Source organism: Paractinoplanes lichenicola (assembly GCF_016785085.1).
Classification (GTDB): Bacteria; Actinomycetota; Actinomycetes; order Mycobacteriales; family Micromonosporaceae; genus Actinoplanes; species Actinoplanes lichenicola.
In genome coordinates this window covers 560,630-669,094 of the sequence record NZ_JAENHO010000004.1, presented here as the reverse complement: position 1 = coordinate 669,094, position 108,465 = coordinate 560,630, and the positions used below count along the sequence as shown (strand labels likewise).

Below are 108,465 nucleotides of genomic sequence, written 5' to 3'. Positions count from 1 at the left end.
GCCGCTGACCCACAGGATCGGGCGGAGCTCTACAGCCGGATCGGCCTGCGCCTGACCTACAAACCAGGCTCAGAAACACTGATGGCCGAGGTTGCCACCCCGGCCGATCTTCGTGTCTTTAATACGTGTCCGGAGGGGGACTTGAACCCCCACGCCCGATAAAGGGCACTAGCACCTCAAGCTAGCGCGTCTGCCATTCCGCCACCCGGACCTGCATCACCGCCTGAAGGTTAACCGATCGCGGAGGATCGGCGTCCCAGCGGGCCGCACAGGAGAGAACTCTACACGGCCCCTGGGAGGGGGTGCGGGAGGGGTGGGGTGACGACAATTGGGGGCATACGGGCGTGGGGATGGGCCCGGGATGGCGGTGGTGTGCGGGTAGCGGGCAGCATGGCCTGCGTGTCTCAGCCCTCGCCCCTTGGTCCTGCCCGGCAACGAGCTCACGCCCTGGCCTCGTCGGGGGACCTTGCGGGGGCCCGGGCGCTGCTTGAGCAGGCTGTTGAACTCGGGAAAGTCAACCTTTCCGAGGACGATCCGGATGTTCTCCGCACCGCCTACGAATTGGGGATCCTGCTTCAGCGGGCGGATGATCCGTCGGCGGCGCGGCGGGTGCTTGAGGATGCGTATGCGGCTGGGCAGTGGCGGTTGGGTGATTCCGACTCGCTGATGGTGCTGATCTCGCACGAGATCGGGGTCGCGGCGGAAGAGTTGGGCAATCGGCATGAGGCGCGTAAGGCTTTCACGCGGGTGGCCGAGTGGGGGCCGGCGGTGCTGGGGGGCGATCACCCGGCGGTGGCCAAGGCGCGGGCTTATCTGGGGCCGGATCAAGAGCCTTCCCCCGTACGGGCGGAGTCTGAGCCGCCGCAGGCGGGGTCGCCGGGGCTCAGGTTCAGTGGTGCCGCTCAACAGCAGCAGGCGCCTCGCTTCAACGGGACGCCGCCGCAGCCACAGGCGCCGGCCTTCAATTCAGCGGCCCCGCAACCACAGACGCCCACGTTCAACACTCCCCAGCCGCAGCCCCAGGCGCCGACATTCAACGCGCCCGCGCCGCAACCGCAGGCGCCCACGTTCAACGCACCCCCGCCGCCCCAGGCGCCCAGCTTCAGCGCGAGGCCGGCGCAGCAAGAGGCAGGGCCGGCGCAGCAAGAGGCGCCGACGACTGTGTTCGAGGCGGTGCCGCCGCAGGTACGGCCGAGGACGGTTCAGCCGCCGACGGAAGCCAACCAGCAGGTTTGGACCGAGCCGGCGACCCAGCCAGGCCCATTGCCGCATCAGGGACCGGTGGACGAGCCGACGATGTTCCAGCCGCAGGTGCCGCAAGCCGCGCCGTGGGGTGGGGCTCCGCAACAGCCGCAATATCCGGCTGCGGCGCCGACCAGTGGGCAAGTGTTCGCGCCTGCGCACCAGAGCGGCCCAACCCCGTACGGGGAAAAGGGTCGTAAGGGTTTGGGTGTTTTTGCGGCCATCGCGGCGGTTATGGCGGCGGTGATCGCGGTGGCGGCGCTCGTTTTTGTTCTTGCCAATCGGACGAGTGACCCGTCTGACAGGCAGGATGTGCCAACTCTGGCGGGGCAGGCGCCGACCGAGGTGACCTTGAGCGACAAGGGCACGACGATCGAGGTCAGGTGGGCGGATCCGACCGAGGGGACCGTGCCGTTCATGGTCATCATGGGGCGGCCGGGGCAGGAGTTGAAGCCGGCGGGAACGCTCGTACCAGGCAGAACGTCGTTCGAGATGGAGGGGCTGAACACGAACTTGAACTACTGCTTCGCGGTGGTGGCGGTCTACAGCGGGAACAAGTTCGCGACGTCTCCGCAGGCCTGCACGTCGCGAGCCGCGGCTACTCCCAGATAGATCGTGGCCACTCTGCGCTAGCTTGATCACTGATCGTGATCGGGGTTATCCACAACGGGTAGAACCACTCATCTGCATCCCCCTATGATGGCCTGCGTTCTGGAATCCGGTGGCCGTCCGACGGGGAGGAAGCGGCAGTGACCAGCGCAGACGGGGTGACATTGGACCGGCCGAAACGCCGTTGGCGGCGGGGCTATCTGGTCACGATGGGCACCGTGCTCAGTCTTGCGGGTGGTCTCGGGCTGACCGTCTTCGGGCTCGGGTCGGCCGATCAAGCCGTGGCCAGCTTCGACGCCGCGTCCTGGGTGTGGTCGAAGGCCAAGGGCGAGGTGGCCCGCATCAACGGGGTCACCGCCAAGGTGGACACCCGCGTCGACGTGCCCAAGGCGCGCGGGCACGAGGTGCAGATCGTCCAGAACGACAAGTTCGTGATCATGCGGGATGTCACCACGGGCGCGATCGGGTCGATGAACCTGACCTCGCTGCAGGAATATTGGGCGGCCTCGTCCACCTCGGGCATCGGGGTGCGGGTGGCGTTGCACGAGGATTCGGTGTTCGTCATCGACGCCGTGCAGGGGTCGGTGCAGCAGCTCGACCCGCGCACGCTGGGGCCGGTCGGCAATCCGCTGCGGTTCCCGCCGGGCATCGCGGGTGGCGTGTTCGACGGCGAGGGCAAGCTGTGGATCGCCTCGCCGACCGAGGGCACCGTCAGCGCGGTCACCCCGGCGGCGATCTCGTCGGCCGCGCCCGAGCAAAACACCGGCACACCCCAGCGCGTACGCACGGAGTCCGTCGCCCCGGCGGCGCACGACCTCGCGCTTTCCACGCTGGACGACGGCGTGGCGGTGCTCAACCGTACGAACAATGCTTTGGCCGTGGTGAACGGGAGCGAGCCCGGCTTCGCCAACACCACCCTGCCCCTGGCCGGCCCGGGCACGCTGGCGCCGCGCACCGACGGCAAGCAGGTGCCGGTGACCGTGCCGGACGCGCGTCACGTCTACGTCGTCGGTGACCGGCGGGTGGCGGCCGACTTCCAGGTGCCGGGCGACGGCGAGGGGTTGCAGCCGGCGGTGGCCTGGGAGGGCTACTTCTACGTGGCCGACGACTCGGGCCAGGTGCACGTGTTCAACTCGGCCGGGCAGCGCCAGAAGGACATCACCTTCCCCAACCCGGGTGGCAAGCTCGAGCTCGAGGTCCGCGAGGGTTACCTGTTCATCAACGCGCCGGGCTCGTCGGTGGCGCGGGTCGTCGACGCCTCGCACGCGGTGCGCACGGTCGACAAGTACGCCGACGACGTGCTGGGCAGCGACCGGCCGCCGACGCCGCCGCAGGCTCCCCCGCCGCCGCCGAAGCCGAAGAAGCCGGTGGTCAGCAAGCCCAGCGCCCCGCGTAACGTGCGGGCCGCCGCGGGCAACGCCGAGGCGCGGGTCACCTGGCAGGCCGCGCAGGACAACAACGCCGCGATCACCCGCTACGTCGTGGTGGGGGCCGGGCGCACGTTCCAGGTCGGCGCCGACCAGCGCGCGCTGACCGTGACGGGGCTGGTCAACGGCCAGACCTACCAGTTCGCCGTGAGCGCGATCAACAAAAAGGGTCAAGGCCCATCCCGTACGAGTAATGGGGTGAAACCGACGTCCGAGGTGCCCGACGCCCCGACGGCAGTGACCGCGGAGGCCAAGCCGGACGGCTCGGTCGTGGTGAGCTGGCCCCCGGCCAACGGCCAGGGCCTCGAGATCCGGCGCTACACGGTGACGGCGATCAGCGAGGGCGGCAGCGCCCCGATCGGCGACTCGGCCGAGGCGTCGCTGACGATCAAGGACGGCCAGCTCGAATACGGCAAGCAGTACGCGTTCACGGTCGTGTCGGTCAACGAGCGCGGCGCGGGCTCCAAGGCGTCGCCGGTCAGCGGCAGCGTCGTGCCGTTCACCAAGCCGGGCAGGCCGGAGGGCACCGACGCGGCGACCGCGGGCGACCAGGCCGGCTCGATCCAGGTGGCGTGGCAGCCGGCGGCCGACAACGGGCGGCCGATCACCAAGTACGTGGTCAGTGGGGGCGGCAAGACCGTCGACGTCACCGACGGCACGGCGGCCACGCTGACCGGGTTCGACGCCGGGGCCACGGTCGCGGTCGAGGTGCGCGCGGTCAACGAGGCCGGCGAAGGCGAGCCGGGCACGGCCACCGCGAAGACGGTCGCGCTGCCCCGGATCACCGGCACCGGCGTGGACGCCACGTTCAACACGGCCACGGTCAAGTTCAGCGTGGACGCGGGCGGAGGCACGGCCAGCTGCTCGGTGGCGTCGTCGGGTGGCGGCGGCAGCGCGTCGGGCAGCTGCTCGAGCCTGAAGGTGGCCAACCTCAAGCCCAGCACGGCGTACACGTTCACGATCACCGCCAAGAACGCGGCGGGCACGGTCACCGCCCAGTCCAAGGGCACCACCGACAACCTGTACGGCATCGCGACCTGCAAGAACGGCCAGAACGGCGAGACGGCGACCTACTGCGACAGCGACCGCGACGGCCGCAACGGCAACGAGATCTTCAGCGTGACCAGCCAGAACGACGACCGGCAGGTCGGCTGGGCCAAGCCGGGCACGCGGCTGCAGGCGTACTGCAAGAAGAACGGCGAGTCGGTCTACGCGTACATCTACAACAACGAGAAGCGCAGCACCTGGTGGATCCAGGTCAACTACAGCGGCAAGAACTACATCCCGTGGGCGTGGCTCAACCTCGAGGGCGGGGATGACCTGAACGACCTGCCGACCTGCTAGCGCTACATATTGAGGTACCAACAGTGACGGAACAACTGCCGCCGCAGCACATCCACGGGTTCGCCGAGGTGGCGGCCGCGCTCGCCGACCGGGTGGGTGCGGTCGTGCTGGGCAAGCCCGAAGTGGTGCGCCTGGCCCTGACCGCTCTGTTCGCCCAGGGGCACGTGCTGCTCGAGGACGTGCCCGGCGTCGGCAAGACCACCCTGGCCCGCGCGCTGGCCGCCTCGATCAAGGGCCAGTGGCGGCGCATCCAGTTCACGCCCGACCTGCTGCCCTCCGACGTGTCCGGTGTGACGATCTTCAACCAGGCCAGCCGCGGGTTCGAGTTCCACCCCGGGCCGGTGTTCGCCAACATCGTCATCGCCGACGAGATCAACCGGGCCTCCCCCAAGACCCAGTCGGCGCTGCTCGAGGTGATGGAGGAACGCCGGGTCACCGTCGACGGCGTGCCGCACCCGGTGCCGCAGCCGTTCCTCGTGGTGGCCACGCAGAACCCGGTCGAGATGGACGGCACCTACCGGCTGCCCGAGGCCCAGCTCGACCGCTTCCTGGTCAAACTGTCGGTCGGCTATCCCAGCGAGGAGGTCGAGGTCGAGGTGCTGCGCGGGGCGGCGCTGCGCTCCCCCGACGCGCTCGAGCCGGTCACCGACACCAACATCGTCGGCGAGATGGTGCGCATGGCCACCCGGGTGCACATCGCCGACCCGCTTTACGCGTACGCCGTCCGGCTCGCCGCCGCGACCCGCAACCACCCGCAGGTACGCGTCGGGGTCAGCCCCCGCGGGGTGATCGCGCTGACCCGGGCCGCGTGCGCGTACGCGCTGATCAACGGGCGGGGTTATGTGCTGCCTGAGGACTTCAAGACGCTGATCGAGCCGGTGTTCGCGCACCGGGTGCTGCTCTCGGCCGACGCGCAGCTGCGCGGGGTGACCGCGGCCGAGGTGCTCGACGACGCCGTACGGTCGGTGCCGGTGCCGCTGCCCGACAACAACCGCGTCACGGCCGGGGCGTGACCAGCGTCCCGCCCCCCGGAGAGCCGCCGCTGCCGGTCGGCAGCGCTCCGCCGACCGGCGGCGGCCCCTCCCCCGCGGCCGGAGCTGCTGCTGGTGGCGGCCTGCGGAAGTGGCGGCGCACCACGGGTGTCACGGCCCGCGGCTACGGCGTGATCGTCGCGGCGGTGGCGCTGCTCGTGGCGGGCTTCCAGTACGGCTACCCCGACCTTGCCCTGCTCGGGGCGGCGGCCGGGATCGCGTTGGCCTGTGCGGTCGTGTTCGCGTTCTGGCGGCCCCGGCTCGGCGTCGACCGGGTCGCCGATCCCGACCGGGTCGCCCGGGGCGAACCCGCGCAGATGACCCTGACCGTGCGCAACACCAGCCGGGTGCGGGCGGCCAACCTCGTCGCCTCGGATCGGTGCGGGAACCAGTCGGTGCCGGTGCCGTTGCTGCGGTTGCGGCCGGGGCGCGACACCACGGCGAACTACCCGGTGCCGACCAGCCGGCGTGGCGTGGTGCCGATCGGGCCGCTGCGCGTCACCCGCGGGGACCCGCTCGGGCTGATCACGTTGGCCCGCACGTACGGGGGGATCGCCGAGGTGTGGGTGCACCCGCGGATCCATCTGCTGCGGGCGGTGCCGGCCGGGATGGCCCGCAGCCTCGACGGGCGCATCGACAAGGTGCCGCACGGCTCGATCACGTTCGACTCACTGCGTGAGTACGTCGTCGGTGATGAGCTGCGGCGGGTGCACTGGCGGTCCAGCGCCAAGGTCGGCGAGCTGATGGTCCGCGAGCAGCTCGACACCTCCGAGCCGACGATCGTGGTGCTGCTCGACGACCGGGCCTCCGCGCATCCCGACGTGAAAGACGGCACCGCCGACTCGTTCGAGTCCGCCTGCGAGGCCGCCGCGTCGATCGTGGCCGCCGCCGTGCGCGAGGACATCCCGGTCAGCCTGCACCTGGTGAGCAGCGTGGCGAGCGGGCCCTATCTCGACGTGCTGACCCAGGCGGCCCTGGTCCCCGGTGATCTGGCGGCAACCCTTCGGCGCGTACGGGCCCAGCGCCTCGGCGACACGCTGGTGTTCCTCACCGGGCCCGGCGGGCGCGACGACCTCGGCGCGGTGAGTGCGCTGCGCGGGCCGTACCCGGTGGTCATGGCCGGGCTGCTCGGCGACCGCGACGGCGCCCCGGTCTCCGGCGGCGACGGCCTGATCGTCATCGAGGCCGTCGACGGCTCCGAGTTCGCCGCCGCCTGGGACGGAGCACGCGCATGGTGAGGTGGGTTCGCGCGGCCGTTGTCGCTGTTGCTCTGGCGGGGATGATCGCGCTGTCCGGGGTGGTACTCGGACAGGTCTTTGCCGGGTCGCTGCTGCTGCAGCTGATGGCGGGGGCCGCGGTCGGGTCGGTCGGGCTGAGTCTGGCCTGCCGGCGGGTGCCCAACTGGGTGGTGGCGCCGTTGTCGGCTGTGCTGATGGCGGGTTATGCGGTGCTGGCGTTGCGGCTGGCCGCCAATCAGGCTGACATCACCGATCCGCTGGCCACCATTGTTCGCGACAGCGTGAAGAACGGTATTCCGCGGCTGCTGACGGCGATGATTCCGGTCGAGCCGACGCCCGATACCGTTGTCGTGCCGGTGATTGCGGCCTGGCTGGCCGGGTTGGCGGGGGCCGAGATCGCGGTGCGGGCGGGGCGGGTTCTGCTCGGGCTGGTGCCGGTGGCGGGGCTCTATGGGGGCGCGCTTTATGTGGTCGGGCCGAATGCGGACAACGCGGGGACGCCGACCCTGATTTTTGCGGCGCTGGGCGTGATCGCGCTGGCGGTCAGTGCGCGGCCGGCTCAGCGCGCCGACAGCACTAGCGAGGTCACTAAAGCCGTACGGGGAAGGGCTTTGGCCGGTGCCGCGGCGGGGCTGGTGGCTGTGCTCGCGCTGATTGTGGCGGTGGGGCCTTTGGTTGGCGGGCGGGTCGGGGCCACGCCGGTGGATCCGCGGCAATATGTGGAGCCGCCGCAGGTCGACAGCCTGGACGAGAGCCCGCTCAACCGGATCTCGGGGTGGGCGCTGACGCCGAAGGAGCCGCTGCTGAAAGTGTCGCGGGCGTCGGCGTCGCCGGGGAAAAGGCTGCGGTTGCGGCTGGCGGTGCTGCCGGATTACGACGGGGTGACCTGGCGGGTCGGGGCCACCTATCGCAATGCGGGGCGGGTGCTGCCGGCGCAGCCGAAACTGCCCGACACGCAGCTGACCGAGGTGCGGCAGGACGTGATTATCGACGGGCTGACCGGGCGGCTGCTGCCGGTTGTTCCCACGCCCACGGGCGTACAGGGGGCTCGGGTTGCCTTTGACTCCTCGACCGGGACGATGATCCGGCCGGAGGGGCTCGAGGCGGGGCTCAAATATTCGGTGACGTCGGAGTTGCAGACGCCGGATCTGAATTTGCTGCCGACCGCGGATTCGCCGTCGGGGGATGCGGTCGCGCGGTTTTTGGCGGTCGGGGCCGAAGTGCCCGAGGGAATTCAGCGGCTGGCCGATCAGCTGGCCGACGGCAACGGTGCCGCTTTCGACCGGGCGACAGCCATTGAGGAGTTTCTGGCCGAGCACTATCGCAAAGTCGCGGACGCGCCGAGCGGGCATGCGTACCCGAATCTGAACTTCTTCCTGTTCGGGCCGCGCGAGCAGGGCGGGCAGGTGGGCACGACCGAGCAGTTCGCGGCGTCGTTCGCGCTGCTGGCCCGGCTGACCGGGTTGCCGAGCCGGGTGGTGGTCGGGTTCGACGCGCCGGCCGCGGGTGGGACCGTGACGGCGGCGAGCGCGCTGGCGTGGCCGGAGGTGCTGTTCGACGGGCTGGGGTGGGTGGCGTTCGACCCGCTGCCCAAGAGCAAGACCCCGCGGCCGGTGGAGGAGGACTTCACGCCCAAGCCGTCGAAGCCGCCCACGCCGCCGTCGGAGCCGCCCACGCCGACGGCCACGCCGTCGTCGTCGGGGCCGCCGGCGCTGCTGGCTGCGGACGAACGGGACGGGCCGTCGGCTGTGGTGGTGGCCGGGGGCGCGTCGGGGTCGGTGCTGCTGTTGCTGGTCGCGGCGGCGGGGGCGGTCGTGCTGATGCGGCGCTCGCTGCGACGGCGAAGGCTCGGCGAGGGCAGCCCGGACGAGCGGATCACCGGGGCGTGGTCGGAGTTCCGTGACGCGCTGCGGCTGGCCGGGCAGCCGGTGCCGCGACATCTGGCGGCGAGCGAGGCGGCGGCGTACGCGCAAAAACCGCGACCACCGCAGAAGCGGTTGCGCAAAGCCGTGCCGGAGCCCGCCGCAGGCGAGGACATGCCGCCGCTGGACGAGCTGGTGGCGGGGATCAACACCGTCGGGTTCGCCCCGGGCGCCGCCGACGACGGGCAAGCGTCCCGGGCCGGCGGTCAGGCGATCGCGTACGCCGAAGAGTTGCGCGCGCGGCGCAGCTGGTGGCGACGGCTGCTGTGGAGCGTGCACCCCGGACCGCTGCGCTGGCGGTGAACGTCCCGCCCGAGAACCTTGCCCGGCGTCAGCGGGGCCCGACGCTCAGCTGTCCAGGGCCTGCTTGAGGAAGGTGACCGCCTGGAGCACCGCGGCCTTCGCGGCCTGGGTGTCGTGCATCGAGTTGACCATCACGAAGTCGTGGATGGCGGCGGAGTAGGTGACGTGGGTGACCGGCACCCCGGCGGCCCGCAACTTGTCGGCGTAGCCGGCGCCGTCGTCGTGCAGCACGTCCTGCAGGGCGTTGATGATCAAAGCCGGTGGCAGGCCGGTGAGCTGACCGGGGGTGGCCCGCAGCGGCGACGCGGTGAGCTGCGCGCGATCGGTCTCGCTGGTGGTGTACTGATCCCAGAACCACCGCATTCCCGTACGGGTCAGCCAGTAGCCCTCGGCCCAGCGGTGATAGGAATCCGTGTCGAACCTGGCGTCGGTGACGGGGTAGAACAGCGCCTGGGCCCGGAAGGCGACGTCGCCGCGCTCCTTGGCCATCAGGGTCAGCGCGATGGCCATGTTCCCGCCGACCGAGTCACCGCTGACCGCGATGCGGGTCGGGTCCAGGCCCTCGTCGGCGCCGTCGCGGCAACCCACTGAGCCACGGCGTACGACTGCTCGTTGGCCACGGGGTATTGCGCCTCGGGGGCCCGGTCGTATTCGGGGAACACCACGGCCGCGCCGGTGCCGACGGCCAGGTCCCGCACGAGCCGGTCGTGGGTGTGGGCGTCGCCGAACACCCAGCCGGCGCCGTGGGTGTAGAGCACGACCGGCAGCGGGCCGGCGGCCCCGACCGGCCTGACGATGCGGGCGCGGACCGAACCGGTCGGGCCGCCCGCGACGGTGATCCACTTCTCGTCGACCGCGGGCTTGGCGATCGGGGCGTCCTGCACGCCGTCGACGGCCTTGCGGCCCTGCTCCGGCGTGAGCTCATACAGGTAGGGAGGGTTGGCGGTGGCCTCGGCGAACTCCAGGGCGGCGGGCTCGAGCGAGACGTTGTGCGGGTTGGCGGGCATGGCGTATCTCCTCTACAGGGGCGACGACAACAGGGCGGCGGCTACAGGGCGGCGACGGCGTCGGTGATGACCCGAGCCACCTCGGCCGGGCGGGCGTGCATGACCAGGTGCGGCGCGTCGATCTCGGTCACCGCGCGCAGCCCGGCGCGTTCGTAGCCGTAGCGTTCGACGTCCGGGTTGATCGTGCGGTCGGCCGACGAGACGATCCCCCACGCCGGCTTGGTCTTCCAGGCCGCCACCGAGGCCGGCTCGCCGAACGCGATGGCCGACAGCGGCCGCTGCGAGACGGCGAGCACCTGGGCGGTGGCCAGCGGCACCCCCGCCGCGAAGATCTCCGGGAAGGCGTCGATCTTGACCGAGACGTCGGTGCCGTCGGTGCCGTCGGGCAGGGTGTACGGCTCGTAGACGAGGTTGGCGGCCAGGTCGGAGTCGGGGAAACCGCCCTGCAGCTGGCCGAGGCTCTCCCCCTCGGCCAGGGCGTATCCGGAGACGTAGACCAGCCCGGCGACGTTGTCGGCGACGCCGGCCACGGTGATCACCGCGCCGCCGTACGAGTGGCCGGCCAGCAGCACCGGACCGTCGATCTGCTCGGCGAACCGGCGGATGTACGCCGCGTCGCCGGACAGGCTGCGGTTGGGCACCGGGGGCACCCGGACGTCGTAGCCGGCGTCGAGCAGCAGCCGGGTGACCGGCGCCCAGCTGGCGGAGTCGGCGAAGGCGCCGTGCACGAGCACGATCACCGGGGCGTTGATGGCGGGCATGTCAGCTCCTCTGGTGTGGTGAGGAACCGAGCACAGCAGCACCCACTGCACGATCACTGCAAAGCCGGTGCACTTCCCATCGCCGCGACGGCGTCCTCGACCTCCTGACGCTCGTGGGCCACGAGATCGGCACCGAAGATGCCGTTGTAGGAATCGGCGTGCCGCTCGCAGAGCTCCCGGAACACGCGGGCCGCCTCGCGGGCCCGGATCGCGTCGCCGAGCCGTGCGTACGCGATGGCGACGAACCGGCTGGCGGCGTAGGCGGTGTGGATGTCACCGGCGGCCGCGTTGGCCAGCGCCCAGTCGGCCGCCCGGATCGCGGCGGCCGCGTCGCCGAGCTGCAACAGCGCTTCGGCTTGGCGGCCGGCCAGCGAGACCACGAAGTCGTTCATGGCGGCGGCGCGGGCCAGCTCGAGGCCCTCGCTCAACGCCGCGACCGCCTTGGCCGCGTCGTTCCCGGCGAGATGCTCGACCGCCGAAGCCTCCAGCGCGTAGACGAGCGCGCTGACGTCGTGCGCGTCGCGGGCCAGGGCGACCGCACGCCGCAGATGCTCGAGCCGGCCGGCCCGGTCAAGAATCGACGGCCACCCGCCCAGACTGCGATGTGCCTGGGCCTGCCAGAAGACCAGACCTTCCCGTACGGCGAGGTCCAGCGCCCGCGTCAGCAGATCGACCGCGCGTTCCGGTTCCGTTGCCCGTACGAGGGTGGCCACCTCACGCCCGAGGCCGATCCGCAGCACCGGGTCGCCGAGCTGCTCGACGGCCTGCCACACGCGAACGGTCTGCTCGCGCGAATCGCTCCGCGGCTCCGCCGACGACGAGCGCAGCGGCCGTACGTGCAGCACGATCAGCGCCGCGGCGCGCGCCCACCCACGGTCGAGGGCCAGCTCGACGGCGCCCACCAGCGCCGGCCGCTCGGCCTTGTACCAGGCGAGGGCCGCGTTGTCGCCGGGTGGGGAGACGGGATGGACACCGGCCGGTGGCGGGCCCGGGTCGGTGGGCGGCGGGAGCCCGAAGGTGAGGTACGCGTTGCGGCTGGTGTGCACGTAGTGGTCGACCAGCCGGTGCTCGGCTTGCTCCCGCTCGCCCGCGTCGAGCAGCTCGGCCGCGTACGCGTGCATCAGGTCGTGCAGGATGTACCGGTCCACGCCAAGCTGGGTGACGATGTTCGCGGTGTGCAGCTCGGCCAGCGCCTCGCCCGCGCCGGCGCCCGCGATGCTGGCCACCGCGCCGGCCGCGATCTCGGTGGCGGGATGCACGGCGAGCAAGCGGAACAGCCGGGCCGCGGCCGGGGTGAGCGCGGCGTACGACCAGGAGAAGGCCGACCGTACGTCGTCGTGCGGCTCGCCCGTCCCCAGGGCGTCCAGCCGGCGGCCCGCGGCCCGCATCTCGGCGACCACGTCGGCGAGGCTCAGCTCCTGCCGCACGGCGGTGCGGGCGGCCGCGAGGGACAGGGCCAGCGGCAGCCCCGCGCACCACTGCACGAGCTCGTCGGTCGCCGCCGGATCGGCGTTGAGCCGCGGGCGGCCGAGCCGCCGGGCCAGCAGGTCCCAGCCGGCCGCCCGGTCGAGCCGGCCGACCTGCACCGGGTGGGCCGCCTCGCGGGCGACCAGGCCGGTCAGGCGATTGCGGCTGGTCACCACGACCAGGCACGCGGTCGACCCCGGCAGCAGCGGGCGCACCTGCGCCGAATCGCGGGCGTTGTCCAGCACCAGGATCATGCGGCGGCCGGCCAGCGCGGAGCGCCAGCGCGCGGCCCGTGTCTCGAGCGTGCTCCCGGCGGCCGCGGCGATGCCCACCGACTCCAGCAGGGTGTTGAGGGCCTCCGACGGCCCCACCAGCCGGCCGTCGGGGTCGAAGCCCCGCAGGTTCAGATAGAGCTGGCCGTCGGGGTATTCGGCGGTCAGCCGGTGCGCCCAGTGCACGGCCAGCGTGGTTTTGCCCGCGCCGGCCATGCCGCTGAGCGTCACGACCGCCGCGCCGCGGCCCGGCTCCAGCGCCGCCACCAGGTCGTCCCGCGGCGTGAAACCGGCCACCGGCAGTGGCAGCTGAGCGGGCCGGATCGCCTCCGGCTCGGTCTGCGGGTCGGTGAGCGCGTCCAGGTGGGCGGCCCGCAGCTCGACCGTGGGGTCGGTGCCCAGGTCCCCGGCGAGGCGCTGCCGCACCTGCTCGAACAACACCAGCGCCTCGGCGCGGCGGCCGGCCGCGGTGAGCAGGCGGATCAGACGCGCCTGCAGCGGCTCGTGCAGCGGCGCGGCGGCCGCGTACCCGGCCACCAGGGTCAACAGTCGGCGTGCCCGCGGGTGCGCGAGGGCGATGTCGGCGGCCTCGACGGCCGTCTCGGCCCGGGCCGCGTCGATCGCCACGAACGCCGGCAGTTCCAGCAGGGCCGGCGGCAGGCCCGCGAACGGCGGCTGCCGTGCCACCTCCAGGGCCTGCTCGTACTTCTGGGCCGCCTCCCGGTGATCGTCGCGCGCCGCGGCCGCCCGGCCCGCCGCGGCCAGCTCGAAGAAGGCCGCGAGATCCAGGGCGCGCCCCTCGACCCGCAGGCGATAGCCGTCGCCGACGGGCACCACCCAGGAACCCGTCTCGCGGTTGCGCAGCTCCGGCTCGAACAGCCGCCGCACCTGCCCGATCAGCCGTTGCACCTGGTTGACGGCGCTCGGGGACGGGTCGTCGCCCCACAACGCGTCAACAAGCTCACCGGTGGTGACCACCGCCCCACGCCCGGCCAGCAGGGCGGCGAGCACGATCCGCCGGCGCAGCGGCCCGACGTCGACCTCCTCGCCCGCACGCCACAGCCGCAGCCCCCCGAACACCCGGATCCGAACGACCGTCGACACATGCCCACTCTGCCCGCCGCGACGACCGGCGAAAACCACTGAGCAGCCAGGATCACAACACCTGTGCGCCCGAACTCAGCTGGTGCGCAGGAAGGTATCCGTCTGGCCCGCGTTTCACGCGCCGGCTCCGATCGACAGCAAGATGGCGGCGGGTGGCCACCGGCTGCGCGGCTCACCGTGATCTACTGCGGTCGTGGAGCTGGCCCCCGCGGAACACGAGCTGCTGGTCGCCGGGCTGTTCACGCTGGGTGAGAGCACGAAACGCGGCGCGGGGTGGGGAGCACGCTTCGCGGCCCGCCGGATGCGAGCCGACATCTTCGAGACCGCGGTGGAGCTCCCGCTGCCGTTGCCGGCCGCCTCGGCGCTGATCGGCCGGACCTTGGACTCCCTGGGCGGCAGGACAGCCGAGTCGCAGGTCATCATGGGCTCAGGCGCGCTGAACACGAACCCGGCTGTCGTCACGGTGGCGATCCGGGAACAACAGGGTGGTGTCGTCGCCACTGTTCGCGGTGTGGCCATGGAAGGTCTCATACCCCAACGAGCCGGCCGCAAGGCCGCCCGCCGCGTCGCGCAACACCTCGCCGCCGGCTTCGACGGCTGACTGCCCGGGTGCCGCGATGTACGGCTCGGACGGGGTAACGCTACTCGACCGGCGTAAGCCCGGCCGACCTCCTGTTATGGTCACGCCGTCGATCAAACCACTGGGGGCAGTTGGGGACCCGTCGGAGAAGCCGTCGCCGCTCCGCCCATTCGTGATTGTCTACGAGCGATCTACAACCCCGCCCAGCTCGACGTGCTGCGCCGCATCATCCTCCGCCTCATCGCCCGCGACCGCGATGCCGTGTCAGCCCGATGACCACCGTCCTGAGGCACGGCGCTCTGTCCGTCAGGGACTGGTGAACGCCAGCGGGAAGGGGCGAGTCCAGTGGCCGACGCCGAGTCTCGATTCATCACCGTCACCAGGGCACTGTCGAAGGGCGAGCGGTGGCGCGTCGCGGCCCTGCTGCTGCCGGCGATCGCGCTGACCGCGATGACCTGGTTTCAGGAGGACTCCACTCCGGTCAGCCTCTCCGGACTTCTGCTCGACCGGTTCTTGCAGACGGCGCCGCTGGTGATCGCCGGCGGGATCGGGCTCACCTGGGTGAAGTCCCGGACGGTGTCCACCTGCGGAGCATTGGTGGCCGCGACGCTGTCGCTCACGGTGTCGGTTTCGGTGCTCATCGCCTGGCTGGCCGCCGCGACCCGGGGCCTCGGCGAGTGGTGGGTCGGCTGCCCGCGCTCACCACGGCACTCGTTCTGTCCGTGGCCGCGGGTGCGCTGCCGCTCATCGAGTTCTACCACGGCGCGATCTACCTGCCGGGCCGGGCCAACGCCGCGCTCACCCAGACCATCTCCGTCACCCACGAGGGCACGCTCAACGGCATGAACTTCGCCGTGGTCAAGTACGAGGTCAGCAACGACACCGACACGGCCATGCTGGTGCTGGCGTCGGCCGTCTACGTCTGCGCCTATCCGAACGGAACCCGCATCGGCGAGCCGGTGGCCGAGGGGCAGGACCGCCGGTGCGCCACCGCCCTCGACCAAAACATCAACCAGGGCTCGTGGATCGCCGCGAAGTCCTCGCTGAGCATGTCCCGGGCCATCGAGACACCGCAGAACCGGCCGGTCGTCACCGTCCGCACGAAACTCGCGTTCGCGCTGGGCGACCGGCTCCGCCTCGCCCACGACCCGCCCGAGGCCCTGCCCGCACCCGGATGCGCGGTGACGGACCGGCGCATCGTGGAGGCGTCCCGGTACGAAAGCCTGGTGCAGAAGAACAAATACGTGGTCTACCAGAACCGGCCGGACGGCTACACCGTCGGCATAGTTCCCGCCGGCCGCCACACCACCTGCCCGGCCGACGGAGAGGAATATTGGCTGGCGATCACCGGCCGGCTTCCACGGTCGTACGGGCTGGTCGAGCGCACTGCCGTCTGGGAGGGGCGGCCCGCCCTCACCGCCAAGCCGGCGACCACACCGTGACCGGCGGGCGAAAACCCGGGCTACCTTCGGACGGGACACCCGGAGGTGGCTAGTGACTCATACCGACCTCGTCGACCCGGACAGGATCGCCCTGTTGCTGGAACGGGACGAGCAGTTCGCCGCGGCGGTGCCCGACGATCGGATCACCGAGGTCGTCCGGCGGCCGGAGACGTCGTTGCAGGCGGTGGTGGCCGAGGTAATGACGGGCTACGCGGATCGGCCCGCCTACGGCGTACGGGCCACCGAGGCGGTCGTCGACCCGGGGACAGGGCGGACCACCCGGCGGCTGCTGCCGCGCTTCGACACGGTCAGTTACGGCGAGTTGTGGCGGCGGGCGGGTGCGCTGGCCGCGGCCTGGCATGACGACGAGCGCGAGCCGATCCGGTCCGGCGACTTCGTGGCGACGCTGGGATCGACCGGCGGCGACTACGCCACGCTGGAAATGGTGTACGTGCGGCTCGACGTGACCGGGGTGCCGTTGTCGGCGGGTTCGTCCCCCGCACAGCTGCTGCCCCTGCTGCACGAGACGAAGCCCCGCATGCTGGCGGTCAGCCTGGAACACCTGGGCACGGCCGCCGAAATCGTCGCGGCCGGCACCTCCGTACGGCGGCTGGTCGTCTTCGATCACCATGCCGATGTGGACGACGAGCGGGAGCGGATCGACGCCGTACGGGGAAGGCTTTCCGGCATCGTCGTGGAGACCCTGGCCGAGGTGCTCGAACGCGGCCGCGAACTGCCGGTGCCCGCGGCGACGGCCGTGGACGAGGAGCGGCTCTCGCTGGTCATTTACACGTCGGGGACGACCGGGTCGCCCAAGGGGGCGGCCTACCCGGCCCGGCTGATCGCCGAGTTGTGGCGCGGTTTCTTCCCGGAGCGGCCGGGGCTGCCCCTGATCGACGTCGCCTACCTGCCGATGAGCCATCTCGCCGGCCGGGCCATCCTGTTCAGCACGCTGGCCCGCGGTGGTACGTCGTTCTTCGTGGGCAAGAGTGACCTGTCGACGCTGTTCGAAGATTTCGCGCTGGCCCGGCCCACGATCCTGATGCTCGTGCCCCGGCTCGTCGACGTGGTCCACCAGCGTTACCAGCTGATGATCAGCGACGGTATCGACGAGGACGCGGCGAAGTCGACGCTGCGGGAGGAGGTCTTCGGCGGCCGGGTGCTGTGGTCGGTCTGCGGTTCGGCGCCGCTGGCCGCGGAACTGTCGGCGTTCGTCGCGTCCGTGCTCGGGATCCGGCTGTCCGACGGCTACGCCTCGACCGAGGCCGGGGCGGTGCTGTTCGACGGCCGGGTGATGCGGGAACACGTGCTCGACTACCGCCTCGAGGACGTCCCCGACCTCAACTACTACAGCACCGACCGGCCGCATCCGCGCGGCGAGCTGCTGATCCGGTCGGCGACCCTGATCCCGGGCTACTACCAGCAGCCCGACGCCACCGCGGAGGTCTTCACCTCGGACGGGTATTTCCGCACCGGCGACATCGTGGCCGAGCTCGCCCCGGACACGCTGACCTACGTGGACCGGCGCAAGAACCTGCTGAAGCTGTCCCAGGGCGAGTTCGTCGCGCTCTCCCGGCTGGAGACCGTGTTCGCGACCGGCCCGGTGATCCAGCAGATCTACCTGTACGGCAACAGTGAGCGCCCCTATCTGCTGGCCGTCGTCGTGCCCACCCCTGAGGCCGCGGCCGACCCGGAGCGCGTCACCGCCCTGGTCCGCGACTCGCTGCGGCGCACCGGCCGGGCCGAGCAGCTCGAGGCGTACGAGATCCCGCGGGACTTCCTGGTCGAGACCGAGCCCTTCTCGACGGGCAACGGGCTCATGTCGGCGGCGCGCAAACTGATGCGGCCGAAACTGCAGCAGCGGTACGGGGAACGGCTCGAACGGCGTTACGCCGAGCTCGCCGAGCGCGAGACCGACGAGCTGCGCCGGTTGCGCACCACCGGCCGCGATCAGCCGGTTCCGGACACTGTCGTCACCGCCGCCCGCGCGATCCTGAGCGCCCCCGCCGACGACCTGAACGCGAAGGCCCGCTTCGCCGACCTCGGGGGCGACTCGGTGTCCGCGCTGCGGCTGTCCACGCTGCTGAGTGAGACGTACGGCTTCACCGTGCCGGTCGCCGAGATCATCAGCCCGGTCAACGACCTCGGCGCGGTGGCGTCCTTCATCCAACGACACCTCGAACCCGGCCGCGAACGCCCCACCCCCGCCTCGGTGCACGGCCCGTCGGCCACCGAACTCCGGGCCGCCGACCTGACCCTCGACAAGTTCCTCGGCCCCATCGGCCAGGCCCCGCCACTGGCCGCCGACCCACCCCGTACGGTGTTGCTGACCGGCGCGACGGGCTACCTCGGCCGTTTCCTGTGTCTGGCCTGGCTACGACGGCTGCAGCCCACCGGCGGCCGGCTCATCTGCCTGGTCCGCGGGAGCGACGACGAGGCCGCCCGGGCCCGGCTCGACGCGACCTTCGGCGACGCCGGCACCGAGCCCGGCCGGACGTACGGGGAATTGGCCGCCTCGACGCTGGAGGTGCTGGCCGGTGATCTCGGCGAGGACCGCTTCGGGCTCGACGCCGAGGTGTGGCAGCAGCTCGCCGCCGAGGTCGACCTGATCGTGCACGACGCCGCGCTGGTCAACCACGTGCTGCCCTACTCGCAGCTGTTCGCGCCCAACGTGCTGGGCACCGCGGAGGTGCTCCGCCTGGCCGTGAGCGAGCAGCTCAAGCCGGTCACGTACGTGTCGACGATCGGTGTGCTGACCGCCGCCTCCACGGAGGCCGGCGATCTGCGCGTCACCGACCCGGTCCGCCCGGTGGACGACGGATACGCCGGCGGGTACGCGAACAGCAAGTGGGCGGCCGAGGTGCTGCTGCGCGAGGCGCACGACCGGTTCGGCCTGCCCGTGACCACCGTCCGCCCCGGCCTCCTGCTGGCCCACAGCCGCTATCCCGGCCAGGTCAACGTGCCCGACGTGTTCACCCGGCTGCTGCTGAGCGTGGTGGCGACCGGCCTCGCGCCGCGCTCGTTCCGGGGGCTCAACACTCCCGCGCACTACGGCGGCCTGCCCGTCGATTTCGTGGCCGATTTCATCGTCGGCGCGGCGGCCGGCGGGTCCTACAACGTGACCGATCCGCACGTCACCGAGACGTATCTCGACACCGTCGTCGACCTGCTCGTCGAGGCCGGTTGTCCCCTCACCCGCATCGACGACTACGGCGTGTGGCTCGGCCGCTTCGAGGCGGCGCTGCGTTCCCTGCCGCCGCAGCAGCGACAGCACTCGTTGCTGCCGCTGCTGCAGGCCTTCACCGAGCCGGCCGCGACCCTGCCCATTCCCACCGACCAGTTCCGCGCGGCCGTCCCCGGCGACATCCCCACCATGACCACCGAACTGATCACGAAGTACCTGGACGACCTGGCGCTGCTCGGCCTGCTACCAGCGCTCGCTTGAGGGTTCGCGAGTCCGGGCCCCATCCAAGCGACAGCGGTGTGCTTCTTCCTGCGCCGACGGTTACCGCCGGCTCCGTCAGGGAAGGTTAAGGCGATGAGTACGTATCCTGATCCGGCCTGGCACGGCGACGTCTACCCCTCTGAAGAGGAAATCGATCCGTCCGGCACCGACGGCCCGGTTGGGGCGTATGACAGCAGGCCCGGCCCGCTGCCATCCTCCGCGCCCGGATCGCCGGCAGGCCGGGTCGCCACCACCGCTAATTCGATTGTCAGCCGGCGCTCGGACGGATCGATCGAGGTGGTCACCGACCTCGACGGTGACGGCATCGCCGACATGGTGCAGCTCGACCTCGACGGTGACGGGGTGCCCGAGCTCACCTACCTCGACACGGACCGCGACGGCCGGCTCGACACCGTGCTGCGCACCCCGAACCACTGACAGCATGGTGGTGCCCCGGCCCATTTCCGGACCGCACACGCCCCGCCGGTCGTCCCCGCGGTCAAGCATGCTTCGCTCGCAGATGTGATCACTTCCGAGACCGCTCTGCTGGCGTCAACCGCGGCCCATTTCGGCTTCCAGGCCACGGTCACGGCAGTGGCATATCCGGCACTGGCGAAGGTGCCCGCGGCGCAATGGCCGGTCGCGCACCGAGCTCATTCTCGGGCGATCACCAGGCTTGTCGTCATCGTCTACGGCGCCCTGGTGGTGACCGGGGCTTGGGCGCTGTGGTCAGGCCCCGGTGCCTGGACGCTGGTGGCGCTGGCGGCGACCGCGGCGGCGTTCACCGTCACCGCGGCGGCGGCGGCACCGGCTCATACGCGGCTGGGCGCGAGGTACGATCCGGATCGGATCGCTTCTCTCCTGCGCGTCGATCGCATCCGCGCTGGGGCGTCGGCGGTCGCGTTGGTGGCAGCGGCCGTCGCGCTGAGGTGATTTCCGAAACGGCCAAGATCAGGTGCACGCTCATCGGCAGGTGAGCTAGCCGGTCGGGTCGGTCGGGGTTGCCGCGTCGGTGCGCGGAGCGTCCTTGCTCACCACGCTGGCACTCCTCACGGCATGCACGTCAGCGAAGGACGCGGGGTACGAGAAGCTCCGCGCGATGAGCATCCCGCCGGACACCTCGATGCGCTGCGCGGTGATCCACTGGGTGCCCTCGCCGACCAGCGCGACGATCGCACCGGCGATGTCCTCGGGCTGACCCATCCGGCCCATCACGTTGGCCGCCGCGAGGTACTTCTGCACGTCCTCGTCCTGCAGGCCACCGCCGCCGAACTCGGTGGCGGTGGTGGCCCGGCCGAGGCCGCGGTTCCCGCCGGTGATCAGGGCGATTTTGGACATGACGGTGCCTTTCAGCGGAGGAGGTCCTCATAGCCGACGGCCCGGTAGAACTCGCGCCGCACCCGGTCACCGATCCGGAAGATCTCTTCGGCGCCGTCCTGCGCCGGGTCGATGTAGACCCGGAAGGGCCGCCGGCCCCGGGGCAGGCCGACGACCCGGGTGATCTCGCGGGCCACCTCGGCCGGGTCGGCGTCGGCCGGGGAGAGTCGGGCCTGCCGGCCGAGCAGGTCGTCCATCACGCCGGCGTACTTCTGGTCGTAGGAGTCGGCGACCGCGGTGTCGCCGGGGCGGCCGGCGTGGGCGTAGTGGTTGGTGCCGGTGGTGAAGGAGCCCGGCACGACGATCGTGGTGTCGATGCCGAAGCGGGCGACCTCGGCCGCGATGCTGACCGCGAGGGAGTCCTCGGCGGCCTTGGCGGCGAAGTAGGGCCCGAGGAAGGGCGGGGTGCCGCCGCGGGCGCTGGAGGAGCCGACCCAGACGAGCAGGCCCTCGCCCTGCGCACGCAGGTGGGGCAGGACGGCCCGGTTGACGCGCTGGGTGGAGAGCACGTTGGTGTCGTAGACGGCGGCGATCTGCTCGACGGTGAACGCCTCGACCGGGCCGAGGGTCATGTGGCCGGCGTTGTGCACGACCACGTCGATGCGGCCCGCCTCCTGCCGCACCCGGTCGACGGCGGCGTCGACCGAGGCCTGGTCGGACACGTCCATCTCGAGGCTGGCGGCGTGCGGCCCGTACGCGTCGAAGTCGGCCGCGGCCTGCTTGTTGCGTCCCTCGGTGTCGCGCATGCCGGCGTACACCCGGTGGCCGGCGTCGGTCAGGGCGCGGGCAGTCATGGCGCCGAATCCGCTGGAGGCGCCGGTGATGATGACGGTGCTCACAATGATCTCCGAAGGTCGAGGGAGACAGCTCGAACGTTCGGTGAGGTACCCGTCGGCCGCGGACGGCGGCGCGGTTTATTGCTCGGTGATCACCGCGAATTGCGGAACTCGGCGGGCGACACACCCATTTCCGTACGGAACGCCGCGGCGAACTGTCCCGCGCTGCGATACCCGCTCATCGCGGCGACCCTGGCCACGCCGTACGGGGTCTTGCGCAGTGTCTCGGCCGCGGCCCGCATTCTCAGCCGGCGCAGATAGCGATACGGGGTGAGGCCGGTGGCGGCGGCGAAAGCACGGATGAAGTGGTATTTGCTGACGTTGGCGGCCCGGGCCAGTTCGTCGACGGTCACGTCCTCGGCGAGCCGGGCCCGCATGTGCTCCTCCACCCGGCGCACCTCGGACTCGCTCAGCGGCACGACGGCCTTCACAGCCGCCCGGCGGGGCCGCACCACCCCGAACGCGAGGTGGGTCACGAGCGCCTGCGCGACCGAGTCCGCGTACAGGCTCGGCGCGCCGGAGTGCAGCGCGGCGCCCAGGGCCCGCGCCCCGGCGAGGACGAACGGGTCGTGCAGGGTGAGCGCATCCGGGAAGACGACGCCGCCGGCCGCGGCCGGGTCGAGGTGCAGATGCAGCGACTCCATCGGGTCGGGGTGCGTGCTGCGCCAGCGCAACACGCTCACGTGCCCGGGCGCTGTGACGCCGAGCGAGCCCGGACGGTAGCCGGCCCGGCGCCACGACCGCCCGCGCCGGCTTTCGATCCGGTAGCGCCCGCCGGTGACCAGGACCAGCAGCAGCCGGTCGGAGCCGGAGCTGAACTCGTCGGCGACCGCCGGGTCGGCGTACCGGCGGGCCTCGACGGTCTGCCACCCCAGGCCGGCGCTGGTCTCGAGCAACTGCGCGGGCAGGCCCTGGGTGCAGCTCTCCATCGTTGCCTCCCGCCCTGTCGTGTGCCGCCCGGTGACACCAGTACCGTTCGTGTGCCGCCTGGTGACACCACTACCGTAGAAGACGACATCCGGCCATGGCATCGGCAGAGCATGCCTACGCCGGAGCCGTGCCGGGCCGAGGGGTTTCGCTCGGGCTTTCCGGGCGGGAGTTACCGTGGATCCCTCAGCAATACGAGGATGAGGCTGCAGATGATCAATGTGCAGGAGTTCGCGCGCCGGTTGAGCTCGCTCGGGCCCGATGCGTACACCAGCGCGGACGTCGTGGATCTGGCGACCGCCGCCGAGGTGCGGATCAGCGCCGAGCTCGAGATCGACGCCGCTCTGGCGCAGCGTTTGCTCGACCAGATCTCGCCCGCGCTGCCGGTCACCGGGGCGCAGATCGCGGCGTCGTCCTGGCCGCCGCCCACGTCTTCGCGGCCCGCGGCGCCGTCGCTGTCGTTCTCCAGCCCCGGCGCCGTCGACGCCCCGGCCGATCAGCCGGGCCGGCCCCGCCGCTCCGGGCCCCCACGTGGCGGCCGTCGCCCCGGCTCGCGCCGGACGGGCAGGTAAAGAACCGCGTGCGAGCCGTGCAGTGCGCCCGTTTCGGCGGCGCCGACGTCTTGGAGCTCGTCAAGGTGCCGGATCCGGTGGCGGCCGAGGGGCAACTGCTCGTCGAGGTGAGCGCGGCCGGGGTCAACTTCGCCGACACCAGCCGCATCGCCGGGTCCTATCGACCGGCGCCCGAGTTGCCGTTCGTTCCCGGCACCGAGGTGGTGGGCCGGGCGGCCGACGGTCGCCGGGTGCTCGCCCCGATCTTCGGCGGTGGCGGCTTCGCCGAGCGGGCGGTGGTCAACGAGGCCGACGCCGTCGCAGTGCCCGACGGGGTGGGCGACGCCGCGGCTCTCGCGCTGCTCGTCCAGGGATTGACCGCGTGGCACGTGCTGAAGAGCTGCGCCCGGATGCGCGCCGGCGAGACGGTTGTCGTCAACGCGGCGGCCGGCGGTGTCGGTTCGCTCGCGGTACAACTGGCCAGGCACTTCGGGGCGGGGCGGGTCATCGCGACGGCCTCCACCGCGGCCCGCCGTGAGCTGGCGCTGTCGCTGGGTGCGGACGCCGCGGTGTCCGGTGACGCCGACGGGTATGCCGAGCGGGTCCTCGCGGCCAACGACGGGGCGCCGGTGGACGTCGTTCTCGAGTCGATCGGCGGGCGCGTCTTCAGCGCCGGGCTTGAGATCCTGGGCACCTTCGGACGCCTGGTCACCTATGGCAACGCCTCCCGCGAAGGCCGCCCGCCGGTCGACGCGGGAGCCCTCGCGGACCGCAACACGGCCGTGATGGGTTTCTGGCTGCGGCCGGCCCTTGCCGCGCCCGGCGCCTATGCCGAGCCGCTGGCCGAGATGTTCGAGCTGACCGCGGCCGGCGTGCTGAAGCCGATGGTCCACGCGGCATACCCCCTCGAGGATGCCCGCCGCGCCTTCGAGGACCTTGTCGCCCGCAGGACCACCGGCAAGGTGACGTTGCGTCCCGCTCAGACCCGGTGACTGCCCAGCCACCTCGTGGCGAAGTCGACCAGGGCGCGCTGCGGCATCAGGCGGCACTCGGCGTTGCCGACCTTGCCCAGGAGCACGCCGTTCTCGGCCTCGTAGGCGGCGCCGAGCTGCTCGAAGTCCGACGCGTCGGCGTCCGGCGCCGTCCAGGTGACCCAGCGGCTGCCACCCGACGGCTCGCGGACCGCGGCGCCGTGCTCGACCAGCACGGGCGGCTTCTGGCGGCATTCGGCCAGGTGCAGTGAGGTGTTGCGGCCGTGCCCGCACCCCAGGAGCAAGACCTTCCCGTACGCCCGGTAGAGCGCCCCGAGCGGGGAAAGCTCGCCCAGCCCGTCCTCGAGCGGGTGCTCCCCCACGACGGCGACCGCCTGGCCGCCCAGCGCGGCGAACGACACCTGCGGGTGACTGCTGCGCACCGCTCCCGGCCAGGCCCGGACGACCTCCGGCAGCACCCCCATCCACTGGCTGGGGGTGCGGGCCGGGTCGAAACCGGGGCTCTGCTCGCGGATCACCGGCCACCACGAGGGCGGGACGGGCGGCTTGCTCCACTCTGCCGGGTCGGAGTTGGACGGCGTGTGCGTGGGCACGATCAGCGTCCCGTCCGGAGTCAGCACGTCGAGCAAGGCCTGGACGACCGCCTGCACACCACCGGCCAGGGACCCGACCGCGCGCATCGACGAATGCACGATCACCATGTCCCCGGCCGCCAGCCCCAAGGCGCGAAGGTCGGCGGCCAGCGTGCCGGTGGTATGCGGAAGCGCCTGCGTCATCCGGCCATTATCCGAGGACGGCCAGCGCGGCTCCAGCGCATTCGTCGTCCTGCCCGGGCACCGCCCCGCCGCTCACCGCCAGCGCGCCGAGCACGGTGTCCCCGCGCATGAGGAGCGCCGCGCCCGCACCCGTCAGAATCCGCACCCGTACGGCCCGGTCAAGCTGGGCGAAAAAGGCTGGCGAGCTCTCCTGCATGGTGCGCAGCGCGGCCCCGTCGCGGCGGAACAGGGCGACGGTGGCCGCCTTGGCCTCGGCGATCTGCGCGGAGAGCGGCGGTGCGCCGTTCATCCGGCCGAGGGCTTGCAGGTGCCCGCCTTCGTCAACGACCGCCACCGTGACCGATGCGGCCAGCTCGGCGGCGCGCTCGTGGGCGCCGGCGATGACGGTCTGAGCCTCGTGGAGCGTGAGCGGCATGGCGTTCCCCCTGCGTTGTGCAACGGTCCTTGATGGACCCAGCAGGATTGGAATACACCTGTAGCGCAATAGGGTCCGGCTATTCTCGGCGGGATGGACACCACGGGCCGGCGCAAGCAGAACACCCGTGGGCGCGGTGAACTGCTTCGCGAGGAGGTCCTGGCGGCCGGTGTGCGTCTGCTGGACGAGCTCGGCGACGACCAGGCGCTGTCGCTGCGTGCGGTCGCGCGTGCCGTCTCTGTCGCCGCGACCTCGGTCTACCTCTACTTTCCCGACCGTGACGCGCTCGTGTTGGCCGCCGCCCAGCGCTGCCACGAGGAGCTGGTCGCCGTCGGTGATGCCGCCGAGGCCGCCCACGATCACCATCCCGCCGCCCAATTGCGGGCCCGCATCGTGGCTCAGTGCGAATGGGCCCAGGCTCACCCGGGCCTCTACAAGGTGCTTCACGAAAGCGGTGTCCACCGCCGCCTAGGCATGCCGTTCAAGGAAGTCATGGTCGAACGCACCCGCGCCGCCGTGCAACGCTGCATGGACGCCGGCGCAGCCCCGCCCGACGACGCGCTCACCGTGGCCGTCGATCTGCGCACCGCCGTGAACGGCATGCTGGCCCAGCGCATCAACGAGCCCGATCTGCCCTGGCCGCCGGTGACCGACCAGCTCGACCGTTTCCTGGTCAAGCTGGTCGGCCTGCGACTGTCACACGTCCACGGCGCAGGCGGCCAGGGCGAGCAGGGCGTCGTCGGGTAGCAGGGCGCCGTCCCAGACTGTGGTCATGCGGTCGATCGCAGCGTCGGGGGTGAGTTCCAGGGCGGTGACGCCGCGCGGGACCGGGCCCGTCGACTGCCACTCGTAGCCGCCGCCCAGGTCGGTGCCGACGACGTGACGCAGTTGCGCGCCGGGGCCGTACGGGAGGGATTTCGCGGCCCGGCTGAAGTAGCGGCCGATCGCGGCATGGCCCCGGATGGTCGTGCGCAGCGTGAGGTCCTCGAAGACGGCTTCCGCGGCGAACAAGGCGGCGGGCTCCCCCGTGGCAAGCGATTCGTGCAGGGCGGCCGCCACCTCGTCGATCCGGGTGGGCGTGCGGGCGGGCAGGGCGGCGTACAGGTCGGGGTACTGCTCGGGCGGGGTGCGCATGCCGGCGGCCTGGGCGGCGCCGAAGTTGCGGGCGTCCCAGTAGTCGATCCAGCGGACGATGCGGCCGTCGGCGAAGTCGATGGGGGCGATGGCGCGGATCTCGCCGCCGAACAGTTCGGGGGTGTCGGTCATGAAAACGATCGCGCTGGTGGTGTCGCCGAGGATGCGGGTCGGGTAGGAGCGGGCCCCGTCCGGCCAGGCCGGCATGTATTCGGCCCACACCGCGCGCAGGGCTTCGCTGGTCGGCCAGACCCAGCCCAGCGCGGCGTCGGCGTAGAAGGTGCGGTCCGGGTGGAAGAAGGCGTGGGTCGCGTCGACGTCGCGGGCGGTCTTGGCCGTGAACAGGCGGTGGAACAGGTCGTGCGCTTCGGAGGGCATCGGGTCACCTTTCGGGTGCGGGCTTCATCCATCACGAACCGATGCCGCGGAGACAGCCTTCCTGCTCCGGCGCAGCATAAATTGCTGGAAACCATCTCCGTACGAGATAATCACGTGCATGGAACTGCGGCAGCTCAAACACTTCGTCGCGCTCGCCGAGGAACGCAGCTTCACCCGGGCGGCGGCCCGCGAGCTGATCGTGCAGTCGGGGCTGTCGTCGTCGATCCGCGGGCTCGAACAGGACGTGGGGGCGGCGCTGGTGCGGCGCGGGAGCCGCCCGGTGACGCTGACCGCCGAGGGCGAGGCGCTGCTGCCCGAGGCCCGGCGGGCGCTGCGGGCCGCGGAGGACGGGCGCAAAGCCGTACGGGATGTGGCGTCGGTGATCTCCGGGCGGCTGTCGGTGGGCATGGCGCAGACCTCCGGCACGGGCTGCCCGTTTCTCGAGTGGCTGAGCGCCTTCGCGCAGGCGCACCCCGGGCTCGACGTCACCGTGGAGCAGCTGTCCGACGCGCAGATGCTCGATCGGCTCGCCGCGGCCGGGCTCGACTGCGCGCTGACCGCGTCACCGGCACGGGCGGACGTGTTCGACGTCTATCCGATCAGCACCACGGCGCTGCAGGCGATCGTCCCGGCCGGCCACCGGCTCGCGCGGGCCACCAAGGTGCGCCTGGCCGACCTGGCCGCGGAGCGCTTCGTCGAGATGCAGCCCGGCTCGGGCACGCGGGCCCGCACGGACGCGATCTTCGCCGAGCGGCATCTCACCCGCGAGATCGCCTGCACCGTCAACGAATGGTCGATGCTGGTCGACCTGGTGTCCGCGGGCATGGGGGTCGCCCTCGTGCCCGAAGGCCTGGTCGGCACCGCCGTCGCCGTCGTCCCCCTCGCCGACGTGACGATCGAGCAGCGGTGGACCCTCGTGCTGCCCGCGCCGGGCGAGCAGACACCGGCCGCCCGCCGGTTCGCCCAGTTCGTGCTGGGCCGGCAGACGACTTATCGCACCTCGGCCAGGCGCCCGACCGCGTAGTCGCTGTGCCAGGCGACCGTGGCCTCCCACGCGGCGGAGGCTTGCGCGGCGATGTCGTGGGTGACGGGGTCGAGGGCGGCCGCGTTGCCGGGCAGGACGAGGTCGAGCAGGGACACGTCGACGTGGGCCTCGTCCCAGTCGATCAGCGCGACCCGGTCGGCGGTCACACGGACGTTGCCGGGGTTGGCCGGGTTGCCGTGCACGACGCTGGCCGGGCGACCGGCCAGCCGCGCCCAGGCCCCCCGGCAGCGGGTCACGGCTTCCGGCGGCATCGCGCGGAGGTCTGTCTTGGTGCCGGTCTCGGCGTGCAGCAGGTCGGTCGAGGATTTCCAGCCGGGGCGTTGCGGCCAACCCAGAGTCAGCCGGTGCACGTCGCGCAGCACCTCGGCCACGCGCTGCCAGTCGGCCGGGGTCTCGGGCGGGCCGCCCTCCAGGTAGGTCATGACGACCATGCCGTCGGCGAACAATCGGCCGTCGGTCGTGGGGATCGGCACCGGCACGGTCAGGCCCGCACGGTCGAGGTGCCGGATCAGGTCGGTCTCCCACGCGAGGTCGGCGTCGCTTCTGGTGCCGAGGCGGCCGACCGCCAGTTCGCCGTTGACGCGCACGCTCCACACGTCGTTGGCGACGCCGCCGGTGAGCTTCTCGATACGGGTAGCGTCGCCACCCCACTGCTCGAGTGCTGTCCAGCCCACCGGCGGTCGCGTCATGCGGCGATTATTCTCCCGACGGGGCGGTCAGCGTGACCCCGAGCCGTACGGGGGTGCCGAAGTTGGGTGTGCCGTCGGCGTTCCACGTGAACTTCTGGGCGCGGGTGGAGCGGTTCATGTCGCAGCCGCCGCCCGCTGAGTCGTTGGCGTGGTAGACGATCCAGTCCTCCGTACCGTCGGGGCTCTTGAAGAATCCGTTGTGGCCCGGCGCGAAAACGCTGTTGGCGTCGCTGCGCTGGAACACCGGGTTGGGGCTCTTGGTCCAGTGGGCCGGGTTCATCGGGTCGGTGCCGGTCAGGGTGAGCAGGCCGAGCTTGTAGTCCGGGCCCCAGCAGGCCGAAGCCGAGTAGACGACCATCACTTTGCCGTTGCGGTACAAAGGTTCCGGGCCCTCGTTGACCGCGCCGGTCTGCCGCTCCCACGACAGCGTCGGCGAGCTCAGGCGCACCCTCGAACCACTGAGCGTGTACGGGTTGGTCAGGCGCTGGATGAAGTTGCTCTGCCCGGCGCCGTCCCCGCCGTACGTGCCCATCAGGTAGAGGTTGCTGCCCACCTTGAGCACGCTCGCGTCGAGCTGCCAGTCGCCGCCGAGGTCGGCCTTCAAGGCGTACGGGCCCATGGGGTCGCTGCCCGAGCTCTCGAGCACGTGCAGCCGCTGCGTCGGGTTGTAGTCGGAGACGTTCTGCCCGGCCACGTAGTACAGATACCACCGGCCGTTGAGCAGGTGGAACTCCGGCGCCCACATGTTGCAGCAGCCGTTGGCGCGGCCGGCGAGGTTGAACACGACCTGGTCGGCCGCCGACGCGAGCCCGGCCAGCGTCGTCGAGCGGCGCATGGTGATGGTCGAGTTCCACGTCGTGGTGGCCAGGTAGTAGTAGCCGTTGTAGTACTGCAGCCACGGGTCCGGGCCGTTGCGCTTGATGGGGTTGGTGAACGTGCGGGCGGCCGAGCCGAGCGCGATCAGCTGCCACTGCTGGTTGGCGCCGTCGAGATCCTGGAACTGCGAGACTTTCGCGCCGTCGGCGGTCGACCACTCCCACACGTCGAGGGCCTTGCCGCTGCTGCGGTTGATCAGCCGGACCAGGCCGCCGGCCGAGTCGGCCAGCCGGAACTGCTGCCGGGCGTCGTTGCGGTCGGTGTTCTGCACCAGCTGGACGCCGTCGGCGCTGGTGGGAAGGTCGAGGACCTTGCCGCTGTGCACCGACTGCACCCGATACCAGCCGCCGCCGGAGTCGAGGAACTTCCACTGCTGCCAGGCGCCGTCGTTGCGGGCGTACTGGTTGATCGCGGCGCCGTCGGTGGTGGCCAGGTTGTAGACGTCGAGGGCCTTGCCGCTGTTGCGGTTGACCAGCACGTACGGGGTGCCGGGGGTGACCGTGGCGGCCTGGGCCTCGGTGACCACGGCGGCGGTGCCGATCGCGGCCAGCAGCAGGACGAGGGCGGTGCGGAGCGTGCGCATCAAGGCTCTCCCTCAGTAGACGAACGGCCAGCCGGCCGTGTCGTAGCCGATGAGGTTGATCCCGAGCTTGGACGCGCCGTTGTCCTGGTAGTAGTGGTAGACCAGCACCTCGGCGTCGGTGTCGGCCAGCACGGCCTGGTGTCCCGGCCCGTGGATGCTGCCGTGCCCGGCCAGCACCTGGGTGCCGCCGCCGGAGGCCAGCCGGGTGCCGTTGCGGTCGACGAAGGGCCCGTTCGGGCTGGTCGAGCGGCCCACCATGATCCGGTAGGTGCTGGCCGCGCCCTGGCAGCAGCGGTCGAACGACACCCACAGGTAGTAGTAGGAGCCGTGCTTGAACATGTACGGCGCCTCGATCGCCCCGCCGTTGCGACCGGCGATCAGCCGCAGGCTCGAGTCGGAGCGCAGCCCGGTCGACGGGTTGAGCGCGATCTGCTGCAGCCCCGACCAGAACGAGCCGAAGTTGAGCCACCAACGCCCACTGGCGTCGATGAACAGGTTGGGGTCGATCGCGTTGAAGTTGTCGGACGTGCGCGACTCGATCACCAGGCCCCGGTTGGTCCAGCTGCCGGAGGCCCCGGTCGGGCTGGTGGCCAGGAAGATCGCCGACCGGTTGGAGCCGAACGTGGAGGCCGAGTAATACATGTAGTACTGGCCGTTGTGGTACGAGATGTCGGGCGCCCACAGGTTGGCGCTGCCCCCGGTGTAGGTCGTGGTCCAGGGCGCGCCGCTCGGGAAGGCCGCGCCGGCCGCCCGGAAGGCGGTGCGGTCGGTCGACGTGGTCAGCGCGATGTTGTTGCCGGTCTGCGCGACTATGTACGTGCCCGCGGGCGTCTTGACCATTGTGGGGTCATGGGTGCCGGTCGCCCCGGTCACCACACCCGGGTTGGGGTACGAGCCCGGTGGCGTCGTCGGCGTGGCCAGGGCGGCGACGGGCGCGGCCGTTTGCACGGCGGCCTGCGCATTCATGGCCACGGCGGACATCGCGGCGGCGACGACGATCACCGGCAGGACGAGCTTCACCCGCATGGGGGCCTCCACATGTGACGAGTTTGTTAACGTTCACAGCATAGGAAGCGCGGTGCGATTGTCAATAGATGAACGTTGATGCGCAATCAGTGCCGGCTACTCACGAAGTCGGCCTGCAGGTCGGTGTACGAAGGATGACCGGCGACGGAGAAGCGGTTGCGCCCCTCCCGCTTGGCCGCGTACAGCGCCGCGTCGGCGCGCGCGGTCAACTGCTCGCCCGACTCCCCACCCGTCCACTGCGCCAGCCCCGCCGAGAACGTCTGACCGTCGGGTGTCGCCTCGTGCAGGCGGTCCATGATGATTGCCGCGTCCTTGAGCCGGCAGTGCATGACCAGGCCGAACTCCTCACCCCCATAGCGGGCGATCAGGTCGCCCGCCCGGAGCTGTTGCTGCCACGCCGAGCCCGCACTGCGCAGCAGCTCGTCGCCGGCCTGGTGGCCCAGCAGGTCGTTGTAGTTCTTGAAATGGTCGAGGTCGATCAGCCCGACGACGAGGGTGCTGCCGTGCCTGCGGGCCACCGCGAGCCGGCGCTCGAGCTCGACGTCCCAGGCGCGGCGGTTGGGGATCCCGGTGAGCCCGTCCAGATAGGCGAGCGACTCCAGCTGCTCGGACTGCTCCTGCACGGTGCGCATCAGCCCGAGGATGCGCACGATCAGCAGCAGGAAGACCACGACGGAGCACACCGACGCGGCCATCCAGTCGGGCGAGCCCACCCCGAGCAAGCCGTCGACGAGCAGCAGGACGGGGCTGAGCAGGCAGGCCGAGCTGATCAGCAGCACCCGCTGCGGGGTGATGCCCGCGCTGGGCCGCCCGCCCGCGCTGCCCACCCGCACCATCGACGGGTGCAGCGCGGCCCCGCCGAGCAGCAGCGCGCTCGCCACGAAGGCCGGTGCCAGCTCGTTGTGGTTGACCCCCCGCGAGGACTGCCAGACCCAACCCACGTGGGCCAGGCCCTGGACGCCGAGGGACGCGACGAGCTGCCAGAACGCCGGGCCCCGGCGGGCGGCGGAGGTGAACATCCGGACGACCCCGGCCAGCAGCAGCAGGTCGGCCAGCGGGTAGGCGATGGCGACCAGCCGGCATGGCCGGCGCCATCAGGTCGCGCAGGAACAGCAGCCAGACGCCGAGCCCGAGACCTCCGGTCACCATCAGCGTGTCCAGGATGCCGGCCCGGTCACGGCGCCAGGACAGCCCGTCGACCAGCAGCATCAACCCGGCCAGCAGCAGCGGATAACCGGCCAGGAAGAAGATGTCAGCCGGCGACGGGAACGGCACCCCGCCGCGGACCAGATAGACCGAGATGATCACGTTGCCGATCCCGCCCGCCAGGGACAGGATCAGCAACAGGGCCCAGGGCAGCATGCGCGGCGGGCGGTTGACCCGGACCCCGACAGCGATGGCGGCCATCGTCAGCACCGGATAGCAGTACGTCACCAGGGCCGCGGCTGCGGACCCCTCCGGGACCACCACCCGCACGGCCGTCAGCACCACGCTGACCACGCCGTACGCGATCCAGAGCCGGCGGATCCCGGACGACGCCACGACGGTCACTTCGGCCCCGTGCCGCGAGAACTGAGCGCCTCGGGGGCCCCGGGCCGATACCCGGCGATCTCGTCGGCCGGCATCGGGCGGGCGTAGTAGTAGCCCTGGGCGTAGCGGTAGCCGAGCCGCTGCAGCGTGGCCGCCTGCTCGGCGGTCTCCACCCCCTCGGCGACCGCGCGCAGTCGCATGCCGTCGCAGATGCTGATCAGAGCGGCTGCCACGACCGTCTGCGGGCCGTCGGCGGTCACGCCGTCGACGAACGACTTGTCGACCTTCAGGACGTCGGCGGGACAGGTGCGCAGCAGCCCCAGCGACGAATGGCCGGTACCGAAGTCGTCGAGCGCGATCTTGACACCCAGCCCGGCGACCGTCTTCAGCTCCTCCAGCGCCGCTCCCCCGTCGAACACGGCCGTCTCGGTGACCTCCACCGTGAGCATGGCCGCAGGCAATCCCGTACGGCTCAGGATCGCCGCGACCTCCCCGGCGAAACCGGCCTCGCGCAGCTGCCGGGCCGAGACGTTCACGCTGACGGTCCGCGGGGCCGCAGCACCCATCGTCGTCAGCCAGACGGCGGCCTGGCGGCAGGCCTGCTCGAGGATCCAGGCGCCGACCGGCACGATCGAGCCGGTTCGTTCGGCGGCCGGGATGAAGACCGCGGGGCTGATCGGTCCGCGCTGCGGGTGGGTCCAGCGGGCCAAGGCCTCCACTCCGGCCAGTTCGCCGCCGGGCATCGCGACGATCGGCTGATAGAGCAGGTAGAACTGGTCGGTGCCGACCGCGTGGCGCAGGTCGGCCGTGAGCCGGGACTGTTCCGCGGTGCGCTGGTCCATCCGGTCGTCGAAGACCACCTGCCGCCCCTTGCCCTGCTCCTTCGCCTCGTACATCGCGACGTCGGCCCGCCGCAGCAGTTCACCGGCCGTGTCGCCGGGGCGGGATCCGGCGAGCCCGACACTGGCCTCGACGACCAGTTCGTGCCCGGCGGCGGGCAACGGGCGGCGCAGGCTCGCCGCCATCACGGCGAGGGCGGAACCACACGGGTCCGGCAGGAGCACCGCGTATTCGTCGCCGCCCAGCCGGGCCAGCACGGCGTCGTCGGGCAGCTGACCGGCCAGCCGCTCGCCCACGGCCACCAGCAGCGCGTCGCCGACCGCATGTCCGAGGTCGTCGTTGATGGCCTTGAAGTCGTCCAGGTCGATAAGGGCCAGGCTGACCGGCCGTCCCTCGGCCAGCCTGGCGTTGATCGCGCCCGTCAGGACGGTCCGGTTGGCCAGCCCGGTGAGACCGTCGTGGCCGGCCTGGAAGGCCAGCTCGCCCTGGCGGATGTCGAGGTCGCCGAGCAGGCGGGCGTTGTCCCGCAGGGCGACCATCTGCCGCACCGCGACCAGCAGTGTCACCGTGACCGACCCGGCCGCGACCGCCATCAGGTCGGTGGCCCGGGCGTCGACGCTGATCAGCAGCAGGGCGCCGGTGCCGAGCACCGCGGTGTACGGCAGCACGCTCGGTCGCCGCGACAGCGGCCGGGGCGCGGGCCGCCCGGCCCGGCTGGCCCGCAGCTGCCGGTCGGCGGCGAGGCACACCAGCAGACTGGTGGTGGGCAGCAGCACGTGCCCGGTGTTCAGGTACGGCCGTTCGGCCAGCAGCGGCGCCAGGGCTCCACCCAGAGCGCCCACGGCACCGGTCAGCGCCAGAATGTACAGCGCCCGGCGGTCGATCAGGCCGGTGCCCGTGAACGACACCTTGACGAAGGCCAGCATCCCGATGATCGCGGCGGTGGCTACGACCACCACCGACGCCGTGCCCGCGGCGCTGCCGTCGGTCCAGCTCTCCCAGCGCGGCAGCACCAGATGCCAGCTGAACACCACGACGGTGACAACCATCGTCGCCACATCCAGCACGAAGCGCATCCACTCGATGCGGGCCCGTTGCGCCCCGGGAATGCGCAGCAGCCCCCACAGCATCACCAGCAGACTGCCGACGTACAGGGCGGCGGTCGAACCGCCGATCTTCTGGCCGACCTGGTCGCCGCTGTAGAAGTCACGCGCCGCGGCCGCCGAGGCCAGGCCCAGCCCGACCATGCCGGCCGACACGTATCGCCAGAAGGTCCGGCCCGCCGCGCCGGCCCGCCACGCCGCCGTCGCGGCGATCGGCACCGCGAACATCAGCAGACCCCATCCGGCCATCGGCGGAGTCGGACGGGCCAGACCGATCAGAAACCAGGCCCAGGCCACCGCGTCGATACAGATGGCCGCGATCAGCAGGCGGGTCGGCCGCCAAGGCGCCGCCGCGTCAGCCCCCGGTTTCAGTGCTTCGTCCACGCAATGCTCATCGGCCCGGTTGCGGGACGGGTGAGGCGATTAGGGCCTCAGGCCCGCAGCCACTGCCGGGCGGCCTCGAGCGTCTCGGCCGGCGTGGTGCGGCCGACGTCGGCGACCAGGTCGGCCACGGTGATCGCGCGCAGCGACTCGCGCCAGGCCCGGTCGGCGGAATCCATCACCCGGGCGATCGGGCACGGCGTGTCACACCGCTCCGCCGGCACGGCCAACGGGCCCCGCTGCCGCACCTCCGTGCATCGGAACGCCGGCTGGGCGCCGTCGATCGCCTCGACCACGTCGAGCACGGTGATCTCGCTCGTGGCCCGAGTCAGCACATAACCCCCGGACTGACCCAGCGTCGAGCGCACGAGGCCCGCGCGGGACAGCAGCTGAAGCTGTTTGGCCAGGTAACTCTGCGAGACGTCGTGCAGTTCCGCGAGCTTGGCCGCCGGCACCGGGGCTCCCGCCCGGCTGAGCACGACGCAGCAGTGCAGGGCCCACTCGACCCCGCCGGACATTTTCATCCGCCCACCCTACTTGACTCGGATAACTCTTGTCCGAATAGAATCTCGGACAAGAGTTATCCGAATTCAGGGATCCAAGGAGACACCATGCCCCGGCTCGATCTGCGCACGGCCGCACCCACCGCGACGAAGGCGCTCTACGCCGCCGACCAGGCCGTTCTGGCCTCACCCCTCGACCCGGCCCTGCGTGAGCTGGTCAAGCTGCGCATCTCGCAGATCAACCACTGCGTGCACTGCATCGACCTGCACAGCCACGACGCGCTGAAGCTGGGCGACTCGCTGGACCGTCTCCTGCAGCTCACCGCGTGGCGCGAATCGGCGCTGTTCACCCCGGCCGAGCGGGCGGCGCTGGATTACGCCGAGGCCGCGACGACGCTGACCGAGCACGGCGTCAGCGACGAGATCTGGGCCGGCGTCCGCGCGGCACTGTCCGACGAGGAACTCGGCGCGCTGGTCGTCCAGGTCGCCCTGATGAACGCGTTCAACCGGTTCGGCGTCCCGCTGCAGATGCCGGCCCAGCCCCGCGGCTGAGCCCGTCGACGACCGCTTCCCAGCCCAGCGACGGGTTGGCCGCGGAGTCGGTGGCCAGCTCCGGGTCGTCGAGCAGGGCGGCGAGGCGGCCGGCGGGCAGGCGCGGGCACCGGGCCATCGCCTTGCGCACCCACGGGTCGGGGTCGGCGCTCAGACGCGCGATGAGCGCCGGGTCCGCCTCAGGGTCAAGAGCGACCAGAGCCCGTACGCGGAAATCGGGGTGATCGGCGAGCACGGCATCGGGGTCGACGGCCAGGACGGCGATCTGCTCGGCGGTCAGCCCGGCGCGGATGGCCACGACGGCACGAACCTCCGGGTCGGGATCGGTGACGAAGACCGCGAACTGCTCCGCGTGCCCGGCCAGCGCCGCCCGAACCCCGGCGTCGGGATGCCGCGAGAGGGCCTCGGCAATGTCGGGCGGCAACGTCGGGTTGACCGCGATGGACTGGATGGCCTCGACGTCGTCCGAGGCGGCCACTTGCGCGGCAAGCGCCCGAGACAGCGGCTGCTTGAGCACCCGCCAGAAGGCATGACAGTGCTGCGGCGGCAGGTCGGCCGGCTCCCGGGGCCGCTCGAGCTCCGCGATCCACGCCGTCGCGGCCGCCGCCACCCGCGGATCCGAGTCAGCGCGCAGGGCCCGCACAACCTCCACCCGCGCGTACGGCACAACGGCCGTACGCACCCTCGGATCGGGATGCGGGCGGCGACGTCGGTCCGGCTCCCGTCGGCGAAGAACAGCTCCTGATACAACTCGGGACTGGTGATCGGAACGTCGTCCGGCGGGTCGAGCAGGTCCACCAGCAGCCGGTTCAGCGACTCCTCGGGCATGGGCCGCCGCTTCTTGTCGGCGAAGACGCCCATCCGTACGCGCCAGTCCGGATCGCCCAGCAGCCGGTCCTGGATCGCCGGGTCCGCCCACTCACTGCGGGCGACCGCCGCCCGGACTCGACGCTCGGGATGGGCGGCCATCTGCTCCTGCACAGCAAGCGGCAGGTCGGGCCGACGTCGCAAACCCTCGGCGACCGGCACGGGCCAGTCGCGCAACAGCCGCAGCAGGACGTCGTCCGGAACCGCCGGGTTCTCGGCCAGCCCGCTCAGGACGAGATCAGGCCTGTTCACCGGCGAAGGCCAGATCGTGCTCGGCCAGTGCGGTGGCCAGGATGCCGACCGCCTTGGGCCCGACGCCGTGCATGGCCAGCAGCTCGCGGCGGCTGCGGGTGGCCACCTGGGCCAGAGTCGTGAGGCCGGCCTGAAGCAGGGCGCTGGTGGCCGGGCGTCCGATCGGCGGCAGGTCACCGATCTGCGCCGGCCCGTGACGGGTGGTCATCGGTTCACGATAGGCGAGTCATCTCGTGGATGGCGGCGCGGATCATGTCGCGTAGCCAGCGGTGGGCCGGGTCGGTTTCCAGGCGGGGGTGCCAGACCATGCCGTACGGGAAGGCGTCGAACTCCTCCGGGGCCTCGGCCAGCCGGAGCCTGGGGTCGGTGACCTGCACCTCGGCCAGGCGGCGAGGGATCGTGGCGATCAGCGGTGTGCCGGGGACGGCGGTGATGGCGGCGCTGAAGAACGTGACGCGGACGGCGACCGTACGGGTGTGGCCGACCGCATCGAGCCAGCGGTCGATCATCGGCTGGCCGCGTGAGATCACGTCGATCGCGATGTGCCGGGCGGCGATGTAGTCCTCGAGGCCGATGCGGTCCTGCGGGTGGTGGTCGCGGTCGACCACGCAGACGACGTCGTCGGTGAACAGCTGCTCCCAGCGCAGCGGCTCGCCGGGGCGCATGACCGACAGGGCCAGGTCGGCCCGGCCGCGTTCCAGGTCGGTGTAGCTGTCCTGGTTGCGGGGCTCGACGCGGATCTCCAGGCCGGGCGCCGCCTGGAACAGCCGCGGCAGCAGATGCGGGCCGAGGGTCGCCGTCGTGTAGTCGGTGCCGATGATGCGCAGCACGCCGGTGGCCGTGGCCGGGTCGAAGCCCTGGCCGGCCACGAAATTCTCCAGGCGGGGCAGCAACAGAGCTAGTTCGCGCTGCATCTGGCGGGCGCGCGGGGTCAGCTCGTAGTCGCCGCCCGCACGGACCAGCAGCTCGTCGTCGAACAGCGCGCGCAGCCGTTGCAGGGTGCGGCTCATCGAGGACTGGCTGAGGTGGAAACGCACGGCGGCCCGGGAGACGTGCCGCTCCTCGAGCAGGACGGCCAGGGCACGCAGTTCCTGCAACAGGCCGAGATCGCTATGCGGCACGCGCATAGTATGCATCCGATTCTCGCGTTGGCACGGCCCCGCTGCGGCCGGGAGATTGGCGGGCATGCTTCGCCCACTGGACTCCCTGTTTCTCAGCATCGCGGCCGTGCTGGTGGCCGCCGGGATGGTCGTCGTCGCTGTGCCGGTGTCGCGTCCCGCGGCGCAGCCGGTGGCGCTGACCGTCGACGAGCCGTGCCCGTTCGCCGATCTCGTCATCGTCGGCTGAGGCGCCCCGATGCAAGGTCAAGACCGGTTCCCCGTACGCCGGAGATCGCGGATCTGGTCGTCGGCAGCCGCTGTGCTGTTGTTGTCCGCGGCGGCCGGCTGCGGCGAGGAAAGCGCCCCGGCCCCTCCGCCGCCGGCCAGCGCACCCGCCCCGGCGGAAAGCACCTCGGCCAGCGCTCCCAACGCCATCGTCGCCGCCGCGACCGCCTTCCTCGACACGCTCAGCGCCGACGAACGCGACCGCGTCCTCTTCGACCGAGGCGACAAACAACAACAGCAGCGCTGGTCCAACCTCCCCGACGGCATCTACGACCGCGCCGGCCTGATGATCGGCGACCTCGCCCGGCCCCAGACCGACGCCTTCCTGGCCCTGATGCGCGCCACCCTCAGCCCCGAGGGCTACACCCGCGTGCTGGCCGAGTGGGCCGCCGACGACGTGCTGGCCGCCGCCGAGGGCCGCACCAACCTCGGCACCCGCCTGTTCCGGATCGCCCTCATCGGCGAGCCCTCGCCCACCGAGCCCTGGCAGTGGCAGTTCGGCGGCCACCACGTGTCGATCAACGCCACCCTCACCGGCGCCGCCCTGTCGCTGACCCCGAGCTTTCTGGGCGCCCAGCCCGCCACCTACACCAACGACGGCACCCCCGTACGCCCCCTGGGCGACCTCACCGACCAGGCGTTCGCGCTGGTCAACTCCCTCGACGCCGGCACCCGGCGACGGGCCGTGCTCGGCAGCACCCCCATCGACCTGGTGCTCGGCGCCGGCCAGGACTGCCGCAGCATCGCCCCCGAAGGCCTGCCCGCCTCCGCGATGACCCCCGCCCAGCGCGCCGCCTTCCTCGCGCTGATCAGCGAATACGGCTCGCTCGGCAACCCACGGCACGCCGCACCCAGGCTCGCCCAGTTGCGCGCCGACCTGCCCGGCACCCACTTCGCCTGGTACGGCCCGACCACCCCCGGCAGCGCGGCCTACTTCCGGATCACCGGCCCGCACGTGCACATCGAATACTCCCCGCGGGCCATGGGCGGCGACGCCGTCAACCACATCCACGGCATCTACCGCGACCCCACCAACGACTACGGCGGCACGGTGTGCTGACCACCGTCGGCGTCGCGTTCGCCCTGCTTCCCGCGGCGGCGCACCCACTCGACGCCTACCTGCAGGCGGCCTACCTGACCCCCGCACCCGGCGCGATCCGCCTCGAACTGGCCCTCTCCCCCGGCATCCTGGTCGCCCCGGCCGCGCTGGCCGACCTCGACCCCGACGGCAACCACCAAGTCACGACGGCGGAGGCCCGCGCCTACGCCGATCGGATCGTCAACCGCCTGCAGGCACACGTCGACGACATCCCCCGGCCGATCGCGCTGACCAGCGTGGACGTGCCGCCCTACCGCACACTCCAGGCCGGCTACGGCACCGTACGCCTGCACGCCACGATCCCCGACGCCCCGTCCACACCGGGCCCGCACGTGCTCGTCTTCCGCAACAACCACGCCCCGCCCGGCGCCGCCTACCAGGTCAATGCCCTGCTCACCGCGGACGCGCAGGTCATCCACCAGCAACGGGAGGCCGCCCAGCAACAGAGCCGCATCACCTACACCCTCGGCAGATCAACCCCGGTTCCCTGTACGGGGGACGCCTCAACGCCGATGGAATGCTCGCAATCGATGCCGTCGCCGGCCCGGCTCGCCGAAATCGTGCAGTCGAGGTCGCTGCCCCCGCCCGTGATGCTGTTCGCGCTGGCCCTGGCCGCCCTGCTCGGCGTCCTGCACGCGCTCACCCCCGGCCACGGAAAAACCCTGATGGCGGCCTACCTGGTCGGCACCGGCGGCCGCCTCCGAGACGCACTGACCCTGGGCGCGGTCGTCACGTTCACCCACACCGCCTCGGTCATCGCCGTAGGCCTGCTAGCCCTGTTCGCCAGCCGCTTCCTCCTCCCCGGCGCACTAGTACCCACACTCGAAATCCTCTCCGGCGCCCTAGTGGTAGCCGTCGGCGCCCACATGCTCCGCCGCCGCACCACACCCCACACCCACGAACCAGCCGTGGCCGCCCAAACAGACCCCCACGCCCACGGGCCCCACACAGCCGCCGCCCAAACAGAACCCCACGAACATGGCCACGCCGAGCAGCCCCACCCGGCCGCGCACTCAGAACCGCGCGACCACGCACGCGCCAACCAGCCCGACACGGCCGCCCACCAACCCGCTCGCGTCACGCAGCGAGGTCTCGTCGCCATGGGTGTCTCCGGCGGACTCGTGCCCTGCCCCGAGGCGCTCGGCATCATGGTGCTGGCCGTCGGCGTGAACCGCACCGTCCTCGGCCTCGGCCTGATCGCCTGCTTCAGCCTCGGCGTCGCCGCGGTGCTGATCGGCCTGGGCATCGCCCTCGTGCGCTCACGCCGCCTGCTCGCCCGTTCCAACCGGCTCGGCCCTCGCTGGCCCGCCCGGCTCGCCCTGATCAGCGCGCTCGTCGTCACCGCGCTCGGCACCGGCCTGCTCGTACGGGGAATCGGCGCCGCCCTTCAGTAAGCCCTGGAAGAGGCCGGCCCGCGCGCACGCCGGCCCGGCGGAAGGGCACGACAGAACCGGCCTCGCGATCCTGCTAGTCGATCAGGAGATCAGCCCCTCGGCGCAGTCATGGACGCACTCTTCCGTGCCGGAAGGCCCAGCCTCAGGCCGGCGCGTGCTTGGCGACATGCACGGCGTACGGCTCCAGGCCGACCGCGGCCCGCCGCTGATCCATGTGCTCGGGGTCGTCGCACGGCCACGGGACCGGGGCGCCGTCGACGATACCGGCGATCTGCGTGCCGTAGCGCTGCCGATGTCCCGCGTTGATCAGCACCCGGTCCTCCAGCATGGCCAGTTGCCCGGGGTCGGCCTGCCCGGCCCGGACCGCGGCGCTCATCAGTTCCAGGGCCCGCCGTTGCACCGTCAGCTGCCGGTCGGCGTGTTGTGCCACCAGCCACGCCCGGCGGGCCGCGTCGGGGCCGACGAGTTCCGCCGTGGGCCAGCCGTGCTCGTCCATGATCTCGGCCAGCCGGTCGCCGTTGCGTACGGTGACGCGCCGGTGGGCCAGCTGGGCCGTGAGGTCGTCGCCGAGCGCGCCGGGCTGCAGCTCCCGGTCCTCGTCGGTCATGTCGATCAGTTCCTGGGCGAGTGCCGCATTGACCATGCCGACACGGTAGGCACCCGCGAACCGGCGATTGACAGGCTCCCGAGTCCAGATAGGCGTGTGACTATCGCGCATACTTGAACAGGAGCAAATAACGCCGAACGGCGAGTTCCGCACCGATGACGTAGGGTGCGAATAGTTCTCTTCCTCCGCCCTCGATAGGCATCGTCCCGAATCACAGGATCTGACAACGAGCGGCACGTCGCCCCGCTGCGCATCGACGCGGCGGCCCGGGCCGGCCGGCGGGTCCGATAACGCGATAGCGGCAACCGACCCCGACCCGACAAGGAAGGCTGGTTCGCGTGCGCTCTCCCCATGACGTCAACCTCCGAGCAACGACCGCGACCAGCCGGCACGCCCACCGCCTCGTGCGCGTCGACCGCTCGCTGCCCCGCACGGTCGAACACCCCGTCCGTACGGTGGTGGCCGGGGGTGGCATCGCGGGGATGACGGCGGCCCTGTTGCTGGCCGAGCGCGGCGTCGCGGTGACCCTGCTCGAACGCGACGAGCGGCTCGGCGGGCGGCTCGCGGCGTGGCCGAAACAGCTGGCCGACGGCTCGAGCCAGATGGTCGGGCACGGCTTCCACGCGTTCTTCCGGCAGTACTACAACTGGCGCAACATCCTGCGCCGGATCGACCCCGCGTTGTCGTTCCTGCGCCCGGCGGGCAGCTATCCGGTGATCTCGCGGGCCTGGCCCGAAGAGGATTTCGGCGGGTTGCCGGGCCGGCCGCCGTGGAACCTGCTCGCGTTGCTGGCGCGCTCGCCCAGCCTGCCGCTGGCGGAGATGCGCGACGTCGACGGGCCGACCTCGCTGGCGCTGGTGCGTTATTCGCGGGCCGCGACCTATCGCGAGTTCGACGCCATGCCCGCCGCGGAGTTCCTCGACCGGCTGGCCATGCCCGCGCGGGCCCGGTCGATGCTGTTCAACGTGTTCGCGCACTCGTTCTTCAACCCGGCCACCGAGATGTCGGCCGCCGAGATGATCATGCAGTTCCACTTCTATTTCCTGCGCAACCCGGAGGGCCTGAACTTCGACGCGCCGGACGACGACTACGAGACCGCGATCTGGGGGCCGCTCAGCGAACGGCTGCAGGCGCTCGGCGGCGAGATCCGTACGGGGGCCGCCGTCGACCGGATCGAGCCCGGCTGGACCGTCACGCTGGGCGGCGGCGAGCAGTTCCGGGCCGATCATGTCGTGCTGGCCACCGACCCGGCCTCGGCGAGCGGCATCGTCGCGGCTTCTTCCGGCATGCCTCACGAGCTGGCGAGCCGGATGAAAACCGTGACAACCACTTCCCCGTACGCGGTGAGCCGGTTCTGGACCGACCGGGACGTCGCCGAGAGCCGGGCCCCCTTCAGCGGCGTCGCTGGTGAGCCCCTGCTGGATTCGGTGAGCCTGTTCCATCGCGTCGAACGCGGCGCGCAGCAGTGGGCCCGGCGCACCGGTGGCGCGGTCGTGGAGCTGCACGCGTACGCCGCGGACCAGGGCATCGAGGCCGGGCCGGCCGCCGACGCCATGTGGTCGGAGCTGCCGGGCCTGTGGCGGGAGGCGGGCTGGCTGCGGGTGGTCGACCGCGACACCCGGATCGGGCACGACGCGCCGTCGTTCGGGGTCAACAGCGACGCCACCCGGCCGGGCGTGGCCACCGGCGCCGACGGGTTGTTCCTGGCCGGCGACTGGGTGCGCATGCCTTTCCCGTGCGCGCTGATGGAACGGTCCGCCGCCTCGGCCGCGGTCGCCGCCAACGCGATTCTGCGCTGTCACGGCGTACGGCCGGTGCAGGTTTTCTCCGTGCCGACGCGGGGACTGCTGGCGCCTCAGCGGGCCAGCAGGTCCTGACTGCCGATGACCGACAGCAGTTGCAGCTTCTCGTAGCTCTCGCTGCCGGGAATGGCTGTGTAAACGAGCAGGGAATGGGACTGATCGGGGTCGAGCAGACCCTGACAGGCCAGTTCGAGATCACCCACTTCGGGGTGCACGAAACGTTTCGTGTGGCTGTAGCCGACGCCGATCTCGTGCTCGTTCCAGACTTCGCGGAATTCCGCGCTGCTTTCGAGCAGGAGCGACTGCAGGTGCGCGGCATACGAGCCGGGGCCGCGCAGAGTGACGACCCGGCGCAGGCCGGAGGCGAAGACGCGGGCGTGCAGCGCGTGATCGTCGGGGTGGTAGAGCGCGCGGGCGGCCGGGTCGGTGAAGAAGCGGTAGCCGATGCTGCGGGCCGGGCCGGTGTAGCGCATGAGGTCACCGGTGAGCGCTACGCCCAGTGAGGTCTGGCGCAGCGTCTCGCCGAGCTCGGTGACGATCTCGGCCGGGGTGTCGGCCAGCCGGTCGAAGATGCGCAGCATGCCGGGGCTGATGTGCTCGCTGGTGGTGCCGCGGGCGGGCGGGTTGTGGCCGGCCAGGCGGAACAGGTGGTCGCGCTCGTCGAGCGACAGGTGCAGGCCCTGGGCGATCGAGGCGATCATCTGCTCGGACGGGTGCGGGCCGCGCTCGCGTTCGAGCCGGCTGTAGTAGTCGGTGGAGATGTGACAGAGCGTGGCTACCTCTTCGCGGCGCAGGCCGGCCGTGCGGCGCCGCTGGCCGCGCGGCATGCCGACGTCCTCCGGCTGGAGCGACTCGCGGCGGCGGCGCAGGAATTCGGCCAGCCCGGCTCGGTCAATCATGGTTCGGTTCTATCACCGATCCCGGACCGCATCCTGGGCCCGCCGATCCCCCCTTGGCAGCCTGGGACCGGCAGGCCGTGGTTACGGTCCACCGGAAGGTGCAGCCTGAATGGGCATCCACTGCCGCTGGAAAGGCGAAAACAATGGCCCGCACCGCTCCCGAGTTCACCGTTCCCGACCTGACCGGAAAAATCGCCGTCGTCACCGGCGCGAGCGACGGCATGGGGCTGGGAATCGCCACCCGGCTGGCCCAGGCCGGCGCCGAGGTCGTCATGCCCGTACGGAATCGCAACAAGGGCGAGAAAGCGATCGCCCGCATCAAACAGGAGCACCCGAAGGCCGCCGTTTCGCTGCGTGACCTCGACCTGTCGTCGCTGGCGTCGATCGCCGCGCTCGGAGCCACGCTGCGTGACGAGGAGCGGCCGATCCACCTGCTGATCAACAACGCCGGAGTGATGACGCCGCCCGCCCGGCAGACCACCGCCGACGGGTTCGAGCTGCAGTTCGGCAGCAACCACCTCGGGCACTTCGCGCTGGTGGCCCAGCTGCTGCCGCTGCTGCGGGCCGGGCGGGCCCGGGTCACCTCGCAACTGAGCGTGGCCGCCAACCAGGGTTCGATCAACTGGGACGACCTGAACTGGGAGAGGTCCTACAACGGCCGCGCCGCCTACAGCCAGTCGAAGATCGCGTTCGGCCTGTTCGGTCTCGAGCTCGACCGGCGCAGCCAGGCCGGCGGGTGGGGCATCACCAGCAACATCGCGCACCCCGGGGTCGCGCCGACCAACCTGCTGGCCGCGCAGCCGGGCCTGGGCCGCGAGAAGGACACTTCCTCCGTACGGGTCATCCGCGCGCTCTCGCGGCGCGGCATCCTGCTGGGCACGGCCGAGTCGGCGGGGCTGCCGGCGCTGATGGCGGCGACGTCACCCGAGGCCCGCGGCGGCCGCTTCTACGGGCCGAGCGGTCTCGGGCACCTGGGCGGCGGGCCCGCCGAGCAGCCGATCTATTCGCGGCTGCGCAACCCCGAGGACGCCGAGCGGATCTGGCGCATCTCGGAGAACCTGGCGGGTGCGACGTTCCTGGCCTACCGGCCGTCGTAGGCCTCGCGCGCCCGGTCGACCTCCGGCAGGTGGGCGTCGGCCCAGGTCGACAGGTGGGCGAAGAGCGGCCCGAGGCTGGCCCCGAGCTCGGTGATCTCGTATTCGACCCGGGGCGGCACCTCGGCGTAGTAGGTGCGGGCGACCAGGCCGTCGCGTTCGAGCCGACGCAGCCGCTGGGTCAGCACCTTCGGCGTAATGCTGGTCAGCCGCCGCTCCAGCTCGACGAACCGCTGCCGGCCGTGCGTGTTGAGGCTCCACAGGATGGGTGTCGTCCAGCGGCTGAACACGATGTCGACCACCGGCGCGACCGGGCAGGCCAGCTCGGGATCCGCGGTCTGCTTCATGTGCCCTCCGCCACAAAGCCATTACTATCCTCTAGGTACCTACTATCCCGACGCTACTAGCGTCCTCCCCAGCCGCGCTACCGACGCGGGAGAACGGGGAGACACCAGCATGTTCGTCGTGACAGGAGCCACCGGAAACGTCGGCCGTACGCTCGTCTCGCTGCTGGCCGGGCCGGTCACAGCGGTTTCCCGCGGGCGACTCCCCGTGCCGGCCGGGGTTCGCCACCACCGCGCCGACCTGGAGCAGCCGGCGAGCCTGGGTCCGGCGCTGGCCGGCGCCGAGGCGATGTATCTGCTCGTGGAGGGCGCGGGGGCCCACCTCGACGTACCCGAGATCCTGCGCGTGGCCACGGCGGCGGGGGTCAAGCGGGTCGTGCTGCAGTCGTCGCAAGCGGCCGGGACCAGGCCTTCGCACGCGCCGCTGCAAGCCATCGAGGACCTCGTACGCGGGTCCGGGCTCGACTGGACGATCCTGCGCCCCGGCGGTTTCGCCTCCAACGCCCTCGCGTGGGCCGAGCCGATCCGCACGACGCGAACCGTGGCCGCGCCGTTCGGCGACGTCGGCCTGCCCGTGATCGACCCGGACGACATCGCCGCGGTGGCCGCCGCCGCCCTGCACGGCGGGCACGACGGACGAACGTACGAGCTGACCGGGCCGGTCCTGAGCACGCCGCGGCAGCGGGTCGCCGACCTGGCCGCCGTGCTGGGTTCGCCGATCGGGTTCGTCGAGCAGACGCCGGATCAGGCCCGCGAGCAGATGCTCGGGTTCATGCCGCCGCCGGTGGTCGAGGGCACGCTGGCGATTCTGGGCACGCCGACCGTACGGGAGCAACGCGTCAGCCCGGACGTGGCGACGGTCCTGGGCCGGCCGGCGCAGCCCTTCGCCGAGTGGGCCGCCCGCAACATCGGCGCCTTCCGCCCCTAACGACGCACGAACCGACGCAACTGGATTGGAGCGGCTCAGGGCGGGTATCGCATCCTCACCACACTCGTAAGGAGATGACCGTGAGTACCGTTACCGAGTCCGTCGACGTGAACGTGCCGATCCGTACCGCTTACGACCAGTGGACTCAGTTCCAGGACTTCCCGCAGTTCATGGATGGCGTGGAGTCGATCACCCAGCTCGACGACACCCACACCCACTGGGTGACCAAAATCGCCGGGCAGACCCGCGAGTTCGACGCGGAGATCACCGAGCAGCACCCCGACGAGCGGGTCGCGTGGGCCAGCACCGGCGGCGACACCAAGCACGCCGGCGTGGTCACCTTCCACCGCCTCGACGACGCACAGACCCGGGTCACCATTCAGCTCGACTGGGAGCCCGAGGGGTTCGTCGAGAAGGTCGGCAGCGCCATCGGGGTGGACAGCCACCAGGTCAAGGCCGACACCAAGCGCTTCAAGGAGTTCATCGAGAACCGCGGCGGCGCCACCGGCTCCTGGCGCGGCGACGTCGAACGCCCCGGCGCCTGAGCCTTGCGGCTCCACAGTGGCCGGCGATGCCAGGCGTCGCCGGCCACATTTCATGGTCCGGCGTGATGTGGCCGATCCCAGCCGCCGGGCAGGGTGACGGGACCCCACGACGGGTCGGGGCGATAGCCGGTCCACCGGCCGTCGAACGGCGGGGCGCCCTCGGCGGCCAGGCGCATCAAGTGTTCCCCCGTGGCCCGGATCGCCGGCGCCTGCTCGGCGGTCCAACGACCCGGCAGCCCGGTCAGGGCGGCGAACTCGTCCTCGTCCTTCCACCGGCCGACCCGGTCCGGCGTGATCCACACGTCGAGGGCCCGGTCCGCGGTGTCGATGCCAGCTTCCCACCTCGTACGGGGGCTCTCGAGGTTGCCGTACCAGCCTTTGAACCGCTGCTCCGCGTCGAAGAACCACCACAGCGACCAGTCACCGACGGCCGGGGCGAAATGCACGATGCCCGAACCGCGCCACGTCGACCGGCGCTGAGCCCGGGGCAGGGTCGCGCGATCGGCGATCGGGACCGAGCGCAGCGGCCGCCCGTCGGCCAGCACGGACTCGACCTGCGGCGAACCCGGCGCGATCCACAATGCCAGCCCGTCGGCGTCGTCGCTGATGACCCGGCCGACCCGGACGAAACGCGCCCGCCCCTGCCGGCCGTACCGATAAAGGACGGTCTCGCCGTAAGCCCACTTCATGGGAGCGGCCGGAGTGCGCCGTCGGCGCCGTAAAACAGATAGGGCCGCAGTTCGGGGGACGCGTTCAGGGCGCGATGCAGGTCGGCCGGGTTGCCGGCGCCGGCCCGGAAGGGCTGGGACGCGAGCAGGTCGCGCAGGCCGGCGAACGGCCACGCCGCCCCGAGCAGCCGCCGGATGCCGACCAGGAGCGCCATCGCGTCGGGCGGGATCCGGTCGACGTAGATCTCGGCGTGCTCCGGCAGTTCCCAGGCGGCCACGGCAAGGTAGTGACACGGTGCCCGAGCGCAGATAGGCCGCAACCCTCCGCCGTACGGGCTCATCGGTCTCGGACAGGAAACCGCAGACGTCCGGCCACTCCCCCGGATGCGCGCGGTCGTCCCAATAGCCGACCAGCCGCAGCACCGGCCCGCTCATTGGTGAATGAGGGCTGGTAGGGCGAAGAGCATCGTGGTCGACCAGGTGATGTGGGTCAGGATCGGGGCCAGGATGCCGCCGGAGGCGCGGCGCTGCAGGCCCAGCACCAGGCCGAGCAGGAAGGCGGCGAAGACCAGCATGAGGTTGCCGGTGGCGACCGTGGCCGCCGCGTAGATCACGGTGGACAGCAGGACGGCGTGCCGGCGGCCGATCGCCGCGAACAGGGCGCCGCGGAAGAAGACCTCCTCGGCCACGCCGTTGAGCAGGGTGATCGCCACGATCGGCACAATGGCACCGTACCGGGCGTGGGCCAGCACGCTGTTGACGAGCTCGCGCAGCGCCGGCAGCTCCCGCACGATCAGCGAGCCCGTCACGAAGATGGCGCCGATGACGAGCCCGGTCACGATCGGCGTGACGATCGGGCGGCGCAGCTTGTCGCGAAACGCGATGCGGCCCAGATGCAGCGGCCCGGAGAGCAACGCCCCGGTGATCCAGGTGGCGGCCACGAGCACGGTCAGCAGGTAGAACAGGTCGTCGCCCGGGCGCACCGACAGCGAGATGCCCAGCAGCACCGCGCCCGCCACCAGCGTGAACGCGACAACGATGCGGCGCCGCCGGAACTGCTGGTCGGTCTGCTGGTGGTCACGTTCGACCCGGTCGATCAGCGACGGTCCCAGGGCCCGCCGCACCCAGGCCAGGTTCACCGTTTCACCTGCTCACGTTCGGCCAGGGCCAGCCGTACGGCGTCGTCGTACCCGATCCTCTCCCCGGGCACGACACGGGTGATGGCGTCGTCGCGCACCACCACCTCGGTGGTCATCGAGTCGACCAGGTTGCGGGCGGTCGCCGCGTCGACGTCGGTGACGAACTTGAGCCACGCCGACGACAACCGCGGGGTCAGCAGCGGCACGGTGACGTTGGGCAGCGAGCTCCCCTGAATCCTGGCCACGCGCTGCAGCATGTCGATGTAGCGCAACACCTCGGGGCCGCCGATCTCGTACGTGCGGCCGCGCGCCTCGACCGGCTCGAGCACCCCGACCAGGTAGCGAACGGCGTCGGGCAGCGCGATCGGCTGGGTGCGGGTGTTCACCCAGCGCGGGGTCACCATCGCCGGCAGCCGTTCGGCGAGCTGCCGGGTCATCTCCCACGAGATGCCGCCGTGCCCGATCACCACCGCCGCTCGCAGCACGGTCACCGGCACCGGCCCGGCCTTCAGGATCTTCTCGACCTCGCGCCGGGACCGCAGATGCGCCGACAGTTCACCGTCGTCCGCGCCGAGACCGCCCAGATAGACGATCCGCTCGACCCCGGCCCCGGCCGCCGCCTCGGCGAAGTTGCGCGCCGCGTCGGCATCCCGCTCCTCGAAGTCGTCCGAATCCAGCGAATGAATCAGGTAGTACGCCACGTCGACGCCCGCGAACGCCTCCCGCAAACTGGCCGGGTCGGACACGTCGGCCGCGACCGGCTCCCCCGCGCCGTCATATTTGTCCGGATGCCGGGTCATGGCGCGCACCCGATAGCCGTCCTCGGCCAGCTTCGCCGCCACGTGCGAGCCGATGAAGCCCGAGGCCCCACTCACCAGAACCGTCTTAGTCACGCCTTTCTCTTTTCCCGTACGGTGGTTCTCCATGCAGCGCGCGGCCCTCGCCACAGCCCAATTCCTGCTCGGCGCCGTGCTCCTGTTCACCGGCACGGCCCACATGACCTTTTCCCGTACGGAATTCCGCGCGCAAGTCCCGTCCTGGCTCCCGCTCGACGCCGACGTCGTAGTCCTCGCCTCCGGCCTGACCGTTTCCTCCTGGCCGTGGCCCTGCTGGCCACCTGGCGCCAGCCCTACCGAGCTCTCGTCGGCGTAGCCACGGCAGCCTTCTTCGTCGCCATCCTGCCCGGCAACATCGCCCAGCTCACCGAACATCGCGACGCCTTCGGCCTCAACACCGACACCGCCCGCGCCATCCGCCTGCTCTTCCAGCCCGTGCTTGTGCTCTGGGCCCTCATCGCCACCAACGCCATCCCTGCGCGGGTCTCGGTCCGATCGCTGACGCAGCGCCGCCATGCCCGGCCCGGTCTGCGAACAATGACGGCATGCCCGGTGAAACAGACACGGCAAGTCCAACCGGTCTCAACCTGACCTTGCAGGTTTTCCTCACCAACGTGGCAGTGGTGTTCGCCGTCGTCGGCGGGCTCGTCTACAGCCTGGTCGCACTCGGCTATGACGCGTTCTACCGGGCGTTCGGCATCTCGCCCGGCGACGTCGGCATCGACCAGCGCCGGATCATCGCCCACGCCGCGGTCGCCCTGGCACTGTTCATCTCCATGCTGATCGCGGTGTTCGCAGTGATCAGCGCGGCGCTGTCCTGGTTTCTGCAGCAGACCACGCCGGTGGTCACGCTGTGGATCAGCGTCGCCGTCGTGGCCGCGCTGGGGCCGGCGCTGCTCGGCCTGACCAAGGCGCCGATCCTGTTGAGCAGGCCGTTCATCAAGACGACAGTCGCCGTGACCGCAGGAGTCATCGTCACCGCCTGCATCACAGCCCTGCTGCATCGCCACGCCGGCACCCCGGCCCGCCGACGGGCGCTCGTGCTGCTGTGGGTCGCGTTGTTCGCTTTCTCGTACGACGCGATGGTGCAGTTCGCGAATCGCCGGATGGTGGAACTGGCCCGGCAGGTGATCGCCGGAAATCCGATACCGGCCGGCGCCCGCACCCTGACGTTCGACGTGCACGCCGACCCAGTCTGCATACGGGACAAGAACGCAGTCTTCTACGCCTTCTATCTGGGTGAGAAGGGCGATTGGGCCGCCTACTACCTGCCGAGCAGACAACGCACGGTTCGCACGTCCAAGGACGGCCTCGAACTGACTTTCATACCGTCAGCGGTCCGCCCAACCGGCCCGTGCGTGTGAGTTTGATTCACCGGTCGGCACGGGTACGGCACGGGACTCAACCTGAGGGGGTGCGCCACGTGCCGTGGCTGAGTGTCGAGCGCGCCATGGACGCCGGCGGGCTCGGGCGTCGCATGACGTTCCTCGTGGACGGCCGGCCCGTCGCGCGACTCAGGCGCGGTGCGACCGCCCGTGTCGAGGTGCCCGCCGGTCTGCACGTCGTACGGGCCCGGATGGACTGGCTACGGAGCAGGCCGCTGGAAGTGACCGTCAGCGACGGAGAAACGGTCTCGGTCAGCGGCGGTCTCACCGGGCACTCGATGACCTTCACCGGCGCATTCCTCCGCCCGGGCACCGCCCTGGAAATCCGATCACGGGGCGTACGTGATCACCGTTGATTCGGTGCGGCCGTACAGGCGGCCGTTGGCCACGATCGGCTCGCACTGCAGGCCCGTCGTCGCGGCGGGCAACGGGATCGGGCGGCCGGTGCGGGCCTCGAAGGCCGCCAGTGGGCGGTCCTTGTCCCGCCAGCCGTAGACGACGCCGCCGCCGATCGCGAATCGGATCGGGGCGTCCTCGGGGAACGGCGCCGACCACAGCTTGCGGCCGTCGTCGGCGCTGATGGCCAGCATGGCGCCGGCGAAGCTGTGCAGGTAGATGCGTTCGCCGTCGGTGGCGAAGCCGAACGTGGCGCCGTGGCTCGGGAACGTCTTGAGGACCGCTCCCGTGGCCGCGCTGACGCTGCGGATCAGCCCGTCGGGGTCGCAGCGCATGTAGAACTTGCTGCCGTCGGGTGAGGCGCCGATCGGCGTGTAGCAGCCCGTCCCGGCCGGCCACGCCGACTTGCCCGTCGTGACGTCGACCGCGGTGGTCGACGTGTCCCCGACCACGAGCACCTTCCCGCTGGCGGACAGCGTCTCGCCGCCGATCGAGCCCTCCCGCGCCCAGACCCGCGAGCCGTCGGCGATGCGGTACGCCCGTACGGCGTACTTGCTGATCGTCGCGTCCCACACGCCGCCGACCACGATGCCCTGGTCGACGACCATGTTGTACATCGTCTCGGGGATCCGCTTGGAGTAGACGACCTTGCCGGTGGTCACGTCGTGGGCGGCCAGGAACGTGCGGCCGGAGCGGCAGTCGCGGGACTGGGCGACCAGCCGGGTGCCGACGATCGCGGCCAGGCTGATGCTCGTCTTCTTAGTGGTGGCCGGGGTCTGCCAGGCCAGCGCGCCAGTGCTCGCGTCGTAGCCGCTGATCCGGTACGACGCGGCCGTGACCAGCCGGTTCGCGCCGACCAAGGGCACGGCCCGGGTAGCGCACTTCGCCTCGGCCAGCGGGACGGTCCAGCGCGGCTTCACCTTGCCGGCGACCGCGGGGGTCAGCCGGGTCTCGCCCGGGTTGAAGAAGTCGCCGGTCGCGTGGGCCGCGGCCTGCCCCCACACGTCCGGGGTCGCCGCCGCGGCGGGAACCTGACCGGCGGTCACGCTGAGAGCGGCGGCCACGACAACCGCGAGATGACGACGCACGAAGATCACCGTAGGGACGAACGCCCCGGATGACCGGCTGCCGGGCGGGACGCTCACCCGGTCGGGCTACACCGCGGCGGTCAGGACGGGGAACTTGACGCCGGTCAGCTCCTCGGAGACGGTCCACAGCCGCTGCTGGAGGGCCACCTCGTACGACTGGGGGCTGGAGGTGACCAGCCGCGGGTGGCCCATGACCTCGCCCCGCCCGCCGGGGCCGTAATACTGGCCGCCGAGCGCGGCCGGGTCGGTGGCGGCGCGGAGGCTGGGCAGGGCGCCCATCGCCGGGGTCTGGGTGATCAGCGGCGCCAGCCAGGTCAGCGGCAGCCGCATGAACGCGGGGGTGTTGCGGGCGAGCTCGGTGCTGGAGACGCCGGGGTGCGCGGCCAGCGCCGCGGTGGTGCCGTGGGTGGCGAGCCGGCGCTGCAGCTCGTACGTGAACATCAGGTTGGCCAGCTTGGACTGGCCGTAGGCGCCGACCCGGCTGTACGACCGCTGCCACTGCAGGTCGTCGAAGTGGATGGCGGCCCGGATGCGGTGGCCGGTGCTGCTGACCGTGACCACGCGCGAGCCGGGCACCGGCAGCATCAGCTCGAGCAGCAGCCCGGTGAGCGCGAAGTGGCCGAGGTGGTTGGTGCCGAACTGCATCTCGAAGCCGTCGCGGGTGGTCAGTTGCGGGGTGTACATGACGCCCGCGTTGTTGATCAGCAGGTCGAGCCGGTCGAACCGGGAGCGCAGCGCCGCCGCCGCGGTCCGCACGGAGTCGAGCGAGGTCAGGTCGAGCGCCTGCACTGTCACGTCGCCGGTCATCCGGGCCGCGGCCTGCCGGCCCTTGTCGACGTCGCGCACCGCGAGCACCACCGAGGCGCCCCGCTCGGCGAGGGCCCGGGCCGTCTCGTACCCCAATCCGGTGTTGGCCCCGGTCACCACGGCCACCCGCCCGCGCTGATCCGGGATGTTCGCCGTCGTCCACTTCTCGCTCATGTCGTCTCCCCAACTAAAGTACCGAAGGTATCTTGCATAAACGACGCTAAAGTACTCCCGGTACGTTGTCAACGTACCGGAGGTACTTAAGTTAGGGTGGTGATCGTGACTTTCCAGCGGGCGCGAACCGAGGAGCAGCGGGAGATCCGCCGGCGGGCCATCCTCGACATGGCCTCGGCGATGCTCGACGAGATGCCCGTGGCCGCGGTCACCCTCAACGAGCTCAGCCGCCGGGTCGGCCTGGCCAAGCCGAACGTGCTGCGCTATTTCGAGTCCCGCGAGGCGGTGCTGCTCGAACTGCTCGACCTGTTCCTGCGGGAGTGGCTGGCGGAACTGGCCACCGACCTGGCCGCCGGCGTCGACGACAAGCAACCCATGCCCGTACGGGCAAAGGCGGTGGCCGAGATCCTCAGCCGCTCCCTCGCCGGTCGGGTGGTGTTGTGCGACCTCTTCGGCGCCCAGGGCAGCGTGCTGGAGCACAACGTCTCCGTCGAGGTCGTCGCCCGCTACAAGCGCGCGTCCCTCGAGCGCCTGACCACCATGACCGACCTGCTCGGCCAGCACCTGCCCGAGCTGGGCGACACCGCGGCCCTGTTCAGCCTGCAGACGATGGTGCTGGCCGGCTCACTGTCGGCCTACAGCACTCCCCCGCCCAGCCTGCGGGCCGCCTACGAGGCCGAACCCGACCTGGCCCGCTTCCACCTGCCGCTGCAAGAGTCCCTGCGGCTGTCCCTGACCGCGACCCTGCTGGGCGTGCTGCCCCGATAGTCACCAGCCCATGGTCCCCGGGGCGCCCTTGAACGGCCCGGTGATGTCCGCGGTGATCCAGCCGCCGTAGAAGTCGCCCTCCTGCGCCCGCACCAGCTCACCGGCCACCCGGCATTCGTCGACGCGGCTCGGATAAAAAGCAACAGCACCAACCAGTTCCCCGTACGCGGGCACGGGGTGCTCATACGACCAGCCGGCCTGCCGCACCCGCGCCGAACCCACGACCAGGTCCCAATAACTGGCCACGCCCTTGAACTCGCACAACGAGCGCCCCGCGCCCGGCTCGAGCACCCCGTCGGCGACGTCCTCCCGCGGCACGTAGTAGACCGGCGGGTGCGACGTCTCCAGCACGCGCCAGCACCGCTCGCTGTCGGCAATCACCTGCTGCGCGTGTACGACCGTGATCCGCGCGCCGGTGTGCTCCAGGCGCGGCGGCCGCGGATAGTCCCAGACCGACTCCATCCACCTAGCTTGCCAGGCCCGCTTGACGGCGGTTCTCCAGCACGACCAGCATCCCGAACGCGACGACCGCCACCCCGGCCGCCCCGACGAAACACCACGGCGGCGCGCACCCCGCCGATCGACGCGGCCCAGGAGGCCAACCTGCCTGACCACCACCTTGGTGCACACTCTTCGGCGTGGCTGATATCGAACTCCGTACGGGTGATGTGCTGGAGATTTCCTGCCCGTTCACCGAGGCCGGCGTGATCGGCGTCTCCCGCTGGGACGTGTCGCTGCGGTGGCCATGGTGGCGGGCCGACCCGGACGCCGACGGGTTCGAGTGGAACGGGGCCGTCGCGGTCGGCAAGGGGACCGGCGACTTGTTCAGCACCGAGCCCGCCGCCGAGATGCTCCTGGAGGGATCGCTGTGCCGGGTCGGCATCGAGCCCACCGTGGTGCACGTGATCGAGGTGCAAAGCTTCGACCCGCCGCTCGTGACCGGCCGGCTTCCCCGTCCGCGGCGCGAGATCGTCGTCCTGCGCCGGGGTGTGTCGGAGATCGCCGACGCCGTCGAGCAGGGCACCGGCCTCGACCCGGACGACGACATCCCCATGGCCGTCAAACTGCTGTTCCGGCCGTACGCCTTCCTGAACCTCGGTGCGGATGTCGCCGACCACCACGGCCGGGCGTGGCGTTTCGACGGTCCGTGGCAGTGGCACGCCTACGACCAACGGCCCGGTACGCCGGTGTGGCCGCTGACGCCGCTGACCGCCGCACAAGAACAGGTCGTCCGCGCGACCGAGACCGGATCGCACGAGGCCGAGCTGGACAAGTGGCGGTCGGCCGCCCAGGCGGAACCACCGGACGTCATGATGGGCGGGTGAAGATCCTCTCCATCCAGTCCTCGGTGGCGTACGGCTATGTCGGCAACTCGGCGGCGGCGTTCACGTTGCAGCGTCTCGGGCACGAGGTGTGGCCGGTGTTCACCGTCCACTTCTCCAACCACACCGGGTACGGCGCCTGGCGCGGGCCGCTGCTGGCGCCGGCCGACGTGGCCGACGTGATCGCGGGCATCGAGGATCGTGGCGTGCTCGGCACGGCCGACGCGGTGCTCTCCGGCTATCAGGGCGACCCGGCGGTGGGCGCGGTCATCCTCGACGCCGTCGAGCGGGTCAAGGCGGCCAACCCCGACGCCGTGTACTGCTGCGACCCGGTCATGGGCGACGTGGGCCGGGGGCTGTTCGTCAAGGAGGGCATCCCGCAGTACATGCGCGACGTCGTGGTGCCCCGGGCCGACATCATCACGCCGAACCACTTCGAGCTGGACTTCCTCTCCGGCCGCACGACGACCACGCTCGACGAGGTGCTGGCGGCGGTCGACGTCGTACGGGAAACCGGTCCGCGGCACGTGCTGGTGACCAGCGTCGTGCACGGCGACGCCCCGGAAGGCACTGTCGACGTGGTCGCCGTCTCCGACGAGGGCGCCTGGGCGGTCACCACTCCCCTGCTGCCGATCACCCCCAACGGCGGCGGCGACATCACGGCGGCCCTCTACCTGGCCCACCTGTGGACGACAAAATCGCCGTCGACGGCCCTGGAACGTACGGTCTCCTCGATCTTCGCCGTCCTGGAGGCAACACTGGCCGCCGGCACCCGGGAACTCGAACTGATCGCGGCCCAAGACGTGATCGCTCACCCGCCCGCGGGCCTGACCAGCCGCCGGCTGCGCTGATGAGCTACGACCTGACTTTCCTCGACAAGCCCGCCGGACAGTCGTGGGAGGACGCCCTCGAAACCCTGGGGAGGCGGGCATCACGTGCCGTACTGGTACAAGGGCGCGGACGCCGAGCGGGTCGTGCGCGCCCTCTACGACCTCGGCCGGCTCGTCGAGGAAACGACCGGCCTGGCGGGCTATGACCCACAGGTCGAGCTGCCGCTGACCGAGGCCGCGGCTCGCCCGGGTCTCGCGGTGGCGGTCTTCGACGACGTCGCCGCGGACTTCGCCCGCCGCGGATACTCGAGCCCGAGCGCGGACCCACCGGCGACCCCCTGACCCCGTACGCCCCGGGTCAGCTCCGGGGAAGCGAGCGGCCGTCGGGCAGCGCGCGGCCGCCGAGCAGGGCGACCAGGGCGCCGCTGTCGGCGCGGATCGGCTGGCCTGCGCCGTGGCTCCAGTCGGTGTCGGTGGCCTTTAGCCGGACGTCGGCCAGGTTGACGCCGAACAGCGTGCCGCCGGCGGCGGTGAGCAGGTCGAGAACAGCGATCACGGCCTCGCGCGGCGCGGCCGGGGGCCGGTCGAGCGCGATCGTCACGTCGAGGGAGTGGATGACGGCGTGGGTGAGGGCGCCCGGCGCGCCGCCGCCTGGTGGCAGCCACGCGTGCAGTTGCGGCGATCGCAGCTGGGCCAGCAGGTCGTCGACCGGCAGCGCGGCATCCCGTACGGCCACGGTGTCGGAGAGCACGGCGAAGTCGCCGCCGGCCGCCGCCATCTCGGCGCCGAACTGCTCGGGGGTGAGCCGGACCGGCATCGTCACGTGCGCGACGACGTGGCGGACGAGCCATTTCTCGCACAGCGAGGGCGCGTCCCAGGTCTCGGCGGGGGCGTCGGCCAGCAGGTCGGCCAGGCTGAGGTAGGTCGGTGCCACCCAGGTCATGATCGGTCTCCGTGGGTCAGAAGGTGCTCGGCCAGCTTGTCGAGGGAGGTGCGGAAGCCCGCCTGCGCCTCGGGCCGGCGCGCCGCCTCGGGCACATGCCGCTGGCGGATGACGACCGCGGTCCGGCCGTCGCCCAGGTCGGCGAGCGTGCTGATGGTGTGCATCCCGCTCGCCGGCTCGGTCCAGGCAAGCCGCTCGGGCGGAACGACCTCGGTGAACGTGGCGACCATCCGATAGCTGCCCTGCGGCCCGACCATCAGCGTCTCGAAGCGGCCACCGGGCCGAAGCTCGACGACGATGCCGTCGACCGGGGTGATCATCCCCCGCGGACCCCAGAACTGCGCCAGCTCGGCGGGCTCGGTGAGGCAGCGCCAGACCAGGTCGCGCGGCGCCTGGAACGTACGCTCGTAGACCAGCTCGTCGTCGCTCACCGGCTCTCGCCCTCTTGCAGGCGGGCCAGGCGCGACTCAAGCCGATCCATCCGCTCGGTCCACATGCGCCGGTTCTCCTCGATCCAGGAGGCCGCCACCGCCAGCCGCGCCGGTTCGAGCCGGCAGGGCCGGGTCTGCCGATGCCGCCCGCGGCTGACCAGGCCCGAGCGCTCGAGCACCTGGATGTGCTGCGACACGGCCTGCATGCTCATGGCGTACCGCTCGGCGAGCTCCTTGACCGTCGCCTCACCGGCGCTCAGCCGCACGACGATGTCGCGCCGGGTGCGATCGCTGAGCGCCGTGAACAAGACATCGAGCTGATCCTCGGCGATGGCGTTCATGACCCATACCCAAGCAGATGCTTTATCAAGCGTCAACTTGAGTAAGCTCCGGGCCGGCCGCGATCTCCGGGGTGATGGCGTCCGCACCGAGAAACCGCGCGCGCTGCCCCGAGACGGTCAGGAACGGGTCGGCGAGCCCCCATCCGCGTCCTTACGGGACCGGAGCAGCGCGCGTACCTCGCGACCGAGGTCGAAGGACGGGCCGCCGACCAGGTCCCAGGCTCGGTAGACGCCGATGACGAAGCAGGCCACCACCAGCATCGCGAGCGTGCTGACCAGGGTTTCCTGCTCGGGGTGACCGCCCAGCCGCATCCCGGTGACGATCTGCCAGACGAAGACGACCGCCAGCCCGACCAAGAAAACCGCCTCGTGGACGCGGCGGGACAGCAGCACCCGCAGGCGGGCCAGGGACAGCAGGGTGGCCAGGACGAACAGCAGCCCGGCGACGGCGACCACGACGGCCGCCCAGGGCAGGCGCTCGCCCGGCACGAGCGCGAACAGGCTGACCGTTAGCGCGTTCATGAAGGACATCAGCGCCGCCCCGGCGCGGACCCGATGCAGGGGCGCGGCCTGCTCGTTCTCGGCGAAGCGGGGCTCGGCCACGGTCAGCACGACGAACAGCAGCCCGATCAGGGCGCCGGCCACTCCGGCGCTCGCCACGAAGAAGTCGGTCAGGTCTTCCGGCACCACGGACACTCCTTAACTTAGTTAAACGAGAGCGTGGCTTAACTTAGTTAGATCGTCAAGCCGGTAGGGTCGCGACGTGGCCAAGGGCGTGACCCGCGACGGGGTGGTGGCGGCGGCGCTGGCCGTGCTCGACGAACACGGCATCGAGGCGGTGACCGTACGGGCGGTGGCGGCTCGGCTCGGCGTGCAGGCCCCCGCGCTCTATTACCACGTGCGCAACAAGCAGGATCTGCTCGACGAGATGGGCACCGAGATAAACCGGCGGGTCGTCCGGGCGCTCACCGGCCGCCCCGCCGGCGCCTCCTGGCACGACGACCTGATCTCGTACGCTCATGCTCTGCGCACCGAATATCTCGCCCACCGCGACGGCGCCCGCACCTTCAGCGGCACCCTGATCACCGACGCCGAGGTGCTCAAGGCCCAGGAGCCGTGGCTGCGGCGCTGGACGGCCGCCGGGGTCTCGGTGGCGCACGCCGCCGACGCGACCGACCTGGTCACCGCGTTCGTGGTCGGTTTCGTGATCGAGGAGCAGGAGCGGGCCCAGTCCGACCCCGCCCGCTACGCCCCCGACGAGCGCGACCGCCGGATCGGCGCGGGAGCACCCCTGGTGGCCGAGAGCGGCCACGCCCGCCAGGACGGCGAGTCCCGGTTCGAGCGCCAGCTCGGCGTCGTCATCGCCGGCATCGCCGCCCGCCTAGGCCCTGCCGCAGCCCCGCCCCGGCTGCGAGACAGGGCCTGACCTCGACCGGTTAGACCCGCAGCTCGGCGAAGATGTCGCGGGCCTCGGACCACGCGGCCCGGGCGGCCGAGGCGTCGCCCCGGGCCGAGTGGCAGTCGCCGAGGTGGGTCAGGGTGTCGGCCAGGAAGAAGCGTTCGCCGATCTCGCGGCACAGCCGGGCCGCCCGCTCGTAGTGGCCGATCGCCGCCGCGGGATCGCCGGAGTGCTCGCGGGCGTAGCCGAGGCTGCCCTGGGTGGCCGCCTCGCCGTCGCGATCGCCGGCCGCGCGAAACAGCGCGAGTGCCCGCTCGCAATGGTCGACCGCGAGACCGTGCTCGCCCAGCACAGCGTGGCACCAGCCGGCCGCGTTGAGCGCGCGGGCCGTGCCGACCGGGTCGTCGCCCGCCTCGTAGAGCCGCAAGGACGCGCGGGCGTGGTCGAGCGCCGTCCGCTGCTCCCCCATCCGGCCGTGGACGTCGGCCAGGAAGTGATGCGTCTGCGCCTCGCCGGTGCGATCGCCCAGCTCGCGGAAGACGCCGGCCGCGGTCAAGGCGTGTCGCCGGGCCTCGTCGTGGTGGTCCCGCATCAGGTGCGCGCGGGCCAGGCTGCGCAGCAACTGCGCTTCCGCCGTACGGTCACCGGTTCGTCTTGCCGCGTGGAGTCCGAGGTCGTCCAGCTCGAGCAGGTCGTTCCACCGGCCCCGGCGGACGGCGAAGTGGTCTCGGGCCCGGACCAGCCGCCACACGTGGCCGTCGAAGCCGGCCGGCCCGGCCCGGCGGATCAGCGCGGTCAGCACCGGGTCGTTCGCCATCAGCCAGCTCAGGGCGGCGGCGTCGTCGGCGATCTCGTCCACCACCACGCCGGGCTGCGGGGGCGGCGGGGTCAGCGGGGAAGGCGTGTGATTGAGCCGCATCGCGATGCAGGCGCCGTGCAGGTAGTGATCGAGCAGCCGGTGCAGGGCGTCCCGGCGGTCCGGCGCGGGCTCGTCGGCGCCGGCCAGTTCCCCCGCGTACGCCCGCAGCAGGTCATGCAGCTCGTAGCGGCCCGTCGGCGTCGGCGCCAGGATGTGGGCCCGCACCAGCTCGTCGAGCTGCGGCCCGGCGCCGGCCCCGGCCAGGCTCGTGGCCGCGTTCTCGGTGACCTCCGGACCGGGATGCAGCCCGAGCAGGCGGAACAGCCGGGCCGCAGCCGGGGTGAGAGTGCGGTACGACCACGAGAAGACCACCCGTACGTTGCTGCTGGCGTCGTGCCCGTCGAGCAGGTCGAGCCCGTCGCCGGTGCCGAGCTGACCGGCCAGGGCGGCCAGCGGCAGGTCAGGCCGGCTGGCCGCGTGCGCCGCCACGATGGCCAGCGCGATCGGCAGGTGGGCGCAGGCCGCGGTGAGCCGCCGCACCGCCTCGGGCTCGGCGTTCACCCGCGCGGCGCCCAGCCGCCGGGACAGCAGCGCGCGGGCGGCGGCCGGGTCGAGCAGGCCGACGGCGAGCGGCCGGGCCGTCTCGAGGGCGACCAGGCTGAGCAGCGGATCCCGGCTGGTGATCACGACGACCGAGCCCGGCCCGCCGGGCAGCAGCGGCCGCACCTGGTCGGCGTCGCGGGCGTTGTCCAGGATGATCAGCAGGCGGCGGCCGGCCACCAGCGTGCGGAACAGGGCCGACCGGTCGGGCAGCTCCCGGGGCACCTGCGAGCCGGGCACGCCGAGGGCCTCGAGGAAGCCGCGCAGGGCCTCCTCGGGTGGCACGACGGCTTCGTCCGGCCCGAAACCGGCCAGGTTGACGAAGAGCTGACCGCCGGGAAACCGATCCCGTACGCGGTGCGCCCAGTGCACCGCGAGGGCCGTCTTGCCGACGCCGGCCGTGCCCGAGAGCACCACCGGACGGTCGTCGGCGAGCGCCTCGTCCAGCCGGAACAGCTCGTCCTCGCGGCCGGTGAAGGCACCCACATCGGACGGCAGCTGGGCGGGCCCGGCGGCATCGGGAACGCCCGGGCCCGCGCCGGGCCGGCGGTTGCGGCGCAGCAACTCGACGTGCAGGTCCCGCACCGCGGCGCCGGGCTCGCTGCCGAACTCGTCGGCCACCGCCGAGCGCAGCCGCGCGTAGCACTCCAGCGCCTCGGCCACCCGGCCGCTGTCGTGCAGCGCCCGCATCAGCACCGCGGTCAGCCGTTCGGTCGTCGGGTGCTCGGCGGCGACCGTCCGGAGCTGGTCGACCACCGCCTCCGGGCGGCCCAGGCGCACCTCGGCCTCGGCCGCCTCGGCGATCAGGTCGAGCCGTTCGCGCTGCAACGTCTCGCGGACCCGGGCCGCCCACGCCCCGGTCAGCCCGGCCAGCGCGACCGGTTCCCAGCCGGCCAGGGCCCGCCGCAGCAGGGTCACGGCGCCCTCGTCGCCGGCGGCTTCCCGGGCGGCCGTGACCAGGCGTCGCGCGCGGTGCACATCGACGTCGTCGGCGGGCACCTCGATGCGGTAACCACCCGACGCGAACCGCAGCAGGCCGAGCGCACCGCCGAGCCGGCGCAGGCGAGCGGCGTACGGGGCAATGGGGTTGCTTGTGCGCGGCGCACGCTCGCCCCACACGCGGTCGACCAGCGTGGCGACCGGAACGCTGTGGCCCGGCGTCATCAGCAGGACCGCGACCACGCAGCGCTGCTTGGCCGGCCCCAGGTCGACGTCCACTTCGGCCGGTTGCCACCGCACGGGACCCAGCAGCCGCCAGGGCGCCGGATCGTCCGAGCGGCTGTCCACGCCGTCGAGCGAAACACGCGCACCCACCCGATGCAATCCGGAAGCAACTCCCCGACAATCGCCGACTTGCAGGCTGGGCGGGCCCGTACGACACGGGTCGTCCATCGAGGAGGAGCAATGAGGACATCGATCAAGGCCGCAGTCGCAGGTGCCACCGCCACGGCCGCGATGCTGGTGGCGACGCCCGGCACCGCGCTCGCCTACACGGAGTCGTGCACGGTGCAGCCGGGCAACAGCCACTGCAGCACCGGCAACGTGACGGCCAACGGCGGGCGGGTGACGGTGGCGACCTACAACGTGCAGAGCCGCAGCTACCGGCTCGACATCCGCGACGTGACCAACAACCGGATCGTCTACTCGACGTCCACCTCGGGGCAGGTGTACCGGACGATCGGCGGCGTCTACGCCACCTACCGGGCCGAGGTCTACTGCTTCAACAACTGCCCCGGACTGCAGGTCTCTCTCTGGAACTGACGCCCACCCGGTGCGGAACAGGTCCGGCCCCGAAGTCTCGCGGGGCCGGGCCCTCCACAGCCCCTAGCCGGCGCAGGCGGTCGTGATGGTCTCGGTCCACACACCGGGGTGGGTGAACCAGAAGTCGTGCGGGACGCCCGGCACCGTCGAGAAGCGGCCGTGCGGGACGAGGGCGGCCAACTGGGCCAGCGGCCATGACGGGCGGATGTCGTCGGCGGCCGCGATGAAGTGCATCGGCACCTCGCAGCCGGCCAGCGAGCGCCACAGCTCCGGCCGATGGATCCAGTCGGTGAACGACTCGCCGAGGGCCGCGTGCACGCCCGGGTCCCAAGCGATCTCGACCGCGGGTTCCGTGCCCTTGCCCTTCTCGTACGCGTCGGTCCACGTGCGATCACGCTGAGGTCCCCGACCGGCCACGCCGACCAGCGCCGTCACGGCCTCCGGACGCTCGACCGCGTAGCGCACACCCAGATCGCTGCCCCACGAATGCCCCACCACGATCCACGACCCGACACCGACCGCCGCCCGGATGCTTTCGAGGTCGGCGATGGCCTCCGCCATGGTGTGCGGGCCGCCACCCGACCGGCCGACCCCGCGCGGCTCCGGAAACCAGGCCCGGTGTCCCCGCGGCGCCAGGTCGTCACGCTCCAGATAGTGCACGCACCCGGGGCCACCGCTCAGCACGACGACGTCGGGCCCGCTGCCCGTCACGCCGACGTGCAACTCCACATCCCGTACGCGAATCATCCGCGACTCCACGCCCGCGAAGCTACCTCCGGAAAGCGGCCTCGTGCACCGGGTGGCGCGGTTAGCGTGGGTGAGTTCCGGGCCGCCCAGTCGTGAAGGCGTCAACCATGAGCATGGAGCTCCTGCTGGTCAAACTGACTCCCGAGCAGGCGGAGGCGGTCTCGGCGAACCCCGAGGTGCTGAACGAGCTCTTCGACGACCCGGACGATCTGCCGCCGCCGCTGTCGGCGCTCGACGACGAGGCGGACCTCCTCGAGCTCAACTACCTGCACGTCTCCGAATACCTCGACACCGAGGCCGACGAGAGCGCGTGGATGCGCAAGGCGGTCGACGGGGCCGGGACGAAGCTGGACGTCGATCTCGGGTACGAGACCGCCTGGCTGATCGGGCCGGCCGAGGTTCGCGAGATCACGGCCGGGATCGAACAGGACGGGTGGTTCGACCCGGACCCGCATATGAGCGGCGACCTGCAGGCCCTGGCCACCTTCTTCCGTACGGCGGCGGAGCAGGGACGCGCCGTCGCGGGCGGGATCGGATAGGTGCCGCGGCGACCCAGGCCTTGGGCCGAGGCCGTCAGCCGGTACGCCCTGCCGCACCTGCCGGGCGAGTGGCTCGTCAACGACGGCGGGCTGATCATGCGACCGGTCGGGCTGATCGCGCGGGGCATCACGCCGCAGCCCAGCCAGCCGCTGGTGATCCTGCATCCGCTCTATCTGCCGCTCGACGTGCTCGACACCGGGTGGAAGCTCGGTCACGAACTCCGGCTCCCCGAATACTTCACGAGCTTCCGTACGGTCGAGGACGGCGAGCACTACATGGCCCGTCTGGTGCCCGCCCTGCGCGAGGTCGTGCTCCCCTGGCTCGAGGAGAACGGCACGCTGGAGGGCTATCTGCGGCGCTGCCGCCGGGTCAGTGCGGGCCAGGACGTGTGGCACCTGTTCTTCCAGGCGGCGACGGCCGTTCTGCTGCGCCGCGACGCCGACGCCTCCGCGGATCTGGCCACCATCCAGCACATCGCGTCGCTCGACCTCGACGATCCGTACCCGTCGCCGTGGCTGCCGGCGCTGGCCGCCCAGGCCGCCGAACTGCGCGACCGGCTGCTGGCCGACCCCGCCGGGACGCGCGCTTGCCTGCTGGCGGGCGTGCCCGAGCAGCGCCGTCGCCGCGGGCTCCCGGAGACCGACGAAGATCGATAAGCTCGGCGGTCGATGCTGGTTCTCGGCTTGCTGCTCGTGCTCGCGGCGGTCGCCGGTGTCCTCAGCGGAGTGGTCGGCACCGGGTCGTCCCTGGTGCTCCTGCCGGCGTTGCTGTGGGCGTACGGGCCGCGGGTCGCGGTGCCTGTCATGGGGATCGCGGCGGTGCTGGGCAACATCGGCCGGGCCGTGGCCTGGTGGCGGCGGATCGCATGGCGGCCCACGCTGGCGTACGCGATTCCCGGCGTACCGGCCGCGGTTCTGGGCGCTCGGACCCTGCTGGCCATTCCGGAACGCGTGGCCGACGCGGCGATCGCGGTCTTCTTCGTGGCGATGATCGTGGCTCGTCGCCGTGGTGTCGTCGCGCGGTGGCGGTTCCGGTTGTGGCACATGGCGGTGGCGGGGGCGGTCGTCGGTTTTCTCACGGGCCTGCTGTTCTCCACCGGCCCGCTCAGCGTTCCGATCTTCACCGCGTACGGGCTGGGTGGTGGCTCTTTTCTCGGCAGTGAGGCGGCCAGTTCGCTGCTGCTGTACGCGGGCAAGCTCGCGACCTTCGGCGTGGCCGACGCCCTGACCGGGGCGGTGATCGTGCGGGGGCTGACGATCGGCGCCGCGCTCATGATCGGGTCGGTGGTGGCCCGGCGCATCGTCGAGCGGATCGGCGGCCACACGCACGAGATCCTGATCGACATCGTGCTGGCGATCGGCGCGGCGACGATGGTCCTGGCGATCCTCAACTAGGACGATAAGATGTAAACATGCTAAAAGGGATTAATCGGGCACTGGCCATCGTCTTCTTGGCCGCGCTTCTCGGCGGAAGCCCGGCACCCGCCTCGGCCAACGACGAGCAGCGGGAAAGTGTGCTGGTCAGCGGCACGGGGACGGTGTCCGGCACGCCCGACACGCTCGAGGCCGCCTTCGGGGTGGAGACCAGCGCGACCACGGTCGACGCGGCCATGAAGCAGGCCACCGCGGCGGCCACCCGCATGCGCGACACGCTCGTGAAGGGTGGCGTGACCAGGGCCGACCTGCAGACGTCGAACGTCAACGTCACGTCGATGCGCAAGGACGACGGCCCGATCACCGGCTACACGGTGAGCCAGGGGCTCACCGCGAAGATCCGGAAGCTGGCGAAGGCCGGCGCGCTCATGTCCGCCGCCGTGGCCGCCGGTGGCGACGCGGCCCGGCTCAGCGGGGTCTCGTTCTCGATCGACGACGACGCGGCGCTGCTGGCCCAGGCCCGCAAGAAGGCGTTCGCCGACGCCCGCGGCAAGGCCGAGCTGTACGCGCGCGAGGCGGGCCGGCCGCTGGGCCGGGTCGTGCGGGTGAACGAGGGCGGCCAGGTTTCGTGGCCGCAGGGCGGGCAGGACAGGTTCGCCGCGGCCGACGCGTCGATCCCGATCGAGCCCGGCCGTCAGCAGCTGTCGGTCACGGTCACCGTGGAATGGGCGCTCGACCCGCCGGCGACGCCGAAGGGCTGAACGCGACCATCGTCCGGGCGAGGACGACGCCGATCGGCACGGCCAGCACGATCAGCACCACGTCCTCGTCCCCGGGCCCGATCGGCGGGTGACCGGCCAGCGCGGTGAGCAGGCGGCCGCTCGGCAGCAGGGCACTGAGCAGGACGAGCGGCAGGAGCATCAGCGGGATCACGACGGCGGCGAGGGCGGCCCGGGCGCGCCCGGCGAGCAGGCCGATCAGCAGCACGGTGAACGCGAAGACGGCCAGCCAGCGGACGCCGCTCGGCTCGGGCAGGGCGTATCGCAGCAACCAGGGCGCCGCGACGGCCAGGGCGGCGGCTCTTGCTCCGGCCCCCGCGGCCAGGACGGCGGTCAACGCCAGCAGGGAACCGGTGGCGGCGCTGCCGAGGGCGAGGGCGGGCTCGGTGCCGGTCGGCGACTCGGTGGCCGTGGCCAGCCCCGATGCCACGGCGGCGACGATCGCCACGGCCAAGGGCACATTCGGTTCCCGTACGAAGGGAAGGGTCGTGACGACCGCCCAGCAGGCCAACCCGGCCGCGGTCGCACCGAGCGCGAGCCCGATGGTGGAAAGCCCGGCCCGGTCGATCGCGATGTCGGCCGCCAACCAGGCAACGCCCACACCCAAAGCGCCGTACGTCGTCCGGCGGCCGCCCTGGGCGAGCACGATCAGCACCAGCACGAGGGCGATCAGCGCGGCCCAGCGCAGTTCGCGAACCCAGTACGAGTTGTTGCCGGCGGGCTCGGTCAGCGGCCGGAACATGAGCGCCCACAGCACCGCCGCGGCGATCGGCACCGGCAGGAGCGTCAGACGCCGGGCCAGGGTCATGGCCGCACGCTACACCGCCAGCGCGTCGATGAACGACCGAGCCAGCCACTGCTCGTACTGGTCGAGGGTCCAGCCGCGATCGCCGACGAGCAGCTCGTAGACCTCGGGCGAGATCAGCGTCCAGACGATGTCGGTGGCCTGGCCCGGGTCGACGCCGGCGCGCAGGCCACCGATGTCGGTCAGATGCCGCACGACCCCGCCGGCCCCGAACATACGCTCGCGGTTGGTGGTCTCGCGGAACTCGGCCAGGTCGGGATCGCCCCCGCGGGCGGCGGCGAGCAGCCGGGCCAGCAGCGGGCCCGTCCGTCCGCTGACCAGCCGGGCCGCGTGCGCGTAGGCCGTGAGCGTGCCCTCGGCGGTGGTCGCGGCGTGCACGGCCCGGATCTCGGGGCGGTCGATCATCGGGATGGGCTCGTCGTCGCCGGCCAGCGTGACGTCGTACACGTCCTTGATCAGTGCCGCCTTGGTGCGGAACGTCTTGTAGACCGTCTCGGCCGAGACCCCCGCGCTCGCGGCCACGTCGCGCATGGTGACCGCGGCCGGCCCCCGCTCGACCAGCAGGCCGTGGGCGGCGTCGAGGACGCGACGACGGGTCAGGCGCGCCTGCTCGGCCCGGCGGCTGTTGTCGTATGGGCGACGCGTCATTGATTACCGTTCACTAGTATCGAATACTTCTCCACTGTATCCGATAACTCGTACGGAGGCATCATGCGCACCCTCGAAACCGACGTCTGCATCCGCTCCATGACGGTCATGGCGTCCGGCGACCTCGACGACCTGACCCCGATCGTCCACCCCCAGGCGACCAACCGGGAGGCCAAGGACGAGCCGCCCGCCTGCCGGGGCCAGGGCCCCGCCGCGTTCGCGGCCACCGCCCACTGGCTGCGCGCGGCGTTCACCGACCTGGCCTTCGAGGTCCACGACACCGTGGCCGACGGCGACCTGATCGCCGTGCACTGCACCATGTCCGGCCGGCACGTGGGCCCGTTCGTCTCCTACGACGCGCGCGGCGAGGTCTCCGGCGCGATGCCGCCGACGGGCCGCCCGTTCGCGATCACGCAGACCCACTGGTTCCGCATGAGAGACGGCCAGGTCCTCGAACACTGGGCCAACCGCGACGACTTCGGCCTGGCCCGCCAGCTCGGCTGGGTCCCACCCACACCGGCCTACCTGTGGCGGATGGCCCGCGCCAAGCGCCAGGCCATCCGCGCCGCGGCCCGGTGATCCGGGCTCTTTAGGCCGGACGGGTTTTCGCACCCCCTACGAAAGTCGGGGGTGCCGGGTGACCATCGGGTCGTGTGCTCGGGCGGGCTGATTCCTAGCGTTGTCGGGCATGTGGAGGAGAAAGCAATCCGCGGTGCTGGTTGCGCTGGCCGTGCTGGTGGTTCCCGCTCCGGCGTACGCGCAGGAGGGTTTGGACAGTGCTGCCGTCGAGCGGGTGGTCGACGGTTTCGCCGCGCGGGCGGGTTATCCGGGGGTCGCCGTCGCGATCACCAAGGGCGATCAGGTGCTGCACATGGCGGGCTACGGGCACGACTCGGGCGGGGCGGAGGTGAGCGCGGCGACGCCGATGCCGATCGCCTCGGTCAGCAAGTCGTTCACCGCGCTCGCGGTCATGCAGCTGGTCGACGCGGGGAAAGTGACGCTGGATGCGCCCGTGCGTGACTATCTGCCGGGCTTCCGGATCGACGATTCCCGGGGCGACCAGATCACCGTACGGCAGCTGTTGAATCAGACGTCCGGGATCACCGATCGCACGCTGCGGGAGAAGAGCCTGCCGCAGCCCGACTCGCTCGCGGCGGCCGTGGAGCGGGCCCGGGACGCGACGCCGGCCGGCGCGCCCGGCACCCGTCACGCGTACACGAACACGAACTATCACCTGGCCGCGCGGGTGGTCGAGGTCGTGTCGGGCGAACCGTTCGGCGGCTACCTGCAGCGGCACGTGTTCGGGCCGGCCGGCATGCCGGACACGATCGCGATCGCCCGGACGCCGCACGACCTGCCGCGGGGCCACACCTACGCGTACGGCGCTTCGATCGCCGCTGCCGAGCCCGACCGGTTCGTCGATGGCTCCGACGGCGTGATCACCACGGCGCGCGACATGGCCCGCTGGCTGGTCGTGCAGAACACCGGCGGCCTGGTCTCGAAGCAGAGCATGACCGCCATGCACACCGCGTCCGACCCGCGCTGGACGTACGGGATGGGCTGGGACACCAGCGGGGGCCGGCTCCACCACAACGGAATCTGGTTCACCGCCACGGCCAGCGCGCTGCTGCTGCCCTCCGGCCACGGCATCGCGGTGCTCGGCAACAGCGGCTTCAGCCTGGCCACCGGCGGCACCGACGCCCTGGCCGACGCGCTCGCGAGCCTGATCGAGACCGGCCGCCCGCCCGCACCCCCGGCCCCGACGCGGCTGATCGTGGATCTGGTGCTGGCCGCGCTGACGGTGCTGAGTGTGCTGCTCGGGGTGCGCCGGCTGCGCCGCGGGGGCCCTCTTGGGATGGCGGCTGTGCGGCTGCTGCCCCGCGCGGTGCCGTTGGTGCTGCTCGTCTCGCTCCCCTACCTGCTCGGCACGATCGTCGGCAACGGCCGCGACATCACCTTCCGGCAGCTCACCTACACCGTGCCCGCGCTGGTGGTGTGGGTCGCCGTGGCCGCCCTGCTCAACGTCGGCACGATCGTCGCCCGCGTGGCGGCGAGGTTACGAGGTGGTGGGCTAGTTTCAGACGATGCCCCGCGTCCTGAAACTCGTGAAGCGCAAGCTCAACGGCAATGAGGGAAGCTGGCTCGCCTATCACCTCGGTGACGACGAGGGCGGCTCCTGGCTGTTCCATCCCGAGGGCACGACCTATACGGGCCGGTGGGCCGACGGCCGCGAGGCCACGTGCTTCTCCGGAGTTCCCGAGGAACCAGGCTGCGCCGTCCTTTATTTCGCGCCGCATCAGGGCGGTTGGGTCGCTGCGTGGAGGCGGACACCTCACACTGCGATCACCGTCGATTTGTCCCGTCCCATGACGCGAAGCGGGGACGTGTGGAGCTTCGTCGACCTCGAGCTCGACCTCTGGCACCGGCCGGACGACGACGACACCGACCCCGGCCCCAGGTTCAGCCGGCACGGCCGGACAGTCGGCATCGCCGACGACGACGAACTCGACGACGCCGTCCACCGGGAATGGATCACAGCAGGTGAGGCGGCACAGACACGAAACGAGGCACGGTACGTCGCCGACTTGATCCTCGACGGAATCCGGCCCTTCACTCAGGCTGCGTGGGAACGCTTCGAGCGGGCGGTCGACCGGGGGCTGCCGGCTCCCCTTTGAACGCGTCGAAGCTCAGGGCGGCCCGGGTACGCGCGGCCAGCTGACGATCGTCGGAGGTCAGCAGCTCTTCGATGATCGGGCGCAGCGGGCCCGGACGGCCCCCGGTGGCCGCGAACAGCGTCGCCCCGAGCGCAACCAGATCGCAGGCGGCGGCGCCCGGGGCCGGCTGCAGCAGGGCGACTCGGCCGTCGTCGTGCAGATAGACCGTGCCGGGATGCAGATTGCCGTGCCCGGCTTGCTCGAGGATGTCCAGCAGTTGCAGAGCGATCGCCCGCACACTGGCCACCGGGAGCGGGCCGTCCTCGCGCAGAACGTTCGCCAGCGTACGGCCGACCGCCGGGGCGTACGAAACAACTGTCATGCCGGAGACGATCCTCCGCCACCGGGGCCGCTGTCGTCAGGGCGAGCCCCCAACCGGACTACCGGCTAGCGGTAATTCCCCGCGCCGCTGACCGCCCGGCGCATCTCCGTCAGCAACCCTGCCCGGGAAAAAGCCCGGCGGCTCGGCGCGGCTAGAAGCGCATGGCTCGAGACTATCTTCAGACGGATGCGGCTACATCCGGGTGAGATCGAGGCCGGTGGCTGGCGGGTTGCTACGGCGGACGACGTCGTGCGGCGGCTGTTCGAGGCGGCGGGCGAGGTCACGGGGCGGCCGCGGATCATCGCGATCGACGGTCGCGGGGGCGCCGGCAAGACGACGCTCGCGGAGAGACTGCGTACGGCTGTGCCGGGGTCGGCGATCGTGCACACCGACGACGTGGCATGGAATCTGGCCTACTTCGACTGGGGTGGCGCGCTGGCCGAACACATCTTGGCGCCCCTGCACCGCGGCGAGGCCGTGGACTTCCGGCCGCGGGCCTGGGTCGCTCACGACCGGCCGGGGTCGATCCGGGTGCCGGCCGGGGCGCCGGTCGTGTGGGTCGAGGGCACCGGCGTGATCCGTACGGAGTTGGCGCCTTGGCTCGATGCCACGGTCTATCTGCAGGGCGACCTCGACGAGCAGGAACGGCTGCTCACCGCGCGTGACGGCGACTCGCCCGAGCAGCGCGAGCACATCGCGAACTGGCTGGCCGAGGAGCTGCCGTTCCTGCTGCGCGAGCAGCCGTGGGCCCGCGCCACCCTGCTCGTCGCCGGCCCGTCCGCCGAACAAGAAGTCACGGGCACGTCCGCCGAACAAGGAGTCACGGGACCGTCCGCCGAACGAAGGGTCGCCGGCCCGTCCGCCGAGCTCAGGGTCGCCGAGCCGGTGCCGGAGCGGGACGGTGTGCTGGTGCTCGGCGGAGCGGGCGTGGACCACGTCGTACAGGTGCCGCAGTTGCCCCTGCCGCTGGCCGACAGCATCCATTCCACTGTGCACACCCGCGCCGGGCAGACCGGCGATTTCGTGGCGCTGGGCCTGCACGCGCTGGGCCTGCCGACCACGCACCTCGACGTGATCGGCGACGACCCCGAGGGCAACCTGGTTCGCGAGCTGCACGACCGGCAGGGCATACCGTTCCACTCGATCATCACCCCGCAGGGCACCAAACGGTCGGTCAACCTGGTCGACCCGCACGGCCGCCGCCTTTCCCTGTACGACTCGAGCCGCGGCGCGGGCGGCGTCACGTTCCCGCCCGACCTGCTGGCCACGCTCGCGGGACGCGCCCGGCACGCGCACGTCTCGATCACCGAACCCTGCGCCGAGGCGATCCCCGCCCTGGCCGCGGCCGGGCTGACGATCTCGACCGACCTGCACGACTGGGACGGCGCCGACGACTACCACCGCGCGTTCGCGGAACGGGCCGACATCGTGTTCCTGTCCACGGCCAACCTCACCGACCCCGAGGCCGCGATGCGCTCACTGGCCGGCCCCCGCGTGGTCGTGGCCATGGCCGGCGCACAGGGTGGATATGTGCTCGCCGACGACCGCATCCGCCCGTACGGCCCGGCCACCCCACCGGGCGAGGTCCGCGACACCAACGGCGCCGGGGACGCCTTCGTGGCCGGCTTCCTGCTGGGCCGGCTGACCGGCGAGCCGCTCGACCGCTGCCTGCGATTCGGAGCGATCGCGGGCGCGCATGCCTGCACCGTGCCGGCCACCCGGGTCGATCCGATCGACCGCGCCACGCTGACGGGTCGCCTCTGAGGGCCCACGCTGTAGGGCTTGCGGGCGGGGCGCACACTCCGGGCATGCTGTGGAGACGGCGTGCGGAGTGCCCGGTGCGGCCGGTCGAACAGGAGTGGATCGACCGGTCGATGGACTGGTTCGTGGCCGAGTTCGGCCCGCGTCAGCTGAGGGCCGAAGTTGTCCTGCCGACCGACGACTACTTCCCCGGCGCCTATCGCGGCTCCCGCGAGGATGTCCAAGCGGTCCTGCGAAAGCTCTGCGCCCACATGCGGATCGACCCGGCCCGGATCGAGGTCGAGCATGACGAGGCCGACGACAACCCGGAACTGTCGGCGCACGTCCCGATCCACCAGGCCGGGTCGGGCGCGGCCGGGCATTTCCGGGTTCGCGACGGCAAGATTGTCATCGGGATCCGGGACGACCAGGCGGCCCGGCCGATGGCACTGGTGGCGACCATCGCGCACGAGCTGGGGCACGTGCTGCTGCTGGGTGACGGCCGGATCTCGGACCGGCGCCAGGATCACGAGCCGTTGACCGACCTGCTGACCATCTTCTACGGCCTCGGCATCTTCAGCGCCAACTCGGCCTTCGACTTCTCGCAGGTGGTCCGTGGCGACTACAGCTACGACCAGACCAGCCGGCTCGGTTACCTGACCGAGCCGATGTACGGCTACGGCCTGGCCCGATACGCGTGGCTGCGCGGCGAGCCGGACCCGGCCTGGGCCCGGCACCTCGACACCAACCCCCGTACGTTCCTCAAACGCGGCCTGCGCTTCCTCAGCGCTCAGTCGTCTCCACCCGCGCGATCAGCTCCTTGAGCCGCCCGATCTCGTCGGCCAGCGCGGTGGCGCCGCTGCCGGTCAGCGTGATCCACGTGCGGCCGCGGCGGCCCTCGTAGCCCTTCTCCACCTCGATCAGGCCGGCCTCCTCGAGCACGCTCAGATGCTTGGAGAGGTTGCCCGCGGTCAGCTCCAGATGGGATTTCAGATAGCCGAACTCGACCCGGCGCGCCTCGTGCGTGATCGTCAGAATTCCCAGCCGTACGCGTTGGTGCACCACCTCGTCGAGGCCGGTGACCGGGTGTGCGGCGTCCTCGGCGCCGGTCACGGCCGTCACCGGCGCCGCCGGGCCGCGACCCGGAAGCCGAGCGCACCCAGCAGCAGCACGAGCCCGACGACGACCTGCGGCGCGGCCATCTCGGCGCGCAGACCCCAGCCGAACAGCGAAAGACCGTTGTTCGTCGGCAGCACCAGCACCAGCACGAGGAAGGCCAGGCTGAACAGCAGCAACGCGCGGTTGCGTTCGAGCCAGGCCAGCACGAGCAGCACGATACCGATCGTGCCCCAGGGCATGACCAGCCGGTCGAGCACGAAGGCCCAATACGGCAGCGGGTCGGGGAACGGGCCGTCGCCCAGATACAGCTGCACGGCGATCCAGCCGGCCGGGAACACGACGGCAGTGGCGGCACCGGTGATCGCGTACGGGAGGACGCGGGTGCCCACGCCGCGCGCCCGGGCGGCTCGCACGTAGATCACGGCGATGGCCGCGTAGGCCAGCACCATGGCCGCCGGCCAGTAGTAGAGCATGCCCCGGCGCGCGAACTCGCAATTGCCGTCGGGCCCGCAGGTGACCTTCATGCCGAACCAGTCGAACGGAATAGCGACGAAGACGGCCGCCGCCAGCACCAGCAACGCGGCCCAGGTCATGCGCTGATCAAGCCGTACGCGGTGGGAGAGCGCACGCATCTCGGAGAGCAACCGGCGCGGATCCCCGGCAGCCGGAATCGAGTTAGCTGTCATGCCAATAGGTTTCCACAGCAAACCGATTTGCGCCAGCAGCTCTTGCGGACGCGAGCACCCGCAAGCCGGCAACACCCGGACGGCTTCCTTACCGAGCGTCGTCGCGGGGTCGTCGCCGAGCACTAACGCCTGCGTTCCTCCGACGTCGATCACGTCGAGGAAGACCTTCGTCGAGCAGGTCGACGGCCTGACTCGCCGCTGGTCACGCATGGGCTGAGCCTGTCCTTCAGCTCCGGGCCGGTCGAAGGCAACGTCAACCGGATCCAGATGATCAAGCAGCAGAGGTATGGCCGAGCCGGCTTCGACCTGCTGCGGAAACGCGTCCTGCTGGCGGGCTGATCAACAGCCGAGCCGAGCAGCACTACGCTTTCCGCATGCGCTACCTCACCCGGCAGTTCGCGATCGGCGCCCTGCGCCGCGGGAACGGCATCGAGCAGTTCCTCGGCGGTGCTGAGATCGACGGCGAGCCCGCCATACGATGGGTGGCGATCAGCCCCATGAACAGGCAGTACCGCATCTCGCTGCACACCGTGCAAGACCCTGATGACGACCAGGTAGGCGACCTGGCCAACCTCATATCGCTCAACCTTGTCGATGAGGCGTACGTTGGCGAAGGCCGCGAACTGGGCCTCAAAGAAGACGAGGAAGAAGCGATATCGCTCGCCGAACATTTGATGGACGCCCGCCCGGACCGCTGGGTCAACCATGCGGTAGCCGGCGAGGAGTACATCGACTACGTCAGGGCCCGGAGAGATCCTGCCCGATCGAGGTAGCCCACAAGACGATCGCTCCGATGCGGACCATGCCGCGGAAACTACGACGTATCCCCGCATGCAGCCGGGCAAGTCGTGCCAGCCCCGAAGGTCGAAGTCAACTACAGGTTGATGACGTAGAAGAGCAGGTCGCCACGTTCGTCGCGTTCAGTGCGGTCGACATGCATGCCGAGGCCGGTGGCAATTCGGCGCGACACGTGGTTGTGCGGCCGAATGCTGGCCCACACCCGCGTCAACCGGGCGGCCCGGCACTGCTCGAGCACGGCCCCGGCCGCCTCACCGGCGTAGCCGCGACCCCGCTGAGACGCCTGAATCAGGTAGCCGATCTCCGGCTCCTCGAAGCCCGTACGCCCCGCCAGCATCCCGCAATTGCCGATCAGCCGGCCCGTTTCGGAGCTGCGCAGTGCATACCAGCACAGGCCGTGCTCACGCTGCGCGGCCAAGCGGTGGGCGATCCAGCGCTCGGTCTGCTTGAAGGCGGTGAACGGCCCCGATCCGATCGTGTGCGTGTCCGGGTCGGCGAACAACTCATGCAGCTCGACGGCGTCACCGGCCGTGAAGGCGTCGAGCCTGAGGCGCGCAGTGCGCAGCGACGACAGCATCATGCCCAGCAATCTCTCACGTGGGCCTAGGGTGGCGGCATGAGCGTCGACCTCTTCGCGGGCCTGTCCGTTCGGGACTACGCCACCGCGGCCGCCTGGTATGAGCGGCTGCTCGGCGGCCCGCCGTCGTTTCTGCCCAATGACACCGAGGCCGTGTGGGAACTCGCCGAGAATCGCTACGTGTACATCGAGGTGCGCCCCGAGCACGCCGGGCACGGCCTGGTCACCGTCTTCCTGAGCGACTTCGACGAGCGCCTGGCCGAGATCGCCGTAAGGGGTCTGGAGCCCGACACACGCGAGACCTACGACAACGGCGTGCGCAAGGCGATCTTCCGCGACCCCGACGGCAACGAGATCGGCTTCGGCGGCGGCCCCCTCTAGGGAGCGACAGAGGTGGTAACGGGGGTCTCGGCGCGGCGCCAGCGAGTGGACACGGCCGGGGCCTTCTTGGCGACCGGACGGCGTACGGCGGCCTCGCCCCGGTTGGGCAGCGACAGCCGGAACACCTTGTACCAGGCCGAGGCGACCTGCTTGGGCAGCGGCCCGCTGGTGTAGGAGAGCCCGTACCGCTGGAACAGGTCCTGGATCTTGGGGGCGATCTCCTTGTAGCGGTTGCTCGGCATGTCCGGGAACAGGTGGTGCTCGATCTGGTGCGACAGGTTGCCGGTCATCAGGTGCATGGCCTTGCTGCCGCTGATGTTGGCCGAGCCGAGCATCTGCCGCAGATACCACTCGCCGCGGGTCTCGCCCTCGATCGACGTCTTCTCGAACGTCTCGACGCCATTGGGGAAGTGGCCGCACATGATGACCGAGTGGCTCCACACGTTGCGGATCAGGTTGGCCGTGAAGTTGGCCGCGATCGTGTGCAGGAACGACGGGCCGCTCAGGGCCGGGTGCACGACGTAGTCCTTGAGCACCTGCTTGCCGATCTTGTTGCGCACCTTCTTGAGCGCGGCGCGGAACTTCGGGTCCCGCCGGCGTTCCTTGGTCTGCAGATTGCGGCCCAGTTCGAGGTCGTACGCGGCGATGCCGTACTCGAAGAAGCACGCGTTGATGAAGTTGTAGAACGGCTGGCCCAGGTGCGCCGGGTGCCACTTCTGGTCCTCGTCGACGCGCATGATGCCGTAGCCGAGGTCGTTGTCGCGGCCGATCACGTTCGTGTACGTGTGGTGCAGCTCGTTGTGCGAGTGCTTCCACTGCTCGGCCGGGGAGGCGTGGTCCCACTCCCACTTCGTCGAGTGGATCTTCGGGTCGCGCATCCAGTCCCACTGGCCGTGCATGATGTTGTGGCCGATCTCCATGTTCTCCAGGATCTTGGCCACCGACAGCCCGGCCGTGCCGACCAGCCAGGCCGGCGGGAAGATCGAGAACAGCAGCACGCCGCGACTGCCCAGCTCCAGCCCCCGCTGCCAGGCGATAACCCGCCGGATGTACGCGGCGTCCTTCTCGCCTCGGCTGCCCATCACCTCGTCACGGATGGCGTCGAGCTCGATGCCGATCTGCTCGATGTCTTCCGGCGTGAGGTGGGCGATCGGGCTGGACTGCTGGCGCTGGATAGTCGTCATATGTGTGCGTCCTAAGCGTCGATGGTGCAGGGGCCGGCCGGGGCCGAGATGCAGGTCTGTACGGGGATGCTGTCGCCCGGTTCGGCGACGGTGAGCTGCCCGTCGCGCAGGTCGCGCACGGCGCCCTCGCGCAGCGGCAGCACGCAGCTGAAGCAGATGCCCATCCGGCAGCCCGACGGCATCAGCACGCCGGCGCCCTCGCCGGAGTCGAGCAGCGGCTCCGAGCCGTCGGTCTCGACCACCGTGCCGGACTGGGTGAACGTGACCGTGCCGCCCCCGCCTGCGCTGATCAGCGCGGGGCGGAAGCGCTCGGTGCGCAGCCGGTCGGCGGCGCCGCCGTCGGCCCAGTGCGTCTCGAGGTCGTCGAGCATGTCGTTGGGGCCGCAGGCCCAGGTCATCCGGTCGAACAGGTCGGGCACGAGCTCCTCGACGTCGGCCGGCTTGAGCCGCCCGTCGGCGCGGGTGTGCCGCTCGATCAGCCGGATCCGGCCCGCGGCGGCCAGGGCCCGCAGCTCGGAGCCGAAGACCACCGCCTCGGACGTGCCGGCGGAGTGCACGACGACCACGTCGGAAAGCTCGTGCAGCGCGCTGCGCAACATGCCCATGACCGGGGTGATGCCGCTGCCCGCCGTGATGAACAGCGTCTTGGCCGGGCGGGGCTCGTCGAGCAGGAACTCGCCGGTGGGCGGGTCGAGGTGCACGATCGCGCCGCGCCGGGCCTTGCGGACCAGGTGCGTGCTGACGGCGCCGCCGGCCACCTCGTTGACGGTGATCGTGATGCGGCCGTCGCGACGCGAGGGCGGACTGGTGATCGAGTAGGAGCGCCACAGCCGTACGCCCTCGACGTCCACGCCGACGCGGACGTACTGGCCGGGCCGGTGCGGCGTCCAGCCCCGGCCGGGCCGCAGCACGAGTGTGACGCTGCGATCGGTCTCGGGCCGGACCGCGTCGATCTTGGCGCGGAGAATCCGGGCGTTGCGCAGCGGGGCGATCACGTCGAGGTAGTCCGCGGGGACAACCGGAGTCGTGATCAGCTCGACGACGCGCCAAGCGCCGCTCCGGAGGTTGTGTATTACAGCCACGTAACAAGCTTCCTGCGTCGGCGGGGTAGATTCCTGACCAGGCGAAGTGAATCAACCCGTGTTTTTTGTTCGCGAGGGACAACCAAGCATGTCTGAACCTCTTCCGGACGTACGGACTTTCCGTCTGTCGCCAGCCGTTGTCATGCCCCTGCGTGAACGGCTGCCGCACGTCGCTACCCAGACCATCGACGCGATCATGGCTGAGGTTCCGGCCTACCGAGAGGCTTTTGCCGGCGATCTCGGCGTCAAGATCGAGCGGGCGGTCCGGGCCGCGCTGGGCACGTTCCTCGGCCTGGTCTCGCGGGGGCACGGCCCCGACCCCCAGTCTCCCCTGGCCCCGGCCCTGGAGGCGGCGTATGCGCTGGGTCGCGGCGAGGCGCGCAACGGCCGCAGCCTGGACGCCCTGCTCGCGGCGTACCGGGTGGGCGCGCGCAGCGCCTGGCACGAGCTGGCCGAGATCAGCGTCGGCACCGGCCAGCCCGCGGCGACCATCGCCCACTTCGCCGAGCTGGTCTTCGCCTACATCGACGAGCTGTCCGCGGCCAGCGTGGCCGGGCACGCCGACGAGCTCGCCTCCACCGGCCGGGCCCGCGCCCGCCACCTCGAACGCCTGGCCCAGGCCCTGCTCGCGGGCGAAGCGGAGCACACCGTCACCGCGGCCGCCCAGCGCGCCGACTGGTCCCCGCCGCGCACGCTGACCGCCGTGCTGGTGCCCGAACACGCCACCCGCGCCGCGCTCGACCTGCTCGACCGGCGCACCCTGCAGCTCAACGAGGCCGGCCCCGGCGCGCCCGACCGCTCGGTGCTGCTCGTCCCCGACGCCGCCGGCACCGCCCGCGACGCCCTGCTGGGCCTGCTGCGCGGCCAGAGCGTGGTGGTCGGCCCGGCCCGCCCGTGGCTGCAGGTCAAGGCCTCGTACGACCGGACCGTGCGCATCCTGAGCCTGTGCTCGGCCCGCGGCGTGATCGACACCGAGCAGCACCTGGCCGAGCTGGTGCTCACCGCCGACCCGCAGGCCCTGGCCGACCTGCGCGCCCGCGTGCTGGCCCCGATCGGCGACACCTCGGACGCGTCGGCCGCCAAACTGGTCGAAACCCTGCGCAGCTGGCTACGCCACCAGGGCCGCCGCGAGGAGGTGGCCGCCGAGCTGTTCATCCACCCGCAGACGGTCCGCTACCGCATGACCCAGCTACGCGAGCTCTACGGCGACAAACTCCGCGACCCGGCCTGGACGACCTCACTGATGATCGCCCTCGCGATGCCGTGACAGCTCAGAACCGCCCCCACCGCACACCGGTGCCGCCGCCCGTGTGCTGGATGACATAGCCGTTGGCCCGGGCCCACCGGAACGCCGCGTCGGCCAGCACCTGGGAGCCCGAATTGAGATATTTCGTGGCCATGGCCTTGCTGCCGAGCCCGTCCAGCAGGGGCACCAGCCGCTCCTCCGACCCCGGCTTGCCCACCTTCAGGCCCAGGCACGCGAGGCTCATGCTCTCCGGGTTCCGCAGAGCCACCCGTACGAGGGCCGGGTTGTAGAGGCGAAGCGGCAGCTCGAGCAGCGACTCGTAAAGCGTCCGCCCCGTCTCGGCGTCGCGCCACCGGCAGCGGGTCATGCAGGCCACCGTCCGCTCCAGCAGCCGCTCGATGGCGGCCACCTCCACCATTTCGGCCGGGGTGAGCCCGTCGTGGTTGCGCAGCGTCTCGTCGGCTCCCAGGGCCACCAGTCGGGCCACGGCGTCGTCGCGGCCCGCGTGATAGGCCAGGTGCAGGGCCGAATCCCCGTCCGGGTTCTGCAGGCCGAGGTCGCCCGCGACGACCGGCCGGTCCGGGCCCGTCGCCGCCGCGAGAACGGCATCCACCCGAGCGCGCAGCACTTTGTCCTGGCGGCGCTGCTCCTCAGCCGCGCGCTTGGGGGCGCTGTAGCGCGACATGCCCAGCCCGATGATGACGAAGGCCGCCACCAGGACGGCGATCATGACACTGCTCAGGACGGCCAGGAACATGCACACATTGAAGAACACGCATGCCGCCGCCGCAGCCCTGCAGGACGGCCGGGCCGAGCGGAAAGCAACCGCCCAGCCCGGCGCAGGCATTACTCGGCGGGGGCGAACTCCGCCGGCTCGGTCGCCTCGGGCTCCTCGAGCGGGGACGAGACGAGCAGTTCGAGCTCCCAGCCCGCGGTCGGCTCGTCGCCCTCCTCGCCGGCCTCGAGATAACTGCGCAGCCGTACGCCGAGGCCGAGCTGGTTCGCGGCCCGCAGGTGTTCGGTCACGTCGTCGATGCTGGTCAGGTAGTGCGTGGCGATGAGCTCGGGCTGCACGGGGGTCTCGTCAAGATCAGTCACCGGACCAGGGTAAGCGGACCGGCCCGGGGCGGCAGCGGGCGGCCTGTGCGACGTCCGGAACGGGCCTGGTCAGCAGCGTTCGGACTGCGCCAGCCGGGCCGTTGCCGTGGCGGGGGTCCCGCATTTCACGACGCCGACCTCGGAGCCGGTCCAGGAGTACAGGTAGCCGCTGATCACGCCGCCGTCGGCGCACGTGCCGGTGAACCGGAGCTCGATCGGGCGAACGGCGGCGTAGCCGATGAAGGTGCCGTCCTCGGCGCCCAGCCCGGCGACGGCGGCGGCCAGCTCGTCGCGGCCGGGGCTGCGGCCGGCGTCGGGCTGGGCGGCCGCGCGGAGCACGTCGTCGACGGTTGCCGTCTTGAGGGCGGTCCAGGTGATCCGGGGCCGCTCGGGGTCGCTGTGCTGCAGGACCGAGCTCTCGACCCGGCCGGCGCGCACGACGACCTCGTGGTAGCCGGTCAGGCGGGGCTCGTGGATCACCGGCTCCCCGGCGTCGAGGCCGGTGACGGCGCACGACGGAGCCAGGCTGCTCAGCACGGGAGCGGGGTCGGCCTCGGTGACGTAGCAGCCGGCGGCCGCCAGCGGGAGGGCGAGCGCGGCGGACAGGCGTACGGGGGAACGCACTCAGATGTCCAGGATGAGCGGGCGGTGGTCGGAGACCTCGGGGGCGGCCTGGATCTCGAAGTGCTTGACCGCCGCGGGGTCGGAGATCAACAGATAACTCGCATGCCGTACGGGCTTGGGGTAGCTCGACGTGCGGGTGTCGGCCGCGCCCACCAGGTCGGTCAGGCCCGCCTCGGCCAGGATGGCGAACGTCTCGCTGCCGGGCAGCAGGTTGAGGTCGCCGCACAGAATCGTGAGGTCGCCGGGGCGGCTGATGCGGCGGGTCAGCTCGGCCAGCTTGCGAGCCTGCTCCGCCCGTACGGGGGAATCGCCCTTGCCCTGAGCATCGCGCAGACCATGCGCCTGGACGATGCAGACCGCGCGGCCGGTGTCGCGGTCGACGGTGCGCACGGCCAGCGCGTTGCGGGGGCGGTGCGTCGAGGTCCACTCGTCGTGATCCTGATAAACCCCGTGCACGTACGAGGAATCGACGCCGACGACGGGCAGGTGCTCGGCCACCAGGGTCGCCACGCCGAAGTCCTGACGGTGCCGCTCGCCCTCGACCGTGACCGGCCCGGAGTCGCTGGCCAGGAAGATCGCCTGGGCCCGCGGCAGTGCCCGGCGGACGTCATCGAACAGGTCGGCCCGCTGCGGCAGCGCCCGCTCGGCGTCCTCGAAGTGCGTCCACCCCGTACGGCCGGGCGTGCGGGTCACCTCCTGCAGGCACAACACGTCGGCCCCCACCTCGGGCAACCACGCGATCAGGTCGTCGTGCTTGGCCCCGCCCCACGCGTTCACGCTCACGATCCGCACGGCGAGCCACCCTACGGGATCGGCGCCACCTGATCGGCCACCCACGAGGCGAGCAGGCGCAACGACTCCGCACTGGGCGATTCCGGCTCGGCCGCATAGACGGTCATGGTGAGCCCGGGTTCGGCCCGCAGGTCGAGGCTCTCGTACGCGAGCTCCAGGCCGCCGACGACCCGATGGTGGAAGCGTTTGACGCCGGTGCCGTGAGTGCGGACGTCGTGGGCGCCCCACAGGCGGCGGAAGTCGTCGCTGCGGGTGGACAGCTCGCCGACGAGATCGTGCAGCCCCTTGTCGTGCGGATCCTTGCCGGCCGCGGTGCGCAGGTTGGCCACGGTCATGGCGGCGGCCAGGTCCCAATCGGGGTAGAAGCGGCGGGCGGCGCTGTCGAGGAACGTGAAGCGGGCGAAGTTCGGCGGGCCTGACCGGTCGGCGTAGACGTCGCTGTACATGGCGCGGCCGAGCGCGTTGGCCGCCAGCAGGTCCGAGCGGTTGTTGCCGACGATGGCGGGCGCGGCGGTGATGGCGTCGAGCGACCACTGCAGACCGGGCCGGAGCTGCCATTGCCGCGGGCGGCGGGGCCGCAGCAGGGCGTTGCTGCCGTTGGCCTCGTGCGCGAGACGCAGCAGGTGGGCCCGTTCGGCGTCGTCGAGCCGCAGGGCGCGGGCGATCGCGTCGAGCACCCCGGCCGAGACCCCGGAAAGGGTGCCGCGCTCGACTTTCGCGTAGTACTCGACGCTCACCCCGGCCAGCCCGGCCACCTCGCTGCGGCGCAGGCCGGGCACGCGGCGCTGCCCCACGACCGGCAGACCGGCCTGCTCCGGGCCGATCTTCGCGCGCCGCGAGATGAGGAAGTCACGCACCTCGGCCCGGTTGTCCATGCCCTCGACGGTACGGCGAAGCCCTCCCGCCAGCGACGTACCAGCAGTACACCCCTCATCAGAGACTCCCACCGGGCGGGCGGCGCCGATGAGCTGAACCCATGACCCTCATCCCCCGGGCTCTGGTTCTCGTGCTGCTGCTCGCCGCAGGCGCGTGCTCGTCCCGGCCCGGCTCCAGCCCGTCGCCCACCGGGGCGGGAACAGCAATCGTCCTGCGCACCGGCGACCGGGTCGCCACCGCCACCTTGGCCGACACACCGGCGGCCCGGGATCTGCTCGCGATGCTGCCGGTGTCCGTGCCGATGAGGGACGCCTGGGCGCAGGCCAAGTCGGGCCGGCTGCCCCGTGATCTCGCCGTCGACCGAGCCGAGCCGGTCCACGACCCCGCCCCGGCGGAGATCTACTTCGTGCCCGGCGCCGACGTCATCGCCGTCTACTACGCCGACCTCGGGCAGCGCGTGCCCGGCTCCGGCCTGGTTCGCCTCGGGGTCGTGGAGGACGGCCTGGACAACCTCGCCGAGGCGGGCCGGCGCTTCACGGTTCGCATCGAGCGGGCCGAAGCGTGACGACCGCAGCCGCCCGGGCCACGCTCAGCACTGCCCTGGTCGCGACGGTCATTTTCCTGACCGCGATCGCGCCCCTGGCGACGGACATGTATGTGCCGGCCTTTCCCCGGGTCGCCGGGGATCTGTCGGCCACGGCGACGCAGGTGCAGCTGACCCTGACCACCTTTTTCGTCGGGATGGCGCTGGGTCAGCTGATCGGCGGGCCGGTCTCGGACCAGCGTGGCCGGCGCCGGCCGCTGCTCCTCGCGATCGGGCTGATGAGCGTGGCCTCGGTCGTGTGCGCGCTCACCCCGTCCATCGGGCTGATGATGGCCGCCCGGTTCGTGCAGGGGTTCAGCGGCGGCTGGGCGATGGTGATCGGCCGTGCGGTGATCGTCGACCTCGCCACCGGGGCCAAGCTCGTCCGCGTGCTCAACCTGGTCGCCGGGGTCGGTGGGGTCGCCCCGATCGTCGGCCCGCTGCTGGGGGCGGCGATCCTGCAGGTGTCGGGCTGGCGGATGTCCTTCTGGGCCGTCGCCGCGCTGGGCGTGGTCATGGCCGTGGCCGTGCTGGTGGCCGTGCCCGAGTCGCTCCCGCCGGGGCGCCGCCACGACGGGGGTCTGCGGGCTTTCGCGTACGCCGGGCGGCAGCTCCTCGGCAACCGCCGCTACGTCGGCTACCTGCTGGTCACCGGGTCCGCCATGGGTGCGCTGTTCGCCTACGTCGCCACGTCCGCGTTCGTTCTGCAGTCGATGAACGGGCTGTCGCCCGGGGCGTATTCGGCCGACTTCGCCGCCAACGCGGCCGGCATGACCGTGGCCGCCCTGGTCGCCGCGCGCCTGGCCGGCCGGGTGCCGACCCGCGCGGTCATCCTGACCGGGCAGGTGGCCGCGCTGGCCGCGGGCGTGGCGATGCTCGCCGGGGCGGTGTGGTTCGGCACCCCGCTGTGGCTGGCCCTGCTGTGCTTCCTCGTGCTGATGAGCGCCCAGGGCTTGATCCTCGCCAACGCCGGTGCGCTGGCCTCGGCCGAGGTGCCCGAGCACCCGGGCACCGGCTCCGCGCTCCTCGGTTTCGTCCAATGGGTCGCCGCCGGGATCATCGCCCCGATCGCCGGGCTGGGCGGGGAGTACACGGCCGTGCCGATGGCGCTGCTCATGACGGCGGGGGCGGCACTGTCGATGATCGGGCTGCTGGTGCTGGCCCGGCCGGAGGCATGACGGTGGCCGCCACCTTGCAGGTGACCTGCGTGTGGCAATCGGGGCTCACCCCGTGGGCAAAGGCGAGCCTGCCGGTTCGCCGAGTGCGGCTCGCACCGCGGTGGCGACCCACCCGGACCCGTCGGGTTCCTCGGAGCTGGGCCCGAGGGCGGGCTGAGACAGGGCGATCACCAGTTTCAGGATCGCTTCGGCCGAGTATGCGGCGGTGAGCTGCCCGCGTGCCTGGGCGGCCCGGATCTGCGCGATTTTGTCGTCGGTGGCCTCGCGCACCGTCGGCAGTCTGGTGCCGGCGCCGTCGCGTTCGAGCCGGTCCCAGGTGGCGATGCGCAACGTACGTGGTTCACGCCGGTGTTGTTCGTGGAGTGCGGCGGCGTAGCCGGGCAGGTCGGCGACGTCGAGCGGCACCGCGTCGACGGTGGCGACCACCATGGCGTCGAAGACGGCGTCGAACAGTTGCTCCTTGTTGCCGAAGTACCGATAGATCATCGCTTTGTTCGACCGGGCGGCGTCGGCGATGCGATCGATGCGCGATCCGGCCAGCCCGAAGGCGGAGAACTCTTCGACGGCCGCGGCCAGGATGCGTTCCTTGGTCTGCGCGGAGTCCTTGAGCACGGCCCGAGTGTAGCGCAAGTAACTAGTTAGTTGCACTCACGGCTACCGTGGTGCACCATGCAACTAACCGGTTACTTGCATGGTGCGGGGCCGGGGAAGGGACAAGAGAAATGCGCAAGTGGGTACTTCAGCCGGGCGTACTCGGGCTGGACGCACTGAGCCTGATCGACGACGCCGATGTTCCAGAACCGGGCCCCGGGCAGGTTCGCGTCGCGGTGCGTGCGGCGTCGGTGAACTACCGCGATCAGATCATCATCAACGGCGAGTACGGGCAGACGATCGCCACGCCGACGATCCCGCTCTCGGACGCCTCCGGGGTCATCGACGCGGTGGGCCCCGACGTGTACGGGTGGAAACTCGGCGACCGGGTCATCTCCGTCTACTTCGACGGCTGGGTCGACGGGCCTCCGACGGGCGGAATGGGATTCGGTCTGGGTGCGCCCGGTGAGGACGGGGTGTTGGCCGAATACATCGTGCTCGATGCCGATCGGGTCGCGGCCATGCCGGCCTCGCTCGACTTCGCTCAGGCCGCGACGCTGACCTGCGCCGGTCTGACCGCGTGGACAGCGCTCTTCGAGGAGCACCCCGTCACGGCGGACCAGACCGTTCTCACCCTGGGCACGGGCGGCGTGGCGATCTTCGCCGTGCAGCTCGCCCGGGCGATGGGAGCCAAGGTTCTCGCCACTACCAGCCGGGAGGAGAAGGTCGATCGGCTCACCGAGCTCGGCGCCGCCCAGGTTTTCAACTACCGCACCGACCCGGCCTGGGGGCAGAGTGTGGCCGCCGCCGGCGGCGCGGACAAGGTAGTCAATGCCGCGGGCGGCGGAGCCCTGGCTCAGTCCGTCTTCGCGGTCAACCCCGGCGGCGAGATCGCCGTCATGGGCCTGTTCTCCGGCGGTGACGAGCCTCCCGCCCTGCCGGTCCTGATGGCCAAGGGTGCTTCGATCCGCGGCACGGCGGTCGGGGGTTCCGCTGCGCTCAACCGGCTGGGAGCCTTCATCGATGCCCACGGCATCAAGCCGGTGGTTCAGCACACCTACGCGTTCACGGATGCTCGCGCCGCCTATGCAGCTCAGGCCGGCCGCGACGTGTTCGGCAAGATCGTGATTGAGACCGCCTAGGCGGCGCCGGGGGTGCTTCCCAGGCGGACGTCGACCAGGTCGCCCAGGTGGACGCCGGCCTCGGCCAGCAGGCGTTCGACGGTGGCGATGACCAGGCCGTCGATGATGTTGTCGCCGTGGATCAGGCGGAAGAAGTCCTGGCGGCCGCGGCGGACGGCCTCGACGCGCCAGCGGCCGTCGGGGGTCTGCATGGCCCCGATGACCTTGCCCTGGCTGGGTGGCGGCACGGGTTCGGGGGCGCGGCGGATCGAGGCCGGCGAGCGGTCCGTACGCAGGCCGCGCCACGACGGGTGGCGCAGGCGGTGGTCGGGGGTCCAGTTGCGGAACGCGACCTCGCCGATCAGGGCCGGCTCGACCCAGTGGGCGTGGCGGGCGAACTCGCGCGGCACCCCCTCGATCGGCGGCGTCGTGCGGGTCAGGGCGGCCAGCTCGGTCTGCAGGTGACGCAGGGCGCTGTCGGTGAAGCCGGTGCCGACGTGGCCCGCGAAGGCCAGCCGGTCGCGTTCGTCGTGCACGGCCAGCAGCAGGGAGCCGATCGTGCCGGAGCGGCGGCCGGAGCCGGGCTTCCAGCCGACGACCAGCACCTCCTGCGTCTTGACGAGCGGGATCTTGGTCCAGTCGGCGGAGCGCTTGCCGGGCCGGTACGGGGCGTCGAGCCGCTTGGCGACCACGCCCTCGAGCCCGGCCAGCTCAGCCGCGCGCAGCACGGTGGGCCCGTCGGCGTTGGCGAACCGGGCCGGCACCCGGATGTGCTCGCCGACCAGCCCGAGGCCGGAAAGCAGGTCGCGCCGGGTGGCGTACGGCTGGGCGGTGAGATCTTGGCCGTCGAGGGCGAGCAGGTCGAAGACGTAGTAGAAGACCGGCACCCCGGCGACCAGGGCCGGGCTGGGCGTGGAGACGTGCATGCGCTGCTGGAGCAGGGCGAACGACGGGCGGTCGCCCTCGAGCGCGACGATCTCGCCGTCGAGCACGGCGTCGCGCCCGTCGAGCAGGGCGGGCAGCTCCCCCAGCTCGGGATAGCTGCCGGTGATGTCGTTGAGGTTGCGCGAGCGGGCCTCGACCCGGCCGCCGCTCACGCCGGTGATCGCGCGGACGCCGTCGAACTTGAACTCGAACGCCCACCCGGGACCGGCCGGCAGGGGGCCGGCGGCCGCAAGCATCGGCGCGGAGATCACCCCTCCAGTGATCACGACGCATGACCTTCCAGCAACCGGTACGCGGAAAGATCACCTAACTACACCGATGTAGTTTCCGCAGGTCAGGCGCGCACGGCCGAATTTCGGTTGAACGGCCTCCGTACGCTGAAGCGGCCTTTCACGGAAACGGGGATTCATGCGTTCTCTTCTCGCCGGCGGTCTCGCCGGTGTCACCGCCGTCGCGCTGGCCGGCGGTTGTGCCGCTCAGCAGTTCCAGGCCCTCGAGCCGAAGCTGGAGCTGCGCAACGCCGCGCAGCAGCTCGCCGACGCCCAGCAGGCCGGGTTCACCCTCAAGGTGACCGGCGACCCGGCCGCCCTGGTCGCCGCGGCCGGCAAGGACGCCGACGCCGCCACGGTCAAGCAGCTGTTCAACTCGTCGGTCTCGCTCGCCTACGACAAGGGCGGCCCGGGCACCGACGACGACAAGTCGAGCCTGGCCGCCACCGTCGACGGCGTCACCGGCACGGAAGTCCGGTTCGTCGGCGGCGTGGTCTACGCCAAGGCGCCCGTGAGCGAGCTCGCGGCCAAGTTCGGCGCCACACCGGCCGAGGTCAAGGAGCTGAGCGGGGGCACGTCGGAGTTCGACGCGTTCTTCGCCGGCCAGTGGGTCTCGATCGACCTCACGGCCCTGTCCAAGGACGCACCCACCCCGACGACCGGCCCCGACCAGCAAAAGGCGCTGGCCGAGTTCACCACCAGCGCGACCAACCTGCTCGAGGGGGCGGACGTCAAGCGGGACGGCGCCGACGACAAGCACCTGATCGTCACGTCGTCCACCACCAAGGCGTACGCGGAGGCCAAGCGGTTCGCCACGGCCGTCGAGCCCTCGCTGGCCGCGCAGTTCAAGAAGGCGCCGGCCGACAAGCCGATCGTGCTCGACCTGTGGATCGACAACGGCAAGCTGACCGCGGCCGAGCTCGACGTGCTGCAGTTCGTCGACGGCGCGACCGGCCGGGTGGCCGCCCGCCTCGAGGTCAGCGAGCCCCAGGCGATCGAGGCCCCGACCGGCGCCACCAAGCTCGACCTGTCGACGATGCCGTACTTCGGCGGCGGCGCGGATCTGAGCGAGCTGGAGAAGCTCGGCAACTGAGCGACGCCGTAACAGGAGACGGCCGGTCACCCCGGGAGATCACGCTGATGGGCGGATCTGCGACCAGGGGTGACCGGCCGTCACCACGCCCGGCGGTGTAGCGACCGCCGGGGTGCTGCGTCAGAGCGGGCGGATGTTCGCGGCCTGGAGGCCCTTGGCGCCCTGCTCGACATCGAACTCGACCCGCTGGTTCTCGTCGAGGCTGCGGTAGCCCGACGTCGCGATGGCCGAGAAATGGGCGAACACGTCGGCGCCGCCGTCATCCTGGGTGATGAAGCCGAAGCCCTTGTCGCCGTTGAACCACTTCACGGTGCCAGTTGCCATCGAACGGAATCCTCTCGACTCAGGAGGGGACGCACCTTGCGAGCCCTCCGCGTCGCTGTAGTGATCACCCCGGGCAGACCCGTGAACCGACGAAACAAAAAAGACGCCTGACCCGGGCTCAAAAACCCGTCAGGCGTCGAAAGAAACGTCCAAAAGGAAATCAAAACTGCAACTGCGCCAACCCACCACGGCAAGCCGGGCAAAACACTGCCCAGATGCGGCCCCGTACGAGTGCCGGGGTGAGAATCAGGGATGCCGATTCCTCGCCCGCCCGCGCCGTGGCTCATTCGGCCGGTCAAGATGCCCGCGACCACTCCCCCGCCGCTGGAGGGGGTGTGGGCGCCCGGCGACACCCGGCTCGATGACATAGAGCTTCTGCCGCTGCCGGACGGGCACGGGCCGGAAGACGTCGTCGTGGGGCTGGACGGCCGCGTCTACGCCGGGGCCGACGACGGGCGCATCTGGCGGTGGCCGGCCGACGCGCACACCGACCACCGGGCCGAGCCGATCGCCGACACCGGCGGGCGCCCGCTCGGCATCGAGGTGGACCCGCGCGACGGCAGCCTGATCGTCTGCGACGCCTATCGCGGGCTGCTGCGCCTGACCCCCGACGGCGTGATCACCGACCTCGCGCACCGGGTCGGCGGCAAGCGGATCCTGTTGTGCAACAACGCCGCCGTGGCCCGCGACGGCACGGTCTATTTCACCGACAGCTCGAACCGCTTCCCGGTCTCGCACTGGCGGCGCGACCTGCTGGAGCATCGGCCCAACGGGCGGGTGCTGGCCTACGACCCGGTCTCGGGCCGCGTCGACGTGGTCGCCGAGGGCTTCTGCTTCCCCAACGGCATCGCGCTGACCCCGCAGGAGGACGCGCTGATGCTGTGCGAGACAGTGGCCCACCAGCTGGTGCGGATCACCCTCAACGACGGCACCGTACGGGTCCTGGACGATCTGCCCGCCTATCCGGACAACATGTCGTCGGTGGGCGACGGCACGTACTGGATCGCTTTGGCCAGCCCCCGGGTCGCGCTCGCGGAGCGGCTGCTGCCGCATCCGATGCTGCGCCGGGTCGCCGCCGTGCTGCCCACCCGTCTGCAGCCGCAGCCGTTGCCGCACCCGATCGTGGCGCAGGTCGACGTCGAGGGCACGGTGCTGCGGGCGTTCCACGGGCCGGCCGGGCGCTACGTGATGGCGACCGGGGTGCGGCAGCACGGCAGCACGCTGTGGCTCGGCAGCCTCACCGAGAAGGCGATCGCCCGCGTCGCGCTGGCTTGACCCCGACGCGACGTCATGGTTTCCGATGGTCGCCATGAACCGCGTGTCGTCGGCCTACCTGGCCTCCTACGTCCTGTCCCTGCTGGGCAACTCCATCGCCGGGGTGGTGCTGCCGCTGCTCGTGCTGCAGACCACCGGCAGTGTGCTGGCCACCGGGGCCGTGGCCGTCGCGTCGGCGCTGCCCGCGGCCCTCGCCGGGCTGGTCATGGGCGTGGTCATCGACCGGATCAACCGCCGTACGGCCTCCGTGCTGACCGATGTCGTCTCGGCGCTCGCGGTCGCCGCGCTGCCCCTGGTCGACGCGACCGTGGGGCTCGCCCTGGGCTGGTTCGTGCTGTTCGCGGTGCTCGGCTCGTTCGGCGACGTGCCGGGGCTGACCGCGCGCGAGGCGATGATCCCGGGCATCACGCGGGCCGGGAGGATGAGCGCGGAACGGCTGCTGGGGCTGCGGGAGGCGCTGGGCGCGGTGGTCATGCTGGCCGGGCCGGCGGCCGGGGCGGCCCTGATCGCGGTCTTCGACGGCGTCACCGTGCTCTGGGTCACCGCGGCCACGTCGGCGGCGGCCGCGGCGGTCACCATGCTCATCCCCCGGTCGGCCGGCGCGGTGGTGGCGCCGTCGAAACGGGTGGTGCTGCGCGACGGCTGGCACGCGCTGATCCGGTCGCCGTTCCTGCTGGTCACCACGATGCTCAGCGCCGGGCTGGTGGTGGTGCTGGCCGGCTTCCAGGCGCTGGTGCTGCCGGTCTATTTCACCCTGCAGCAGCGGCCCGAGATGCTCGGCCTGGTGCTCAGCGCGCTCGCCGTGGGGCTGCTGGCCGGCGGCGGCACGTACGCGGCGGCGGGTGGCCGGGGGCCGCGGCGCACCTGGTTCCTGACCGGCATGCTGATCACGATCGCCGGCTTCGGCGCGATGGCGACGCTGGCCGGCCCGTGGTTCGTGCTGGGCGCGGCGGCCCTGGTCGGGCTGGGCAACGGGCTGTTCGGCAGCCTGCTGGGCGTGCTCATGGTCGAGCGGATCCCGGACGCGCTGCGGGGCCGGGTGATGGGCCTGCAGAACTCGATCCTGACCCTGGCCCCGGCGCTGGGCATGGGCGGCGCCGCGCTGCTCGTCGAGGGAGGCGGAGCCCGTACGGGGGCAGTTGTTCTCGCTTTGGTCTGGCTCGTGACCGGCGTGGTCGCCATCGGCGCGCGAGCCCTGCGCGACCTGGAGCCCCAGCTCGTAGGCTCACCTCGATGAACAGCGGCGAGATCGCCCGTACGGCCGGGGTCAGCGTGCGCACCCTGCGGCACTACCACCAGGTCGGCTTGCTGCCCGAGCCCGCGCGGCGGTCGAACGGCTATCGCGAATACACGGTCGGCGACCTGGTGCTGCTGCTACGGATCCGGCGGCTGGCCGAGCTCGGCATCCCCCTCGACGAGATCCCGCCGCTGCTCGAAAGCGACAGCCGGGCCGGCACCGTGCTCGACGACCTCGACCGCGAGCTGGCCGCCCAGATCGAGCGCCTGGCCGCGCGCCGCCAGGTGATCGCCCGGCTGCGCGCGGCCGGGGCCAGCCCCGACACCCCGCCGGAACTGGCCGGCCTGCTCACGAACGTGGCCGACGCGCCCGACCTGCCGGCCGAGATGCTGCGGCACGACCGCGAGATGATGCTGCTGCTGCACCACCGGCTCGACGACGCCGGTCGCACCGCGCTGACCGGCCTGCTCGGCCAGGTCGCCGAGCCCGGCCTGCTGGCGGCCACCACCGCGCTGAGCGCCCGCTTCGCCGCGCTGGGCCCGGAGACGCCGCGCGAGGACGTCGACCGGCTGGTCGTTGACTTCCAGCAGGTGCTGGGCCGCCTGCGCTTCGACGGTCTGCACGCGGTGGATTCGCTGACCGAGGCACTGCTCACGGCGTACGGGGAAACGGTCTTCAACGACGCCCAGCGAGCGGTGCTGAATCGCCTGCAGGTTCAGTGAGCGGTCGGGCGGTAGACCACCTCGAGGGTGTGGCCGTCGAGGGTGCGGCTCTCGAGCAGCTCGAGGTCGAAATCGCCCGCGCCGCCGAAGATCGGGCTGGTGCCGGTGCGGCCCGAGACAACCGGGAAGATCGTCACCTGCACGCGGTCGACCAGGCCGGCCGCCATCAGCGCCCAGTTCAGCGACAGGCTGGCCTGCCCGCGCAACGGCACGTCCGACTCCTCCTTGAGCCGCTTCACGATCTCGACGGCGTCCCCGCTCACGATCGTCGCGTCGGGCCAGCCCAGCGTGTCGGTCAGGGTCGACGAGATGACCGTGGCCGGCGAGCGGATGGTGCGCAGGTTCCACTCGTCGAGCGCGTTGGGGTCGATGCCTGACGACATGATCTCGGCCATCTCGCGGAAGGTGGTCGCGCCGAAGACCGTGCGCTGCTCGGTGTCGAACAGGGCGGCCCGGTGGGCGAGGAGCTCGGGACCCTGCTTGCTCCAGTAACCGCCCCAGTCGGCGCCCTCGTCGAACGAGCCGTAGCCGTCGAGGGTGGAGAAGACGTCCCAGGTGTAGGTCGCGGTCATGTCAGTGCCTCTCTGCTCTACCGGTCTTTGCCTACTCCACGAACGCCCGATCCCGGACCCGACACTCCCCCGATAATCTTTCTCGGTGCGTGATGATCGGCGAACCTACCGCCGCGTCGAGAAGCGGGCTCTGATCATCATCGGCGGCTGGGTGGCTTTCGCCCCGTTCGCCTTCTGGCTGATCCTGCCGAACGTGGCGCTGGCGGTGTGCTTCGTCGCCGGGTTCACCGCCGGGCTGTGGCTGACCGGGCCGGTCGTGAGCGTGACGGTGACCGCGCAGGACATCATCGTGCGCAACACGCTCCACACCTGGACGATCGCCCGCAGCCTGGTCACCCGGCCCGACGACCACGACGCCATCCATCTGCTGGTCGCCGGTCACCGCTCGGTCGAGATGTCGGCGTTCGAGTACTTCTTCAAACCCCGGCTCACCGGCGGTCACGAACCCGTCTCGCCCGGCATCGGCTGGCTCACCACGGCGCTGACCGAGGTGCCGGCGCTGCCCGATGACGGACAGCGCCGGTTCGGCCCGCACTGGGGGAACGTCCTGCTGGGTCTGATCACCGTCGCCGGCCTGGTGGAGGCCTGGCGCCTCGTGCCGTAGCGACGCCCGGAGCCCGGCTCAGCCGCAGGACGTCGGCGGGTACCACGGCCCGGCCGACGAACCTGCGACGTACGCCCGCCACTTACGAACGGCGTAGTAGATGTTGTAGTGGTAGACGTTGGAATACGGGATGACGTTCGACTGACTGGCGGTCCCCGCGTCCACGCGGGCCTCGAACCCGATGCCGTCGCGCGGGGCCTCGTCCACCACCGTCAGCCGGTAGTAGCCGCTGCTGCCGCTGCGGGCGTTCCAGGCCCACTCGAAGCGACCGATCAGGTTGACCTTGTTGATGTCGCTGTAGATGTTGGTCGCCCTGCCCCAGCTGAAACAGCCGGTGGCGTAATACCACTCGCCCGCGGCCGCCGCCGGTCGGGCCGCGAGTGCGGAACCCGAGATGGCCAGCACGATCGCCACCACCATCCTCAAAATACGCATCTGCCCTGCTTCCTCTCGAGGGGGACCGATTCCCTCCGCCCGGAAGCTTGGCGGGCTGGTGTTGTGGAATCACTGTGGACCGGCGCGGTGCAGGCTGCGCGGGTCGTCGGGGGCCTGAAACTGCTTGTACAGGCCGCTGCGGGCGGTGCGGCGCCACTGACGGGCCGGGTTTTCGGTGGGGCGGGTGAGGTCGATGGTGGTCAGGGCGTCGGACGGTGCGGCGGGGCAGCGGGCCGCCCAGTCGCCGGCGGGGGTGATGACGCCGGCGGGGGCGTTGGGGGCGTCCTGGGCCGTGCCGGCGTAGCTGACCCAGAAGCTGTTGGCGGCGGCGAGAGCCTGGGCCTGCAGCGCGAACGGGCCGTTGTTGACCGGTGTGCCGGGGCCGTGGGTGGAGAACAGCACGCAGTCGACGTCGAGGCGTTCGTATTCGCTGAAGATCTCGGGGTAGGCCGCTTCCATGCCCAGCGCGCAGCCGAAGCGCAGGCCGTCGACGGTGAACGTGACCGGGGCCGCGCCGGGGGTGTACATGTGGCTGACCTTGGTGTTCGAGAGCAGCCGCTCGTCGTAGCGGGTGGCGATCGTGCCCTGGTCGGAGAGGACGTACAGGCTCAGGTGGGGGCGCCGGGGCGGGGTCAGCGGGTGGATCGAGCCCAGCACCGTCCACAGCCGCAGCTCGCCGGCCAGGGTGGCGATGGCCCGCAGCTCGTCGGCGAGGGTGGGCCAGTCGGCGCGGTCCCAGTCGGCCGGGCCGACGACGTCGGGGGTGGCCGACATGATGCGCTTGCCGGGGCAGCACAGTGCGCCCTCGGGCAGGTGCAGCAGGCGGGCGCCGGCGGCGTGGGCCTCGCGCATGAGGGCCCGGATCTGCCGGCCGCTTTCGCGCAGCGCGGCGGTGTCGCCGGGGTCGGGGTGGACGGTGAGCTGGGTGACGGACAGTCGCATCGTTTCTCCTCGCGGAGCCGTGCGGAAGTGCCGCAGAGCAGCGGTGTAGGACTCACCCGTCTTGGCGGCGCGGGCGCGCACCCGGCGTTTGAGGTTCTTGTTGGCTGTCATGGGCCCTCCGCTTGTCCCGTGCGTCGATCCCCGCGCGACCAGGACGTCCGGAACCAGCGAACAGTGACAGCGACCCGAGACTCAGAAGTCCCTTTGCCTCCGTACGAGACCGAGCGCGGGACGGTCGGGGAGGTTGGGCGGTGGGCCACGCCTAGGGTGACCGTAGCAGACCCTAGGAGGCGGCGGCGATGTCCGACTATCCCGTGTTGATGCACACCGTGATCGATGCGACCGACAGCAGGACCCTGGCCGAGTTCTATCGGCAGCTGCTGGGGCTCAAGTATCGCGAGGGCGACGAGGACGACTGGCTGGTGCTGCTCGACGGGGACGGCCGCCGGGTGTTCGCGATTCAGCGGGTGCCGACGCTGACCCGGCCCACGTGGCCGAAGCACGACGTGTCGGCGCAGATGCATCTGGACTTCCGGGTGGCGACGGTCGAGGAACTGGAACGGCAGCGCCGGCGGGCCGAGGAACTGGGGGCTTCCGTGCTCCTCGACCGCACCGGCGATGCCGATGAGCCGCTCTACGTCTTCGCCGACCCGGCCGGGCACCCGTTCTGCATCATGGTCAGCCAGGGATGACGACGGCCGGGACTGCTCAGATCCGCGACCAGAGGGCCGGGACGTTCGCCGGCTCCCAGCCCACCAGCGAGGTGTGGGCCTGGATGCAGCGGTAGCGGGCGCCGTTATAGGTGACGACCGCCCCAATCGCGTACGGGGTGTTGGGCGCCCACGCCGTGCCGGTCGGCGGGGTGGTCGTGGGAGGCGTCGTCGGCGGGGTGGTCGGCGGCCGCGTGGTCGTGGGCGGAGTGGTCGGGGGCGTCGTGGGCGGTCGGGTCGTCGTCGGCGGAGTCGTCGGCGGCTGGGTGGTCGTGCCGCCGCCGGTGGCGTTGCCGCCCGTCCAGTTGAGCGCCCCGCTGGCCACGGTCTTGCCCGCCGGCACCGACAACGTACGGCCGTCGGTGAACGTCACGGAAAGCGCACTGTTCGTGATGTTCGAGGCCACGTACGTCTTGGCCCCGTTCTTGCTGAACACCTTGGCCAGCGGGTGGTTGGCCGAGACCGTCGCGTCCACCTGGCCCAGCGCCTGCAGGTTGCGGATCCAGTGGAACGTGTGGGCCTTGCTCTCGCCCTCCTCCGGCGTGTAGTTGCCGGCCGCGCGCCACTTCGACATCGCCGCGTCCGGGTCGCCCAGGGCCAGGTACTGCCAGAGCATGTCGCGCCAGATCGTCGGCTCGCCGCCCTTGTTCCGCACCATTTCCGCGTACGTGTTACGCACCGCGGCCGGATACTCGCCGAGGTAGAGCTGCCCGCCCGTGATCGGCAGCATGTTGATGCCGACGATCATCTCGTGCTCGCCGGAGAACCAGGTCGCGTACGCCCCGCCCGAGCCCCACACGATGGCCGTGTAGTTGTGGCCCCAGTTCTGCGGGAAGTTCTCGTTGCGCACGTCGAACCAGTACTCGTTGATCGCCGCGGCCTGCGTGGTGTGGATCCAGATGCCGGCGTCGCGGACGGCGTTGTTGCCGGTGGCCTGACCCCACTGGATCAGCGCGTTCGCGAAGTTCTGGCCCTCCGACGACGACTCCTGGTTGTTGCCCGCGCCGAACGCCCCGTGCCCGGAGGCCCAGTCGTGCCCGGCGTAGATGTCGAAGTCGCGCAGGTACGGGAACCGGGTGTCGGTGCGGTCGTAGTTGTTGGCGTCGCGGATCAGCAGGTCGACCATGCCGCCGTACCGGGAATTGGACGCCCACGCCGGGTCGAACTTGGCCAGGGTGGCCGCGGCCGCGATGAAGTAGCCGTAGTGGAAGTGGTGGTCGTTGAGGTCCTCGTCGGAGGCGTACGACGCGGGGTAGCCGATCAGCGTGCCCCAGTTCTTGTCGTAGTAGAAGACCCGCTCGTTCTTGCCGGCCGATGCGGTGAACCAGTCGGTGATCCGGGTCCGGATGACGTTCAGCGCCGAATCCCGTACGGACGTCAGATTCAGCTGGTCGGCGATCTCGGCGATCCGGGCCGCCCGGCCCAGGCCCTTGCCGGTCCAGTACGTGTCGTTCCCCTTGAAGTCGGCCGGGTTGCCGAGCTCGTTGTTCAGCAGCGTGGTGATCTGGGATAGGTCGGCCCCGCTCGAGTCGCCCACGGCGGGCAGCTCGGGCAGCACACCCGAGTAGCGCATGGACGTCTGGAACTGCGTACCCGTGAGCACCTTCATGGCGCCGCGCGGGGACACGTACGTACGGGAAAGCGGGGTTGATCCGGTCAGGTAGCGCCACTGGTGCGGGTAGAGCGCGATGACCGTGCCGCCCGAGCCGCCCGCCAGGTTCTGCGTGGTGAAGCTGTACGTCGTGGTGACCGTGCCGTTGGCCTGGTTGTAGTTGTAGGCCATCCGGGTGCCGGTGACGTGGTTGTGCGCGAACTGCCCGAACTGGTCGGCCAGCGCGGTCTTGTCGGCCGTGCTCGCGCTCGACAGTGTGGGCAGCACGGCGACGGAGAAGTAGCCCTGGCCGCCCAGGTTCGAGCGCAGGGTGTTGCCGGACTGGCTCCAGGTCGACCCCGCGGGCCCGTACGCCACGTAGTCGTGCCCGCCGATCGAGAAGCCGATCCGCCCGCCCGTGTTCTGCCAGACCGTGGGCGGCCCGACGATGCTGAGCTGGGCGTCGCCGCCGGTGACGCGGTAGTACGACAGCGGCAGGCCGTGCCCGATCGTGGCCTTGAGCGTGCGGGCGCCGTCGCTCCACGAGGGGGTGACGGTCCAGTCGCTCCAGCCGTCGACCAGCGCGCGCGGGGCGTTGAGCCCGGCCACGCCGACCACGATGTGCTGCGCGTACGGGTAGTGGTACTCCCCCGTGCCGGTGGCGCTGCCGCTGATGGCCGCGTCGGTCTGGTACGACAGGCCGAGGCCGTTCGCGGTGGGCCGGTAGGAGGCCGGGCCGGCGAACAGCGGCTGCGAGAAGTTGCAGTCGTCGCCCTTCTTGAACAGCAGCGACGACCACCAGTCGTTGGTCGGCACCGCGCCGCCGGGGGCGTTCGAGGTGACGTACTGGCGGGGGTTGGTCGACATGGCGCCGCAGCCGGTGGGCAGCTTGGCGCCGGCCGGGAGGGTCTCGGTGTAGCTGCCGGCGCCGACCGTGGCGGCCTCGGCAGTGCTGGTCAAGGTCACGGCGAGCACTCCTGATCCGACCGCGAGCGCGGCCGCGGCCAGGGCGGAGACGATTCTTCGTCGGGATGGCATGAGGATGGACTCCGAGTCTGGGGGGAACGGGGAGAGCGCTCTCACGCTAGAGGGTTTTGATGGAGGTGAATACACGGTGTTCGGGAAGCAACCGGCGGTAGAAGGGCAAAAATAGGGTGCAACCTTGATCGGCGGTGCCGCGTGTAGTCCCCATGACCACCACCGCGGAGGGTCCTCCGAGGGGAGCTTCTACGACGATGCCGGCCGCCGATCCCCCCGCGGACTTCGACGCGGTGTACGCCGCGCAGTACGCCGATCTGACCGTGCAGTTGTACGCGTACTTCGGTGACCGGCAGGAGGCCCAGGACGTCGTCCAGGAGGCGTTCTGCCGAGCGCTGCGCCGCTGGTCGAAGGTGTCGCGCTACGACGACCCGGTGGCCTGGGTGCGCCGGGTCGCGTGGAACCTGGCGGTCAGCCGCTGGCGCCGCTCCCGTACGGCGTTGTCGTTCCTGCGCCGCCAGCGCCCGCAGGAACCGCAGGTCGCCGGGCCCGACACGGTCCGCATCGAGCTCGTCGAGGCCCTGGCCACGCTGCCCGCGGCCCAGCGCCGCGCGGTGGTCCTGCACTACCTCGGCGACCTGAGCGTCAACGAGATCGCCGAGCGCGAGAACGTCGCCGTCGGCACCGTCAAGTCGTGGCTGCACCGCGGTCGTACGGCTCTCGCCAGCCAGCTGCAGCCGGAGGCCCGTCGTGTCTGACCCGCTGACCCCGCTCTTCAACGACCTGCGGGCCAAGACGCTGCCCCAGGTGCAGGCGCCCGGCACCGAGGCGGCCCGGCGCACGGTGCACCGGCGGGCCACCGTACGGGCGTCGGTCGTGGCCGCCGTCGTCATCGTGGGCGGCGGGGCCTTCATCGTCGACCAGCGCAACGACTACCAGAACACCATCGTGCCGGCGTCCTCGGTCAGCCCGTCCGCTTCGGGCGTGGCCTGGACCGGCCGGGCCGACAAGGTCGAGGTGGCCGCCGCCCTGGTGCCCGGGGCCAGCCATGCCGACGTGATGGACGCGTTCGACCAGGACGTCGGGATCGAGGCCACCGAGGGCAGATACCGGCTGCGGGTGGGCTGCTCGGGGCCGACCGCGCTGCCGTTCACGATCCTGCTCAACGGCGCGGTCGACCAGCAGAGCAGCGTCGACTGCACCGACCCGGGCGAGGCCCGCGAATACGAGCTGACGATGCCCCGCGCCGGATCCGTGCGCATCCTGTTCAGCAGCGTGGGCCAGTTCGACGCGTACGCGCTGAAACTGACGAAGATATGAGCCGTCCCCGCCTGGCCGCGATCGACGGCCTTCGCCTGATCGCCGCCCTGGCCGTGCTGGCGTTCCACTACACCGTCGCGTGGCGCATCGACGGCGTCCGGCTGCCCGAGCATTTCCTGCCGAGCACCGTGCACGTCACCATCTACGGTCTCCTCGGCGTCGAGCTGTTCTTCCTGATCAGCGGGTTCGTCATCTGCATGAGCAGCTGGGGCCGCACGCTCGGGCAGTTCTTCGCCTCGCGGGTCAGCCGGCTGTTCCCGGCCTACTGGGCGGCGGTGATCCTGACCGGCGTCGTAGCCATGATCTTCCCGCTCACCGGCGGTGTCACCGACGGCGGCCGGCCCAGCGTGCTCGACCTCGCGATCAACCTGACGATGCTGCAACAGCCGCTCGGGCACGACCCGGTCGACGGCGTCTACTGGACCCTGTTCGTCGAGCTCAAGTTTTATCTGATCATGGCGATCGTGCTGGCCCGCGGCGGGCTGACCTACCGTCGGGCCGTGCTGCTGTGTGCCGTGTGGATGACCGCGGCCGTGTTCGCGCCCTCACTGGGCAGCCCGGCCCTGAACGCACTGGTGATCAGCGACTACGCGCCGTATTTCATCGGCGGCATCGCGCTCTACCTGATCCACCGGTTCGGCCCGGCCCCGCTGCTGTTCGGCATCACCGGGCTGGCCTGGCTGGTCTGCCTGGCCCGGGTGAACGACCGGATGCACGACCTCGGCCCCAAGGTTCCGCCCTGGCCCGGCTTCGTCATCATCACCCTCTCGTACGCGGTGCTGCTGCTGGTCGCGCTGGGTTACACCGACCGCATCCAGTGGCGCTGGCTCACCGTCGCCGGCGCGCTCACCTACCCGCTCTATCTGCTGCACTCGCGGATCGGGCACACCGTCATCCGGGCCGCGTACGAGCGGCTCACGGCGCCGGTCTGGGTCATGATCACGGTGACGACCCTGCTCATGCTGGGCCTGGCCTGGCTGGTCCACCGCTGGGTCGAGCGTCCGCTGGGCCGCCGCCTGCGCGACCTCGTGCTGACCCCACCGGCTGACAGATCAAAGACAGCCCCTCCCGTACGCACCCCGAGCGTCCCAGCTCAAGCCGCGTTCGCCGACGATCAGCCGGAACGGGTCGTCACAAAGCCGATTTTGGTCCGGCTCAATCGTCCGTAGCGTCGCGCCTGGTCTGTGTCTCCGTCCGACATGGAAGAGGGCTGATGAGCGACACGAGCAGGCGGATAGCCGAGGTGCTGGACAACCGCAGGCGGCTGCTGCCCGCGGTCGACGACGAGATCCTGCGGTGGGAGCAGACCCAGCAGCTCCTCGTCCGGCTGGGTCAGGCGATCGACGCCGTCGGCGCGGCGCAGGACGAGAGCCTGGCCGCGCTGGGGCTGAACACCGTCGACGTGCCCGCGCTGCGGCAGCGGGTCAGCGAGGTGCTGGCCGCGCTGGCCGCCGTCCGGGCCCGGGTCGGCCGGCACACGATGAACATCGGGGTCAGCGGTCGCGCCCGCAACGGCAAGAGCACGCTGCTGCAGTCGCTGACCGGGCTCGGCGACGACCAGATCCCGGCCGGGGCCGGCGTGCCGGTGACCGCCGTGCGCAGCCGCATCTTCCACTCCGCCGAGCGCCGCGAGGCCGTGCTGACGATGCACACCGAGGCCTCGTTCTGCGCCGAGGTGCTGGCCGGCTATCACGAGGAGCTGCGGCTCGGCCCGCCGCCCGAGACGATCGCCGCGTTCGTCGCGCACGACTACCCGGCCCACAAGGAAGACCTCGACCTGCCGGCCGCCGAGCAGACCCGGCTCGGGCCGATGCTGGTGCGGCTGCGCGAGATGCAGAACTCGACGGAGACGTACCGGCAGTTCCTCAACGGTCAGACCCGGGTCATCGAGTTCGCTGACCTGCGGGCCTGGGTGGCCTACCCGGGCATCGACGACCCCCGCCCCGACCGCCGCTACCTGGCCGTGCGCGACGCCCGCATCACCACGCGGTTCCCCACCGCGACGGTCGAGGACCTGGGCCTGATCGACCTGCCCGGCCTGGGCGAGAGCATGCCCAACGCCGAGCGCCACCACATCGCCGGGCTCGAGAACGACGTCGACTTCGTGCTCAACGTCAAGCGCCCGGACGGCGTGAACGCCTACTGGGACAGCCACGACGCCGCCGGGCTGGGCCTGATCTGCCAGGCCGCCGGGGCCGCCCCGGTCCGCGACTTCGCCGCCATCCTGGTCAACAGCGGCGGCCTGCCCCAGGAAAACGTGGACGCGCTGCTCTCGGCGATCCGCGACGGTGTCAACGAGAACGCCCGCGAGGCCGCCTTCCCGGTCATCGTGGCCGACGTCAAGAGCCCCGAGACCGTGCAGGCCGACGTGCTCGGGCCGGTGCTGGCCCACCTGGCCACCGCGCTGCCCCGGATGGACACCGCGGTCATCGAGCACGCCCTCACGCTCGGCACGGCCACCCGCGAGCACCTGGGCGCGGTGGCCGCCGACCTGCTGGCCACGCTGCGCTCGGTGCTCACCCCGACCACGGTCGACCTGCTGCTGGCCCGGGCCAAGGGGCTGCAGCAGCAGATGGCCGGCACGGTGCAGGAATGGATCGCCGGCCTGGAGGAGAAGGCCGCCGACTCCTACGAGGACAAGGAGTTCTACGACCGGGCCCAGCAACTGCGCGACGACGTACGGGACTGGATCGTCGACGGCTTCGGCGAGGGCGAGCCGGCCTGGCGGCAGCGGGCGGTGTCGGACATGCGGGTCGACGACTCCCCCAGCCCGTTCACCGTGCGCGAGCTCAACGCCGTACGGGTGGAGATCGCGCGACGCTTCGGCGCCATCGACGACCTGCTCGAGCGGCGCCGCGAGGAGTTCTGGGCGGGCCTGGCCGAGGCGCTCGGGGCCCGGCTGGTGCCCCCGGCCGACGGCGGCCCCCGGCAGGCGCTGGCCGATCTCGCGGTGCGGCTGCGGGAGGCCCCCGACCCGTGCCCGGTGCTGGCCGAGGCGGTCGACCACGTGCTCGACGTCCGGCTCGACTACCGCACCCGGGTGATGCCGAGGATGCGTACGGCGTTGTCGCTGCTGCGCTCCGAACGCAGCCAGCCGCCCGCGGTGCCCCACAACGACGAGGGCGCCGGGACGCTGTTCACCCACATCTCGCACCTGGCCCGCGAGGCCGCGCACGGGGCCGCGAAGACGCTGGAGCAGGAGCCGGCCATCACGGCCCAGGTGCTGCTGGCCTTCGCCGAGCAGTTCGAGGACCAGTTCATCCGCTCGGCCAAGTCGGAGGCCGAGTTCCGCCGGCTGGCCGAGGCGTTCCGCGACCAGCTGTGGCCCGACGAGCTCAGCGGCCCGGCCCTGGCCACCGCCCGGGTGCAGCACCTGCGCAGCGTCCTGCGCGACCTGACCACCGCCTTGCAACCCTCTTCTGACGACGGGACTTCGCGATGAATCCGGCTTTCAAGGCAGCGGTCCTCGGACCCACCCGGGTCGGCAAGACCACGCTGCTGACCGCCATCCTCGACGAGACCAAGCAGATGCTGGCCGGCACCGGCGTCATCATCTCGCTCGACGAGCGCACCCAGCGGCGGGTCCGCACCCACCGGCAAGAGATGCAGCAGGCGCTGCTGCAGCGCGAGTTCAACGCGTACGCCCTCGCCGGCACCCAGGACGAGGCGTATTACCACGTGTCGCTGCAGTCGGTCGCCGACGAGGACGTTCGGATCCCGTTCAGCATCCTCGACTACCCCGGCAAGTGGCTCGACCCCGACTTCCTCGACACGGTGGCCGACGGCAAACGCAAGTGGCGCGAATGCGAGGAGCACATCAAGGCCAGCGTCATGCTGCTCGTGCCGATCGACGCGTCAATCCTGATGGAGGCCGAGACGCCGCCGCAGCGGGGCGCCGTGCCCGGCCTGCTGCAGTTCGGCGACGTCGAGGAGGTCGCCCGCAAATGGGCGAGCACCCGCAACCTGGCCGAGCACCACCACGAGCCCGCCGTGCTGGTGCTGGCCCCGCTCAAGTGCGAGAAATACTTCGACGACAACGGGGGCTGGGGGCGCGACGCCGACGAGCTGCGCAAGCGGGTGGCCGAGTGGTACGGCCCGATGCTCGACATCGTGCGCGGCGAGGCGACCCAGCGCGACATCAAAATCATCTACGCCCCGATCGACACGTACGGGGTGGTCGAACTGATGGAGGCCGACTGGCCCCGGGAAAGCGACGGCCGGCTCGGTTTCCGCGCCCACTACCGGATCCGCGGCGACAAGACGACCCCGTCGGTCAAGGCGGCCGGCGCGGTGATGACGGCCCTGTGCCAATGCGTGGTCGACGGCTGGGCGGTGGCCGAGGGGCGCGTGCTGGCGGCCCGGCAGCACGACTACGCCCGGCTGGTCGCCCGCGACCGGGAACGCAAGGGCTTCTGGGGCACGATCGGGTATTACGTCAGCGGCGAGTCGGCCCGCAACGCGGCCGACCAGGGCAAGACGGCCATGGAGATCACCCAGATCGAGCAGCGGCAGCAGCAGGTCCGCAAGAGCGTCGAGGCGCTGGCCGCGACCGCGTACGACCCGCGGGTGGAGCCCTGGTCATGACGGCACCGGCCTACCTGATGACGCGGGGCCGCCCCCGCGAGAACCGCTACGACTACCAGTTCATCGGCGCGGTGCCGCCGGCCCGCTGGTGGGACGCGGTCACCAAGCACGTGCAGACCACGCAGCGCGAGATCGTGGTGGCGCGGCACGAGGGCGGGGTCGGGGTCTACGTCACCGGGGTGCCCTCGGAACGCCGCGACGCGGGCGGCACGCCGATCCGCTACACACTGGTGCTCGACGATCTGCGCGACGATCCGGTGCTGCTGCAACGGATCGCGGCGCTGGCCTGGTCGGCCGACGGCTACGAACGCCTCGGCGAACAGCTCGACAAAGAATTCGACGCCGACCGCATCGACGCCATCATCCGCGGCGACGAGCCCGCCGAGGACGTGCCGGCCCGGACGGCGGCCATGCTGGACTCGGCGCTGGAACCGGCCGCCTCCCTCGGCGACGACCCGGCCGGCTCCTGGGTCGGCGGGGTGAAGGACCGCGACGCCCGGCGGGCCTTCCTCGCGCGGGTGACCCGGCTGGCCGCCGCCGAGGCCGAGGGCTGGGCCTTCACGAGCCAGGCCTTCGGAACGCTGCGAGGCGCCCACGAGGCCGCCGCCGACCTGCGGGCACCGGTCGCCATCATGCTGCTCGACCCGGACGGCACCTCTTCGATACAAGAGATCGCACCGGGAAAAGGCCCGGCGCTCGTGAAGGAGCGCCGCTCCCGAATCCCGCTGATCGTCGGACTGAGCCTGGCGGCGGTCGCACTGATTCTCGCGATCGTCTGGATCATGCGGTCCTCCGCCTAGCCGGCCGGCCCTTCCCGATGAAGCTCGTGCTGTCCCATAAGCTCTATCAGGGCGACGTCCGATTCGAGGGAACCACGCTCGCGGGCCGGCTCGACAACTCCGACCGGTCCGGACACCTCGTGGTCAGCGCCGACGTGCGCGATTGGCACGTGACCGGCGCACCTGCCGGAATGGGCGACCTCGATCCGCAATCGTTCCGAGACGTGGCGAACTCCATCCTGAGGCGGCCGGACGAGATCATCTTGAACTTCGGAAGCTTCGACCTGACAGTCAGATTCCGTGACGGGGTCAAGACCGTGGCCTTCCGAAGCCAAACCCATGCGGAAATGACCTTCGATGCCCCTGAGCTGCTGCGCGATCTCACCGACGCCGTACGGGCAGTCTCGGACTGACGGGCGAGGTTGTTAGCCTCGGGCCGTGAGCTTTGCGAGGCGGGCGCCGCTGGTGACCAAGGTGCGGGCGGTCGCCGAGGTGGCCACCCATATGCGCGAGGTTGAGCTGGTGGGTCCCGAGCTGCGGCGTCTGCGCTGCCGGCCCGGGGCTCACCTGGTGGTGCACACGCCGCAGCGCCGGGTCTATTCGTTGTGGCGGCACGATCCGGGGGCGGCCTCGGTGACGTTGCGGATCGCCCTGCACGACGCGGGCGGACCCGGCTGCACGTGGGCCCGTGGCGTGGCCGTGGGCGACCGGGTCACCGTCGAGCCGCCCCGCAGCAAGATCACGTTGGACGAGGCGGCCCGGCATCACCTGTTCCTGGGTGACGAGACCGGCGCCGTCCCGCTGCTGGCCATGCGCGCGGCTCTGGGGCGGGAGGCCGACACGTACGGGGTCTTCGAGACCAGCACGCCCGGCAACGAGGTCCCCGATTTCGGGGCGTTCACGCCGTTCCCGTGGGTCCACCGCGGCACGGGCTCGGGCGTGGCGTCGCGGGTGCTGCTGCGCGCGGTCCAGGAGCTCGAACTGCCGCCGCGGCCCGGCACGGCCTACATCGCCGGGGAGAGCGACACCTGCCGGCTGTTGCAGCGGCACCTCGTGGAGCAGCGGGGCTGGCCGCGGAAGTCGGTGCTGCTGCAGCCGCAGTGGGCGGCGGGACGGCCGGGCTTCGGCGCGGGAGCGGAGCTGTAACAGTCACGCGCTAAACTCCCGCGGCGTGGTGTTCGGCGACCCTCCCCCGCGGCTGCAGATCTTGGGTCCGCTGCGGGTGTGGCGCGGCGGGACCGAAGTGGACGCCGGCCCCCGTCAGCAGGCCTTCCTGCTCGCCTTGCTGCTGGCCCGGGCCGGCGGCCCGACCGGCACCGGCGAGCTGATCGACCTGATCTGGGAGGACGACGCCCCGGCGAGCGCCCTCAACGTCATCCAGAAGTACGTCGGATCCCTGCGGCGGCTGCTCGAGCCCACGCTCCCGGCCCGCGCGGACGGCTCCTATCTGCGCCGGCGGGCCGGCTCCTACGTGTTCGAGGCCGACGCCGACCGGCTCGACCTGCTCACCTTCCGGCAGCTGGTCGCGGCCGCGCAGACCGACAGCCCCGCGGCGGCGCTCGACCACTACGCCGAGGCGCTGGCACTCTGGCGCGGCCCGGCCGGCGGCGGCCTGGCCACCGGCACCCGGGCGACAACCGTCTTCGCCGCGCTCGACGAGGAGTTCTACGCCGCCTGCGCCACCGCGGCCGCGCTCGCGGTGTCGCTGGACCGGCCGGAACGACTGCTGCCACCGTTGCAACTGGCCGCGTCGATGGCCCCGTTCCACGAGCCGGTGCAGAGCGGCCTGGTCGGACTGCTCGGCGCGGCCGGCCGCCAGGCCGAGGCGTTGTCGGTCTTCCGCACAGTCCGCGACCGCCTGGCCGGCGAACTCGGCATCAGCCCAGGAGCGGCACTCGAGGCGGCCCACCTCCGCGTCCTGACTCGACAGGCCCCGGTCCCGGCCGCGCCCCCTAGCGGCGCTCCAGCTACGGCGTCACCCCACCCCGACGCTCCGTCCACAGCGTCGCCCGAGCTCGGCATCCCGGCCACAGCGTCGCCTGGGCTCGGCACCCCAGCTATAGCGTCATATGGTCCTGGCATTCCGGCCACGGCTTCGCCTTATCCCGGCGCCTCAGCCACAGCGTCGCTTGGACTTAACACCCCGGCCGACGCGTCGCCTGGTCTCGGCATTCCGGCCACAGCGTCACCCCGCCCCGGCACCCTCGCCCCAACCCCGCCTGGAGCCGGCACCCTCACCCCAACCCAAACTGGACCCGGCACCCCCACCCCAACCCCGCCTGGAGCCGGCACCCCCATCCCGACTCAACCTGGAGCCGGCACCCACACCCCGACCCAACCTGGACCCGGCAATCCGGCGCCGGGCGGGCTGGTCGGGCGGGACGGCGAGTTCGCCAGGTTGTGGCGGGCGGTGCGTGGAGCGGTCGCCGGGCGTACGGCGGTCGGGGTCGTCGAGGGCGAACCCGGGGTGGGCAAGACGCGCCTGCTCGAGGCCACGGCCGCGGCCGCCGTCGAGCAGGGCGCGCTCGTCGTCTGGGGTCGCTGCCTGCCCGGCGACGGCACCCCGGCGATGTGGCCGTGGGAGCAGGCGCTGGGCGCGGTGGTCGACAGCCTGCCCGCCCCGGCCCGGGAGAAATGGCGCGCCGGCGACCTGGGCAGCCTGCTCGAACCGCGCGAGCACGACACCACCCGTCCGGCGGCCGACGGCAATGCCCAGTTCCGGCTGTTCGAGCAGGTCGTGGCCGTGCTCGGGCAGGCCGGCGGGCAGCGGCCGACGCTGCTGATCCTCGACGACCTGCAGTGGGCCGACGCCGCCTCGCTGCAGCTCTTCGGCCATCTGGCGGCCCGGCTGCCCCGGCGCACCGCCCTGCTGGCCGCCCTGCGCGACCGCGCGCCCGAGCCCACCTCGATGCTGGCCCGGACGCTGGCCGGGGCCGGTCGGCTGCCCGGGCACGTCCGGTTCCGGCTCGGCCCGCTCGACGCGGCCGGGGTGGCCGAGCTGATCCGTCACGAGCTCGGCCACGAGCCGGACGGCGACGTCGTCCACGCGGTCCACGCCCGTACGGCGGGCAACCCGTTCTTCGTCCGCGAGCTGGCGCGAATGCTCGGCGACGGTGACGCCCGGGTCCCGGCCACCGTGCGCGACATCGTCCGCGACCGCCTGGCCGGGCTCGACCTCGACGGACGCGACCTCGTGCAGGTCGCCGCGCTGATCGGCCGCGACGTCGACCTGCGGCTGCTGGCCCGGGCCGTCGGGGCCGAGCCGGCGGACTGCCTCGAACGGATCGGGCCGCTGCTGGCGCTCGGCCTGTTCGAGGGCCGGCCCGAGGACCCGTCGTCGCTGCGGTTCGCCCACGACCTGGTCCGCGAGTCGGTGGCCGGGACCGTCAGCCGGCCGGAGGTCGCCCGGCTGCACCTGCGGGTAGCGGACGCCCTGGAACACCTTCACGGCGACGACGAGGCGGTGGCCCACCACCTGTGGTCGGCGGGGCCGCTGGCCGACCCGAGCCGTACGGCGGAGGCTCTGCTGCGCGCGGCCCGGCGCGCGGCCGCCAAGCTCGCCTATCTGGCCGCCGACCGGCATCTGCGGCACGCCGCGCAGGTGACCCGGGCGGCGGGCCTGCCGGAGCTCGAGCTGTCAGTGCTGACCCTGCTCACCATCGTCGTGCGGCGGCACGCCGACTACGAGGGCACGACGTTCGAGTTGCTGGAGCGGGCGGAACACCTGGCCCGCATCCTGAACCGGCCCGCCGAGGCCGACGACTTCCTGTTCATCCGCACGATGGGCGCCTTCACCCGGATGACCGACGA

General features: G+C 71.5%; 117 protein-coding genes, 1 tRNA gene and 1 pseudogene (2 of these 119 only partly in view). 63 read left to right on the top strand and 56 right to left on the bottom strand.

The window, feature by feature from the left end:
- Positions 1 to 162, top strand: the final stretch of a protein-coding gene (locus tag JKJ07_RS16700) for a recombinase family protein (protein WP_202992451.1). Its footprint begins 1,533 nt before the window's first position; 162 of the gene's 1,695 nt are visible here — the last part of the coding sequence; its start codon lies beyond the left edge, outside the window; the stop codon is at positions 160 to 162.
- On the opposite strand, the gene JKJ07_RS16695 is transcribed toward JKJ07_RS16700, so the two are convergent.
- Positions 127 to 211, bottom strand: a tRNA-Leu gene (locus JKJ07_RS16695). The genes JKJ07_RS16700 and JKJ07_RS16695 overlap by 36 nt on opposite strands.
- 188 nt (positions 212 to 399) lie before the next feature.
- Here JKJ07_RS16695 and JKJ07_RS16690 point away from each other — a divergent pair.
- The 5 genes from JKJ07_RS16690 to JKJ07_RS16670 all read left to right on the top strand — a co-directional run bounded on the left by JKJ07_RS16690 (position 400) and on the right by JKJ07_RS16670 (position 9,116).
- Positions 400 to 1,854: a tetratricopeptide repeat protein gene (locus JKJ07_RS16690; RefSeq protein WP_202992449.1), complete on the top strand. Its 1,455-nt coding sequence runs from the start codon at positions 400 to 402 to the stop codon at positions 1,852 to 1,854.
- Between the two features lie 137 nt (positions 1,855 to 1,991).
- Positions 1,992 to 4,622 carry a fibronectin type III domain-containing protein gene (locus tag JKJ07_RS16685; protein ID WP_438871412.1) on the top strand — a complete coding sequence of 877 codons (2,631 nt, stop codon included), beginning with the start codon at positions 1,992 to 1,994 and terminating at the stop codon, positions 4,620 to 4,622.
- A 23-nt stretch (positions 4,623 to 4,645) separates the two neighbouring features.
- Positions 4,646 to 5,635, top strand: a complete 990-nt coding sequence (locus JKJ07_RS16680; protein ID WP_202992448.1) for an AAA family ATPase — start codon at positions 4,646 to 4,648, stop codon at positions 5,633 to 5,635.
- Positions 5,636 to 5,736: 101 nt separating this feature from the next.
- Positions 5,737 to 6,891, top strand: a complete 1,155-nt coding sequence (locus JKJ07_RS16675; protein WP_202992624.1) for a DUF58 domain-containing protein — start codon at positions 5,737 to 5,739, stop codon at positions 6,889 to 6,891.
- Positions 6,885 to 9,116: a transglutaminase TgpA family protein gene (locus JKJ07_RS16670; RefSeq protein WP_202992446.1), complete on the top strand. Its 2,232-nt coding sequence runs from the start codon at positions 6,885 to 6,887 to the stop codon at positions 9,114 to 9,116. The genes JKJ07_RS16675 and JKJ07_RS16670 overlap by 7 nt, the downstream gene beginning before the upstream one ends.
- Positions 9,117 to 9,161: 45 nt before the next feature.
- On the opposite strand, the pseudogene JKJ07_RS16665 reads toward JKJ07_RS16670, so the two are convergent.
- From JKJ07_RS16665 to JKJ07_RS16655, 3 genes and pseudogenes are all read right to left on the bottom strand, one after another.
- Positions 9,162 to 10,123 (bottom strand): annotated as a pseudogene (locus JKJ07_RS16665) (alpha/beta hydrolase).
- A gap of 41 nt (positions 10,124 to 10,164) precedes the next feature.
- The gene (locus tag JKJ07_RS16660) at positions 10,165 to 10,884 is read right to left on the bottom strand and encodes an alpha/beta fold hydrolase (protein ID WP_202992445.1); all 720 of its coding nucleotides are present in this window, start codon (positions 10,882 to 10,884) and stop codon (positions 10,165 to 10,167) included.
- A 53-nt stretch (positions 10,885 to 10,937) separates the two neighbouring features.
- Positions 10,938 to 13,727, bottom strand: coding sequence for an AfsR/SARP family transcriptional regulator (locus JKJ07_RS16655; RefSeq protein ID WP_202992443.1), 2,790 nt, complete (start codon positions 13,725 to 13,727; stop codon positions 10,938 to 10,940).
- Between the two features lie 193 nt (positions 13,728 to 13,920).
- Between JKJ07_RS16655 and JKJ07_RS16650 the strand changes: the two genes are divergently transcribed.
- Positions 13,921 to 14,328: a hypothetical protein gene (locus JKJ07_RS16650; RefSeq protein ID WP_202992441.1), complete on the top strand. Its 408-nt coding sequence runs from the start codon at positions 13,921 to 13,923 to the stop codon at positions 14,326 to 14,328.
- A gap of 440 nt (positions 14,329 to 14,768) precedes the next feature.
- On the opposite strand, the gene JKJ07_RS16645 is transcribed toward JKJ07_RS16650, so the two are convergent.
- Positions 14,769 to 14,948, bottom strand: coding sequence for a hypothetical protein (locus JKJ07_RS16645; protein WP_202992440.1), 180 nt, complete (start codon positions 14,946 to 14,948; stop codon positions 14,769 to 14,771).
- Between the two features lie 36 nt (positions 14,949 to 14,984).
- Between JKJ07_RS16645 and JKJ07_RS16640 the strand changes: the two genes are divergently transcribed.
- From JKJ07_RS16640 to JKJ07_RS16625, 4 genes are all read left to right on the top strand, one after another.
- Positions 14,985 to 15,749 carry a hypothetical protein gene (locus JKJ07_RS16640; protein WP_202992438.1) on the top strand — a complete coding sequence of 255 codons (765 nt, stop codon included), beginning with the start codon at positions 14,985 to 14,987 and terminating at the stop codon, positions 15,747 to 15,749.
- Positions 15,750 to 15,801: 52 nt separating this feature from the next.
- Positions 15,802 to 19,194, top strand: coding sequence for a carboxylic acid reductase (gene car / locus JKJ07_RS16635; protein ID WP_307834288.1), 3,393 nt, complete (start codon positions 15,802 to 15,804; stop codon positions 19,192 to 19,194).
- A 93-nt stretch (positions 19,195 to 19,287) separates the two neighbouring features.
- Complete coding sequence (locus JKJ07_RS16630; protein WP_202992437.1) at positions 19,288 to 19,632, top strand: hypothetical protein; 345 nt, start codon at positions 19,288 to 19,290, stop codon at positions 19,630 to 19,632.
- 84 nt (positions 19,633 to 19,716) lie between these two features.
- Positions 19,717 to 20,127: a hypothetical protein gene (locus JKJ07_RS16625; RefSeq protein ID WP_202992436.1), complete on the top strand. Its 411-nt coding sequence runs from the start codon at positions 19,717 to 19,719 to the stop codon at positions 20,125 to 20,127.
- Positions 20,128 to 20,172: 45 nt separating this feature from the next.
- Here JKJ07_RS16625 and JKJ07_RS16620 read toward each other — a convergent pair whose 3' ends face one another.
- The 3 genes from JKJ07_RS16620 to JKJ07_RS16610 all read right to left on the bottom strand — a co-directional run bounded on the left by JKJ07_RS16620 (position 20,173) and on the right by JKJ07_RS16610 (position 22,336).
- On the bottom strand, positions 20,173 to 20,532 hold the full coding sequence (locus JKJ07_RS16620; RefSeq protein WP_202992435.1) for an SDR family oxidoreductase: 360 nt from the start codon (positions 20,530 to 20,532) through the stop codon (positions 20,173 to 20,175).
- An 11-nt stretch (positions 20,533 to 20,543) separates the two neighbouring features.
- Positions 20,544 to 21,410 carry an SDR family oxidoreductase gene (locus JKJ07_RS16615; protein WP_307834287.1) on the bottom strand — a complete coding sequence of 289 codons (867 nt, stop codon included), beginning with the start codon at positions 21,408 to 21,410 and terminating at the stop codon, positions 20,544 to 20,546.
- An 89-nt stretch (positions 21,411 to 21,499) separates the two neighbouring features.
- Entirely contained in the window at positions 21,500 to 22,336 is an 837-nt protein-coding gene (locus tag JKJ07_RS16610) for a helix-turn-helix domain-containing protein (RefSeq protein WP_202992434.1), read from the bottom strand.
- A gap of 198 nt (positions 22,337 to 22,534) precedes the next feature.
- Here JKJ07_RS16610 and JKJ07_RS16605 point away from each other — a divergent pair, with 198 nt between their 5' ends.
- The gene (locus tag JKJ07_RS16605) at positions 22,535 to 22,906 is read left to right on the top strand and encodes a hypothetical protein (protein ID WP_202992433.1); all 372 of its coding nucleotides are present in this window, start codon (positions 22,535 to 22,537) and stop codon (positions 22,904 to 22,906) included.
- 8 nt (positions 22,907 to 22,914) lie between these two features.
- A complete protein-coding gene (locus tag JKJ07_RS16600; protein WP_202992432.1) occupies positions 22,915 to 23,877 on the top strand; it encodes a quinone oxidoreductase family protein in 963 nt (320 codons plus the stop codon).
- Here the strand turns inward: JKJ07_RS16600 and JKJ07_RS16595 are convergent.
- Together JKJ07_RS16595 and JKJ07_RS16590 are read right to left on the bottom strand one after the other, a co-directional pair.
- Complete coding sequence (locus JKJ07_RS16595) at positions 23,865 to 24,653, bottom strand: AAC(3) family N-acetyltransferase (protein ID WP_202992430.1); 789 nt, start codon at positions 24,651 to 24,653, stop codon at positions 23,865 to 23,867. The genes JKJ07_RS16600 and JKJ07_RS16595 overlap by 13 nt on opposite strands.
- Positions 24,654 to 24,660: 7 nt before the next feature.
- Positions 24,661 to 25,068 (bottom strand): GlcG/HbpS family heme-binding protein, encoded by a 408-nt coding sequence (locus JKJ07_RS16590; protein WP_202992429.1) that lies wholly within the window; start codon positions 25,066 to 25,068, stop codon positions 24,661 to 24,663.
- A 93-nt stretch (positions 25,069 to 25,161) separates the two neighbouring features.
- On the opposite strand from JKJ07_RS16590, the gene JKJ07_RS16585 reads away from it, so the two are divergent.
- Positions 25,162 to 25,815 (top strand): TetR/AcrR family transcriptional regulator, encoded by a 654-nt coding sequence (locus tag JKJ07_RS16585; protein WP_202992427.1) that lies wholly within the window; start codon positions 25,162 to 25,164, stop codon positions 25,813 to 25,815.
- On the opposite strand, the gene JKJ07_RS51115 is transcribed toward JKJ07_RS16585, so the two are convergent.
- Positions 25,765 to 26,580 (bottom strand): nuclear transport factor 2 family protein, encoded by an 816-nt coding sequence (locus tag JKJ07_RS51115; RefSeq protein ID WP_202992426.1) that lies wholly within the window; start codon positions 26,578 to 26,580, stop codon positions 25,765 to 25,767. The two genes, JKJ07_RS16585 and JKJ07_RS51115, sit on opposite strands and share 51 nt — an antisense overlap.
- A 118-nt stretch (positions 26,581 to 26,698) precedes the next feature.
- On the opposite strand from JKJ07_RS51115, the gene JKJ07_RS16575 reads away from it, so the two are divergent.
- Positions 26,699 to 27,604, top strand: coding sequence for a LysR family transcriptional regulator (locus JKJ07_RS16575; RefSeq protein ID WP_202992424.1), 906 nt, complete (start codon positions 26,699 to 26,701; stop codon positions 27,602 to 27,604).
- Here the strand turns inward: JKJ07_RS16575 and JKJ07_RS16570 are convergent.
- The 6 genes from JKJ07_RS16570 to JKJ07_RS16545 form a co-directional block, all read right to left on the bottom strand.
- Positions 27,571 to 28,314: a phosphotransferase enzyme family protein gene (locus JKJ07_RS16570; RefSeq protein ID WP_236029006.1), complete on the bottom strand. Its 744-nt coding sequence runs from the start codon at positions 28,312 to 28,314 to the stop codon at positions 27,571 to 27,573. The two genes, JKJ07_RS16575 and JKJ07_RS16570, sit on opposite strands and share 34 nt — an antisense overlap.
- A gap of 7 nt (positions 28,315 to 28,321) precedes the next feature.
- Positions 28,322 to 29,773 (bottom strand): family 43 glycosylhydrolase, encoded by a 1,452-nt coding sequence (locus JKJ07_RS16565; protein ID WP_202992423.1) that lies wholly within the window; start codon positions 29,771 to 29,773, stop codon positions 28,322 to 28,324.
- A gap of 12 nt (positions 29,774 to 29,785) precedes the next feature.
- Entirely contained in the window at positions 29,786 to 30,799 is a 1,014-nt protein-coding gene (locus JKJ07_RS16560; RefSeq protein ID WP_202992421.1) for an arabinan endo-1,5-alpha-L-arabinosidase, read from the bottom strand.
- An 86-nt stretch (positions 30,800 to 30,885) separates the two neighbouring features.
- Positions 30,886 to 31,818: a GGDEF domain-containing protein gene (locus tag JKJ07_RS16555; protein ID WP_202992419.1), complete on the bottom strand. Its 933-nt coding sequence runs from the start codon at positions 31,816 to 31,818 to the stop codon at positions 30,886 to 30,888.
- Positions 31,819 to 32,346: 528 nt separating this feature from the next.
- Positions 32,347 to 34,656, bottom strand: a complete 2,310-nt coding sequence (locus tag JKJ07_RS51745) for a putative bifunctional diguanylate cyclase/phosphodiesterase (RefSeq protein ID WP_202992417.1) — start codon at positions 34,654 to 34,656, stop codon at positions 32,347 to 32,349.
- 47 nt (positions 34,657 to 34,703) lie between these two features.
- Positions 34,704 to 35,177 (bottom strand): RrF2 family transcriptional regulator, encoded by a 474-nt coding sequence (locus JKJ07_RS16545; RefSeq protein WP_202992415.1) that lies wholly within the window; start codon positions 35,175 to 35,177, stop codon positions 34,704 to 34,706.
- A gap of 87 nt (positions 35,178 to 35,264) precedes the next feature.
- On the opposite strand from JKJ07_RS16545, the gene JKJ07_RS16540 reads away from it, so the two are divergent.
- Complete coding sequence (locus tag JKJ07_RS16540; protein WP_202992413.1) at positions 35,265 to 35,708, top strand: carboxymuconolactone decarboxylase family protein; 444 nt, start codon at positions 35,265 to 35,267, stop codon at positions 35,706 to 35,708.
- Here JKJ07_RS16540 and JKJ07_RS16535 read toward each other — a convergent pair.
- From JKJ07_RS16535 to JKJ07_RS16525, 3 genes are all read right to left on the bottom strand, one after another.
- On the bottom strand, positions 35,659 to 36,390 hold the full coding sequence (locus JKJ07_RS16535; protein WP_202992412.1) for a hypothetical protein: 732 nt from the start codon (positions 36,388 to 36,390) through the stop codon (positions 35,659 to 35,661). The two genes, JKJ07_RS16540 and JKJ07_RS16535, sit on opposite strands and share 50 nt — an antisense overlap.
- 423 nt (positions 36,391 to 36,813) lie before the next feature.
- Entirely contained in the window at positions 36,814 to 37,035 is a 222-nt protein-coding gene (locus JKJ07_RS16530; protein WP_202992410.1) for a helix-hairpin-helix domain-containing protein, read from the bottom strand.
- 4 nt (positions 37,036 to 37,039) lie between these two features.
- A complete protein-coding gene (locus JKJ07_RS16525; protein ID WP_202992408.1) occupies positions 37,040 to 37,948 on the bottom strand; it encodes a LysR family transcriptional regulator in 909 nt (302 codons plus the stop codon).
- A 64-nt stretch (positions 37,949 to 38,012) separates the two neighbouring features.
- Between JKJ07_RS16525 and JKJ07_RS16520 the strand changes: the two genes are divergently transcribed.
- The 3 genes from JKJ07_RS16520 to JKJ07_RS16510 are packed head-to-tail and all read left to right on the top strand — an operon-like array spanning position 38,013 to position 40,705.
- Entirely contained in the window at positions 38,013 to 38,174 is a 162-nt protein-coding gene (locus tag JKJ07_RS16520) for a hypothetical protein (protein WP_202992406.1), read from the top strand.
- Positions 38,175 to 38,183: 9 nt separating this feature from the next.
- Positions 38,184 to 39,272, top strand: coding sequence for a DUF3500 domain-containing protein (locus tag JKJ07_RS16515; RefSeq protein ID WP_202992405.1), 1,089 nt, complete (start codon positions 38,184 to 38,186; stop codon positions 39,270 to 39,272).
- Complete coding sequence (locus tag JKJ07_RS16510) at positions 39,266 to 40,705, top strand: nickel/cobalt transporter (protein WP_202992404.1); 1,440 nt, start codon at positions 39,266 to 39,268, stop codon at positions 40,703 to 40,705. Before JKJ07_RS16515 ends, JKJ07_RS16510 begins: the two co-directional genes overlap by 7 nt.
- A 142-nt stretch (positions 40,706 to 40,847) precedes the next feature.
- Here the strand turns inward: JKJ07_RS16510 and JKJ07_RS16505 are convergent, their stop codons facing one another.
- Positions 40,848 to 41,348 carry a DUF6624 domain-containing protein gene (locus JKJ07_RS16505; RefSeq protein ID WP_202992403.1) on the bottom strand — a complete coding sequence of 167 codons (501 nt, stop codon included), beginning with the start codon at positions 41,346 to 41,348 and terminating at the stop codon, positions 40,848 to 40,850.
- A gap of 302 nt (positions 41,349 to 41,650) precedes the next feature.
- Between JKJ07_RS16505 and JKJ07_RS16500 the strand changes: the two genes are divergently transcribed.
- Positions 41,651 to 43,189, top strand: coding sequence for an FAD-dependent oxidoreductase (locus JKJ07_RS16500; RefSeq protein ID WP_202992402.1), 1,539 nt, complete (start codon positions 41,651 to 41,653; stop codon positions 43,187 to 43,189).
- On the opposite strand, the gene JKJ07_RS16495 is transcribed toward JKJ07_RS16500, so the two are convergent.
- The gene (locus JKJ07_RS16495) at positions 43,168 to 44,013 is read right to left on the bottom strand and encodes a helix-turn-helix transcriptional regulator (protein ID WP_202992401.1); all 846 of its coding nucleotides are present in this window, start codon (positions 44,011 to 44,013) and stop codon (positions 43,168 to 43,170) included. The genes JKJ07_RS16500 and JKJ07_RS16495 overlap by 22 nt on opposite strands.
- A 143-nt stretch (positions 44,014 to 44,156) precedes the next feature.
- Between JKJ07_RS16495 and JKJ07_RS16490 the strand changes: the two genes are divergently transcribed.
- Positions 44,157 to 45,110, top strand: coding sequence for an SDR family oxidoreductase (locus tag JKJ07_RS16490; RefSeq protein ID WP_202992400.1), 954 nt, complete (start codon positions 44,157 to 44,159; stop codon positions 45,108 to 45,110).
- Here the strand turns inward: JKJ07_RS16490 and JKJ07_RS16485 are convergent.
- Entirely contained in the window at positions 45,095 to 45,454 is a 360-nt protein-coding gene (locus JKJ07_RS16485) for a winged helix-turn-helix transcriptional regulator (protein WP_202992399.1), read from the bottom strand. The genes JKJ07_RS16490 and JKJ07_RS16485 overlap by 16 nt on opposite strands.
- 109 nt (positions 45,455 to 45,563) lie before the next feature.
- On the opposite strand from JKJ07_RS16485, the gene JKJ07_RS16480 reads away from it, so the two are divergent.
- Positions 45,564 to 46,379, top strand: a complete 816-nt coding sequence (locus JKJ07_RS16480) for an NAD(P)H-binding protein (RefSeq protein WP_202992398.1) — start codon at positions 45,564 to 45,566, stop codon at positions 46,377 to 46,379.
- An 80-nt stretch (positions 46,380 to 46,459) separates the two neighbouring features.
- Complete coding sequence (locus tag JKJ07_RS16475; RefSeq protein WP_202992397.1) at positions 46,460 to 46,924, top strand: SRPBCC family protein; 465 nt, start codon at positions 46,460 to 46,462, stop codon at positions 46,922 to 46,924.
- A 50-nt stretch (positions 46,925 to 46,974) separates the two neighbouring features.
- On the opposite strand, the gene JKJ07_RS16470 is transcribed toward JKJ07_RS16475, so the two are convergent.
- The 4 genes from JKJ07_RS16470 to JKJ07_RS16455 all read right to left on the bottom strand — a co-directional run bounded on the left by JKJ07_RS16470 (position 46,975) and on the right by JKJ07_RS16455 (position 49,624).
- The gene (locus JKJ07_RS16470) at positions 46,975 to 47,613 is read right to left on the bottom strand and encodes a ribonuclease FAU-1 family protein (protein ID WP_202992396.1); all 639 of its coding nucleotides are present in this window, start codon (positions 47,611 to 47,613) and stop codon (positions 46,975 to 46,977) included.
- Entirely contained in the window at positions 47,610 to 47,870 is a 261-nt protein-coding gene (locus JKJ07_RS16465) for a hypothetical protein (RefSeq protein WP_202992395.1), read from the bottom strand. The genes JKJ07_RS16470 and JKJ07_RS16465 overlap by 4 nt, the downstream gene beginning before the upstream one ends.
- A 153-nt stretch (positions 47,871 to 48,023) precedes the next feature.
- Complete coding sequence (locus tag JKJ07_RS16460; RefSeq protein ID WP_202992394.1) at positions 48,024 to 48,731, bottom strand: CPBP family intramembrane glutamic endopeptidase; 708 nt, start codon at positions 48,729 to 48,731, stop codon at positions 48,024 to 48,026.
- Positions 48,728 to 49,624: an NAD(P)H-binding protein gene (locus JKJ07_RS16455; RefSeq protein ID WP_307834286.1), complete on the bottom strand. Its 897-nt coding sequence runs from the start codon at positions 49,622 to 49,624 to the stop codon at positions 48,728 to 48,730. Before JKJ07_RS16455 ends, JKJ07_RS16460 begins: the two co-directional genes overlap by 4 nt.
- A gap of 31 nt (positions 49,625 to 49,655) precedes the next feature.
- Between JKJ07_RS16455 and JKJ07_RS16450 the strand changes: the two genes are divergently transcribed.
- The 4 genes from JKJ07_RS16450 to JKJ07_RS16435 are packed head-to-tail and all read left to right on the top strand — an operon-like array spanning position 49,656 to position 51,308.
- Positions 49,656 to 49,883 carry a DoxX family protein gene (locus JKJ07_RS16450; RefSeq protein WP_202992393.1) on the top strand — a complete coding sequence of 76 codons (228 nt, stop codon included), beginning with the start codon at positions 49,656 to 49,658 and terminating at the stop codon, positions 49,881 to 49,883.
- The gene (locus tag JKJ07_RS16445) at positions 49,832 to 50,158 is read left to right on the top strand and encodes a DoxX-related protein (RefSeq protein WP_202992392.1); all 327 of its coding nucleotides are present in this window, start codon (positions 49,832 to 49,834) and stop codon (positions 50,156 to 50,158) included. The genes JKJ07_RS16450 and JKJ07_RS16445 overlap by 52 nt, the downstream gene beginning before the upstream one ends.
- Positions 50,113 to 50,931: a hypothetical protein gene (locus JKJ07_RS16440; protein WP_202992391.1), complete on the top strand. Its 819-nt coding sequence runs from the start codon at positions 50,113 to 50,115 to the stop codon at positions 50,929 to 50,931. Before JKJ07_RS16445 ends, JKJ07_RS16440 begins: the two co-directional genes overlap by 46 nt.
- A gap of 59 nt (positions 50,932 to 50,990) precedes the next feature.
- On the top strand, positions 50,991 to 51,308 hold the full coding sequence (locus JKJ07_RS16435) for a hypothetical protein (RefSeq protein ID WP_202992390.1): 318 nt from the start codon (positions 50,991 to 50,993) through the stop codon (positions 51,306 to 51,308).
- Here JKJ07_RS16435 and JKJ07_RS16430 read toward each other — a convergent pair.
- Positions 51,282 to 52,436, bottom strand: coding sequence for an outer membrane protein assembly factor BamB family protein (locus JKJ07_RS16430; RefSeq protein WP_202992389.1), 1,155 nt, complete (start codon positions 52,434 to 52,436; stop codon positions 51,282 to 51,284). The two genes, JKJ07_RS16435 and JKJ07_RS16430, sit on opposite strands and share 27 nt — an antisense overlap.
- A 66-nt stretch (positions 52,437 to 52,502) precedes the next feature.
- Positions 52,503 to 53,417, bottom strand: a complete 915-nt coding sequence (locus JKJ07_RS16425) for an SDR family NAD(P)-dependent oxidoreductase (RefSeq protein ID WP_202992388.1) — start codon at positions 53,415 to 53,417, stop codon at positions 52,503 to 52,505.
- Between the two features lie 105 nt (positions 53,418 to 53,522).
- On the opposite strand from JKJ07_RS16425, the gene JKJ07_RS16420 reads away from it, so the two are divergent.
- Positions 53,523 to 54,185 (top strand): TetR/AcrR family transcriptional regulator, encoded by a 663-nt coding sequence (locus JKJ07_RS16420; RefSeq protein ID WP_202992387.1) that lies wholly within the window; start codon positions 53,523 to 53,525, stop codon positions 54,183 to 54,185.
- On the opposite strand, the gene JKJ07_RS16415 is transcribed toward JKJ07_RS16420, so the two are convergent.
- Positions 54,186 to 54,647: a DUF427 domain-containing protein gene (locus JKJ07_RS16415; protein ID WP_202992386.1), complete on the bottom strand. Its 462-nt coding sequence runs from the start codon at positions 54,645 to 54,647 to the stop codon at positions 54,186 to 54,188. It lies immediately after the preceding gene.
- Positions 54,648 to 54,823: 176 nt separating this feature from the next.
- On the opposite strand from JKJ07_RS16415, the gene JKJ07_RS16410 reads away from it, so the two are divergent.
- From JKJ07_RS16410 to JKJ07_RS16400, 3 genes are all read left to right on the top strand, one after another.
- Positions 54,824 to 55,510 (top strand): magnesium transporter CorA family protein, encoded by a 687-nt coding sequence (locus JKJ07_RS16410; RefSeq protein WP_202992385.1) that lies wholly within the window; start codon positions 54,824 to 54,826, stop codon positions 55,508 to 55,510.
- Entirely contained in the window at positions 55,507 to 56,358 is an 852-nt protein-coding gene (gene pdxY / locus JKJ07_RS16405) for a pyridoxal kinase PdxY (protein ID WP_202992384.1), read from the top strand. Before JKJ07_RS16410 ends, pdxY begins: the two co-directional genes overlap by 4 nt.
- A gap of 84 nt (positions 56,359 to 56,442) precedes the next feature.
- Entirely contained in the window at positions 56,443 to 56,679 is a 237-nt protein-coding gene (locus tag JKJ07_RS16400) for a hypothetical protein (protein WP_202992383.1), read from the top strand.
- Positions 56,680 to 56,695: 16 nt separating this feature from the next.
- On the opposite strand, the gene JKJ07_RS16395 is transcribed toward JKJ07_RS16400, so the two are convergent.
- The 4 genes from JKJ07_RS16395 to JKJ07_RS16380 all read right to left on the bottom strand — a co-directional run bounded on the left by JKJ07_RS16395 (position 56,696) and on the right by JKJ07_RS16380 (position 58,742).
- On the bottom strand, positions 56,696 to 57,280 hold the full coding sequence (locus JKJ07_RS16395) for a maleylpyruvate isomerase family mycothiol-dependent enzyme (protein WP_202992382.1): 585 nt from the start codon (positions 57,278 to 57,280) through the stop codon (positions 56,696 to 56,698).
- Positions 57,277 to 57,711, bottom strand: a complete 435-nt coding sequence (locus JKJ07_RS16390; RefSeq protein ID WP_202992381.1) for an SRPBCC family protein — start codon at positions 57,709 to 57,711, stop codon at positions 57,277 to 57,279. Before JKJ07_RS16390 ends, JKJ07_RS16395 begins: the two co-directional genes overlap by 4 nt.
- The gene (locus JKJ07_RS16385) at positions 57,708 to 58,052 is read right to left on the bottom strand and encodes an ArsR/SmtB family transcription factor (RefSeq protein ID WP_236029003.1); all 345 of its coding nucleotides are present in this window, start codon (positions 58,050 to 58,052) and stop codon (positions 57,708 to 57,710) included. Before JKJ07_RS16385 ends, JKJ07_RS16390 begins: the two co-directional genes overlap by 4 nt.
- 117 nt (positions 58,053 to 58,169) lie before the next feature.
- The gene (locus JKJ07_RS16380; RefSeq protein ID WP_202992380.1) at positions 58,170 to 58,742 is read right to left on the bottom strand and encodes a hypothetical protein; all 573 of its coding nucleotides are present in this window, start codon (positions 58,740 to 58,742) and stop codon (positions 58,170 to 58,172) included.
- 73 nt (positions 58,743 to 58,815) lie between these two features.
- Between JKJ07_RS16380 and JKJ07_RS16375 the strand changes: the two genes are divergently transcribed.
- Positions 58,816 to 59,478 (top strand): TetR/AcrR family transcriptional regulator C-terminal domain-containing protein, encoded by a 663-nt coding sequence (locus JKJ07_RS16375; protein WP_202992379.1) that lies wholly within the window; start codon positions 58,816 to 58,818, stop codon positions 59,476 to 59,478.
- 10 nt (positions 59,479 to 59,488) lie between these two features.
- On the opposite strand, the gene JKJ07_RS16370 is transcribed toward JKJ07_RS16375, so the two are convergent.
- Complete coding sequence (locus tag JKJ07_RS16370; RefSeq protein ID WP_202992378.1) at positions 59,489 to 62,197, bottom strand: AfsR/SARP family transcriptional regulator; 2,709 nt, start codon at positions 62,195 to 62,197, stop codon at positions 59,489 to 59,491.
- Between the two features lie 117 nt (positions 62,198 to 62,314).
- Between JKJ07_RS16370 and JKJ07_RS16365 the strand changes: the two genes are divergently transcribed.
- Positions 62,315 to 62,671, top strand: coding sequence for a hypothetical protein (locus JKJ07_RS16365; RefSeq protein ID WP_202992377.1), 357 nt, complete (start codon positions 62,315 to 62,317; stop codon positions 62,669 to 62,671).
- A 63-nt stretch (positions 62,672 to 62,734) separates the two neighbouring features.
- On the opposite strand, the gene JKJ07_RS16360 is transcribed toward JKJ07_RS16365, so the two are convergent.
- Positions 62,735 to 63,430: an alpha/beta fold hydrolase gene (locus JKJ07_RS16360; RefSeq protein ID WP_202992376.1), complete on the bottom strand. Its 696-nt coding sequence runs from the start codon at positions 63,428 to 63,430 to the stop codon at positions 62,735 to 62,737.
- 95 nt (positions 63,431 to 63,525) lie between these two features.
- Between JKJ07_RS16360 and JKJ07_RS16355 the strand changes: the two genes are divergently transcribed.
- Genes JKJ07_RS16355 through JKJ07_RS16340 form a run of 4 tightly spaced genes read left to right on the top strand, consistent with a single transcriptional unit; the run spans position 63,526 to position 66,092 of the window.
- On the top strand, positions 63,526 to 63,957 hold the full coding sequence (locus tag JKJ07_RS16355; RefSeq protein WP_202992375.1) for a hypothetical protein: 432 nt from the start codon (positions 63,526 to 63,528) through the stop codon (positions 63,955 to 63,957).
- Positions 63,958 to 64,614 (top strand): hypothetical protein, encoded by a 657-nt coding sequence (locus JKJ07_RS16350; RefSeq protein ID WP_202992374.1) that lies wholly within the window; start codon positions 63,958 to 63,960, stop codon positions 64,612 to 64,614.
- Between the two features lie 12 nt (positions 64,615 to 64,626).
- Positions 64,627 to 65,352, top strand: a complete 726-nt coding sequence (locus JKJ07_RS16345) for a sulfite exporter TauE/SafE family protein (RefSeq protein WP_202992373.1) — start codon at positions 64,627 to 64,629, stop codon at positions 65,350 to 65,352.
- A gap of 17 nt (positions 65,353 to 65,369) precedes the next feature.
- Complete coding sequence (locus JKJ07_RS16340) at positions 65,370 to 66,092, top strand: SIMPL domain-containing protein (RefSeq protein ID WP_202992372.1); 723 nt, start codon at positions 65,370 to 65,372, stop codon at positions 66,090 to 66,092.
- On the opposite strand, the gene JKJ07_RS16335 is transcribed toward JKJ07_RS16340, so the two are convergent.
- Both JKJ07_RS16335 and JKJ07_RS16330 read right to left on the bottom strand, forming a co-directional pair.
- Positions 66,046 to 66,918, bottom strand: a complete 873-nt coding sequence (locus JKJ07_RS16335; RefSeq protein WP_202992371.1) for a hypothetical protein — start codon at positions 66,916 to 66,918, stop codon at positions 66,046 to 66,048. The genes JKJ07_RS16340 and JKJ07_RS16335 overlap by 47 nt on opposite strands.
- Before the next feature lie 9 nt (positions 66,919 to 66,927).
- A complete protein-coding gene (locus tag JKJ07_RS16330; protein WP_202992370.1) occupies positions 66,928 to 67,563 on the bottom strand; it encodes a TetR/AcrR family transcriptional regulator in 636 nt (211 codons plus the stop codon).
- 63 nt (positions 67,564 to 67,626) lie between these two features.
- Here JKJ07_RS16330 and JKJ07_RS16325 point away from each other — a divergent pair, with 63 nt between their 5' ends.
- From JKJ07_RS16325 to JKJ07_RS16315, 3 genes are all read left to right on the top strand, one after another.
- A complete protein-coding gene (locus JKJ07_RS16325; RefSeq protein WP_236029002.1) occupies positions 67,627 to 68,142 on the top strand; it encodes an ester cyclase in 516 nt (171 codons plus the stop codon).
- Between the two features lie 109 nt (positions 68,143 to 68,251).
- On the top strand, positions 68,252 to 69,694 hold the full coding sequence (locus JKJ07_RS16320; RefSeq protein WP_202992369.1) for a serine hydrolase domain-containing protein: 1,443 nt from the start codon (positions 68,252 to 68,254) through the stop codon (positions 69,692 to 69,694).
- Positions 69,648 to 70,238, top strand: coding sequence for a DUF402 domain-containing protein (locus tag JKJ07_RS16315; RefSeq protein ID WP_202992368.1), 591 nt, complete (start codon positions 69,648 to 69,650; stop codon positions 70,236 to 70,238). The genes JKJ07_RS16320 and JKJ07_RS16315 overlap by 47 nt, the downstream gene beginning before the upstream one ends.
- Here the strand turns inward: JKJ07_RS16315 and JKJ07_RS16310 are convergent.
- Positions 70,174 to 70,599: a protein kinase family protein gene (locus JKJ07_RS16310; protein ID WP_202992367.1), complete on the bottom strand. Its 426-nt coding sequence runs from the start codon at positions 70,597 to 70,599 to the stop codon at positions 70,174 to 70,176. The genes JKJ07_RS16315 and JKJ07_RS16310 overlap by 65 nt on opposite strands.
- 186 nt (positions 70,600 to 70,785) lie before the next feature.
- Between JKJ07_RS16310 and JKJ07_RS49860 the strand changes: the two genes are divergently transcribed.
- On the top strand, positions 70,786 to 72,363 hold the full coding sequence (locus JKJ07_RS49860) for a PfkB family carbohydrate kinase (protein ID WP_236029001.1): 1,578 nt from the start codon (positions 70,786 to 70,788) through the stop codon (positions 72,361 to 72,363).
- Positions 72,364 to 72,407: 44 nt separating this feature from the next.
- The gene (locus tag JKJ07_RS16295; RefSeq protein WP_202992366.1) at positions 72,408 to 73,163 is read left to right on the top strand and encodes a hypothetical protein; all 756 of its coding nucleotides are present in this window, start codon (positions 72,408 to 72,410) and stop codon (positions 73,161 to 73,163) included.
- On the opposite strand, the gene JKJ07_RS16290 is transcribed toward JKJ07_RS16295, so the two are convergent.
- Together JKJ07_RS16290 and JKJ07_RS16285 are read right to left on the bottom strand one after the other, a co-directional pair.
- Complete coding sequence (locus JKJ07_RS16290) at positions 73,123 to 73,461, bottom strand: transcriptional regulator (RefSeq protein WP_202992365.1); 339 nt, start codon at positions 73,459 to 73,461, stop codon at positions 73,123 to 73,125. The two genes, JKJ07_RS16295 and JKJ07_RS16290, sit on opposite strands and share 41 nt — an antisense overlap.
- Positions 73,458 to 74,144: a hypothetical protein gene (locus JKJ07_RS16285; protein ID WP_202992364.1), complete on the bottom strand. Its 687-nt coding sequence runs from the start codon at positions 74,142 to 74,144 to the stop codon at positions 73,458 to 73,460. Before JKJ07_RS16285 ends, JKJ07_RS16290 begins: the two co-directional genes overlap by 4 nt.
- 374 nt (positions 74,145 to 74,518) lie before the next feature.
- On the opposite strand from JKJ07_RS16285, the gene JKJ07_RS16280 reads away from it, so the two are divergent.
- Positions 74,519 to 74,917, top strand: coding sequence for a hypothetical protein (locus tag JKJ07_RS16280; protein ID WP_202992363.1), 399 nt, complete (start codon positions 74,519 to 74,521; stop codon positions 74,915 to 74,917).
- A 101-nt stretch (positions 74,918 to 75,018) separates the two neighbouring features.
- Here JKJ07_RS16280 and JKJ07_RS16275 read toward each other — a convergent pair whose 3' ends face one another.
- A complete protein-coding gene (locus tag JKJ07_RS16275; protein ID WP_202992362.1) occupies positions 75,019 to 75,522 on the bottom strand; it encodes a GNAT family N-acetyltransferase in 504 nt (167 codons plus the stop codon).
- A gap of 36 nt (positions 75,523 to 75,558) precedes the next feature.
- Between JKJ07_RS16275 and JKJ07_RS16270 the strand changes: the two genes are divergently transcribed.
- Positions 75,559 to 75,900: a VOC family protein gene (locus JKJ07_RS16270; RefSeq protein WP_202992361.1), complete on the top strand. Its 342-nt coding sequence runs from the start codon at positions 75,559 to 75,561 to the stop codon at positions 75,898 to 75,900.
- Here the strand turns inward: JKJ07_RS16270 and JKJ07_RS16265 are convergent.
- Positions 75,897 to 77,084: a fatty acid desaturase family protein gene (locus JKJ07_RS16265; RefSeq protein ID WP_202992360.1), complete on the bottom strand. Its 1,188-nt coding sequence runs from the start codon at positions 77,082 to 77,084 to the stop codon at positions 75,897 to 75,899. The genes JKJ07_RS16270 and JKJ07_RS16265 overlap by 4 nt on opposite strands.
- A gap of 11 nt (positions 77,085 to 77,095) precedes the next feature.
- Positions 77,096 to 78,166, bottom strand: a complete 1,071-nt coding sequence (locus tag JKJ07_RS16260; protein ID WP_202992359.1) for a ferredoxin reductase — start codon at positions 78,164 to 78,166, stop codon at positions 77,096 to 77,098.
- Between the two features lie 88 nt (positions 78,167 to 78,254).
- On the opposite strand from JKJ07_RS16260, the gene JKJ07_RS16255 reads away from it, so the two are divergent.
- Entirely contained in the window at positions 78,255 to 79,433 is a 1,179-nt protein-coding gene (locus tag JKJ07_RS16255; protein ID WP_202992358.1) for a PucR family transcriptional regulator, read from the top strand.
- A 4-nt stretch (positions 79,434 to 79,437) separates the two neighbouring features.
- Here the strand turns inward: JKJ07_RS16255 and JKJ07_RS16250 are convergent, their stop codons facing one another.
- The 5 genes from JKJ07_RS16250 to JKJ07_RS16230 form a co-directional block, all read right to left on the bottom strand.
- Entirely contained in the window at positions 79,438 to 80,169 is a 732-nt protein-coding gene (locus JKJ07_RS16250; RefSeq protein WP_202992357.1) for a hypothetical protein, read from the bottom strand.
- A gap of 89 nt (positions 80,170 to 80,258) precedes the next feature.
- The gene (locus JKJ07_RS16245; RefSeq protein WP_202992356.1) at positions 80,259 to 80,510 is read right to left on the bottom strand and encodes a hypothetical protein; all 252 of its coding nucleotides are present in this window, start codon (positions 80,508 to 80,510) and stop codon (positions 80,259 to 80,261) included.
- Between the two features lie 69 nt (positions 80,511 to 80,579).
- Positions 80,580 to 81,134: a hypothetical protein gene (locus JKJ07_RS16240; RefSeq protein ID WP_202992355.1), complete on the bottom strand. Its 555-nt coding sequence runs from the start codon at positions 81,132 to 81,134 to the stop codon at positions 80,580 to 80,582.
- Positions 81,135 to 81,926 (bottom strand): endonuclease/exonuclease/phosphatase family protein, encoded by a 792-nt coding sequence (locus JKJ07_RS16235; protein WP_202992354.1) that lies wholly within the window; start codon positions 81,924 to 81,926, stop codon positions 81,135 to 81,137.
- Positions 81,927 to 81,937: 11 nt separating this feature from the next.
- Positions 81,938 to 82,801, bottom strand: coding sequence for a helix-turn-helix transcriptional regulator (locus JKJ07_RS16230; protein WP_202992353.1), 864 nt, complete (start codon positions 82,799 to 82,801; stop codon positions 81,938 to 81,940).
- Positions 82,802 to 82,902: 101 nt separating this feature from the next.
- Between JKJ07_RS16230 and JKJ07_RS16225 the strand changes: the two genes are divergently transcribed.
- Positions 82,903 to 83,367, top strand: a complete 465-nt coding sequence (locus JKJ07_RS16225) for a cyclophilin-like fold protein (RefSeq protein ID WP_202992352.1) — start codon at positions 82,903 to 82,905, stop codon at positions 83,365 to 83,367.
- A complete protein-coding gene (locus JKJ07_RS16220; RefSeq protein ID WP_202992351.1) occupies positions 83,364 to 84,563 on the top strand; it encodes a multidrug effflux MFS transporter in 1,200 nt (399 codons plus the stop codon). The genes JKJ07_RS16225 and JKJ07_RS16220 overlap by 4 nt, the downstream gene beginning before the upstream one ends.
- A gap of 45 nt (positions 84,564 to 84,608) precedes the next feature.
- On the opposite strand, the gene JKJ07_RS16215 is transcribed toward JKJ07_RS16220, so the two are convergent.
- Complete coding sequence (locus tag JKJ07_RS16215; protein ID WP_202992350.1) at positions 84,609 to 85,175, bottom strand: TetR/AcrR family transcriptional regulator; 567 nt, start codon at positions 85,173 to 85,175, stop codon at positions 84,609 to 84,611.
- Between the two features lie 110 nt (positions 85,176 to 85,285).
- Here JKJ07_RS16215 and JKJ07_RS16210 point away from each other — a divergent pair, with 110 nt between their 5' ends.
- Positions 85,286 to 86,296, top strand: a complete 1,011-nt coding sequence (locus tag JKJ07_RS16210; RefSeq protein WP_202992349.1) for a zinc-dependent alcohol dehydrogenase family protein — start codon at positions 85,286 to 85,288, stop codon at positions 86,294 to 86,296.
- Here the strand turns inward: JKJ07_RS16210 and ligD are convergent.
- Positions 86,293 to 87,486 (bottom strand): non-homologous end-joining DNA ligase, encoded by a 1,194-nt coding sequence (gene ligD, locus JKJ07_RS16205; protein WP_307834284.1) that lies wholly within the window; start codon positions 87,484 to 87,486, stop codon positions 86,293 to 86,295. The two genes, JKJ07_RS16210 and ligD, sit on opposite strands and share 4 nt — an antisense overlap.
- 142 nt (positions 87,487 to 87,628) lie before the next feature.
- Between ligD and JKJ07_RS16200 the strand changes: the two genes are divergently transcribed.
- Positions 87,629 to 88,582: a hypothetical protein gene (locus JKJ07_RS16200; RefSeq protein WP_202992348.1), complete on the top strand. Its 954-nt coding sequence runs from the start codon at positions 87,629 to 87,631 to the stop codon at positions 88,580 to 88,582.
- 120 nt (positions 88,583 to 88,702) lie between these two features.
- Here the strand turns inward: JKJ07_RS16200 and JKJ07_RS16195 are convergent, their stop codons facing one another.
- Positions 88,703 to 88,906, bottom strand: coding sequence for a cold-shock protein (locus JKJ07_RS16195; protein WP_202992347.1), 204 nt, complete (start codon positions 88,904 to 88,906; stop codon positions 88,703 to 88,705).
- A 252-nt stretch (positions 88,907 to 89,158) separates the two neighbouring features.
- Here JKJ07_RS16195 and JKJ07_RS16190 point away from each other — a divergent pair, with 252 nt between their 5' ends.
- From JKJ07_RS16190 to JKJ07_RS16180, 3 genes are read left to right on the top strand one after another with little or no spacing between them, the layout of a single operon-like run.
- A complete protein-coding gene (locus JKJ07_RS16190) occupies positions 89,159 to 90,181 on the top strand; it encodes an SMP-30/gluconolactonase/LRE family protein (protein WP_202992346.1) in 1,023 nt (340 codons plus the stop codon).
- Between the two features lie 34 nt (positions 90,182 to 90,215).
- Positions 90,216 to 91,418 carry an MFS transporter gene (locus tag JKJ07_RS16185; RefSeq protein ID WP_202992345.1) on the top strand — a complete coding sequence of 401 codons (1,203 nt, stop codon included), beginning with the start codon at positions 90,216 to 90,218 and terminating at the stop codon, positions 91,416 to 91,418.
- A complete protein-coding gene (locus JKJ07_RS16180) occupies positions 91,415 to 92,140 on the top strand; it encodes a MerR family transcriptional regulator (protein ID WP_202992344.1) in 726 nt (241 codons plus the stop codon). Before JKJ07_RS16185 ends, JKJ07_RS16180 begins: the two co-directional genes overlap by 4 nt.
- Here the strand turns inward: JKJ07_RS16180 and JKJ07_RS16175 are convergent.
- Positions 92,134 to 92,712 (bottom strand): dihydrofolate reductase family protein, encoded by a 579-nt coding sequence (locus JKJ07_RS16175; RefSeq protein WP_202992343.1) that lies wholly within the window; start codon positions 92,710 to 92,712, stop codon positions 92,134 to 92,136. The two genes, JKJ07_RS16180 and JKJ07_RS16175, sit on opposite strands and share 7 nt — an antisense overlap.
- A gap of 85 nt (positions 92,713 to 92,797) precedes the next feature.
- On the opposite strand from JKJ07_RS16175, the gene JKJ07_RS16170 reads away from it, so the two are divergent.
- The gene (locus tag JKJ07_RS16170; protein WP_202992342.1) at positions 92,798 to 93,316 is read left to right on the top strand and encodes a hypothetical protein; all 519 of its coding nucleotides are present in this window, start codon (positions 92,798 to 92,800) and stop codon (positions 93,314 to 93,316) included.
- Positions 93,317 to 93,334: 18 nt separating this feature from the next.
- On the opposite strand, the gene JKJ07_RS16165 is transcribed toward JKJ07_RS16170, so the two are convergent.
- Positions 93,335 to 93,751 carry a hypothetical protein gene (locus tag JKJ07_RS16165; protein ID WP_202992341.1) on the bottom strand — a complete coding sequence of 139 codons (417 nt, stop codon included), beginning with the start codon at positions 93,749 to 93,751 and terminating at the stop codon, positions 93,335 to 93,337.
- 69 nt (positions 93,752 to 93,820) lie between these two features.
- A complete protein-coding gene (locus JKJ07_RS16160) occupies positions 93,821 to 94,804 on the bottom strand; it encodes a carbon-nitrogen hydrolase family protein (RefSeq protein WP_202992340.1) in 984 nt (327 codons plus the stop codon).
- A 188-nt stretch (positions 94,805 to 94,992) separates the two neighbouring features.
- Here JKJ07_RS16160 and JKJ07_RS16155 point away from each other — a divergent pair, with 188 nt between their 5' ends.
- On the top strand, positions 94,993 to 95,385 hold the full coding sequence (locus JKJ07_RS16155) for a VOC family protein (RefSeq protein ID WP_202992339.1): 393 nt from the start codon (positions 94,993 to 94,995) through the stop codon (positions 95,383 to 95,385).
- A gap of 16 nt (positions 95,386 to 95,401) precedes the next feature.
- On the opposite strand, the gene JKJ07_RS16150 is transcribed toward JKJ07_RS16155, so the two are convergent.
- Complete coding sequence (locus JKJ07_RS16150; RefSeq protein WP_202992338.1) at positions 95,402 to 98,032, bottom strand: glycosyl hydrolase; 2,631 nt, start codon at positions 98,030 to 98,032, stop codon at positions 95,402 to 95,404.
- A gap of 197 nt (positions 98,033 to 98,229) precedes the next feature.
- On the opposite strand from JKJ07_RS16150, the gene JKJ07_RS16145 reads away from it, so the two are divergent.
- The 9 genes in view from JKJ07_RS16145 to JKJ07_RS16105 are tightly spaced (at most 44 nt apart) and all read left to right on the top strand, a layout consistent with a single transcriptional unit that may run on beyond the window.
- Positions 98,230 to 98,730 carry an RNA polymerase sigma factor gene (locus tag JKJ07_RS16145; RefSeq protein ID WP_236028999.1) on the top strand — a complete coding sequence of 167 codons (501 nt, stop codon included), beginning with the start codon at positions 98,230 to 98,232 and terminating at the stop codon, positions 98,728 to 98,730.
- Positions 98,723 to 99,292, top strand: coding sequence for a hypothetical protein (locus tag JKJ07_RS16140; RefSeq protein WP_202992336.1), 570 nt, complete (start codon positions 98,723 to 98,725; stop codon positions 99,290 to 99,292). The genes JKJ07_RS16145 and JKJ07_RS16140 overlap by 8 nt, the downstream gene beginning before the upstream one ends.
- Positions 99,289 to 100,461, top strand: a complete 1,173-nt coding sequence (locus JKJ07_RS16135; RefSeq protein WP_202992335.1) for an acyltransferase family protein — start codon at positions 99,289 to 99,291, stop codon at positions 100,459 to 100,461. The genes JKJ07_RS16140 and JKJ07_RS16135 overlap by 4 nt, the downstream gene beginning before the upstream one ends.
- A 44-nt stretch (positions 100,462 to 100,505) precedes the next feature.
- Positions 100,506 to 102,734, top strand: a complete 2,229-nt coding sequence (locus tag JKJ07_RS16130; RefSeq protein ID WP_202992334.1) for a hypothetical protein — start codon at positions 100,506 to 100,508, stop codon at positions 102,732 to 102,734.
- Positions 102,731 to 103,876 (top strand): hypothetical protein, encoded by a 1,146-nt coding sequence (locus tag JKJ07_RS16125; protein ID WP_202992333.1) that lies wholly within the window; start codon positions 102,731 to 102,733, stop codon positions 103,874 to 103,876. Before JKJ07_RS16130 ends, JKJ07_RS16125 begins: the two co-directional genes overlap by 4 nt.
- Positions 103,873 to 104,676 carry a hypothetical protein gene (locus tag JKJ07_RS16120; RefSeq protein WP_202992332.1) on the top strand — a complete coding sequence of 268 codons (804 nt, stop codon included), beginning with the start codon at positions 103,873 to 103,875 and terminating at the stop codon, positions 104,674 to 104,676. Before JKJ07_RS16125 ends, JKJ07_RS16120 begins: the two co-directional genes overlap by 4 nt.
- A gap of 17 nt (positions 104,677 to 104,693) precedes the next feature.
- Positions 104,694 to 105,068 (top strand): hypothetical protein, encoded by a 375-nt coding sequence (locus tag JKJ07_RS16115; protein ID WP_202992331.1) that lies wholly within the window; start codon positions 104,694 to 104,696, stop codon positions 105,066 to 105,068.
- Positions 105,069 to 105,093: 25 nt separating this feature from the next.
- Positions 105,094 to 105,801 carry a siderophore-interacting protein gene (locus JKJ07_RS16110; protein WP_202992330.1) on the top strand — a complete coding sequence of 236 codons (708 nt, stop codon included), beginning with the start codon at positions 105,094 to 105,096 and terminating at the stop codon, positions 105,799 to 105,801.
- Between the two features lie 25 nt (positions 105,802 to 105,826).
- Positions 105,827 to 108,465, top strand: the 5' portion of a protein-coding gene (locus tag JKJ07_RS16105; RefSeq protein ID WP_202992329.1) for an ATP-binding protein. The gene runs 847 nt beyond the window's last position; 2,639 of the gene's 3,486 nt are visible here — the first part of the coding sequence; it begins with the start codon at positions 105,827 to 105,829; its stop codon lies off the right edge, out of view.

What these genes read in the sequence shown, in the direction of transcription:
- JKJ07_RS16670 (WP_202992446.1), top strand. Translation starts at nt 6,885, where the DNA reads ATGGTGAGGTGGGTTCGCGCGGCCGTTGTCGCTGTTGCTCTGGCGGGG.
- JKJ07_RS16660 (WP_202992445.1), bottom strand. Translation starts at nt 10,884, where the DNA reads ATGCCCGCCATCAACGCCCCGGTGATCGTGCTCGTGCACGGCGCCTTC.
- JKJ07_RS16645 (WP_202992440.1), bottom strand. Translation starts at nt 14,948, where the DNA reads ATGAGCACCGAAACCGACACCGTGAGCGACAGCGTCGCGGCCACCAAT.
- JKJ07_RS16630 (WP_202992437.1), top strand. Translation starts at nt 19,288, where the DNA reads ATGAGTACGTATCCTGATCCGGCCTGGCACGGCGACGTCTACCCCTCT.
- JKJ07_RS16620 (WP_202992435.1), bottom strand. Translation starts at nt 20,532, where the DNA reads ATGTCCAAAATCGCCCTGATCACCGGCGGGAACCGCGGCCTCGGCCGG.
- JKJ07_RS16610 (WP_202992434.1), bottom strand. Translation starts at nt 22,336, where the DNA reads ATGGAGAGCTGCACCCAGGGCCTGCCCGCGCAGTTGCTCGAGACCAGC.
- JKJ07_RS16605 (WP_202992433.1), top strand. Translation starts at nt 22,535, where the DNA reads ATGAGGCTGCAGATGATCAATGTGCAGGAGTTCGCGCGCCGGTTGAGC.
- JKJ07_RS16595 (WP_202992430.1), bottom strand. Translation starts at nt 24,653, where the DNA reads ATGACGCAGGCGCTTCCGCATACCACCGGCACGCTGGCCGCCGACCTT.
- JKJ07_RS16590 (WP_202992429.1), bottom strand. Translation starts at nt 25,068, where the DNA reads ATGCCGCTCACGCTCCACGAGGCTCAGACCGTCATCGCCGGCGCCCAC.
- JKJ07_RS16585 (WP_202992427.1), top strand. Translation starts at nt 25,162, where the DNA reads ATGGACACCACGGGCCGGCGCAAGCAGAACACCCGTGGGCGCGGTGAA.
- JKJ07_RS51115 (WP_202992426.1), bottom strand. Translation starts at nt 26,580, where the DNA reads ATGCCCTCCGAAGCGCACGACCTGTTCCACCGCCTGTTCACGGCCAAG.
- JKJ07_RS16575 (WP_202992424.1), top strand. Translation starts at nt 26,699, where the DNA reads ATGGAACTGCGGCAGCTCAAACACTTCGTCGCGCTCGCCGAGGAACGC.
- JKJ07_RS16570 (WP_236029006.1), bottom strand. Translation starts at nt 28,314, where the DNA reads ATGACGCGACCGCCGGTGGGCTGGACAGCACTCGAGCAGTGGGGTGGC.
- JKJ07_RS16565 (WP_202992423.1), bottom strand. Translation starts at nt 29,773, where the DNA reads ATGCGCACGCTCCGCACCGCCCTCGTCCTGCTGCTGGCCGCGATCGGC.
- JKJ07_RS16560 (WP_202992421.1), bottom strand. Translation starts at nt 30,799, where the DNA reads ATGCGGGTGAAGCTCGTCCTGCCGGTGATCGTCGTCGCCGCCGCGATG.
- JKJ07_RS16555 (WP_202992419.1), bottom strand. Translation starts at nt 31,818, where the DNA reads ATGTTCACCTCCGCCGCCCGCCGGGGCCCGGCGTTCTGGCAGCTCGTC.
- JKJ07_RS16545 (WP_202992415.1), bottom strand. Translation starts at nt 35,177, where the DNA reads ATGAAAATGTCCGGCGGGGTCGAGTGGGCCCTGCACTGCTGCGTCGTG.
- JKJ07_RS16540 (WP_202992413.1), top strand. Translation starts at nt 35,265, where the DNA reads ATGCCCCGGCTCGATCTGCGCACGGCCGCACCCACCGCGACGAAGGCG.
- JKJ07_RS16530 (WP_202992410.1), bottom strand. Translation starts at nt 37,035, where the DNA reads ATGACCACCCGTCACGGGCCGGCGCAGATCGGTGACCTGCCGCCGATC.
- JKJ07_RS16520 (WP_202992406.1), top strand. Translation starts at nt 38,013, where the DNA reads ATGCTTCGCCCACTGGACTCCCTGTTTCTCAGCATCGCGGCCGTGCTG.
- JKJ07_RS16515 (WP_202992405.1), top strand. Translation starts at nt 38,184, where the DNA reads ATGCAAGGTCAAGACCGGTTCCCCGTACGCCGGAGATCGCGGATCTGG.
- JKJ07_RS16505 (WP_202992403.1), bottom strand. Translation starts at nt 41,348, where the DNA reads ATGGTCAATGCGGCACTCGCCCAGGAACTGATCGACATGACCGACGAG.
- JKJ07_RS16495 (WP_202992401.1), bottom strand. Translation starts at nt 44,013, where the DNA reads ATGATTGACCGAGCCGGGCTGGCCGAATTCCTGCGCCGCCGCCGCGAG.
- JKJ07_RS16490 (WP_202992400.1), top strand. Translation starts at nt 44,157, where the DNA reads ATGGCCCGCACCGCTCCCGAGTTCACCGTTCCCGACCTGACCGGAAAA.
- JKJ07_RS16485 (WP_202992399.1), bottom strand. Translation starts at nt 45,454, where the DNA reads ATGAAGCAGACCGCGGATCCCGAGCTGGCCTGCCCGGTCGCGCCGGTG.
- JKJ07_RS16480 (WP_202992398.1), top strand. Translation starts at nt 45,564, where the DNA reads ATGTTCGTCGTGACAGGAGCCACCGGAAACGTCGGCCGTACGCTCGTC.
- JKJ07_RS16470 (WP_202992396.1), bottom strand. Translation starts at nt 47,613, where the DNA reads ATGAAGTGGGCTTACGGCGAGACCGTCCTTTATCGGTACGGCCGGCAG.
- JKJ07_RS16450 (WP_202992393.1), top strand. Translation starts at nt 49,656, where the DNA reads ATGCAGCGCGCGGCCCTCGCCACAGCCCAATTCCTGCTCGGCGCCGTG.
- JKJ07_RS16440 (WP_202992391.1), top strand. Translation starts at nt 50,113, where the DNA reads ATGCCCGGTGAAACAGACACGGCAAGTCCAACCGGTCTCAACCTGACC.
- JKJ07_RS16425 (WP_202992388.1), bottom strand. Translation starts at nt 53,417, where the DNA reads ATGAGCGAGAAGTGGACGACGGCGAACATCCCGGATCAGCGCGGGCGG.
- JKJ07_RS16415 (WP_202992386.1), bottom strand. Translation starts at nt 54,647, where the DNA reads ATGGAGTCGGTCTGGGACTATCCGCGGCCGCCGCGCCTGGAGCACACC.
- JKJ07_RS16395 (WP_202992382.1), bottom strand. Translation starts at nt 57,280, where the DNA reads ATGACCTGGGTGGCACCGACCTACCTCAGCCTGGCCGACCTGCTGGCC.
- JKJ07_RS16385 (WP_236029003.1), bottom strand. Translation starts at nt 58,052, where the DNA reads ATGAACGCCATCGCCGAGGATCAGCTCGATGTCTTGTTCACGGCGCTC.
- JKJ07_RS16365 (WP_202992377.1), top strand. Translation starts at nt 62,315, where the DNA reads ATGAGGACATCGATCAAGGCCGCAGTCGCAGGTGCCACCGCCACGGCC.
- JKJ07_RS16355 (WP_202992375.1), top strand. Translation starts at nt 63,526, where the DNA reads ATGAGCATGGAGCTCCTGCTGGTCAAACTGACTCCCGAGCAGGCGGAG.
- JKJ07_RS16345 (WP_202992373.1), top strand. Translation starts at nt 64,627, where the DNA reads ATGCTGGTTCTCGGCTTGCTGCTCGTGCTCGCGGCGGTCGCCGGTGTC.
- JKJ07_RS16340 (WP_202992372.1), top strand. Translation starts at nt 65,370, where the DNA reads ATGCTAAAAGGGATTAATCGGGCACTGGCCATCGTCTTCTTGGCCGCG.
- JKJ07_RS16335 (WP_202992371.1), bottom strand. Translation starts at nt 66,918, where the DNA reads ATGACCCTGGCCCGGCGTCTGACGCTCCTGCCGGTGCCGATCGCCGCG.
- JKJ07_RS16330 (WP_202992370.1), bottom strand. Translation starts at nt 67,563, where the DNA reads ATGACGCGTCGCCCATACGACAACAGCCGCCGGGCCGAGCAGGCGCGC.
- JKJ07_RS16325 (WP_236029002.1), top strand. Translation starts at nt 67,627, where the DNA reads ATGCGCACCCTCGAAACCGACGTCTGCATCCGCTCCATGACGGTCATG.
- JKJ07_RS16320 (WP_202992369.1), top strand. Translation starts at nt 68,252, where the DNA reads ATGTGGAGGAGAAAGCAATCCGCGGTGCTGGTTGCGCTGGCCGTGCTG.
- JKJ07_RS16315 (WP_202992368.1), top strand. Translation starts at nt 69,648, where the DNA reads ATGCCCCGCGTCCTGAAACTCGTGAAGCGCAAGCTCAACGGCAATGAG.
- JKJ07_RS16310 (WP_202992367.1), bottom strand. Translation starts at nt 70,599, where the DNA reads ATGACAGTTGTTTCGTACGCCCCGGCGGTCGGCCGTACGCTGGCGAAC.
- JKJ07_RS49860 (WP_236029001.1), top strand. Translation starts at nt 70,786, where the DNA reads ATGCGGCTACATCCGGGTGAGATCGAGGCCGGTGGCTGGCGGGTTGCT.
- JKJ07_RS16295 (WP_202992366.1), top strand. Translation starts at nt 72,408, where the DNA reads ATGCTGTGGAGACGGCGTGCGGAGTGCCCGGTGCGGCCGGTCGAACAG.
- JKJ07_RS16285 (WP_202992364.1), bottom strand. Translation starts at nt 74,144, where the DNA reads ATGACAGCTAACTCGATTCCGGCTGCCGGGGATCCGCGCCGGTTGCTC.
- JKJ07_RS16280 (WP_202992363.1), top strand. Translation starts at nt 74,519, where the DNA reads ATGCGCTACCTCACCCGGCAGTTCGCGATCGGCGCCCTGCGCCGCGGG.
- JKJ07_RS16275 (WP_202992362.1), bottom strand. Translation starts at nt 75,522, where the DNA reads ATGATGCTGTCGTCGCTGCGCACTGCGCGCCTCAGGCTCGACGCCTTC.
- JKJ07_RS16270 (WP_202992361.1), top strand. Translation starts at nt 75,559, where the DNA reads ATGAGCGTCGACCTCTTCGCGGGCCTGTCCGTTCGGGACTACGCCACC.
- JKJ07_RS16265 (WP_202992360.1), bottom strand. Translation starts at nt 77,084, where the DNA reads ATGACGACTATCCAGCGCCAGCAGTCCAGCCCGATCGCCCACCTCACG.
- JKJ07_RS16255 (WP_202992358.1), top strand. Translation starts at nt 78,255, where the DNA reads ATGTCTGAACCTCTTCCGGACGTACGGACTTTCCGTCTGTCGCCAGCC.
- JKJ07_RS16250 (WP_202992357.1), bottom strand. Translation starts at nt 80,169, where the DNA reads ATGTTCCTGGCCGTCCTGAGCAGTGTCATGATCGCCGTCCTGGTGGCG.
- JKJ07_RS16230 (WP_202992353.1), bottom strand. Translation starts at nt 82,801, where the DNA reads ATGGACAACCGGGCCGAGGTGCGTGACTTCCTCATCTCGCGGCGCGCG.
- JKJ07_RS16225 (WP_202992352.1), top strand. Translation starts at nt 82,903, where the DNA reads ATGACCCTCATCCCCCGGGCTCTGGTTCTCGTGCTGCTGCTCGCCGCA.
- JKJ07_RS16210 (WP_202992349.1), top strand. Translation starts at nt 85,286, where the DNA reads ATGCGCAAGTGGGTACTTCAGCCGGGCGTACTCGGGCTGGACGCACTG.
- JKJ07_RS16200 (WP_202992348.1), top strand. Translation starts at nt 87,629, where the DNA reads ATGCGTTCTCTTCTCGCCGGCGGTCTCGCCGGTGTCACCGCCGTCGCG.
- JKJ07_RS16195 (WP_202992347.1), bottom strand. Translation starts at nt 88,906, where the DNA reads ATGGCAACTGGCACCGTGAAGTGGTTCAACGGCGACAAGGGCTTCGGC.
- JKJ07_RS16190 (WP_202992346.1), top strand. Translation starts at nt 89,159, where the DNA reads ATGCCGATTCCTCGCCCGCCCGCGCCGTGGCTCATTCGGCCGGTCAAG.
- JKJ07_RS16185 (WP_202992345.1), top strand. Translation starts at nt 90,216, where the DNA reads ATGAACCGCGTGTCGTCGGCCTACCTGGCCTCCTACGTCCTGTCCCTG.
- JKJ07_RS16180 (WP_202992344.1), top strand. Translation starts at nt 91,415, where the DNA reads ATGAACAGCGGCGAGATCGCCCGTACGGCCGGGGTCAGCGTGCGCACC.
- JKJ07_RS16175 (WP_202992343.1), bottom strand. Translation starts at nt 92,712, where the DNA reads ATGACCGCGACCTACACCTGGGACGTCTTCTCCACCCTCGACGGCTAC.
- JKJ07_RS16165 (WP_202992341.1), bottom strand. Translation starts at nt 93,751, where the DNA reads ATGCGTATTTTGAGGATGGTGGTGGCGATCGTGCTGGCCATCTCGGGT.
- JKJ07_RS16160 (WP_202992340.1), bottom strand. Translation starts at nt 94,804, where the DNA reads ATGACAGCCAACAAGAACCTCAAACGCCGGGTGCGCGCCCGCGCCGCC.
- JKJ07_RS16155 (WP_202992339.1), top strand. Translation starts at nt 94,993, where the DNA reads ATGTCCGACTATCCCGTGTTGATGCACACCGTGATCGATGCGACCGAC.
- JKJ07_RS16150 (WP_202992338.1), bottom strand. Translation starts at nt 98,032, where the DNA reads ATGCCATCCCGACGAAGAATCGTCTCCGCCCTGGCCGCGGCCGCGCTC.
- JKJ07_RS16145 (WP_236028999.1), top strand. Translation starts at nt 98,230, where the DNA reads ATGCCGGCCGCCGATCCCCCCGCGGACTTCGACGCGGTGTACGCCGCG.
- JKJ07_RS16135 (WP_202992335.1), top strand. Translation starts at nt 99,289, where the DNA reads ATGAGCCGTCCCCGCCTGGCCGCGATCGACGGCCTTCGCCTGATCGCC.
- JKJ07_RS16130 (WP_202992334.1), top strand. Translation starts at nt 100,506, where the DNA reads ATGAGCGACACGAGCAGGCGGATAGCCGAGGTGCTGGACAACCGCAGG.
- JKJ07_RS16125 (WP_202992333.1), top strand. Translation starts at nt 102,731, where the DNA reads ATGAATCCGGCTTTCAAGGCAGCGGTCCTCGGACCCACCCGGGTCGGC.
- JKJ07_RS16120 (WP_202992332.1), top strand. Translation starts at nt 103,873, where the DNA reads ATGACGGCACCGGCCTACCTGATGACGCGGGGCCGCCCCCGCGAGAAC.
- JKJ07_RS16115 (WP_202992331.1), top strand. Translation starts at nt 104,694, where the DNA reads ATGAAGCTCGTGCTGTCCCATAAGCTCTATCAGGGCGACGTCCGATTC.